This window comes from Microbacterium sp. A94, from assembly GCF_051842855.1.
GTDB lineage: Bacteria > Actinomycetota > Actinomycetes > Actinomycetales > Microbacteriaceae > Microbacterium.
Genome location: NZ_JBPXMU010000006.1, coordinates 115,344 through 230,686, shown reverse-complemented (window position 1 = coordinate 230,686; position 115,343 = coordinate 115,344). Strand labels below are relative to the sequence as shown.

The window sequence follows — 115,343 nt, the reverse complement described above, 5'->3', positions numbered from 1 at the left end:
GCCTTCGCCGTCGATCGCACTGCCACCGGCGAGAACGCGCGCACCACGGCCGACGGCATCGTCGACGAGCGCACCGGCCTTGGCAACAGCATCCGCGTCGATCAGCGGGCCGATCGTGACGGCATCGTCGGTGCCGCGTCCGACCTTCATCTCCTTGACGCGAGCGGCGACCCGGTCGGCGAAGTCCGCCGCGACCGAGGAGTGCACGATGAAGCGGTTCGCCGCCGTGCAGGCCTGGCCGATGTTGCGGAATTTTGCGAGCATCGCGCCGTCGACGGCCTTGTCGAGGTCGGCATCGTCGAACACGACGAACGGCGCGTTGCCGCCGAGCTCCATCGACACGCGCAGCACCCCGTCCGCGGCCTGGGCGATGAGTTTTCGGCCCACCTCGGTGGAGCCGGTGAACGAAAGCTTCCGCAGCCGCGGATCGGCGATAATCGGCGCCGACAGCTTCGACGACGACGAGGTCTGCACAACGTTGACGACGCCCTTCGGGAGCCCGGCCTGTTCGAGCAGTTTCGTGAAGAAGATCGTCGTCAAGGGCGTGAGCGCTGCGGGTTTGATCACGACCGTGCAGCCGGCCGCGAGCGCCGGGGCGATCTTGCGGGTCGCCATCGCGAACGGAAAGTTCCACGGGGTGATGAAGAACGACGGCCCGACCGGACGCTGCGACACGATCATCGTTCCGGTGCCCTCGGGGTTCTGCCCGTACCGGCCGGCGATGCGCACGGCCTCTTCACTGAACCAGCGCAGAAACTCACCGCCGTAGCCGACCTCACCGCGCGCTTCGGCGAGGGGCTTGCCCATCTCGAGCGTCATCAGCAGGGCGAGGTCTTCTTTGTGCTGCTGCACGAGGTCGAAGGCGCGGCGCAGAATGTCGCTGCGCTCGCGCGGGGCTGTGGCGGCCCACCCCTCTTGGGCGGCGACTGCCGCGTCGAGCGCCAGGGTGCCGTCCTCGGGGCTCGCGTCGGCGATCGATGCGAGCACCGCACCGGTTGCCGGGTCGTTGACGTCGAAGGTGCGCCCGCCGGTGGCATCCCGCCATTCACCGCCGATGAAAAGTCCAGTCGGGATGCTGTCGAGCAGAGCGCGCTCGTCGGATGCAGTGGTCATGGTCGTCTCCTTCAGGATCGGGGTGTCCGCGATGCTGAAGACGACGCGTGCAATCGAGCCACGGTGCCGCCCTTCCGTATCAGCGGTGATGCCGGAGAAGCATCGGCCGTGATCCGAATCCCCCGATACGAATCACGGCCGACGGTTCTATTGTGCCGCGAGTGCGGCGGTCAGAATGTCAATGCCCTCGTTCAGCAGTGTGTCGCCGATCGACAGCGGAGGCAGAAAACGGATGATATTGCCGAAGGTTCCGCAGGTGAGGATGATCACTCCCTGGGCGATGCAGGCCCGGGCGACCGCGGCGGTGAGCGCAGCATCCGGTGCTCCGGTCTGCGGATCGACGAACTCGACGGCGATCATCGCGCCATGCCCGCGGATGTCTCCGATCCGGGCATCCTGCGCCTGGATCGCGGTGAGCCGATCCTTCAGCAGCGCGCCGATCTGCTGTGCGCGCTCGATGACCCCGTCGTTCTCGAAGATGTCGATGGCGGCGAGCGCCGCGGCGCAGGCGATGGGATTGCCGCCGTAGGTTCCGCCGAGACCACCCGGGTGGGAGGCATCCATGATCTCGGCGCGTCCGGTGACGGCGGCGAGCGGGAGGCCCGCGGCGATGCCCTTGGCGGTGGTGACGAGGTCGGGTTCGATGCCGAAGATCTCGCTGGCGAACATCCGGCCAGTGCGGGCGAAGCCGGTCTGCACCTCGTCGGCGATGAAGACGATGCCGTTCGCGCGGCACCAGTCCTGGATCCTGTTCAGGAAGCCGTCGGCCGGGACGATGAATCCGCCCTCGCCCTGGATGGGTTCGATGATGACGGCGGCGAGGTTGTCGGCGCCGACCTGCTTCTCGAGCTGCGTGATCGCCCGCTCAGCGGCTTGCGGTCCGGTCAGTCCGTCCCGGAACGGATACGACATCGGCGCACGGTAGATCTCGGGGGCGAAGGGGCCGAAACCACTCTTGTACGGCATCGCCTTCGCCGTGAGCGCCATGGTGAGGTTCGTGCGGCCGTGATAGCCGTGGTCGAAGGCTGCGACGGCCGCGCGACCGGTGTGCTTGCGGGCGATCTTGATCGCGTTCTCAACGGCTTCAGCGCCGGAGTTGAACAGCGCGGTCTTCTTCGCGAAGGCACCGGGGGTGAGCCGGTTCAGCGCCTCGGCGACCGCGATGTACGACTCGTACGGCGAGATCATGAAGCAGGTGTGCGTGAACTGCGCAGCTTGGGCAGCGATCGCGGCGGCGACCTTCGGATGCGCGTTGCCAACGCTGGTCACGGCGATGCCGCTGCCGAGGTCGATGAGGGCGTTGCCGTCGGCGTCCACGACGATTCCTCCGCCGGCTGCCACCGCGGCGACCGGGACGGTGTGGCCGACGCCGGAGGGCACAGCATCCGCTTTTCTGGCGAGGATCTCGGCAGATCGCGGACCGGGCAACTCCGTGACCAGCCGGCGCTGCTGTGGCAGGTCGGGTCCGCCGAGGGGGGTCTGCGTGGCTGGCATGAGGCTCATGATCGTGAGCGTAGGCCGAAGCCCTGCCCCACGCACTCGCCGGACTGTACAATCTGAGCTATCTACTCGCCAGTATGTATAACGAGTGCTCAGAACGGATGCCGTGGACCAGCCATCACTACGCGCGCTGCTCGGCCGTCGCGACCTCGGGTTGCGACTGGTCTCTGAGGCGCTGCCCCCGGAGGCGCTGGACCGACCGCTGCGCTGGGTGCACTCCTCTGATCTCGCCGATCCGACGCCGTTTCTGGCGGATGATCTGGCGCTACTGACCACGGGGAGTCAGCTAGACGGCCCGGTCACAGCATCCGTATATGTCGCGCAGCTGAGCGCGCGCGGAGTCGTGGGGCTTGGCTTCGGCACCGGCGTCCGACACCCCGAGGTTCCCGCCGATCTGGTCGCCGCATGCACTGCTTCAGGACTGCCGCTGTTCGAGGTGCCGTACCGCACACCGTTCATCGCCGTCGCCCGTGCGCACGCCGAAGCCATCGCCGCCCAGGCATACGCCCGGCGAAGCTGGGCGCTGGACACGCAGCGGGCACTGGCGGTGGCCGCTCTTCGCCGACACGGACTGGCGGCGATCATCAGCGAGCTCGGCCGACGACTCGGCGCCTGGGTGGCGATGTTCGATGCCTCCGGCACACTCACTTTCGAGCATCCACCCGGCGGGATTGCCGCCGCGACCCGAGAGGTCGTCGCAGCTCATGTCGCGGAGGTGCTCACCCGAGGCGCCGAGACCGGAAGGTCGATCGTGGTCGACGAGCAGACGATGCAGCTGTTCACGCTCGGCCGACGGCGTGGGCTGCGCGGCGTCATTGCGATCGCCGCGCCTGCGCTGGATGCCGAGGCACGCGCCGTCGTGACATCGGTCATCGCCATGGCGGGACTCGCACTCGAACAGAACGATCAGTTCGTCAGCGAACGTCGCCGTTTGCACACGCAGCTGCTGCGTTCGCTCCTGCTCGATGACGCGACGCTGGCCCAGCGCGTGCTGTCGTCGCTGCCGACCGGACAAATCATCGTGGCGGTAGCGGTGGATGCCCTCCCCGAAGCCCTGGAGGAGTGGTGGGAGCGACGGCGCGCAGAACGCGGGTCACGGTCGTTCCTCGCGTCAGCAGATGAGGGCGTGGTGATCTGTCTGCCGGAGGCGGATGCCGTGCTGCTCGATGAAGCTGCCGAGCGCTTCGGCATCCGCATCGGGGTGTCGGATTCGGCCTCGTACGCGGAGTTCTCCCGTGCGCATGCGCAGGCAATCAGTGCGCTGCGGCGCGGGGCGGGTGCGGGTGGTGCGGGTGGTGCGGGCGGCGGTACGGGTGGTGGCGGGGCCGCGGGTGGCTACGGGGCGATCCGCTTCGCCGATGCAGTGGAATCCGGCATCCTGTCCGCCCTCACCACCGATGATGCGCGCCTGATCGCACAGTCCCGGCTCGCGCCGCTGCGCGATCGCGATGCCGGCCACGACGCAGATCTCGAGCAGTCGCTGCGCGTCTGGCTGGAGCATGACGCCCGGTTCGAAGCCGCTGCTGCAGCCCTGGGCATCCATCGCCACACGCTGCGCTCGCGCGTAGCGCAGGCATCCAAGCTGCTGGAAATGGACCTGAGCACCTTCCCCGCGCGTGCCGAGCTGTGGGCGCTGCTACAGGCTTCCCGCGCCTGATCCGCGGCGGGCGGGGCGGTGTAGTCACGAGAAATGCTTTCCTGCATGAAACAGGCCTTCACAACCCCTGTCTCATGCTGCAAACCATTTCTCGCGTCGGGCAACGCCCTACCGCGGCGCGTGCGCCTCCAAGAATTCGTACACATCCGTCGTGTCCACCCCGGGAAACGCACCGGTCGGCAGCGTGGCGAGCAGCGTGCGCGGAGTCTTCACGTTCGGCCAGGAGCGCTCGCGCCAGCGCTCCTCCAGGTCGGCGGGCGCGCGGCGGCAGCAGGCCTCGACGGAGTGGTTCGACACGCCCCGGTTGGTGGTGTCGCGTCCGACGAACCACCGGGTGTCGTCGAAGCGCACGCCGACGCTGACCGAGTGCAGCCCCTCACTGGATGCCTCGACGCGGGCCGTGCACCAGTAGGTGCCGTTCCCTGTATCGGTGTACTGGTAGTACGGGTTGAAGCGGTCATCCTCGTCGAACACGACGCGGCTGGTCCAGCGGCGGCAGCACATCTGCCCCTCGATGGCCCCAAGCCGGTCGGTGGGGAAGTTCACGTCGTCGTTCTCATACGCCTTCGTGATCGTGCCCGACTCGTGCACCTTGAGGAAGTGCACCGAAATGTCGAGGTGCTCAGTGGCGAGGTTCGTGAAGCGATGCGCTGCCGTTTCGTAGGAGACCGAGTACGCATCCCGGAGGTCTTCGATCGAGATGGCTCGGCGCTGCTTGGCATCCTTCAACGCCGGCGCGACATGCGCTTCGGGCATGAGCAACGCGCCGGTGAGGTAGTTCGTCTCCACCCGCTGGCGCAGGAACTCGGCATAGCTGCGCGGCTCGGCGTGTCCCAGCATCCGCGATGACAGCGCCTGCAACACGGCGGTGCGCGCATCGCCCTTCGCGGGCACCCGGCTGGACAGATAAAGCCGCCCATTGGCGAGGTCAGCGACACTGCGCGTGGTCTGCGGCAGGTCCGGCGCATAGTGCAGGGTGAAACCCAGATACGCCGCAATCTCGGATGCTGTCCGCTGAGTGAGCGGACCTCCGGGGTGGCGCACCGCTGCAAGAATCTCACCCGCCGTGGCCTCGAGGTCTGCGAAGTAGTTGTTCTGGCTGCGCATGAGGTGGCGCAGTTCCACGTTCGCGCGGCGCGCTTCTTCGGGAGTCGCCGCACGCTCGTCCTTCAGCCGGTCGATTTCACCGTGCAGCGCGAGCAGGGCTTTCAGGGCATCCGTCGGCACGGTCTTGCCGATGCGGAAGGGCTCGATGCCGAGTGCGCGGAACGTCTGCCCCTTCATCGCGCGCTCCAGCGCGATCTCGACCGCGCTGCGCTCGTCCAGCGGCTCGCCCTCGAGCAGCGCGTCGATTCCGACTCCGAGCGCCCGCGCGATGGCCTGCAGCAGCGTGAGCTTCGGCTCGCGTTTGCCGGTCTCGATCATCGACAACTGGCTCGGCGCGCGGTCGACGGCAGATGCCAGATCCTCCAGCGTCATCGCGCGGGCAGTGCGCAGTTGCCGGATGCGACGCCCGATCGTGAGCGCGTCGGTGTCGTCCTCGGTGAGAGCGGATGCTGAGCCCGAAGAAGCGGTCATGGGGCCGATTCTGTCACGAAAGCAGAAATTTCTGGATTCTTCTCTACGTAATTGGTCGCTTGAGCGGGTGAAGTTCACTCAGAGTGGATGCCAAGCCACCGATCAACGTCGACTCAGGGAGACAGAATGACCATCCACGCAACTCCAGGACAGCCGCCCCTTCGTGCCGGAGACCAGACGCAGACCGCCGCCGAGCTGCAGGAGATCTGGGACACCGATCCCCGCTGGGATGGCATCGAGCGCACCTACACGGCAGAGGATGTCGTCCGCATCCGCGGCTCCGTCCGCGAATCCTCCACGCTCGCCCACCGCGGCGCCGAGAACCTCTGGAACCTCATCAATACCGAGGACTACGTCCGAGCGCTCGGCGCCTACACCGGTGGCCAGGCCGTTCAGCAGGTTCGCGCAGGGCTCAAGGCCATCTACCTCTCCGGCTGGCAGGTCGCCGCTGACGGCAACCTCGCCGGTCAGACCTACCCGGACCAGTCGCTGTACCCGGCGAACTCCGTTCCCGCCGTCGTGCGCCGCATCAACAATGCGCTGCTGCGTCAGGACCAGCTCGAGCACGCCGAGGGCACCATCACCCAGGACTGGCTGGCACCGATCGTCGCCGATGCTGAGGCCGGCTTCGGCGGTCCGTTGAACGCCTACGAACTGGCATCCTCGCTGATCCAGGCCGGCGCCGCCGGCATCCACTGGGAAGACCAGCTCGCCAGCGAGAAGAAGTGCGGCCACCTCGGCGGCAAGGTGCTCGTACCTACCCAGCAGCACATCCGCACACTGAACGCCGCGCGTCTGGCGGCCGACGTCGCCGGCGTTCCGACCGTCATCATCGCCCGAACGGACGCTCTCGCCGCAGACCTCCTCACCAGCGACGTCGACGAGCGCGACCAGGAATTCACCACCGGCGAGCGCACCCCCGAGGGCTTCTACCGGGTTCGCGCGGGCCTCGACTCGGTCATCAGCCGCGGTCTGGCCTTCGCTCCGTACGCCGACCTCATCTGGGTGGAGACGGGTGAACCCGACATCGAGCTCGCCCGCGAGTTCGCCGCGGCGATCCACGCAGAGTTCCCCGGCAAGCTGCTGGCCTACAACTGCTCTCCGAGCTTCAACTGGAAGAGCCACCTGTCCGACGAGCAGATCGCGACGTTCCAGCAGGAACTGGCTGACCTGGGCTACAAGTTCCAGTTCATCACCCTGGCCGGCTTCCACGCCGTGAACCACTCGATGTTCGAGCTCGCCCGCGGCTACGCGGACCGCGCCATGAGCGCATACGTCGAGCTGCAGGAAGCAGAATTCGCCGCCGAGGCACACGGCTACACCGCTACCAAGCACCAGCGCGAAGCGGGTACCGGCTACTTCGACGTCATCTCCACAGCGCTCAACCCCGACAGCGCGACACTCGCTCTCGCCGGCTCAACCGAAGCCGCGCAGTTCCACTAACCGCTCATGTCTCAGAAGATGCGGGTCACCACCGCCCGCACCCGCATCTTCTGAGACATCCCCATCTCCGCGTTACAGAAAGTGCCGCCCCACGCCTGGCACACCCGCATCTTCTGAGACGCACTCCACGAAAAGGATTCCGATCATGACCACTCCCACCGCTCCCCCGACCACCGCTCCCACTCAGACGATCAAGCAGGGCCCGACCCTGGAGGTCACGGGCCCGCTGCACGACCGGTTCGACGAGATCCTCACTCCCGAGGCGCTCGCCTTCCTCACCGAGCTGCACCACCGCTTCGCGGCCCGCCGCCACGACCGGCTCGCCGACCGCATGCGCCGCCGCTTCGAGATCGGCAACGGCCACGACCCGCGGTTCCGCGACGACACTCGCCACATCCGCGATGATGCTGCGTGGCAGGTCGCCGGTGCGGGCCCCGGCCTGGAAGACCGCCGCGTGGAGATCACCGGCCCGACGGACCCGAAGATGACCATCAATGCGTTGAACTCCGGCGCACGGGTCTGGCTCGCCGACCAGGAGGATGCTACGAGCCCCACCTGGCACAACGTCATCGGCGGGCAACTGTCGCTGCGCGATGCGATCCGCGGTGAGCTCTCCTTCACCTCGCCCGAAGGCAAGCGCTACGAGGTCACCGCCGAGCAGACGCCGACGATCGTGATGCGTCCGCGCGGCTGGCACCTGACCGAGAAGCACCTAAACTTCATCGATCGCACCGGCCGCAGCATGGCAGCATCCGGATCTCTGACCGATTTCGGTCTCTACTTCCTGCACAACGCGAAGGCGCTGATCTCCTCGGGCCGCGGCCCGTACTTCTACATCGCCAAGCTCGAATCCAGCGAAGAGGCCCGGCTCTGGGACGACGTCTTCACGTTCGCGGAGGAGTACGTCGGCATCCCGCACGGCACGATCCGGGCGACCGTTCTGATCGAGACACTGCCTGCAGCGTTCGAGATGGACGAGATCCTGTACGAGCTGCGCGATCACTGCGCGGGCCTGAACGCCGGACGCTGGGACTACATCTTCTCGATCATCAAGAACTACCGCGGCCGCGGCGCACGTTTCGTGCTGCCCGATCGCAGCGAGGTCACGATGACAGTGCCGTTCATGCGCGCGTACACCGAGCTGCTGGTGAAGACCTGCCACCGGCGCGGAGCCTTCGCGATCGGCGGCATGAGCGCATCGATCCCGAGCCGTCGAGACCCCGAGGTCACCGCGATCGCGCTGGAGAAGGTTGCAGCAGATAAGAAGCGTGAGGCGAACGATGGCTTCGACGGCACGTGGGTGGCGCACCCCGATCTGATTCCGACCGCGCAGGCGGAGTTCGATGCCGTGCTGGGCGATCGTGCGAATCAGGTCGACCGGCAGCGCGACGATGTTCATGTGACCGCCGAGGATCTGCTGAACCTGCAGATCGGGCGTCCGATCACCGCTCAGGGTGTGCGCGACAATGTCTCGGTCGGCATCCGCTACATCGAGGCGTGGATTCGTGGGCTCGGCGCGGTGGCGATCGACAATCTGATGGAGGATGCCGCGACCGCAGAGATCTCGCGCTCGCAGGTGTGGCAGTGGATCCACCAGGACCGCACGACGGAGAACGGCACCCGCATCACGCCCGAGTACGTCGAGGGGCTGATCGCCGAGGTCCTGGCGGAGGTTCCGCGCTCCGAGTCCGATCGCTTCGAGGATGCTGCGGAGGTGTTCCGCGAGGTGTCGCTGGGGACGGAGTTCCCCGCGTTCCTGACGCTGTCGGCGTACTCGAGGTTCCTGGTCGAAGAGGGCTGAGCCGCGAAACAGGCCCAATTGCATGAGAAAGGTCCTGCCAGCACATGTTTCGTGCAGCAGGACCTTTCTCGTGCGTTCGGCTCGCGCGTTCGGCTCGTGCGTTCGGCTCGTGCGGTCGGCTCGTGCGCTCGGCTCAGACTTCGCCGGCGGCCACCGTCTCGGCGAGCGCGTGCACGCGCACCAGGTGGTGGGCACCGTAGAAGTCTGCATCGGTGAGGCGCGCAGCATCCGATTCCTCCGCAGTCGCGTGCCCGGCCACCGCAACCACGGCGAGCGCGTGCATCCAGCCACCGGCGAGCGTGCCGAGCAGCATCAGATACGGGACACTCGCCGCATACGCATCGCGCGGCGCATCCGCGAAGCCCAGCACAGCCTCCGTCGCCTGACGCGCAGCCACCACTGCCCGCTCGAGCCGGTCGGCCGTCCGCGTTCCGACGCCCGATTCACCCGTGCGCAGCGCCGTCACGGTCTCCTCCATCTGCTCGAACAGCGCCGCAACGGTCGCGCCCTGATCGCGCAGCACCTTGCGTCCGATGAGGTCGTTCGCCTGGATCGCGGTGGTGCCCTCGTAGATCGGCACGATACGGGCGTCGCGGTAGTGCTGGGCGGCGCCAGTTTCTTCGATGAATCCCATCCCGCCGTACACCTGGATGCCATCACTCGTCACCCGCAGCGCCTCTTCGCTCGCCCACCCCTTGAGGATGGGCACGAACAGCTCGGCCATCCGCAGCACGTCGGCGTCAGCATCCGCCCGATCGAACAGGTCGCCGACGAACACCGACAGCGCCCGCATCGCGAACACCTGGCTCGACATCGAGTGCAGGATGCGCCGGACATCCGGATGCTCGGCGATCGGCGTCCCCGCGGGACGATCGAGCACGCGCCCCTGCATGCGTCCCGCGGCATATTCAGCGGCGCCCTGGTATGAGCGCTCGGCGATGCCGGTCGCCTGGTGGCCCATGCCGACGCGGGCGGAGTTCATCATGACGAACATTCCGGCCAGGCCCCCGTGCAGTTCACCGACGAGATAGCCGGTGGCCTCTTCGTAGGAGAGCACGCAGGTGGGGCTCGCGTGGATGCCGAGTTTGTGCTCGATCGCGACCGTCTCGATGCGGTTGCGCTCCCCCAGCGAACCGTCCGGTTCGACCAGGAGGCGCGGTGCGACGAACAGTGAGAGCCCGCGGGCTCCGTCCGGGGCATCCGGATTGCGCGCGAGAACAAGGTGCACGATGTTGTCGGCGATGTCGTGGTCGCCCCACGTGATGAAGATCTTCTGCCCGCTGATCGACCAGGTGCCGTCTTCGCGCGGGGTCGCCATCGTGCGGATCGCGCCGAGATCGGTGCCCGCCTCCGGCTCGGTGAGGTTCATGGTGCCGGTCCACTCGCCGCTGACGAGTTTGGTCAGGTAGGTCTCACGCAGTTCTTCGGATGCTGCGGCATCGAGCGCGTGGATGGCACCGGCTCCCAGCATCCAGCACAGCGCGAAGGCCGCGTTGGAGGCGTTCCAGATCTCGCCGAGTCCGGCAGCGACTGAGCCGGGGAGTCCGTCACCACCGGCGGATTCCGGAGCGGTGGCGCCCACCCATCCGGCCTCGACCAGTGCCTGGTATGCGGCGGCGAAGCCTTCGGGCAGCCGCACCTGACCGTCGACGAGTTGTGCGCCGACCTGGTCGCCGGTGCGGTCCAGAGGTGCGAGTACTTCGGCGGCGAACTCGCCGGCGCCCACGATGATCTCGACGGCGTCCTCAGCGCTGAGTGCGCCTTCGGAGGCTGCGGCGACGATGTCACGGCCGAAGGCCTCGCTGTAGAGGAAGGCATAGTCCGCGACGGGCGGGATGTAGGCAGCAGTCATCGTCAGCTCCAATTGATAGACACTCAGGCTCACTCTATCTGAGACCGAGTTTCACGGCTAGAGGGTGTCGCCGTCGCCTGTGGATAACTCCGATCCGACGCCCGCGCTCTCGATAACCTGCTGCGCATGGACGATCCTCCCGGCCGCGATTCCTCCGGCCCCGAACCTGATGCCGCTACTGCTGGCGATGCAGCCGGTGCCGGCGATGTCGGCGGCGCTGCCGCCGCCGGTGTCGGCGCTGCCGGTGCCGCCGATCGCGAACTCCCACCCGCGCTCGCACGTGCCCACACGGCGAAGCAGAGCAAACGCCGATCCGCCCCGCGCGGCTCGATCCGCGGAGCTGTCGCTCTCGCCCTGCTCGCGATAGCCGGTGTCCACTCACTTCTGACTCTCGCCGCGCTGACGCTGCCTGTTCTGCTGTCGTGGGCCGCGCCGCCCGAAGCGTTCCTTCTGCTGACGGTGCCGTGGTTCGCGTTCGTGTTCGGTTGGTGGCTGTTCGCGGCGATGTTCCTGCTCGGCCTCGGTCTCAGCATCCGCACACCGAGCCCGGCCCCGCAGCTCGTCTGGGCGGCGATCACGGCGGTCTCGTTCACCGCGGCTGCCATTATTCTCGCCGGCGAGGGCCTGTTTCCGTGGCCGTTCGTGCCCGCGTTTCAGTGACGGGCATGTCTAGGGCATGGCGGCCTTCCGACTACCGCGCGTCGGCGTTTCGTCACGGACGATGCCCGCGCGGCATCCTCCAGTTCCGGACTGCGACGCGGCCGAGTAGCATTTGAGGCGTGACTGAACGCGCCCCCCTCTCCCGCAAGCTGTCCGCCATTGCCGAATCGGCGACCCTGAAGGTCGACGCGAAGGCCAAGGCCCTCAAGGCCGCGGGCAAGCCCGTCATCTCGTATGCCGCGGGCGAGCCCGATTTCAACACCCCGCAGTTCATCGTGGATGCTGCAGCCACTGCCCTCGCGAACCCGGCGAACTACCGGTACACGCCGGCGGGCGGCCTCCCGGCGCTGCGCGAGGCGATTGCCGCCAAGACGCTGCGGGACTCCGGTCTCGAGGTCGCGGCGAGCCAGGTCATCGTCACCAACGGTGGTAAGCAGGCGGTGTACCAGGCGTTCCAGACCGTGGTGAATCCGGGCGATGAGGTGCTGCTGCCGGCTCCGTACTGGACCACCTACCCCGAGGCGATCGCTCTGGCCGACGGCATCCCGGTGTCGGTTTTCGCCGGGGCCGACCAGGACTACAAGGTGACCGTCGAGCAGCTCGAGGCTGCACGCACCGAGCGCACCACCGCGCTGGTGTTCGTGTCGCCGTCGAACCCGACCGGCGCTGTGTACACGCTCGAAGAGACCCGGGCGATCGGCGAGTGGGCGGTTGAGCACGGCATCTGGGTCATCTCGGATGAGATCTACCAGAACCTCACCTACGAAGGAGTGAAGGCAACCTCGATTGTGGAGGCTGTTCCGGATGTCGCCGGCCAGACGATCCTGGTCAACGGCGTCGCGAAGACCTATGCCATGACCGGTTGGCGGGTGGGCTGGATGGTGGGCCCGACCGATGCGATGAAGGTCGCCGGCAACCTGCAGTCGCACCTGACCAGCAACGTGAACAACGTCGCGCAGCACGGGGCGATCGCCGCTCTGACGGGTCCGCAGACGGAGTCGGAGCAGTTCCGCGAGGCGTTTGATCGCCGCCGCCGCCTGATCGTGTCCGAACTGTCGAAGATCGATGGCGTGCGGGTGCCGAACCCGCTCGGCGCGTTCTACGTGTATCCGGATGTGCAGGGGCTGCTCGGCCGCACCTGGGGTGGCGTCACCCCGACCACGTCGCTGGAGCTGGCCGATCTGATCCTCGAGCAGGCCGAAGTGGCCGTGGTACCGGGCGAGGCCTTCGGCCCCTCCGGCTACCTGCGCCTGTCGTACGCGCTGGGCGATGAGCAGCTCCTTGAGGGGATGCAGCGCCTGCAGCGCATGTTCGCCTAGCGCTGCTCGCGCAGCGACTCACCACCTCGCGAATGAGTCACCACTTTCCGCACGAGTCACCACTGGGGAAGTGGTGATTCGCGGGGAAACCCACGACTCATGTTGCGGCGGCTAGTCGCGGAGCGGCAGCAGCGGCAGCGCGGCGGCAGCAGCGGCGGCGGCAGCAGCGGCGGCGGCAGCAGCGGCGGCGGCGGCGCGATTCAGGCGGTGACCTGGTACCCGATCAGCCAACGGATGCCGTAGCTGTCAGTGACCTGGCCGTCGAAGTCGCCCCAGGGGCGCTGCTGCAGCGGATCGATTGCGGTGCCGCCATCCGACAGCTTCGTGAACCAGTCGTGCAGTACCTCGGGCTCAGCAGTGCCGAGCAGCGAGAAGCTCGCGCCGACGATGTGCACGGCGTCCTCGTCTCCGGCAGCATCCGCGGCAAACAGTTCAACGGTGCCCTGCAGCATGCCGTGGCCGATTGCATCTGCCGGGCCGTCCGTGCGCTGCGCATCTGCGTAGGTGTAGAGCACGAGCTCGCCACCGAACACACTTTGGTAGAAGCCGAGCGCCTCGGCCGCGTTGCCGGGGAAGAACAGGTACGGCACAAGTCCAGTCATCCTGCGAGCGTACTCCCCCGCCGCGCACTGTCCAGCCACGGCTCCGCCGCCCGCCGCCACCGCGCACAACTCCTGAACAATGGCGCGAAACACCCCGGAACCGGCCAGAATCAGGGCCGCAGCCACCAGTTCTCAGGAGTTATGCGCGAACCGGAGCAGGCAACGCCCCGCCGCGGACTGCCCAGCCACGGTTCCGCCGCCCGCCGCCACCGCGCACAACTCCTGAACAATGGCCGGAAACACCCCGGAACCGGCCAGAATCACGGCCGCAGCCACTAGTTCTCAGGAGTTATGCGCGGGGGAAATGAGAGGGAACGGGCAACAGCCCGGAACGGGCAACAGCCCGGAGGTCCAACCCCTACAGCTCCACGCCGACGAGCACCGGTTCCGGCTGCAGCAGCAGCCCGAACTCCGAATGTACGCGGGCCTGGATGTACCGAGCAAGCTCCGCCAGCTCTCCCGCCGTCGCACCGCCGCGGTTGGTCAGCGCCAGCGCATGCTTGGTTGAGATCCCGGCGCGCGAGCGCGGCAGCCTGAACCCCTTGGAAATTCCGGAGTTCTCGATCAGCCAGCCGGCACTGACCTTGACCTCGCTGCGCACAGCGGGCGCCGCAGGCACCTGGCCGTCGTAGGCCTCCAGCGGAATGACCGTGACCGTATCCAGGTCTGGGGCGACCGGCCACCGCGGGCACTCCGGCGGCAGCTGGTTCGCCACGGTCTCCGACACGATCAGGTTCTGGAAAAACGAACCGGCACTGCTGGTGTCAGCATCCGCATCGTCGAGCAGCATCCCCTTCGATGCCCGGATGCGCAGAATCTCCGAGCGCACCCACGCCAGCGGAACAGCCTCTTCGCCGGTGAGTCCGAGCGCTCGACGCAACTGTTCGCCGCGGACCACGCGTCCGGCCGCGCCGACCTCCGCCAAATCAAGCGTCACCGAGAGGATGACCGCATGCCGCAGCGGCACGCTGTCGTAGTGGTGTTTGAGCACCGAGGTGCGGAAACCGAGTCCGAGCTCCGAGGCCGGAACCGTCGACACCTCACCGGTCGATTCGTCGATGAGCTCGACTTCGACTAGCGTCTCCTGGATCTCCTGCCCGTACGCCCCGACGTTCTGCACCGGCGCGGCACCGACGGTCCCGGGAATCCCGCTCATCGCCTCGATACCGGCGAGCCCCTGCTCGACCGTGTAGGCGACGAGGTCATCCCAGTTGTGTCCGGCCTGCACGCGCACGCGCATACGCCCCGGATGGGGCGACGGGATCAACGAGATCCCCGTGGTCAGCACACGGATGACGGTGCCCTCGAACGGCTCGTCACCGACGAACAGGTTCGACCCGCCGCCGAGCACGAACCACTCCTCGTGCCGCGCCCACACTTCACGCAGCGCCTCGATCAGCGACGCGGTTGTGGTGGCATCCAGCATCCGCTCGGGGGCGGCGCCGGTGCGCAGGGTTGTCAGCTGCGAGAGCGGGATCGGCGTCGTCATAGCGCGACGCGCAGCTGCGCTTTGACCAGCACGGTGGTGTCGGCGGCTTTCACGGTGAGGTCGATGCGTGCGGTCTCGGCATCCACGGCGCCGATCTTGGCGAGCACGGATACGTCCGCGCCGTCGGTGGGATCGACGACGACCGGGCGGGTGAAGCGCACGCCGTAGTCGGTGATCTTCGCGACATCACCGAGAGCTGCGACGACGACAGATGAGGCGAGTCCCATCGTGAGCATGCCGTGCGCGAGCACGCCGGGCAGGCCCACGGATTCCGCAACATCGTCGCGGTAGTGGATGGGGTTGAAGTCTCCGGATGCTCCGGCATAGCGCACCAGCGACTCACGAGTCAGGTGCACGGTGCGCTCAGCGATCACATCACCGACAGAGAGAGTAGAGAGGTTCATGCTGCGTCCTCCTCGTCCGAGCCGACCAGCAGCACGCTCGTCGCAGTGACGACGAGGTCGCCGCCGGCATCCGTGATCGCGGCTTCACTGGTGATCATCGCGTTTCCTGCCATCATTCGGATGCCGGTGACCTTCAGCCGTCCGGTGAGCTCGTCGCCCGCGACGATGGGCCGCGTGTAGGCGAAGCGCTGTTCGGCGTGGATGGTTCGGGCCAGCACGATTCCGGAGTCGGGTTCGGCGAGCAGCTGCTGCAGCGTGAGGTCTTGGATGACCATCGCGAAGGTGGGCGGCGCCACGACATCCGCGTAGCCGAGAGCACGTGCGGCCTCGACGTCGGTGTGCAGCGGGGCGTCGGCGAAGACGGCGCGAGAAAACTCGCGTACCTTCTCACGGCCGACCAGGTACGGCGGTGTCGGCGGGAATTCCCGGCCGACCAGTTCGGAGTTCACAGACACCCATCGAGTCTACCGAGTGGATGCCTCGGCCTCAGCGCGGCGTCCGTTCGATGCGCCGCACGCTTCGGCGGAGAAAGCAGCCTTGGGAGGCCATCCGTGCTGGAATCCTCCGCCCAAACGTGCGAACTCCTCCCGAACGCGCGATCTGCTCCCGAACGCGCGGCATCCGGCTAATGCGCCGCACGCTTAGGCGGAGAAAGCAGCTTCGGGCGGCCAATCGTGCTGGAATCCGCCGCCCAAACGCGCGATCTCCTCCCGAACGCGCGGCCTCGGCCCGAGGCTCCGAACAGGCGACCAGCCCAGCCCCAGCCCAGCCCAGCCCAGCCTCAGCGTCGGCGCCCGCGAATGGCTTTGATGGTCATCTGCACGGCGATGGCTGCAATGTATCCGACAAAGAGCATGTTGCCGGCGAAGGGGTCGAGCAGGGTCGCGAGCCACGCGCCGAGGGCTGTCATAGTGCAGGCGGAGAGCCCGATGATTCCGGCGGCGAGCAGGTCGACGTTGCGGTGGCGAAGGTTGCCGATGGTCCCCGAGATCGCGGTCGGAATCATCATCATCAGGCTCGTGCCCTTGGCTTCGAGGTCACTGGTGCCGAAGACCAGCATCAGCACCGGCACGATGATCACGCCGCCGCCGACGCCGATGAGTCCGGCGATGACACCGGTGCAGACGCCGACTGCGGCCAGGCCCACGCCATTGATCCAGCCGAGTTCGAACACGGCGGTACGCGATGGCACGACGAGGAACAGGCTCACGATCACGAGGAGCAGGAACCCGACGAAGCCCCAGCGCAGCGCGGTCTGCGAGATCCGCGGCAGCAGCCGGGTGCCGATCTGGGCGCCGATGACGGCGCCTCCGGCGAGGATCAGTGCGGGAATCCAGGCGACCGATCCGGATGCCGCGTACGAGATGACCCCGATGCTCGCAGTCGGCACGATCGCGGCGAGAGACGTGCCCGCTGCCAGGCGCTGGTCGAACGGCAGCGTGAGCACGAGCAGAGGGACGATGACCGTTCCGCCGCCGACACCGAACAGACCGGACAGGAGGCCGGCGACGAGCCCGATGATGACGAAGGTGATGTACGCCCGCGGACCGCGGATTCTTGCTGCGGGTGTCTCGGTCAATTCATCCCTCGTCCTGCGCCCAGTCGTTTGGCGATGGCTGCGGCAGCTTCCTGCAACCGCCCGGCGGCGTCATTCATCTTGTCTGCGGTGAAGCGGTCGGCGGGCCCGGAGATCGACAGAGCTGCGCAGATCTGTCCCGACCCGTCACGAACGCCGACTGCCACGGAACTCACATTCGCGATCGTCTCATTGGATGCCACCGCGAACCCACGCTCGCGCATGTCGATGATGCGCTCTCGGATCTCATCCGGCGTCAGGGAGTCGAACAGTGAGGCGTCATGCTCATGGTCGGCCAGCACCCGATCGATTTCAGCATCCGACATTCCGCTCATAAGAATGCGTCCGTTGGCACCGGACCACAGCGGGTACAGCCGGCCCATCTCCGAGGCGAAGCGGATCTCGGCGTTGCTCTGCACTTCCTCGAGGAAGACTCGGGCGTTGCCCACGGCGACCGACAGCCCCACCGTCTCGTGGGTCTCGTCACGGAGCGCGAACATGTACGGGCGCGACTCGTTGACGAGCACGTTGCCACCGTTGTATCCGAGACCGATCACGAGCGCCTGCGGACCGATCCGGTACCGCTGGGTCGAAGCATCCTGGATCACCATGCCGCTGGCAGCCAGAGTCGCGAGGATCCGCTGCACCGTGCTTCGGGCGAAGCCCGTCGACGGGGCAAGCTCGCGAGCGCTTGCCCCATCGGTGTGCGTTCGGAGTGCGGAAAGAATCTGGATCGCCTTCGATACGGCGTTGTCCGAGGTTCCTTCCATCACGTCAGACTATCGCGGCTGCGCACATCACTCCGACGGCAGTCCGCTGCCGCGGGACTCATACAGTGCCAGCACGCGCTCGCGCGGGATGACCCCGCAGCGCGATGCCCAGACGTCGTAGGCCGCCGACAGCTCCGCGACGATCGCCGGATGCGACGCGGCAACGTCGTGCAGCTCGGTGCGATCGCGCACCATGTCGTACAGTTCCCACTGCTGCGCGTACTTCTTGACGAGCTTCCACTGGCCCCGGCGCACACCGCAGTTGCCCTCGTGCTCCCAGTACAGCAGTCGCGCATCATCGGCGGCGTCCTCGCGGAGGGTGTCGAGCATGCTCACACCTTCGAGGGGCAGAGGGGTGCGGTCGGGATAGGTTTCCGGATACTCGGTGCCGGCTGCTTCCAACACCGTGGCCATGACATCCGGCAGCTGGTGGGGCTGGTTGCGGATGACGCCACTGGGCAGCTGGTCGGGCCAGCTGACGATCAGCGGCGTGGAGATCCCGCCCTCATGAATCCAGTGCTTGTACTCGCGGAACGGTGTGTTCGAGAGGTTCGCCCACGCGCGTCCATAGGTCGCGTACGTGTCTTCACCACCGGGGATGATGCTCGCATCGTTGCCTGGCCGGACTTCGCGACCGTCACGGGTTATGGCGTCGAAGGAGACGTACGTGGTGACGAATTCCTTCGCGGTCTCCAGCGGCATCTCCTCGGCGCATCCACCGTTGTCGGAGAGGAAGAGGATGATCGTGTTGTCGAACGTCCCCTGGCGTCGCAGTTCGTCGACGACGCGTCCGACACCCTGGTCCATCCGGTCGATCTGCGCGGCGTACACCGCCATGCGCATGGCCTCCCACTCCTTGTCCGAGACGTCGTCCCAGGCGGGGATGCGCGCATCGCGCTCGGTGAGCTTCCACTGCTCGTCGATGATTCCGGATGCCACCAGGCGAGCCAGCCGCTCGGCGCGCAGCTCGTCCCATCCGGCGTCGAAACGGCCGGCATATTTGGCGATGTCTTCTTCCAGCGCGTGCAGCGGCCAGTGCGGTGCGGTGTAGGCGACATACATGAAGAACGGGTCGTCGCCGTGCTCAGCTTCGTGCTTCTTAATGAATTCCACAGCGTTATCGCTGATGGCATCCGTGTAGTAGAAGTCCTCCGCTTCGGTCTCCGCCTCGACGTTTACTTCGTTGCGGGTCAGCGTGCGCGGCTGGAAGAAGCTTCCGGCACCCTCGAGCGTTCCGAAGAACTCATCGAATCCGCGCCGCGTGGGCCAGGCATCCGTCGGGTTGTGAATATCGCCGGCCATGTGCCACTTGCCGGAGACATAGCTGCGGTAGCCGGCGGGCTTCAGAGCCTCGGCGATCGTGACGCAATCACGGTTGAGATTGCCCGCGTAGCCTTCCGGTGCATCGTCGTAGTTAAGGATGCCGATACCGGTCTGGTGGGGGTGCAACCCCGTCAGCAACGAGGCGCGCGACGGGCTGCACCGGGCGGTGTTGTAGAACTGCGTGAGCGATGCACCACCGGCTGCGAGAGCATCGATGTTCGGGGTGAGCACCTCTCCCCCGAAGCATCCGATATCGGAGAATCCCATGTCGTCGACGAGGATGAGGACGACGTTGGGTGGCGTGTTGGTCTTCTCAGTCATGAGTGTCTTTCGGTGTCGGGGTGACGTCAGCGAACCGGCTGGACGGCGGCGGCTTCGCTCTCCTGCTGGGCCGCTTTGGCGTGGAGATCGACGTCGATGTCATCGTGCGCGGTCTCTTTCGCGAAGTACAGCGAGATCAGTGCGATGGCGGCGGCGACCATGATGTAGACGGCGACCGGCCACGACGATCCGGAGATCGACACCAGCCAGATCGCGATGATCGGAGCGATCGCGCCGGAGGGAAGAACGCCCAGCTGGTAGACGAGCGACATTCCCGTGTAACGGACACGAGCCGGGAACAGCTCTGCGAAGAAGGCTGCTTCCGCACCGAACATCGTGCACGCGCCGAGCGCCCAGCCGAGCATGATTGCAATCCAAATCAGCTGCTCCACACCGGTGTCGATGAGGGCGAAGACCGGGAAAGCGGTGACTAGGGCGATACCTGCACCTGCGGCGAAGACCGGGCGGCGTCCGTACCGGTCGGAGAGCTTCCCCGCGAACGGAATGACGACGAATCCGATCACACTGGAGATCAGCAGTCCGTTGAGGGCATACGTGCTGGAGAGCCCGAGGACTGTTGTCGTGTAGGTCAGGATGAAGGCGTTGTAGACGTTGAAGGTGATGCTCTCGCTGAAGCGAGCGCCGATGCCGACGAGGATCTGCTTCGGGTAGTGGCGGATGACCTCGAACACCGGGGCCTTGACGACGTCGCCGGTCTTGACCATGGCGGTGAACGCCTTGGGCTCGCTCACCTGGAGGCGCACGACGAGTCCGACGACGACGAGAAGGATGCTGGCCAGGAACGGGATCCGCCAGGTCCATTCCAACAGCGCTTCATCGCCGGGGATCGAGACGAGGTTGACCGCGAGTGTGGACAGCAGCAGGCCCAGGGGAACGCCGGTCTGCGGCCACGATGAGAAGAGGCCGCGCTTGCCGCGCGGGGCGTGCTCGAAGGTGAGGATGGCCGCGCCACCCCACTCGCCACCCAGGCCGATGCCCTGCAGCATCCGCAGGATGAGCAGCAGGATCGGGGCTGCGACGCCGATCTGCTCGTAGGTCGGCAGGCATCCCATCAGGAAGGTCGAGATGCCCATGATGAGCATCGTGATCACAAGGATCTTCTTGCGGCCAATGCGGTCGCCGTAGTGTCCGAAGATGAGCCCACCGATCGGGCGGGTGACGAAACCGGCCGCGAACGTTCCGAACGCCACGAGCGTGCCCATCAGCGGGTCGAACTCGGGGAAGAACTCGCTATTGAAGACGAGCGCGGCCATCGTCGCGTACAGGAAGAAGTCGTACCACTCGATCACCGACCCGAACACACTGGCGAGCACGGTGTTTCGTTGAGGATTCTTGGTACGGGTGGGGCGTGAGTTCATCGTCGGACTCCTGAAGTCGATGCCGTCGTTGGTTTGTGGTCGCGACTCATACGTCGCGCGTCCCGCGTCATGGGACAGTGTCCCATATTGGGACCAGCACGACTTTACGAGGTGAACACAGCCGCCGTCAAGTCGAGTCGGCTCCGGGCCCGCGCAGGGCCTGCGCCGGGCCCGCCCCGGGCCGTGCTTCACGTGCGAAGCCGCCGAAAACGACGAAACCCGCCACCTCAGGGGTGACGGGTTTCGACTGTTCGTGCTGGTATTACTTGCCGGCCTCGGCGAAGCCTGCGGCTTCAGCGGCTTCAGCGGTGCGGAACCAGACCTCAGCGACGGTCTGGTCGTACCACTGGCCATCGGGGCGGTGGAACTTCATCGAGTCCTTGTTGCCCTTGATGTCGAAGCCCTCAGGTGCGGTGCCGTCCTCGTTCGGAGCGGCGGAGTCTGCACCGAAGTCGCCCTCGACGAGTGCAGCGGCGGCAACAGCCTCAGCAGCTGCGCCCTCCTCCTGCGACTCGGCGCCGGCGTCAGCAGCCTTGGGGGCCTTCTCGGCCTTCGGGGCAGCAGCCTTGGTGGACTTCTTCACCTTCGGGGTGACGGGCTCGAGAACGAGCTCGATCACGGCCATAGGCGCGTTGTCACCCTTGCGGAAGCCGACCTTCGTGATGCGGGTGTAGCCACCCTCACGCTCGGCGACCAGCGGTGCGATCTCGGTGAACAGAGTGTGCACGACGCTCTTGTCACCGATGACGCTGGCAACGCGACGACGCGCGTGCAGGTCGCCACGCTTAGCGAAGGTGATCAGTCGCTCAGCGTAGGGACGCAGGCGCTTGGCCTTGGTCTCCGTCGTCTTGATCGACTTGTGGGTGAACAGCGCTGCGGCAAGGTTGGCAAGCAGCAGACGCTCGTGAGCGGGGCCGCCTCCGAGGCGGGGTCCCTTACTGGGCTTAGGCATATTGATCTAACTCCTGGTCAGAATTTTGGGAAGGTCAGAAGGACTCGTCTTCGCCTGCGCTGTAGAAGTGGGCGCCGTCAAAACCGGGCACCGAATCCTTGAGCGACAGACCGAGCGAGATGAGCTTGTCGCGCACCTCGTCGACCGACTTCTGGCCGAAGTTGCGGATGTTCATGAGCTGCGTCTCCGACAGTGCGACAAGCTCAGACACCGTGTTGATGCCCTCACGCTTGAGGCAGTTGTAGGAGCGGACCGAAAGGTCGAGGTCCTCGATCGGCATGGACAGCTCGCTGGAGAGCACAGGCTCCACAGGCGCTGGGCCGATCTCGATGCCCTCAGCCTCGACGTTCAGCTCGCGAGCGAGGCCGAACAGCTCGATCAGGGTCTTCGCTGCCGAAGCAACAGCGTCACGCGGGAGCATCGAGGACTTGGTCTCGACGTCCAGGATCAGCTTGTCGAAGTCGGTGCGCTCACCGGCACGAGTTGCCTCGACCCGGTAGCTGACCTTGAGAACCGGCGAGTAGATCGAGTCGATCGGAACCTGTCCGGCCTCGGCGTACTCGTTACGGTTCTGGGTCGACGACACGTAGCCACGGCCACGCTCGATGGTGAGTTCAAGCTCGAACTTCGCCGTCTCGTTGAGCGTTGCAATGACGAGGTCGGAGTTGTGCACCTCGACACCGGCCGGAGCCGAGATGTCAGCGGCGGTAACTTCGCCAGCACCGGTCTTACGCAGGTAAGCGGTGATGGGCTCGTCGCGCTCGCTCGAAACGACGAGCTGCTTGATGTTCAGGATGATCTCAGTGACATCTTCCTTGACACCGGGGATCGTGCTGAACTCGTGCAGCACGCCATCGATCCGGATGCTGGTGACAGCGGCGCCGGGAATCGACGAGAGCAGGCTACGACGCAGCGCGTTGCCAACGGTGTAACCAAAGCCAGGCTCAAGCGGTTCGATAACGAACCGGCTGCGATCCTCGGAGATTTTATCCTCGGTCAGTGTGGGACGCTGTGCAATAAGCACTCTGTGTTCCTTTCGATCACATGCCCGCTATATGACATGTGGTGGGTGAGGTTTTGAGTTGTTGAAAGTCAGTGCCCGGTTCCTGAACTTTGTCGAAGGACGGGCGGAAAGTCGCTCACCCCGGAGGGCGAGCGACTTTACCGGATCAAACGCGGCGACGCTTAGGCGGACGGCATCCGTTGTGTGCCTGAGGCGTGACGTCCTGAATCGAACCCACCTCGAGGCCAGCGGCCGTCAGCGAGCGGATCGCGGTCTCGCGGCCCGAACCCGGACCCTTGACGAAGACGTCAACCTTCTTGACACCGTGCTCCTGAGCCTGGCGGGCTGCCGACTCGGCAGCCATACCAGCGGCGTACGGGGTCGACTTGCGCGAGCCCTTGAAGCCCACGCCACCGGAGGATGCCCAGCTGATGACAGCGCCGGACGGGTCGGTGATCGAGACGATCGTGTTGTTGAACGTCGACTTGATGTGGGCCTGGCCCAGCGCGACGTTCTTCTTTTCCTTGCGGCGCGGCTTGCGCGCGGCGGCCTTAGGTGCAGCCATGAAAGTCTTCTCCTAGTCCCTGGCCGCGCTTAGCGGCTCTTCTTCTTGCCGGCGACGGTGCGCTTCGGGCCCTTGCGGGTACGGGCGTTGGTCTTGGTGCGCTGTCCACGAACAGGCAGACCACGACGGTGGCGGATGCCCTCGTAGGAGCCGATCTCGACCTTGCGGCGGATGTCTGCTGCAACCTCGCGGCGCAGGTCACCCTCCACCTTGTAGGTGCCTTCGATGTGGTCGCGCAGCGCGATGAGCTGCTCGTCCGAGAGGTCCTTGACGCGGATCGACTCATCGATCTCGGTCGCCTTGAGGATCTCAACGGCGCGGGTACGGCCGATGCCGTAGATGTAGGTAAGGGCGATCACCACGCGCTTATCGCGCGGGATGTCAACGCCGGCAAGACGTGCCATGCGGTTCTCCTGAGTGAGTAGAGGTGTGGGGCAGAATATGGACCCGGGCCTCTTTCCCGAGGTGTCAGCTTCTTTCGGCCGTTAAGCCTGGGAAGCGTCTTGATCCTGCCTGTGTTTATTCAGTTGTGTTCTGAAGAGTGCTCAGCCCTGGCGCTGTTTGTGGCGCGGGTTGCTCTTGCAGATAACCATGACGCGGCCGTGGCGGCGGATCACCTTGCAGTGATCGCAGATGGGCTTGACGCTGGGGTTGACCTTCATATTGTTTCCTTGTTCGCTGTCTTCGTGCTGTCTCGCTCCCCGAGCCTGTCGAGGGGCAGGACAACCGTTACTTCTCGACCGATCAGCGGTAGCGGTAGACGATACGGCCGCGAGTCAAGTCGTAGGGGCTGAGCTCCACGACCACGCGGTCTTCGGGGATGATGCGGATGTAGTTCTGCCGCATTTTTCCAGAGATCGTTGCAAGGACCTTATGTCCGTTGCTGAGCTCAACGCGGAACATCGCATTGGGCAGCGCCTCGGAAATGACGCCCTCGATCTCGATGACACCGTCTTTCTTAGCCATAGCCTCGCTGACGCTTCTGCAGACCGGTCGATCTGCGTTGGATGGATGAATGTGATGCCTCAACCGGACGGACACGCCGAAAACCGGGCGCAAGGCACCAACGCTCCATCTTATCCGCCACAGGCGCATCCGGCAACTTGAGCCGCCGCCGGCCTGGTCATCAGCAAGAAAGCGGGCCGCTCCCGAAGGAGCGACCCGCTTTGTGGAGCAGGTTGGATCAGCCGAGCAGTTCGTTGAGCTGCTCCTGGCCGCCCGCCTGAAGATTGACGAGCTCGTTATCGATCATCACGGTCGGCGTGCTCGCAATGTCGTGTGCGTTGGTCTGGTCTTCGACGAACTTCATGTAGGTGCCGTCGGCGATGCAATCGGCAGCGGACCCCGCGCCTACCTGCTCAGCGAGCGCGCTCATTTCGTCGTCGCTGAGGCCCGCCGTACCGCCCTGCGGCTGGTTGGCGAAGAGCAGGTCGAAGAAGTCCAGCGTCGAGTCGGGCGCCTCGGCTGCAACACAGTAGACAGCCCCACCTGCGCGCGAGGAGTAGTCCGTTCCCTGCGACTGGTGGTTGAGGATCGCGACCGGGTGGAGGCGAAGGGTGATGTCGCCGTCCACGGCAGCCTGCTGGAGCTGCGCGCCGTAGCTCTGCTCGAACGAGTTGCACGCGGGGCACATGAAGTCGACGAATGTATCGACCTCGGTGTCGCCTTCACCGACGACGATCGCACCGCTGTCCTCGTCGATGATCGTGCTCTGCGGCGCGACCCCGGGTGCACCGGCCTGGTTGTTCAGGAAGACGACGAGGGCACCGAGCCCGACGAGGACGACGACGACGGCAATGGAGATTCCGACGGCGAACCAGTTGGTGTTGCTCTTGGCGGCAGCAGCCATGACGTTCCGATCAGTAGAAGGAGGGTGGCGCCGAGCGCCCATACCCTTTTATCTTTCCCCAAAATCCTATGCCCCCGCAGTGAGTGAGCTCCCCTCCCTCACCCCCTGCTCGCCCGTGCCCCGGGCCATTCCCCCCGCGAGAAACGCCCTTCTGCATGAGAAACGTGGTGCCAACACCTGTCTCATGCAGTTAGCCATTTCTCGCGCGCAGCGCAGGCGAGGTCAGGCGCGGCGATTCCACGGCTTCGCCCGCGGATTGTACTTAAGCGTGACCAGCATTGCGTCTTGCCGCCGCCGAACGATCGGCACACCGATCGACGCCAACGCCTGGCAGAGCGGATTCACCTTCCAGATGTCGCGCATTTCCCATCGAGCGAATGGATGCTGGTGCCGGCGAAGCCGATCCTCACGACGCTTCTCGTCCTTGAGCTTGTTCGCCGCCTCGGCGGCATCTTCTAGGTTGTACTTGCCCCAGCCGTCAGACTCGCCAATACCGCGGACCGACTTGAAAAAGAAGTCCACCCGATCGAGCTCGCCCTCATAGAAGAACTCGCGCTGCAGCACCGGCACCTCGAACCCGCTCCAGAGGATGACCGCTCGGCTCAAGCTTTCAGCCGGTGACTCCGCCAGCGGATCAGCCAGTTCCCACGCCGCTTGCATTCGTGCCCGCCCACGCTGATTCTGCTGTCCGCTGGCCCGCTCCCGAAGTTCGCTGAGGCTGAGCAATCCGCCCTGCACCGGCGAGATCGAAGCATCCGTGATTGCGAGCGCCTGCGCCGGCGAAACGACCCGAACGAGATCGCAAACGGTATCGAGCAGGCTGGTCACGGAGACCCCGTTCACCTGTTCGATCGCACGGGGATCACGACTGGTGTGCACGCAGACATCTCCGTACCGCCACGACGCGGTGCGGTCAGGGTCGAAGACGTGGATGTCTTTGGGCTCGTTGAACTGCGGCAGGCCCCAGATGACAGCCGCCGACTCGAGGCAGAGCACAGCATCCGGGTTCTTCCGCAGGAAGGCATACACGCGCACGGCGTACCTCTTGCGCGCCGGAAGCTTCTCATACGCGGCGCGGTCGACATATATCCCCTTGCGCACGCGCAGCCAGGCCGAATTCGGCCGGATGCCGAGCCGCCGAGCATCATCGGTCGTGCACAGCGGAAGCGGGGAGACCGCGCACGCGCGGTCGAGCAGTGTCAATGGCATCCGCTCATCGTGCCCGAACCGGCGCTCTCACACGGTGCTATCCCCAGCTTCAGCTCGGTCGGCGAATTGTGGAGAACAAGTCGTCACGCCACGAGAAATGGTTTGCCGCATGAAACAGGTGCTGGCACCACGTTTTTCATGCGGCAAGACGTTTCTTGCGGCGGCGCGCGCGGCTACGCCAGAGGCACCGGCACAACGCCGAACGGCGCGAGGCCTGCGGCCCCACCATCCGCGGCGGTCAGCACCCAGATGCCACCTTCGTGGCGGGCGACACTGTGCTCCCAGTGCGAGCCGTCCGAATCGTCAATGGTCGAAACGGTCCACTCGTCGTCCTCGACCAGGGTCTCTTCCGACCCCGCGGTCACCATCGGCTCGATCGCCAGGACGAGCCCCGGCTTGACGGCCGCACCCGCATCCGGCGTGCGGTAGTTGAAGACGCTCGGCGCCTCGTGCATCTTGCGGCCGATGCCGTGGCCGACATACTCGCGCAGGATGCCGTAGGGCTGACCCGATAGCGACGACGGGCCCTGCGCCTCGATGTAATCCTGGATCGCGGCTCCGATGTCGCCGATATGAGAAGCGGATGCCATCGCGGCAATCCCCGCCCACATCGACCCCTCGGTCACCCGCGACAGCTCAGCGCGCACAGACAGCAGCGGCTCAGCGCCACCGGGAACGATGAACGTCCGCGCGCTGTCGCCGTTCCACCCCTGGAACTGCGCACCGGAATCAACCGAGACAATGTCGCCGGGCTCCAGCACGCGCGATCCCGGAATCCCGTGCACAACCTGCTCGTTCACAGAGATGCAGGTGGTGTGGTGGTAGCCGCGCACGAGCTTGAAGTTCGACTCCGCGCCGCGGGCCACAATCGCCTCCGACGCCGCAGCATCAACTGCGGCAGTCGTCGCTCCTGCAACGATGGCAGCCTCGGCAGCATCCAGCGAAGCCGCCGTGATGAGTCCGGGTTCGACCATCGCCCGCAGTTGGGCTGGAGTCTTGTAAATCGATTTGCGGAACACGTCAGACCGAGGCGTTGAGCCCGCGCGCACCGAGTGCAGCGACGATGCGACCGAAGATCTCGTCGAGCGAGCCGACGCCATCGATGCGATCGACAATGCCACGCTCGCCGTAGACCTCGAGGATCGGGGCAGTCTCGTTCTCGTAGATGTCGAGGCGGTGCGCGATGGCTTCCTCGGTGTCATCCGAACGGCCCTGCTCCGATGCCCGCAGCTTCAGACGCGACATGCTTTCCTCGCGCGGAACGTCGAGCAGGATGACAGCATCCAAAGCCTCGCCGCGACCGGCCAGGAACTCATCCAGGTGACCCACCTGGACGGCGTTGCGCGGGTACCCGTCGAGCAGGAAACCCGAAACCGCGTCGTCCTGAGCCAGGCGATCGCGAACGATCTCACTGGTCAACTCGTCCGGCACCAGGTCGCCGCGGTCGAGGATCTCGGTGACCTTCGCGCCGAGTTCGGTTCCGCCCTTGATGTTCGCGCGGAAGATGTCACCGGTGGAGACCACCGGAACATCGAACGCTGCTGCGACACGCACGCCCTGCGTGCCTTTGCCGGAGCCCTGCGGGCCGACGATGAGGAGTCGTGCGGATACTGTCAACGGAGGAGCCCTTCGTAGTGACGCTGCTGAAGCTGCGCGTCGATCTGCTTGACCGTCTCAAGACCGACACCCACGATGATGAGGATCGAGGCGCCACCGAACGGGAAGTTCTGGTTGGCACCGACGGTGGACAGAGCAATCAACGGGATAAGTGCGACCAGGCCCAGGTACAACGAGCCGGGGAACGTGATGCGGGTGAGCACGAAGTCGAGGTACTCGGCCGTCGGGCGTCCGGCACGGATGCCGGGGATGAACCCGCCGTACTTCTTCATGTTGTCAGCGACCTCAACAGGGTTGAAGGTGATCGCGACGTAGAAGTAGGTGAAGCCGATGATCAACAGGAAGTAGATCGCCATGTACAGCGGCTGGTCGCCCGTGGTGAGGTTCTGGGAGACCCAGACGACCCAGGCGGCCGGCTCAGTGCCGTCCTGCGGAGTGTTGAACTGCGCGATGAGCATCGGGATGTACAGCAGCGACGAAGCGAAGATGATCGGGATAACACCGGCCATGTTCACCTTGATCGGGATGTACGTGTTCGTGCCGCCGTAGGTGCGGCGTCCGACCATGCGCTTGGCGTACTGGACCGGGATTCGTCGCTGCGATTGCTCGACGAAGACCACGAGCCCCGTGACCACGATTCCGACCGCCAGCACCAGGAGGAAGACCTCGAAGCCGTTCGACTCGAAGATCGCCCACATCGCCGACGGGAAGGTCGCAGCGATCGAGGTGAAGATCAACAGCGACATGCCGTTGCCGATGCCGCGCTCGGTGACGAGCTCGGCGAACCACATGATGAGTCCGGTACCGGCAGTCATCGCCATGATGATGAGCAGCTGTGCCCACCACACGTCGTTGGTCAGAAGCTGCTGACAGGCCGCGATGTCGGTCTGGCCGAACAGCTGCCCGCTGCGTGCCACGGTGACCAGCGTCGTCGACTGCAGCAGCGACAGAGCGATGGTGAGGTACCGCGTGTACTGGGTGAGCTTGGCCTGACCGGCCTGGCCCTCCTTGTGCAGCGCCTCGAAGTGCGGGATGACCACACGCAGCAGCTGCGTGATGATCGTCGCGGTGATGTAGGGCATGACGCCCAGCGCGAAGATCGAGAGCTGCAGCAATGCACCGCCCGAGAAGAGGTTGACCAGACTCAGCAGCCCCTCCGTGCCGGCGTTCAGACGCAGGCACTCCTCAACGTTCGGAAAGTGCACGAACGGAGCCGGGACATGGGAGCCAAGTCGGTATACGGCGATGATCGCCAGGGTAAAACCGATCTTCTGACGCAGGTCAGGCGTGCGGAAGATCCGCGCGATAGCGCTAAACAAGGGCGTTCCTCCTGAAAAGGGATGCCGCCCCGCAACGGACGGCTGAAAGACCAGCGTAACGCAGAGAGGGGCCGGAGAAACTCCGACCCCTCTCTGACATGGTTACTTGACGGTTCCGCCCGCAGCCACGATCTTCTGCTCGGCAGAACCCGAGACCTTGTCGACCGAGACGGTGAGCTTCACGGCGATGTCGCCGTTGCCGAGAACCTTGACCTTCTCGTTCTTGCGAACGGCACCCTTGGCGACCAGGTCGCTGGTGGTGACCTCGCCACCCTTCGGGTACAGCTCCGCGAGCTTTTCCAGGTTCACAACCTGGTACTCGACGCGGAACGGGTTCTTGAACCCGCGCAGCTTCGGGGTGCGCATGTGCAGAGGCATCTGCCCACCCTCGAAACCGATACGGACGGTGTTGCGGGCCTTGGTGCCCTTGGTTCCGCGACCGGCGGTCTTACCCTTGGATGCCTCACCGCGACCGACACGGGTCTTCGCGGTGTTGGCGCCGGGGACGGGACGCAGGTGGTGAACCTTGAGGACTGCGGGACGGGATGCCGGAGCATCCGCCTTCGGAGCCGTCTTGGCGGCGGCCGGCTTCTTGGCCGGTGCCTTCTTCGCGGCAGCAGCCTTGGGAGCGGCAGCCTTCTTCGGGGCCTTCTCGGCCTCGACGGCGTCGTTCTTCTCAGCCATTAGTCGATCTCCTCAACCTGGACGAGGTGTGCGACGGTCTTGACGTAACCGCGCACCTGCGCGTCGTCGGGGCGAACGGTGGTGTCACCGATTCGCTTCAGACCGAGGCTGCGCAGCGTGTCACGCTGGTTCTGCTTCTCGCTCACCTTGGACTTGATCTGGGTCACCTTCAGACGGGCGGCCATCAGGCACCTACCTTTGCAGCAGCCGCAGCAGCGGCCTTGGCCTCGTTACGGAGGATGATGTCCGGAACGACGGCGTCGTAGTCGAGGCCACGACGAGCCGCGACAGCGCGGGGCTCTTCGAGGCTCTTCAGAGCAGCAACGGTCGCGTGCACGATGTTGATCGTGTTCGACGAGCCGAGCGACTTCGAGAGGACATCGTGGATGCCGGCGCACTCGAGTACGGCGCGGACCGGACCACCGGCGATAACACCGGTACCGGCAGCAGCCGGACGCAGCAGCACAACGCCGGCTGCGGCCTCACCCTGAACCGGGTGCGGGATGGTGTTGCCGACGCGGGGCACGCGGAAGAAGTTCCGCTTTGCCTCTTCGACTCCCTTGGAGATGGCCAGAGGAACTTCGCGGGCCTTGCCGTAGCCGACGCCGACCAGTCCGTTGCCGTCACCGACGACCACGAGGGCGGTGAAGCTGAAGCGACGTCCACCCTTCACGACCTTCGAGACACGGTTGATGGTGACAACGCGCTCCAGGAACTGGTTGTCGCCACGGTCGCGCGAGTTGCGGTCGCGGCCACCCTGGCCTCGGTCACGGCCGCCGCGGCGGCCTTCGCGCTGCTCGCGGGCGGGCTCAGCTGCGGTGGTCGAGGCAGCAGCCTCGGTACCGGCAGCAGCCGTCTCGGGAGCGGCAGCAGCCGTTTCGGTCACTTCTTTCTCCTTGTTGTCACTCACAGTGCCAGCCCTCCTTCGCGGGCGCCGTCCGCGATGGCCGCAACGCGACCTGCGTAACGGTTGCCACCACGGTCGAAGACGACCTCGGAGTAGCCGGCGGCCTTCGCGCGCTCGGCGAGCAGTTCGCCGACCTTGCGGGCCTTAGCGGTCTTGTCACCCTCGAACGAGCGCAGCTCGGTCTCGAGTGTGGATGCCGATGCAACGGTGTGGCCCTTGCTGTCATCGACCAACTGGACGAAGACGTGGCGAGCCGAACGGTTGACGACCAGGCGCGGACGCGCTTCGGTGCCGACGATCTTCTTGCGAAGACGGGAGTGGCGACGCGCGCGGGCGTCAGACTTTGTCTTGACAGCCATGTTTACTTACCAGCCTTTCCGGCCTTGCGACGCACGACCTCGCCCGCGTAGCGGACACCCTTACCCTTGTACGGCTCAGGCTTGCGGATCTTGCGGATGTTCGCAGCTGCCTCGCCGACAGCCTGCTTGTCGATGCCACTGACGGTGAGCTTGTTGGTGCCCTCCACAGTCAGGGTGATGCCCGCGGGCGGGTCGATCAGAACCGGGTGCGAGAAGCCGAGAGCAAACTCAATCGAGCTGCCCTTCTGCTGCACGCGGTAACCGGTGCCGACAACCTCAAGGCCCTTGGTGTAACCCTGGGTGACGCCGAGGATGTTGTTGTTGATGAGCGTGCGGGTCAGGCCGTGAAGCGACCGCGACTCGCGCTCGTCGTCGGGGCGAGCAACAACCACCTGGTTGTCCTCAACCGCGACCTCGATGGGGCTGGCCACCTGGAGGGTGAGTTCACCCTTGGGGCCCTTCACCGCAACCACGCTGCCGTCAACCGAAACGGTGACGCCTGCGGGGATTTCGATGGGAAGTCGTCCAATACGCGACATTTCGAATTACCACACGTAGGCGAGAACTTCTCCGCCCACGCCCTTCTGCTCAGCCTGACGGTCGGTAAGAAGACCGGAGGAAGTGGACAGGATGGCAACGCCGAGGCCACCGAGGACCTTGGGGAGCTCCGTGGACTTGGCGTAAACGCGCAGTCCAGGCTTCGATACGCGCTTGATGCCCGCGATCGAACGCTCCCGCTTGGGGCCGTACTTCAGCGTGAGGGTGAGGTTCTGGCCGACGCGTGCGTCAGTGATCTCGAAGCCCGAGATGTAGCCCTCCTGCTGGAGGATCTGAGCGATGTGCGTCTTCAGCTTGCTCGACGGCAGTGACACGGAGTCGTGGTGTGCCGAGTTCGCGTTGCGCAGACGGGTCAGCATATCTGCGACCGGGTCTGTCATTGTCATGAGTTTTTTCCTTTGTTCACGAGGTTTCGGCTGCCGTTACGCGACAGACGACCTGCTATGAGATGCAATCTTCAATTGTAAGCGCACACAGGACCCCCGCCTGACAGACGGGGGTCCGAAGTGTTACGCCTTTGCGTCCTCCGACTGGAACGGGAAGCCGAGGTGACGCAGAAGTGCGCGGCCCTCGTCGTCCGTCTTCGCCGTGGTAACAACAGTGATGTCGAAACCGCGAACGCGGTCGATCTTGTCCTGATCGATCTCGTGGAACACGCTCTGCTCCTGGAGACCGAACGTGTAGTTGCCGTTGCCGTCGAACTGCTTGGGCGAAAGCCCACGGAAGTCGCGGATACGGGGCAGAGCCAGCGAAACCAGACGGTCGATGAACTCCCACGCACGGTCGCCACGGAGGGTGACGTGTGCGCCGATGGCCTGGCCTTCACGCAGCTTGAACTGCGCGATGGACTTGCGGGCCTTCGTGACGATCGGCTTCTGGCCGGTGATCTTGGTGAGGTCTGCGACCGCACCATCGATCACCTTGCTGTCGCGAGCTGCCTCACCGACACCGGTGTTGACGACAACCTTGACCAGACCAGGAATCTGCATCACGTTCTTGTAGCCGAACTCTTCCTGCATCTTCTGCAGGATTTCAGCCTTGTACTTCTGCTTCAGGCGCGGCTGGATTTTGCCAACCGGCGCGGCAGTCTCGGTGCTCATCAGAGGTCCTTACCTGACGTCTTCGCGTACCGCACACGGACGGTGCGCTTGACGCCGTCCTTGGTCTGCTCCTCGACCCGGTGACCGACGCGAGTCGGCTTCTTGGTCTCGGGGTCGACGAGTGCGACATTCGAGATGTGGATGGGCGCTTCGAGAGTCTCGATGCCGCCCGTCTTGGTGCCACGCTGCGTCTGGCCGACGCGGGTGTGCTTGGTGATGTAGTTCACACCTTCGACGATGACGCGGTTGCGCTCAGCAAGGATCTCGAGGACCTTGCCCTGCTTGCCACGGTCGCCGCCCTTGGCCTGCGTACGGCCCGTGATGACCTGAACGAGGTCACCCTTCTTGATTTTCGCCATGATTAAATAACCTCCGGCGCCAGCGAGACGATCTTCATGAACTTCTTGTCACGAAGCTCGCGACCGACCGGTCCGAAGATACGGGTGCCGCGAGGCTCGCCGTCCGTCTTCAGGAGAACGGCGGCATTCTCGTCGAACTTGATGTAGGAGCCGTCTGGACGACGAACTTCCTTCTTGGTGCGGACGATGACCGCTTTCACGACATCGCCCTTCTTGACGTTGCCGCCCGGGATCGCGTCCTTGACCGTGGCGACGATGGTGTCACCCAGACCTGCGTAACGACGGCCTGTGCCACCGAGAACGCGGATCGTGAGCAGCTCCTTCGCGCCGGTGTTGTCGGCGACCTTGAGGCGGGATTCCTGCTGAATCACTATTACTCCTTGAAGTAAGCCGGAGGCTTACTTGGCCTTTTCGACGATTTCGACCAGACGCCAGCGCTTCGTGGCGCTGAGCGGGCGGGTCTCGCTGATGACAACGAGGTCGCCGATGCCCGCCGAGTTTGTCTCGTCGTGCACCTTGCGCTTCTCCGTGCGGCGGATGACCTTGCCGTACAGGGCGTGCTTCACGCGGTCTTCGACCTCGACGACGATGGTCTTGTCCATCTTGTCGCTGACGACGTAGCCACGCTGCGTCTTGCGGTATCCGCGAGCGTTCTCGTCACGCACATCGTGCGAGACGGGAGCTTCCGCTTCCTTCTTGGTAGCCATTACTCGGCCTTCCCTTCAGCGTCAGCCGAAGCATCCTCGGTCTTCTTCGCCTTCGACTTGGACGCCTTCTTGGCCGGGGCCTCGACGGGTGCGGGCGTGGCACGAATGCCCAGCTCGCGCTCGCGGATCACGGTGTACAGGCGCGCGATGTCGCGCTTCACGGCGCGAATGCGGCCGTGGCTTTCCAGCTGGCCGGTGGCCGACTGGAAACGGAGGTTGAACAGCTCCTCCTTGGCCTTACGCAGCTCCTCAACGAGGCGCTGGTCTTCGAACGTATCGAGCTCTGCCGGGGCGAGCTCCTTGGTGCCGATCGCCATTACGCGTCGCCCTCCTCGCGCTTGATGATGCGTGCCTTAAGCGGCAGCTTGTGAATTGCTCGGGTGAGTGCCTCGCGAGCGAGTTCCTCACTGACGCCGCCGACCTCGAAGAGGACGCGGCCCGGCTTGACGTTTGAGACCCACCACTCGGGCGAACCCTTACCGGAACCCATGCGGGTTTCGGCCGGCTTCTTCGTGAGCGGACGGTCGGGGTAGATGTTGATCCACACCTTTCCACCACGCTTGATGTGACGCGTCATCGCGATACGAGCTGCCTCGATCTGACGGTTGGTCACGTACGCGGGGGTCAGTGCCTGGATGCCGAAATCACCGAAGGAGACCTTCGTGCCACCAGTAGCGTGACCCGAGCGACCCGGGTGGTGCTGCTTGCGGAACTTGACCTTACGGGGGATGAGCATTATGCCGACGCTCCTTCTGCGACAGGTGCCTCGTTGCGCGGGGCACGGCGACGGTCGCCGCCACGGTCGTCACGACCGCGCGACTTCGGCGCGTTGGCCTGCTCGCGAGCAAGCTCCTTAGCGGTGAGGTCACCCTTGTAGATCCAGACCTTCACGCCGATGCGGCCGAAGGTGGTCTTTGCCTCGTAGAAGCCGTAGTCGATGTTCGCGCGCAGGGTGTGCAGCGGCACACGACCTTCGCGGTAGAACTCCGAACGGCTCATCTCGGCGCCGCCGAGGCGGCCGGAGACCTGGATGCGGATGCCCTTGGCTCCAGCGCGCTGCGCGCCCTGGAGGCCCTTGCGCATCGCACGGCGGAACGCCACACGAGCAGAAAGCTGCTCGGCGATGCCCTGTGCGACGAGCTGAGCGTCAGCCTCGGGGTTCTTGACCTCGAGGATGTTCAGCTGGATCTGCTTGCCGGTGAGCTTCTCGAGGTCGCCGCGGATGCGCTCGGCCTCGGCGCCACGACGACCGATCACGATGCCCGGACGGGCGGTGTGAATGTCGACGCGGACGCGGTCACGGGTGCGCTCGATCTCGATGTTCGAGACACCGGCGCGGTCCAGCTGAGTCTTCAGCAGGTTACGGATCTTGATGTCCTCGGCCACGTAGTCGGCGTAACGCTGGCCCGGCTTCGTCGAGTCCGAGAACCAACGCGACACGTGGTCCGTGGTGATTCCGAGGCGGAAGCCGTACGGGTTTACCTTCTGTCCCATTACTTGCTCGCCTTCTTCTTGCTGTCGTCTTCGGCCGCAACAGCGACCTCAGGCGTCGAGAGCACGACCGTGATGTGGCTCGTGCGCTTCTTGATCTGGAAAGCGCGACCCTGAGCACGGGGGCGGAAACGCTTGAGCGTTGCACCCTCGTCAACGTATGCGTTAGCTACGTACAGGTCCTGCTCGTCGAGGTACTCGCCGTCACGATCCGCCTTCACCTGAGCGTTGGCCATGGCCGACGCGACAAGCTTGTAGATCGGCTCACTGGCACCCTGTGCTGCGAACTTCAAGATCGCAAGGGCCTCCTGGGCCTGCTTGCCCTTGATGAGCGCGACGACACGACGAGCCTTCTGAGGGGTCACGCGGATGTGTCGCACGCGTGCGATGGACTCCACCATTTCTCTCTCCTCTTTCGCCACCGCCTTAGCGGCGACGGCCCTTCTTGTCGTCCTTCTCGTGGCCGCGGAAGGTGCGGGTGGGCGCGAACTCGCCCAGCTTGTGGCCGACCATGGTCTCGGAAACAAACACAGGAATGTGCTTGCGTCCGTCGTGGACCGCGATCGTGTGCCCCAGCATGGCCGGGATGATCATGGACCGGCGTGACCAGGTCTTGATGACGTTCTTGGAACCAGCTTCGTTCTGCACGACGACCTTGCGAAGCAGGTGCTCGTCGACGAAGGGGCCCTTCTTGAGACTCCGTGGCATCTTCTTCTACTCCTACTTACGCTTCTTAGACGCGGTGCGACGACGAACGATGTACTTGTCGCTTTCCTTGTTGGCGTGACGGGTACGGCCCTCTGCCTGACCCCAGGGGGAAACAGGGTGACGACCACCGGAGGTCTTACCCTCACCACCACCGTGCGGGTGATCGACAGGGTTCATGGCGACACCGCGGACGGTCGGGCGGATGCCCTTCCAGCGGTTACGGCCGGCCTTGCCCCAGTTGATGTTCGACTGCTCGGCGTTGCCGACCTCGCCGATCGTGGCGCGGCAGCGTGCGTCGACGTTGCGGATTTCGCCCGACGGCAGACGGAGCTGCGCGTAGGGGCCGTCCTTGGCGACGAGACGAACGGATGCACCGGCAGAACGAGCCATCTTGGCACCGCCACCGGGACGGAGTTCGATCGCGTGGATCACCGTACCGGTCGGGATGTTCTTGAGGGGCAGGTTGTTGCCGGGCTTGATGTCAGCGCCAGCACCCGACTCGACGACGTCGCCCTGGTTCAGCTTGTTCGGGGCGATGATGTAACGCTTCTCGCCGTCGAAGTAGTGAAGCAGCGCGATGCGTGCGGTGCGGTTGGGGTCGTACTCGATGTGAGCGACCTTGGCGTTGATGCCGTCCTTGTCATTACGACGGAAGTCGATGACACGGTACTGGCGCTTGTGGCCACCACCGATGTGACGGGTCGTGATGCGGCCCTGGTTGTTACGTCCACCGGTCTTGCTCAGCGGGCGCAGCAGTGACTTCTCCGGCGTCGATCGTGTGATCTCAGCGAAGTCAGCCACCGACGAGCCGCGGCGACCCGGGGTCGTGGGCTTGTACTTGCGAATAGCCATTATTGTCCTTATCCCCCGGATCAGCCGATTGCCGTGAAGATGTCGATGGTGCCCGACTTCAGGGTCACGATGGCGCGCTTGGTGTCCTTGCGCTTTCCCGTGCCGAAGCGGGTGCGACGGGCCTTGCCGACGCGGTTGATCGTGTTGACGCCTGCAACCTTGACGCTGAAGATCTTCTCGATGGCGAGCTTGATCTCGGTCTTCGTAGCACGCGGGTCGACGAGGAAGGTGTACTTGCCTTCGTCGATCAGCGAGTAGCTCTTCTCAGAGACGACCGGCTTCAGGATGATGTCGCGGGGGTCCTTGTTGAACGCCGACTGGAGGGCGCCTGACTGCTCGGTCATGCCGAGACCTCCTCGGTTGCGCCGGTCTTCGAGGCGATGAAGCCCTCGAGTGCGGCCTGGGTGAAGACGATGTCGTCAGAGACGATGACGTCGTACGCGTTGAGCTGGTCGAAGCTGATCACGTGGAGGTTCGGAAGGTTCCGGATGCTCTTGGTGGTCACCTCGTCGTTGCGCTCGGTGACGACGAGAACGTTCTTCGACGAAGCAACGGTCGCGAGGAACTTCGCGGCGGTCTTCGTGGAAGGTGCTCCGTCGATGCCGAACGACTCGATGGCGTGCAGGCGCTCACCACGGAAGCGGTCGCTGAGCGCGCCCAGGAGGGCGGCGGCGATCATCTTCTTGGGGGTGCGCTGCGAGTAGTCACGCGGCTGCGGGCCGTGGACCGTGCCACCGCCGCGGTGCTGCGGCATGCGGATCGAGCCCTGGCGTGCGTTACCAGTGCCCTTCTGCTTGAAGGGCTTGGAACCCGAACCGGACACAGCGCCACGAGTCTTCGTGGAGTGCGTGCCCTGGCGTGCCGCGGCGAGCTGTGCGACGACGACCTGGTGGATCAGCGGAATGTTCGTCTTGACGTCGAAGAGCGCGGCGGGCAGCTCGATGGAGCCAGCCTTCTTGCCGTCGGCCTTCAGAACGTCGAGCGCGAGAGTCGAGTCAGCCATGATCAGGCACCCTTCACTGCGTTGCGGACGTAAACGATGCGGCCGCGAGCACCGGGGACGGCGCCCTTGACGAGCATGAGTCCCTTCTCGATGTCGATGGCGTGCACCTTGAGGTTCAGGACGGTTACGCGCTCGCCACCCATACGGCCGGCCATGCGCATGCCCTTGAAAACGCGGCTCGGAGTCGACGATGCGCCGATGGAGCCGGGCTTGCGGTGGTTACGGTGTGCACCGTGCGATGCCGGGGCGCCCTTGAAGTTGTGACGCTTCATGACACCGGCGAAGCCCTTGCCCTTGCTGGTGCCGACAACGTCGACCAGCTGGCCTGCTTCGAACAGACCGTCAACCGTGAGTTCCTGACCAAGCGAGTAGTCAGAAGCATCCGCCGTGCGGATCTCGGTGACGTGGCGACGCGGCGTAACGCCGGCAGCCTCGAAGTGAGCCGAGAGGGGCTTGTTCACCTTGCGGGGGTCGATCTGACCGGCCGCGATCTGAACGGCGTTGTAGCCGTCCTTCTCGGGGGTACGGATCTGAGTGACCACGTTGGGTGCCAGCTCGATGACGGTGACGGGGACGAACTTGCCGTCCGCGTCCCACACCTGGGTCATGCCGAGCTTGGTGCCCAGCAGTCCCTTGGAAATCTTTGCGTTGATGTCAACCATGCCGAGCCTCAGAGCTTGATCTCGATGTTGACGTCAGCCGGAAGGTCGAGACGCATCAGCGAGTCGACTGCCTTCGGCGTCGGGTCGACGATGTCGATCAGACGCTTGTGCGTGCGCATCTCGAAGTGCTCACGGCTGTCCTTGTACTTGTGCGGCGACCGGATAACGCACACGACGTTCTTCTCGGTCGGCAGCGGCACGGGGCCGACGACAGTCGCGCCCGCGCGGGTCACGGTGTCGACGATTTTGCGCGCCGACGTGTCGATGACCTCATGGTCATACGACTTCAGGCGAATGCGGATCTTCTGTCCCGCCATTGTCTGCTCATCTCTCTATAAGCGTCTTACCGACCTGACTCGGGTGAATCAGGGGCATTGGACGCACCATGGCGCTGTTCGCGCCGGGCACCACTGTTCTTCTGTCATTCCGCAGGCCTTTCGACCCACGGCAGAGCCTCCGTAAGGAGGTGGCTGCTGTTCTGCCATCTGCGGCCTAGGACCCTGCATCCGTCTCCGGGGAGATGACGCCGCCTATGCACTGCCATGATGGTGATCCGGTGAACACGCATAGTGCACCACCGGAATGTGGAACCTGTCTATTCTGCCATGCCGGATTTCACTTACGCAAACCCGGGCGTGTCGCGCTCCCCCGCCGCGTCATTCCGCGCCACCCACGCCCTCACTTTCCGCCCACGCCCCGCGCTATTTGCGCATCTATCCCAGGGCCTCGGCGACGCCCCCGGGCCTCGACGCAGAACACCGCCCCAGGCACCTCCCAGAAAATCGGTAGGGCGAGGCATCCCCATGCCTCGCCCTACTTTGGGGAGCGTGCTCAGCGCGAGGGGGCGCGCCGAACACGAGGACCCGGGCGTGAAGGGACGCCCGGGGCCTCGTCGAAGGCGCGACGGATGAACCGCCGCGCGGGCGGGACGAAGCACGGGCGCCGGATAGGCGCACAGTGCACGATGATCCCCAAATCGATTTCCCCAGTATTCAGCACGACCCCAGTCGTGCAGTGCAGTTCGTCAGACCCCTCCGACGAACCCGGCCGCAAGATCCCCAGGCGGCTGAGTTCAGCCTAGACGCAAGACGGGGTGGATGCGAGTATTTCGCATCCACCCCGTCTCACTATTGCGTTACGCCTCGATGCGGCGGCGACGCCAGTGCAGCAGCAGGAACACGATGCCTGCGCCGAACAGCAGCGCCACGACGAGCCACAGTGTTCCGGCCATTCCCAGACCGGTAGCCGGCAGCAGCTTCACGAACTCGTTCGTGATCTCGACCTCGACGGCGCCTGCGGCCGTGACATCAGCCGCTGTTCCGGCGGTGACGACTCCGGCGACGGCGATGGTCGTCTTGACTGCTCCTCCGGCATCCGTCTCGACGATGCGGCAGTCCGCACCCTCGGGCAGGTCGCCGAACACGGCAGTGTAGCCGCCTTCGACGCGCAGCTCGCGCACCGTGCCACCGGGGATCTCGATCTGTGCACCGTCCACGGTGCACTGCAGCTCGACGAGGAACACACCGTGTGCCCCTTCGACATCCAGGTCACCGGTCACGGTCTTGGTCACCGTGATGGCGGCGACGTCGAAGGTGTTGGTGGCGGTGACGGCGGCGCCGGAGTCGGCACCGATCACGACGGTGCCGTCGCTCGGATCGAGCACGGTGCTGGTGGCTCCGCCGGCTTCGGTCTCCTCGACGATGCAAGAGGTGTTCGTCGGGTACGGCCCGAACGAGCGGCTGTCCCCACCGGCGAGTGAGAACGATGCATCCAGCAGCGTGTCCCCCTCGTAGGTGCATACGGCGGTGAAGTCGAAGGAGCCCTGCCCGTACAGGTTGGCGCCTTCCCCGTCGATGATCTTCGAGACGGTGAGCACACCGGCGTCGTAACCGTTGGTGAATTCGATCGCGGATGCTTCGACGCCCACAGCAACTACGGCACTGCCGTCGCCGTTGTCGGTGACGTTGTCGCCGGTCACGACGATGCTCGAGGCGTTGCTGCCCACCTCAGTGACGAGGCAGTCGGCGCGGGCCGGGATCGTGTTCTCGGGAACGGTGAAGGTTCCGTCGGACTCGAGGGTGAACTCGAGCGAGGTCCCGTCTGCCCCGAACGTGACCGGGATGCCGGTTGCGCTCGTGCAGGTGAGGGTGAAGTCGAACGGTCCGAACTCGCCCTCAGCATCGGTCGAGACGCGCTTGGTGATCGACAGACCGGAGAACGCGTAGTCGTTGATGACCTCGGCGGTCTGCTCGGCGGGCATCTCCTCGTCCGCGTCGACCACGGCACTGGCTGCGAGGACGGTCGTCGAGGCGGGGCGACTGGTTTCGCCGAAGTCTCCGACGGCGCCCTGCTCGGTGACATCACACACGGCACCGGTGGGGATGCCGCCGATGCGCTGCGTGTAGTCGTTCGCGGCGTGGAGCACGGCGACGCGGTTCGCGCCGAGCGGTACACCCACTCCGCCGACCGTGCAGACCACGTCGACGAGGAACTCCCCTGCCGCGTAGTCGGTCGCTTCCCCGGTGATGGTCTTGCCGACCTCGATCGAGGTCAGTGCGAAGGTGTTCGTCGCGGTCACCGTCGCCGAAGCGGATGCCCCGGCAACGAGTTCGACGATTCCATCGGTCGGTTCAAGCACGGTCGTGGTGGCGCCTGCGGCCTCGGTCTCCTCGACGGCGCACTCGGTGCCGGCGGGATAGGTGCCGAAGGTGCGCTGCGCGTTGGCGTCGAGAACGAAGATCTCATCCAACAGCGTCTGGCCACGGTAGGTGCAGACCGCGCTGAACTCGAAGGGGCCTGCTCCCCAGAGCTCGGCACCGGCACCGTCGACCACCTTCGCGACGGTGAGCACACCGGCATCGAAGCTGTTCGTGTACTCGATGGATGCTTCGGTCGTTCCGACCTCGACGCGAGCGGTGCCGTCACCGAGGTCGGTGACGTTGTCGCCGACGATGACGATGTCATCTGCTGCTGCGCTGTCGACCTCAGAGATGAGGCAGGTCGCGTAGGCGGGGATGGTGCCCTCGGGAGCGGTGAACTCCGCGTCGGCTTCCAGCGTGAAGGCCAGCTCGGTCACGTCACCGTCGAACGTCACCGGGATGCCGGTGCGGCTCGTGCAGGTGAGGGTGAAGTCGAACGGACCGAACGTCACATCAGCATCCGTCGCGACGCGCTTGGTGACCGACAGACCGGCGAAGGTGTAGTCGTTCGTCAGCGTCGCCGTCTGCTCGGCGGGAACGCCTTCATCGATTGCCACCACGGTGGCCGCGTCGATGATCGACGGCGATCCGGTGCGCCCGGTCTCGCCGTACTCGCCGATGGCGCCCTGTTCGGTCACGTCACAGGACGCGCCGTGCGGGATGCCGTCGATGCGCTGGGTGAACCCGTTCGCCGAGTTGAGTTCGACGACCGCGTTCTCGCCGAGGGCGACAGTGATGCCGCGCACCGAGCAGACTACGTCGACGAGGAACTCGTCGGCGGCGTAGGCTGCCGCGGCTCCCGTGATCGCCTTCGTGACCTCGATGGAGGTGAGGTCGAAGGTGTTGGTCGCCGTGACGGCGGCCGCGGCATCCGGTTCGTCGCTGATCACGACGATGCCGTCTGCCGGGTCGATCGCCGTGCTGGTCGCGCCGCCGGTGGCCGTCTCTGCGACGACACAGTTCGTGCCGGTCGGGTAGACGCCGAAGGTGCGGTTCGCGTTCGCGTCGAGGCTGAATGCGACGTCGAGCAGCGTCTGCCCGCGGTAGGTGCACACGGCGGTGAAGTCGAAGGGTCCGGCGCCGTAGAGCGCTGCACCTTCGCCATCGACGACCTTGTTCACCGTGAGCGTGCCGGAGTCGAAGCCGTTGGTGAATTCGACCTCAGCCGGTGTGACGCCGACGAGCACCGAAGCGCTGCCGTCGCCGTTGTCGGTGACGTTGTCGCCCACGACGACGATGCCATCAGCATCCGCACTGTCGACCTCGGTGATCACGCACGTCGCACGCGCCGGGATGAAGTTCTCCGCAGCGGTGAAGGTCTCGCCGTCTTCCAGCGTGAACTCGATAGCTGTCGCACCGTCGGCGAACGTCACCGGAATACCGGTTGCGCTCGTGCAGGTGAGGGTGAAATCGAACGGACCGAACTCGCCCTCGCTCGCGTCGGTGTCGACGGTCTTGGTGACCGACAGGCCCGAGTACGCGTACTCGTTCTCGATGACCGCAATCTGGTCTTCAGGAATGGCACCCTCAGAGTTCTCCAGAGCGACCACGAGGGTCACCGGGGAACCATAACGGGCGGTCTCGCCGAATTCGCCGACGACGCCCTGCTCGGTGACATCGCAGGATGCTCCGAATGGGATGCCGTCGATGCGCTGCGTGTACGCGTTCGCGGAGTTCAGCTCAACCACGGCGTGCTCGCCCAGATCGAGCGTCACCCCCTGGATCGAGCAGACCACGTCGAAGAGGAACTCCTCCGGGGCGTAGCCGGCCGCGTCACCGGTGATCTCCTTCGAGACCTCAATCGATCCGAAGATGAGGTGCACGCCGACGCGAGCCGGAGCGCTCTTCACATAGCTCGAGCTGTCCCGGAAGAGGAACTTTGCGCCGAACTGGTTCCAGGCGAAGGAGTCGGTTCCCGGCACTGCGGCCGAAGCGCCGCTCGGGTTCGCGTCGGAGGCGACGACGTTCGTGGAGCTGTAGGTGACGTCGACAAACTCGCCCGGGTTCAGGTAGCCGGAGGCTGTCGTGCCGAAGTCCAGGTAGATGCGCACACCTGAGACGTTGGCCCAATCGGCGTCGGCGATGGCGCCGGCCGAGACCCAGCCCTCACCGTTCTGCGCACAGGGCTCCTGGTTCTCGAGGTCGCCGTAGGTGCCCACGCAGACGCCCGGTGAGAACGTCACCTGTACGTCGGTGGTGGTGCCTTCCGGTGCCACGAGGTTCAGCGTGTCGAGCATCTGCGGGCGGTAGACCGAGCCGCGCGAGGCACCCGAGAGCAGGTAGCCGTCGCCGGCGACCGGAAGCTGATCGAACAGCACCAGTTCCTGGAGCGGAATCGTGCCGCCGTTCTGCGCGCGCAGCACCCAGTCGTCGGTTCCGCCGATCTGGCTGTTGGCCGCGCACGGCGTGCGGTAGTACGCACCGCCGGTTGCGACGAGGTTCTGCTGGCAGATGGCGTCGGGGTTGTTCGGGTTGATAGCCCCGTCGCGCTCGCCGCGCACGCCCTTGACGACGTACAGGTTCGGGGCGTTCGCCGGCTGCACATACTCGGTCGTGCCGCAGGTGGTTTCGTCGTTTGCCCAGGCGTCGGTGAGAGCGCTGGGGTTTCTGACGTCGGTGCACTGCGTGAGGGTTTCGATGGTCGAAACGGTCATCTCGTTCGTGGCACGCTCGCCGGTGAGTAGTCCTGGCTGCAGTTCGAGCATGATGCGCATGGTGAAGCTCTCACCGGGCAGCATCTGCGCGCCTTCGGCCCACGTGAAGACGAGGTTCTCGTATTCGGTGCCACCGTCGGCGACAGTCTCGATGTCCATGCTCTCCGGTGCCGGGAGCAGTCCGTCGGGGTCGGGCGTGTAGACCGGGTCCTCGCCGAGGTACACGAGGTGCGCCGGCAGCTTGTCGCGCAGCTCGGTGATGGAGAGGTAGCCGGTTCCGGTGTTCGTGAAGATCAGATCCCACGACAGCGGCGCGCCGGGGGTCGCGACACGCGAGGTGCCGTCGTTGACCTGCTTGTGCACGTCGATCTGGAAGGATCCCGGGCCCATCTCGACGAACGCTGCGCTCGCCTTCGCCTGGGATGCTTCACCGTTGAGTCGATCGGCGACGACGATGACTTCGTTGTTCACGGTGTGCTGGTCGGTGAGGTCGATCTCATCGCCGCTGTCGCGGAACGTGTCGCGCAGCTGCACGGTGAATGCAGTGGTCGTGCTCCACGCCGGCGCGGGGAACGCGGTGGAGAAGAACGCGCCATCGGCACGGGAGAACTCCAGGTGGATGCCCTGGATGTCGCCGTACTGCGCGACATCAACGGGAACCGCGGCTTCCGCGATCGGGGTGGGCGCGGACTCTGCCCACGCCATCTCGCCGTCTGCTCCGAACGGTCCGTAGACGGCGACGACCACCTGGTCGGAGCCGCCGGGTGCTGCGATCGCGCCGAGCCCGGTGAAGTCGAAGCTGTTCCAGAACTCGGGTGAGCTCTCGAGGTCGTCGGTCAGCCGCACTTCCTTAGCCGGAAGGGTGCTCACCGGGTTGATGCCCTGGTTCGCACCGATCGTCACGGTGACGGGGTCATGGCGCGTGGGCTCGGTGATCGCCTCGGGAGCGATGGTCTTCGTGGGGCCGACGTTGATGTCGCCACCGGTGAGGACGACGGAGACGTCGTCGTTGGCTCCGGTGCCGGTCCCGTCAGCAAGAATCGGGTCATACGACTGCGCGAAGACGCGGTTGCTCACGTCGACCTTCTCGTTCGCGGGGACGACCTGCGGTACGCCGGTGCTGCGCAGCGTGGTGCGCAGCTGGGTCTCGAGCACGACATTCAGCCCGTTGGCCGCGGTGATCGTGCCGCCCGTGTTTGCCGGGTCCGTTCCCTGGAACGTGACGCTGATGCCGACGACGGATGCCAGATCCTCTGCCGACGCGGCGTTGACAACCGAAGCGGTGGTCGGCGTCGAGGTGTATTCGCCGTTCTCGTAGCGAAGCAGCCACACGGTGGAAGCGGCCAGATCGACCTGTGCCGAAATGTTGGCAGAGATCGTGACGTTCTTGAGGTCGAACCGCTCGAACGGGTTGCCCTGACCGGAGGCGGTCAGCCACTCGACGTCAGCGGTGAATGGGTCTCCCACAGCGCCGGCCACGGTTGCTGCAGTCTGGCAGTCGGCGACCGGGTCACCGTCAACGCAGGTCGCAGGATCGGTCACCCGAACGTACGAAGCCTTCGAGACGGAGTTGTTGTGCGCCTTCAGCGTGAATGTCGTGGTCGGGTAGCTCGCGGCATCCGTGCCTTCCATCGGCACGTACAGCGGGCCGGCATCGCTGACGGTCTTGTTGACGCGGACGCCCGGGCCCGGGTTCGTGATGAGGATGGTGTCGTTGTCGGTGTCACTCACGACCGCACCGCCGTCGTTGGGCGTGCCATCGATGCGGACGGTGTTGTCTACGACACCAGCATCTGCGGTGTTGTAGAGCGCGCCCTCGGTCACCCAGGTGTCGTCGGAGCGCTTCTTGTCGCGAATCTGCCAGCTCAGGTTGAACTGACGCGGCGCACTGCTCGTGGCGACGCCGCTGCCGGGCGCGGGTGCGTAGGGGTCGAGGTTCGGGCCGTTTTCAGCGGCTGCTTCTCGTGCCGGAGTGTTCTCTTCCAGCAGGATGCGCACACCGGTGGCCCCGGCCTGTTGGTCTGCCGTCAGCGCGTAGCCGACGAAGGCGCCGTTCTGGATCCAACCGGCGGCGGGGGCCGGCATAGCGACCCAGGCACCGTCGATGTACAGCTCGACAGCAGTGATGACGTCGTAACGCAGGTACCAGCCGTTCGTGTACGGCTGGTTGCTCGCGTTAATGACGTTGACGCGCGTGAGGTTGAACGAGTCAAAGACGGTTTCGGCCGGGTTCTGCGGAGCGCCGAGTTCGGTCGCCGGGGCGGAGTCGGTGATCACGACTTCCTCATACCCGGTTCCCACACGCCAGCTCAGGGTCGTGCTGCGCGTCTGGCCCGACTGAGCTGCGACGGTCGGCTGATCCCAGTGCTTGTCGATGCCGAGAACACCGGTACCAGCGTGGGTGATGATGGTGGCTTCACCGGTGTCGACGGTTTCATCTTCGAGCGGCGTGCCGCTTTCGGTTTCGCCCGTTCCGGTGGTCGTCGCCGAGTTCTCGTACTTCACCGGTTGATCGGTTCCCGGGGTGGTGTGCTCGGCGGGGTCGGAGCGCAGTTCGTCACGTGCTTCGGAGACCACGTACGGCGTTACCGTCGTGTCTGAGGCGAAGCCGGTCGGGTTGTCGAAGACGAAGCGGATGCCGGTGAGGTCATCGGTCGCGTCGCCAGCCGGCAGCAGCGCCTGGATCTCAGCGTTGTTCAGGGCGACCAGCTGCGGGCCTTCCTCCGCGGGGAAGACCGTGAGGTCGATCCAGGCGCCGTCAGCGTCGCGCACCTGGATGGTGAGGCCGGCTCCGCCGGGCACCTGGGTGGGGGCGATGGCGTCGAGGTTGAAGGCGTCCCAGAAGCCACCGGCTTCGGTCCACGCGTCTTCGACGACGATCTGCGTCGCGGTGATGTAGTCAGACGTGGTCTTCAGGTTCGAGGTCAGTTGTGTGACGACGGTTTCGCCGGGCTGCACTGCTGAGCCCGGGCGGACAGTCTTCGTGAGGGTGACGTCGATCGCGGGCTTGAGCAGATCCAGCGTGGCGGGGTCATCGTTGGTCGCTTCAACGCCGTTCTGCGCGACGACGGTGGTGGTCGCGGTGTTCGTGGTTGTCCGCGACTCGGCACCCTCAGCGATCGCAGCTTCTGCGGTGTCGATCGTGAAGTCGATGGCGGTGTTCGTGCCGGGGGTGATGCCGCCGTCTTCGGCCGTGAACACGATCTCGAAGCCGGAGATGAGCACGCCGGGCAGCGCGGGGATCTCGCCGTCGACGAGAGCGATCTCGATGGGGTCACCACCGTCGAGCGGGTGGTAGATCAGCGTTCCGGCGGTCGCGGCGACCGGCCGGGTCGGGGCGGCGGTAAAGCCGGCGAAGGTGATGTTCTCGTCGAAGTAGTCGAGGTCCGCCACTCGCAGTTCGTTCACACCGACGTCAGAGGTGTTCGTGCCGACGATGCGGGCGGCGGCTGAGTCGCCGGCTGCGATGCGCGACGGACTGATGCTCTTCACCGTTGCCGCGGCGATCTCTGCGGGGATGACTTCATATGACGCATTGGCCGTTGCCGTGACGGGGTCGCGGCCCTCGACCGAAGCGGTTGCCGCTACGACGTTGTCGACGGTCTGCACGGCGACCGACAGGTCTGCGTCAGTTTCGCGCTGGGTTTCGCGCTGGGCCAGGTTGAGTGCAAGGGCGCCTGCGGCACCCTCTTCGATTGCTTCGCCGGTGTAGGTCACGCGGACGCCGCCGACGTCGGCGGGGTTGATGCCATCCGGAAGAGCAATCGCATCAGATGGAGGGCCCGGAACCCACTGCCATGTGCCGTCGGCCTGCTTCAGGTAGAGGTCCAGCTGAACTGCCTGGGCGCCGGCCGGCAGGGTGGTGTCGCCGAAGCCGGTGAGGTCGGTGATGGTGAAGGGGTTGCTGGCGTCGAGGGCGGTGGCTCCGTCGGCCGCAGTCTGCGGTTCCTGAATGGTGAGCTTCTCGACCGGACCGTTGGATGTGTTCGTGACGCTGAGGTCAATCGTCGAGGTGGCGCCGGGGCTGAAGCTCTGCGGCGTCGGCGACCAGGCTTTGCTTGTCGCCACGTCGATGATCTCGGGCGTGATGACGACGATGGTGGCGTTGTCGCTGTCGGGCGACGAGTTGTCTGCGGCGGTGTTGGCCGTGTTCGTGATGCTCTGTTCGCCCGGCTTCAGATCGTCGGGAGTCTGCAGCGTGATGGTGACGCTGAAGGTCACGCCCTCTTCGAGGCCGGCGCCGGCCGGAGAGGTGACCGCGCCGGTGAAGTCGACGTGCAGCGCGGTGTCTGCGGTGAGGGTGTTCGGGTGCGTTGCACTCGGGGTTCCGTCGGTGGTCCACTCGATCTGGCGGGGCACGGCCACGGCACTCGGCGCGTAGGTGACATTCTGCACCGCGTATCCGGCGAGCTCTGCCGGGAGGGCGTCGTCGAGCGTGGCGTTGAGGCAGGATGCCTCGGCGCAGTTCACCGTGATCGTGTAGGTGAAGGGCTGTCCGGGAGACACCTGCGCCGGCTGGACGTTCTTCGTCACCGTGAGGTATTGCGGATCGCCTTCTGCAGCTACTGCCGCTTGCGGGACGAAGACGAGGCCAGCCACTGCCAGCACCACCGTCAGAAGTCCGGCCCAGATCGAACGGATTTTTTGCGTGCGCGCGCGCATATTCAGATGTTCCTCAGATGTCCCGGCTCAACGAGACACCCCAGTGTGACCTCAATAAACACGACGCTTGCCAGATCGGCGTCGCCCCCAACTATTCCCACAATGGCATATACGCGTTGCGGTATCAAAACGCGTGGCGCGAAACGAAGAGGGCGGCGCATCCGAAGATGCGCCGCCCTCTGAAGTCAGATGACTACTCGTTGCCGATCGACTTGTCGGCGCTGTCGCGGATCTCGTCGATCTTGTCGGATGCTCCGGGAGCAACCTTCTTGGCGAAGTCTGCGACTCCGTCGAGAACCTTGTCGCTGACGTCTTCCGCCTGCTCGCTCTTGACGACTTCAGCGATCTTGTCCTTGTTCTGCTCGTACAGGTCTTTGCCCTTGTTGACCAGGTCGTCGATTCCCATGTCGGGTCCTCTCCAAGTGGTTGCAATGCCAGCAGGTTCTGCAGGCATCTTCATTCTGTCTGCCTGCGCGTCAGAGGGGAAGACCTCGAACGGGGATTGATCAGCGGGCCGATGTGCCCGGCGCTACGACGGCGCGCACCGTGCGGAACAGGATGATGATGTCTTGTGTGAGCGACCAGTTCTCGACGTAGTACAGATCGAGACGGATCGTCTCTTCCCACGACAGGGCGGAGCGACCGCTGACCTGCCAGAGCCCACTCATCCCGGGCTTCACGAGCAGCCGGCGGTGGGCGATGTCGTCGTAGAGGGCGACCTCGGAGTCACGCTGCGGGCGGGGGCCAACCAGGCTCATCTCCCCCCGGAACACGTTGATCAGCTGAGGCAGCTCATCGATGGAGTGCCGGCGCAGGAACCGGCCGACCCTCGTGATACGCGGGTCGTCGTTGATCTTGAAAAGCGGTTTGTCGCTGCTGCCCTGCAGATCGAGAAGAGTGTCCAACTGGTCGTCGGCATCCGCGATCATGGAGCGGAACTTACGCATTCCGAAAGTCTTTCCGCCACGGCCGATGCGCTCCTGGCGGTAGAAGATTTTTCCGGGGCCTTCGATGCGAATGGCGATCGCGACGATCAGGAACACCGGCAGGAGAAGCACCAGGAAGAGCGACGAGCCGATGAGGTCGAACATTCGCTTGGTGAAGCGTTGAGCCCCCTCCATGCGCGGGAAGTCGACCTGCACGAGCGGGAGACCCGCGACCGGGGTGTTGTGCAGCCGGGGTCCGGCTATGTCCGTGAGCGCTGGCGCCATGATCAGCTGAATGTCGCGGTCAGAAACGGCGTAACCGAGCCGCCGCATCGTGTCGGGGTCGAGGTCGTCCGAGCCGACGATGATGAGCGCATCGATGTTCGCGTCTTCGAGCGCCGCTTCGGCATGGGCGATGTCGCCGAGCACGTCGATGTCTGGCACACCCGCAGACGGCCCCTTGTTCGTGATGACTCCGACGATCTGATAGCCGCTGCCGTGGGTTCGTCTGATCTGTTTGGCCACGTGCTGGACCTTCGATGGCTCACCGATGAGGACGGCGCGGTGGAGGTACTCCCCCTTCCTCTGGCGGCGGCGCAACCACTGACGCCACATCCATCGCGAAAAGAGCAGCAGCAGCAGCCCGATCGGAAAGACGACGGCAACCAGCATGCGGGAGAGGGACATGCCAAGGAAGAACACGATGGCGACGGTCGCCGCGAACACCACGACCGATGCGTTGATGATGCGGCGGTACTCGTCAGCCCCATGTCCGACGATATGGCGGTCACGGGAGTCAGTCGCGTCAAGCGCGATCAGCCAGAGGATGCCGACGATGACAAGTGCGGCGAGATACGACAGCCGCGGGCCTCCCGGCCAGCTGACGCTCGCGAACAGCCCGGGTATCGCAACGAAAGAAGAGATCACGAGTGTGAGCACAATGACGATCACGTCGCTATAGAACAGCCTGCTCGCATAGCGACGCGGCCACGCTCCACGACGGGCCCGCTGCACCGGCACTCCGCCGGAACCGAGGGTCGCGGCACCGACGTCGGTTTGCTCACGCTCGATCTCGACGACTATGACGGCCACCCCATCCGGTCAGAAACAGTTCCTTGTGCGCGATGAAGCTCGCACAGAACCGGAAGTCATTCTAACCGATTCGATCTCTTTCGCCCGGTCTGTGAGGATCGGTCAGCTGTTGCAGCCGTCAGTGATGCTCGGTTTCGCTCCGTTGATCATCGGGTTCGTCTGAATCTCAAGCGGACCAAAGTCGTTGCCCTCACCGGTGAAAGTCGCCGTAACGCTGACCTCATCTCCCGGGTCGAACCATGCTTCGAATGCGACGACCGGTCGTCCGAGGTCATCGATGTCGCGGTGCATGACAGACACTTCTTCACCGGCGAAAGTGGCATCCGTCAGCGTGGTTCCGGGCGGGCCGTAGATATAGATCCAATCGCGGAATCGCGCCCCGAAGGTCATGCTCTGCACATAGCGCGGCAATGCTTCGGCCTGCTGTTGCGTCAGAGGAAGGGAGAGCGAAGCGTCAACGGTGAACGTTGCGACATCTGCTTCGCACACGGCCGTGGCGGCAGTCGCGGTCTGCGTGAAGTAGTCGATCTTCGAACCGTTGCTGTTGTTGAAATACACACCGACAGTCGTCGATTCGGTGTTGTCCGTGGGCAGGATGCCGCTGGCGCGAGACCCCGCGACCATCTCGGTCACCTGCTCGTCTTCGCTCCAGACGAAGATGTCGCCCGCCTCAGCGCTTTCGGTGAGCGCCCACATCATGTCTTTGATGTCGAACTCCCCCGCTGCGATCTTGCTGAAGATCGCAGCGGCCGCGTCGGCGAAGAAGCCGTCGACCTTCTCCGGCTCGACATAAGAATCCCAGCGACCGTAGATCTGGCTCAGCAGCAGCGAGACCGCCGTGTCTGATTCGAGCACGTCTCCCGAGGCCAGATCGATCGGTCCCGTCGCGACGAGGATGCGTTCGATTGCGAGGGGGTCAACGGAGATGACTCCGGCGATCTCGTCATTCGAGATGTCGCGCTGCCACCACGCGCGCATGATTTGCGCTGCCGTGGGGAAGTCGGGCCGGCTCATGCTCGTATTGACGTGCTCGACGAGGTAACCGGTGTAGAGATCGATAGCGCTCTGCGGAACGTCGACATCGACCGCCACGCCATTCTGATATTTGCCGCTGTCGCCCTGGGCCCCCATCGAGATGACGCCATTGTCGACGTGCACCATGGTCTGCGCCGCCGCACTGCCGCCCAGAGCGAGTGTCTCGGCGTTGTTCTGGAATACCAGCAGGTAGTTTTGTGGCTCGTCTCCGCCGAGCAGTGAAGGCGCAAGTCCCAGTGCTGGCGCTGCGACCTCCATCACCTGGTCGACTTGGTCGACGCCGTCCCGAACCTGCCCGATCAGAAAGCTCGATCCGCTGACCGAGCGGATCTCCTCCGCCAGTCGACCGATGCGTTCGCCATGCTCCTGAGCCACCGAGAGCAGTCTCGTCGTGATCGCGTCGTCTGATGACTCCATCACCGGCAGAGCGACGTCGTTGACAAGAGCGTCGAGCGACTGGGCCGCGAGGCGCACACCTCTCAGGTTGTCTCCGACGACAGGGACCCACTCCATCACCGCCCACACGGGGTCGCTTGCCGCGGCCCCGGCGCTGGCAGCGTTCTCGGAGATCCCTTCCAGCGCTGCGTCTACATCCCCGCCGTTCTGAATCTCATCGACGTACTGCTGACTCGCGGTCAGACCATCCTTCACGGTGATCGCCCGCAGTCCGACCCAGCAGACGGCGAGCAGCAACACGATGATGACGAGAACAACGATCAACCAGACGCGTCGCACCAGGCGTCCGCGCTTTTCTGATTGGGTTTCAACGTCCGTGGTAATAGCGTGCACCGATGAAGTGTACCGAGCCGTTTCCTGAGGTTCCCTGATGATGGATGCGTTTAGTCGGCAGAAGCTTCGACCGGCGATGAGATGAAGACGGGCGATCCGCTCAGCGTGATCGTGACGTTGCCGTCTACCGGTTCGAGGACCTCCGTGTGGCCCGACAGGTGAGTGACGGTCAGAGCACTGTCCGACGGGAACGCGCGCTGCGTCTCGCCACCGGGTGCCCACGCGACCCGTGTCGCATCCGAATCGCTGCCGAACACCTCAACCTGCGTGGTCTCGTCGGACTCGGTGGCTGCGTGTTCCTTGCCCCCGAGCTGCGCGATCATCAGCGCTTGCGCGAATGCACCGGGCTTCGGCGCTCGCGCGACGACGTTGGCGCGGGGTGAGTTCTCGTAAAGTCCGAAGTTGGCCTCGCCTGCGGCCGGGTCAGGCTTGTCGTTCACGAGGTCGTACCAGAAGTACTTCTCGACGCCGTTCGCAAAAGCCAAGGTCTCGTTGCGCACGAGCATCTCGCCCTGCTCCAGAATTCCGACACCGTCGTAGTGAGTGGGGAACCCCATCTCGCTGACCCAGACCGGTCGCGTCTCACCCGTGTGTTCCTGCATGTCGGCGTAGGACTGCTGAACTGTGCCTGCGATCAGGTCGGCGTTTCGATCGATCCATCCCTCGTAGGGGTGGTAGCTGACGACATCGGTGACAGCCATTCCTCCGGCCTGCCAGAAGCCCACGAACCACTCGCTGTCATACAGCGCCGTGGATCCGGTGACGAGCGGGAGATCAGGGTACGCGGCGCTGACGTGGTCACGCGCGGCCTGCGCGATCTCCACGTAGCACGCCGGGGAATGGCCGCATGATGTGCCGTTGTCGCGGTGGTTGTACTCGTTGAGGATCTCGAGTCCGACGACGTCAAAGGTGTCGGCGATGGCCTTCGCATACGCGCCATACGCTTGGATCGCCTCTTCGTTGGACGGCGACCGCTTACTGCCGTAGAGCTCGTTGCCATACGCCACGATGCCGAGCAGCTTCACCCCGTTGACGTGCATCCGAGCGAACTCGCGCACATAGTTGTCTTCCCAGGCGTAGACCCCGCGACTCTTCTCGTTGCGCTCCCAGGTGATGTCATTTCGCACTTCAGCGAAACCGAGAGCGGCGGCCATGGTGCCGGTGCCGACGAACGGTTCCTTCTCCACGTGCGCTCCGACGCCGAAGCGCGAGTCCTGTTCGACGTAGAAGGTGTCGCTGTCGATGACGGCGACGTTCGTGCTCGCTTCGAAGCCGGATGAATCCCGCACAGAGACCGCATAGTGTCCCTGGGGCACGCCTTCAAGAGGAAGTGCGGCCACGGGTCCGCTCACGACAGAGCTGCCGGTGATCGGTTCGCCACCGGAGCTCGACGTCGCCGTCCACGCGACTTCTCCTTCTGCCGCCGACACGGCCAGGACAGCCGACGTGTTCGTGACGATCAGCGAGTCGTTGAGGATGCCTCGCGGCGCCGAGACCTGTTCGAAGGAGCCGTTGCCAATGAGGTTCCCGCCGCCGTCTGCGGAGATCGAGATGTTGTCGATGCCGAACCCACGAACCGCACCAGACAGGACGATGCCGATGGTGCCGTCGCCGACTTCACTCGAGGTGGCGAAGGGAAATTCGACGGTCTGCCATTCGGCGTTCAGCTCAGGAAGTTCGAACTGGTCGCCGCCGGCGGTGAGGCGGATTCCGGAGTCCTGTTCGTACTCGGCGAGCACTCGGACCGACGCGGTGAGGGTGTACTCGGTCGAGGGGACGAGTGCTACTGGCGCGCTCGCGGCCACGATGTCAGCGTCGTCCGCCGGTGCGTCCACTCGCAGAGACACAGCTCCGTCAGCTGCGTTGCCGACCTCCGGCAGAACAGCACCGACCACGGTCCGCTCTGCCAACGTCCAGCCGTCGATACCGGCGCGTGCGACGTTCGTGGCAGGAACTACGACCGGTCGTTCCGGGAATTCGACCTTCGTCCCGACGCGCGGGATCGCTTTCGTCTCGGCTTCTGGTTCGCTCTGGTTCATCACGACGGCAGTAGCCGCGACGCCTCCCCCGACCAGCACGACCGCCGCGCTGACCAGAATGATGATCGTCTTCTTCGTGAATCGCAATGCCATAAGTCGAAAGCCCCCCTGAGCTCGATCAATCGATCCCCACAATACCTACCCGCTGGGCGCGCGCCGACACGAGGAGCACAGAGGCTAGCATCACCCTCCTGAGAGCGAACTTCCTTAGACTCGTCTCCATGCCATCCGAGGATTCATCGCCACGACATCGATGGCTCCTCCCGCAATGGCAAGAAGGGATCGGCCGGTGAGCGGCGCACTCGTGCACGAATGGTTGGCCCGCACCGGTGGGTCGGAGAACGTCTTCGAGGCGCTGACCCGAGTGTTTCCGGATGCCGCGCGCTACTGCCTGTGGAACGATAGCGGCGACCGCTTCTCTGTGGATGGCGAGACCTGGCTCGCCAGGACGCCGTTGCGTGGCCATAAGGCAGCTGCGCTCGGGCTCATGCCCCTCGCGTGGCGGCAGCTTCCTGCCATCGATGCCGACTGGGTGCTCGCCAGCAGTCACCTCTTCGCCCATCACGCACGCTTTGCAGGTCCAGCGCGCGATGTACCCAAGCTCGTCTATGCGCACACGCCCGCACGGTACATCTGGAACCCCGAGCTGGACGGCCGCGGCAGCTCTCTGCCGGCAAAGGTCGTCGCCGCGACATTGAAGCCACTGGATCGTCGTCGTGCTCAAGAACCCGTCGCGATCGCCGCGAACAGCAGCTTCGTCGCCGAGCGCATCGCTCAGGCGTGGCAGCGCGAGAGCACCGTCATCCATCCGCCCGTCGATGTCGTCAGCTTCACCCGTGAGCCAGCCCCGAGCGACCGCGATCAAAAAGTGCTTCAGTCGCTACCCGATGAGTTCCTCCTGGGTTTCTCCCGATTCGTTCCGTATAAGAGGCTCGACCTCGTGATCGAGGCGGGGGTCGCCGCGAACCTCCCCGTCGTGCTCGCCGGCGCCGGCCCGGATGAGGCTCGTTTGCGGGCGCTCGCTGAGGAACAGGCACCGGGGATGGTCTCGTTCGTCTCGGCACCCAGCGGTGAGCTGTACCGCGCTCTTCTGCGTCGCGCGCTCGCTCTCGTCTTCCCCGCGGTCGAGGACTTCGGCATCGTTCCTGTCGAAGCGATGGCAGCCGGAACGCCTGTTATCGCCAGCGCGGTCGGTGGCACCGCTGAGACGGTGATTCACAAGCGCACTGGCGCCCTACTCGAAGACTGGTCGCGCGGTGAGCTCCGGCGCACTGTCGGGGACGCGATCGATGCCTCCGCCGACGCATGCCGCGCGCAGGCCGCACTGTTCTCAGAGCAGGTGTTCGCCGATCGCATCCGGGGATGGGTACAGGATTCGACGAGGACGGCGTCATGAATCAGCTGTTCGTCGACGACCGTTATCGCGGCGCGCATGGCATCGGCCGCTATGCCGGAGAAGTGCTCAGCCGGCTCCGCCTGCCGTGGACACCGCTCGGCCTCGACGGCAGCCCATCGTCGCCGCTCGACTCTTTCCGGCCGGTACGCAACGCGAGCGGGAATGCTCTGGTGTACTCGCCGGGGTACGGCGCTCTGCTGCGTGCGCCACGACAGCTGTTGACGTTGCACGATCTCATCCAACTTCGCGCGTCAGGGCTTTCCCGGTGGAAGTTCGAAGCGTATTACGCAGGCCCGGTCCGTCGCACGGTTCGAAAGACCGGGGTGGTGCTGACTGTCTCTGAGACTTCTGCCCGTGAGATCCGTCGCTGGCTCAATGACGATGCGGTGCAGATCGTCAACGCGGGAAACGGCTGCTCAGCAGCGTTCCACCCCCACGGTCACGTCGAGGCGGCAGACGACCCGTATGTGCTGTACGTCGGAAACGCCCGCGCCCACAAAAATCTCGATGTGCTCTTGCAAGCGCTGATTTCAGCTCCCGATGTTCATCTTCGGGCGGTGGTTCCGGCCGCCGAGGTCGCTGAGTTGGCCGCGCGCGCAGAAGGCTTGGGCATCGGCGCGCGGGTCCAGTGGATGCACGGACTGCACGACGAGCAGCTGGCTGCGCTTTATCGGGGCGCTGCTGCGACGGCGATGCCATCCACTCTTGAGGGGTTCGGCCTGCCCGCGCTGGAATCCGTGTGCTGCGGAGTCCCCGTCCTGTATTGGCGTGGTTGCGAGGCGGTCGCCGAGATCGTCGGCGATCGCGGCTGGGGGCTCGGTTCGGCCCACGACCCGCAGGAATGGGCCACGGCACTGACTTCTGCCGTCGCCGCCCGGCTGCGTGTTGAGCCACCCACCGGATACGACTGGGACCGCACGGCGAGCATCGTTTCCGAGACGCTCGAGCAGCTGATCAGCTGATCAGCTGATCAGCTGAGGCGTTGCACAAACGAAACCAGTTCGTCTGTTTTCCGCTCCCAGGAGGAATCGGATGCCGCACGAACTCCACCGTCGTTAGGTGAGGCGTGAGCGAGCGCACGATCCAGCGCAGCGTCGGCGTCGTCACCACCTGAGTACGTGTAGATGCCGACCCCCTCATGGCGTTTGATGCCCGGTGTCTCTCGAGCGACAACGGTGAGTCCTGCCGCCAGATACTCGTAGAGCTTCATGGGACTGCGTCCGGCGTTGAGTGGGTCGTCAGACAGAGGCAGCAGCCCGACCCGGGCATCGTGCAGCAGCGCAGGCACGGCGTCATACGCAATCGGGCCGAGAAGGTCGACGTTGCTGGGCAAAGATGACGGCGGATCGGCATCTGGTCCAGCGACGAGGAATCGAACGTCAGGGTGAGAACCCGCCCACGCAGACAGTTGAGCCCAGTCGAATCGTCCGTCGAGCGCTCCGACATAAACGCATCGGATCGGGCGAGGCCCCTCGTCCTCGTTCGTCGAGGCGAAGTGCGCCGTGTCGGCGCCGTTGTTCAGGACGAGGGTCGGCTGGCCGAGCGGCCCGAGGCCGCGCAGTACTTCTTCCGACGTTGCGATGATGCCGTCGGAAGCATCGATGATCTGCTGTTGGATTCGGTGTTTGAGTCCCGAGGGATAGAGATCAGTCGGGCGATAGATCAGTGTGTCGGTGAGCCCGCGGATCGAGGTATCCCAGAGCAGCGGTTGATCGATCAGTATCGCGTCGAACCGGCCCCTGATGCCGTTCTTCTCCAGGTACCGCGCCACGCGGAACGATCCGAGAGGGGCGGGCATCAGTGTGCGGGGAACGAGGTGCACCACGCCGTCGACCGTGCGGTGCGGACCGCGGGGGACGTTCGCGACGTCTGACGGCCGCACCCGACCGGTGATGCGATGAGCGAGAGAAATGGGAGTCGCCACGTGCACGACTTCTCCCCCTCGTGACGCAAGAAGTCGCGCGTAGTGGTGGCTGCCCACACGAAACGGCCCGAACGGATGGCTGTGAGAGAGGAATAGCACTCGCCGATCCCCCGCAGTCATGCACGCACCCTGCTGATGATTGTTCTGATCTCGTCGTGGATGCGTGTCAGGCTCTTTTCGGCCTCGTGCACGCATGCTGCTGTCTCTGGTGCACGATCCTGCTGAGAGTCAAGGAACGTGGTCATCTCATGCGTGTCACCGGACGCGGCATCCAGCGAGAGCCCGTGGTAGCCGATCGCCGCGAATGCCTCGGTAATCTTCGCCGTGGGACGGGGCACCAGTTCGACGGGCACAGCACCGCTGAGGGCGGCAAGCACTAGAACGTGCATCCGGTCGCTGATCACCATGCGCGCGCCGTCGTAGCGTTCACGCAAGAGCTCCTCCTGTGCGAGCGGATCGGTCGTTCCCCACGGCTCGAAGGTCCCACCCAGCGCGTCTGCGAGTTCGCGTGCGCGTTCCTCGTCTTCCCGAACCTGCACGATCGTGCGAATCGTCAGGCCGGCTCTGTCCGCATACTCGCGCACAGCCCGAACCCAGGCCTCGTCGGGCATCGGTCGTGTTCCACGGAGGCTCACCAACAGTTCGGATCGCTCCTGCCATGGCTGCCCACCGCGGATGCCGGCGCCGAACCCGATGTCGGGGGCCAGCCGCCCGCAGCGTGCGATCGACAACGTGGCAGCGTCTCGCCACAGCGTGATCTGCGAAGCGCGCGCAGCGAGCCGGTGGACCGTCAGCGGCAGCCTCGAAGGCGCCCGAATGCCGCGCGGCGGTCGGATGACGATTCCGCCCTTGAGTCGGGCGATGAGAGTCTCGAGGAGAAATACCAGTTCGCGTAATTCATTGCCGCGGTCGAGCGGGATCTCACCCGCCTCGAAGATGAGAATCGGATGACGCGGAGCTGTCGCCAGCAACCAGAGCCAGCGCGCCACCGACCGCTTCGAACGCAGGACCACCGCGCCTTCCGGCATCCCCAACTGGCGCAGCCAGACGTCAGGGGCGGAGCCTGTGTATGCGATCAGTTCCGTCGATGTCTCACGGGCCCATTCGAGTGTCTCTCGCCGAATGAGCGCATCACCGATGTTCCCCGCGGGGCCGGTGAGCGAGACAAGGGAACGGGTGGCCCCGCGTCGCGCAAACAACGTCAGTCTCGGCCGTAGATATCGCGCGTGTAGATCTTGTGCGCGACGTCGTCCAGCGCTTCGGTCGAACGGTTGGCGATGATGACGTCAGCCCGCGACTTGAACTCATCGATGTCTCTCACGACCTCGGAGTGGAAGAACTCGTCCTGTTCAAGAGCGGGCTCGTAGACGACGACCTCGATGCCCTTCGCCTTGATCCGCTTCATGATCCCCTGAATAGACGAATCGCGGAAATTGTCCGATCCCGACTTCATCACAAGCCGGTATACGCCGACCGTGCGCGGTGCGCGAGCGAGAATGTCGTCGGCGACGAAGTCCTTGCGGGTGCTGTTGGCGTCGACGATGGCCGCGATCAGGTTCTGCGGCACCTCGGAGTAGTTCGCGAGAAGCTGTTTGGTGTCCTTCGGCAGGCAGTACCCGCCGTAGCCGAAGGACGGGTTGTTGTAGTGCGATCCGATGCGCGGATCGAGCCCTACTCCCTCGATGATCTGTCGAGTGTCGAGCCCGTTCACGGCAGCATAGGTGTCGAGTTCGTTGAAGTACGCCACTCGCAATGCCAGGTAGGTGTTGGCGAAAAGCTTGATCGCCTCGGCCTCGGTGGCGTCGGTGAGCAGTACGGGAATGTCGGTAGCGATCGCACCCTCGATCAGCAGGTCGGCAAAGCGCTGCCCGACAGGTCCACGGTCGCCCACGACGATGCGCGACGGATGCAGGTTGTCGTGCAGCGCGCGGCCCTCACGCAGGAACTCGGGAGAGAAGACGATCGTCGCCCCCGGGTGCTCCTCGTTCATCCGCGCGGTGAACCCGACCGGCACGGTGGATTTGATCACGATTGCGGCGTTCGGGTTGATCCCGAGTACGACATCGATGACTCCTTCGACTGAGGACGTGTCGAAGTAGTTGGTGGTCTCGTCGTAGTTCGTCGGTGTCGCGACGACGACGAACTCCGCATCGCGATACGCGGCCTCTGCGTCGAGGGTTGGCGTGAGGTTGAGCGCGTGGGTCGCAAGATAGTCCTCGAGCTCGACGTCGGCGATCGGCGAGATCCGGCGGTTGAGCAACTCGACCTTCGCAGGATCGATGTCGACGGCGAACACCTCGTGGTGCTGAGCGAGGATAACTGCGTTGGACAAGCCGACATAGCCGGTGCCTGCGATGGCGATCTTCATCCTCCTAGGTTATCGCGGTAAGCCGGGAGTGGAGGTTAGGGAGCCGCCGTCTAGACTTGGTGCCAATGTCAACGGCACCTCTGGTCTCGATAATCGTCCCGGTATACAACGACGAAGCGACGATCGCTGCGACTTTAGACAGCGCCCTGGCACAGTCCTTGTCTGAGATTGAAATCATCTGCGTTGATGACGCGTCGACCGATGCGAGCCTGAGGATTCTCGAGTCTTATCAAGAGCGCGATCCGCGGGTCCGCGTCATTCGTCACGATCACAATCTCTCGGCATTGCAGAGCCGCCGGACGGGCGCGCTGTCCGCGTCTGCCGACTATTTGCTGGTTTTGGACGGCGACGACGAGCTCGAGCCGAACGCTGCCCGCGTCGCACTCGATCTGGCGCACGAAGCGGAAGCGGATCTCGTCGGCTTCGGTGTAACCGTCATCGAAAAGGACGGCCGCACGGGCGGATCATACGAAGGCCGCCTGCAACCCGCTCATCGAGCCCTCGACGGGGCTGCTGTGCTGCAGGGGTTGTTCCCGATCGGCAAGCCCGCGCAGGGGCAGCTCTGGCGCTATCTGTTCCGGACCGATCTCTTCAGAAGTGCCTACACGCATATTGCGGACGGAACGACTCTGGCGCGGGTCAATGATCTGCCTCTGATGTTCTTGATCGCGGCGCTCGCGACTCGGTACGTCTCAACGGATACACGGCTCTATCGCTATCACTTTGGCCGCGGCGGCAGCGGCCAACAGGTCGACACCATCGAGCGCGCGGAGTTCTACGCTTCGGCGATCGCGTCAATCGATCTCATCCGACCGGCCGTCGACGTTCTCGCCGAGACGTACTCCGATCCTGCGTTGCTGCGGGAATCATACGAATCGACACGGCTCTCGATCGTGGGCTACGTATGCTCACAATTGATCGACCGGAGCGACAGCACCGTGCTTGACGACGCATTGTCGCACCTCCATACGGTGGCATCGGCTGATGACATCGTGCGCGGAACCGCGCGGTTTTACCCAGCTAAGCTGTCCACCCTCAAGTTCCATCTCCCGGCGGTGGGTTCGTCCACCTCGCCCGCGGCCGTTGTACGGAGCGTGGCTCTCGTTACTTCGTCCCTGCGTTCGGGTGGCGTGACGATGGTGATGCTCGCGCAAGCCCACTATCTACGCCAGGCAGGATTCGAGGTCGTTCTCGTCGCACGAAGCGGCGGCAGCGATCGGACTCTGGTTCCGGCCGGCACGACCTTCATCGAGCTGAGCGGGCGAACCTTCGTCGAGCGCTTACAGGACTGGGCGGCGATCTGTCGCCGCCATCGGGTCGATATGGTCATCGATCACCAGCTGCTCTACACGGATCGTTGGCCAGAGTTCGCGCTCATGGCGCGGGCCGAGGATGCCCGGACAATCGGGTGGATACATAATTCCTTTGCGCGCCCGCTGTACGACGGAAACGACCGGCTGTCCCTCATCGAGAAATGCAGCAATGCTCTTGCACGGCTGGTCACACTCTCCCCTCTCGACTCGGCGTACTTCTCTCTTCGCGGAGTCTCGCATTCTTCATACCTGCCCAATCCGCCGTCGCCTCTGCTGAATGAGTCTCTCTCGCAATCAACAGCAAAGAAATCACCAGCCGGACACATCGAATTGGTGTGGTGGGGCCGATTGGAAGATCGCACCAAGAAGGTCCTCGATCTCATCGAGGTAGCAGTGCAATTGAAGGCCTTCGGCGTCAGCTTCCGCCTCACCGTGATCGGGCCGGACTGGGAAGACATGACCGCGAAGCGGTTCAACGCACACGCCCGGCGACGTGGCGTTTCTGACTGCGTCAAGGCCGTCGGGCCGCTACGCGGCGCACGGCTTACCGAAGCGATCGATGCAGCCGACGCGTTCGTGTCCACCAGCATCATCGAGGGGTATCAGCTCACGATCGCCGAGGCGCAGGCTCGCGGGCTGCCCGTGTTCATGTATGAGTTGTCCTGGTTGCTTCTCACGCAACAGAATGAAGGCGTCGTCGCGGTGCGTCAGAGTGACCCACGCGCCCTCGCCGCGAAGATCGCTGAAGTGGCCGGGAACCCAGTGCGCTACCAGCAGCTTTCTCACGCTGCTGTGGAAGCAGCGAAGCGAGCCCGCGACTACGATTTCGCTGATCTCTACCGTGGAGTAGTGACGGGTACTCTGCCCGCAGAGTTCTCCCCGCAACCGTCGCTTGAGGATGCGAAGGAGCTACTGGGACTCAGCGTCTTTTACTCTGAGCGAGCACGCGGCGCAGGCAAGAGCTCATTGAGCGTTCCCACATCACGCGGTGCCCGCGCTTGGAGCGCTCTTGCACCAGCGGGGCGGGCAGTTCTGGGTCTTTTTCCGCGACTCCGCCCGATGGCGCACCGAGTAAAACAGCGGCTCCGGTTCGACTAGCTAAAAGGGGCCGGCTCGGTGGGCGATTCCGGTAGCGGTTCCGGGGCTGGTTCTGGTTCCGGTTCCGGGGCTGGTTCCGGGTCGGGTTCCGGCTGCGGAACCGTCGGGGCGGGCTCGGGGGCCGGTTCCGGCGCGGGTGCAGGATCACTCGGCGGAACTGGCGCAACGGGTTGAGTCGGAGCGACCGGCTGCGTGGGAAGTTCAGGCTCAGGTTCAGGAGCCAGCACGCGTGACACTGTGAGAGGCGCGTTCACGCGGACGCCGTCTTCGTTCTCGGCGGTGAGAGTATAAACAGTGGTTTCTGTTGCGCAGGTGAAACCGACGGCGTATCCGGATGCCTGTGCGGGAAGCGCGGCACGCGACGGATTGTCGAGTGCATCGACCTCGCTCTCGCCGGCTGCGAGCGCCACGTTGATCGCGTTGTCGATCTCCCAGCTCAGCTGAATCTCGACTGCCTCTTCTTCTGACGCGCATTCCACCGAGGCGGCGCTCGCGGAGAAGTTCGCGATCACCGGCGGCTCGAACTCATCTCGCGGACTCGCATCGCCTTCCGTCCCATCGACCGTTGTCGACGGCGCAGCCATCGTGGTTAGGGCTCCGATGATCGCTCCTGCGGCTACAGCCAGGAGAATCGCGGCCCCCGTAAGGAGCATAAGTGTCAGGCTATGTCGCCTGCGCTTAAGAGCGTCACGCCGGTAGCGATCTCGACGAGCAATCGCACGCGGCCCTTCGGAGGCATCGGGCAAGGCTACCGCGAGGGCTCTAGGAGATCGGTTCTCACTCTCGGCTGCGGTGTGGATAGTCTCCGTATGCGGCGCTGGATGAGCCGGAGCGTTCTTTGTCGGAGGTTTCGTTGCCGTTGCAGCTCCAACCGCGCCGGCTCCTGGATTCTTCGTCCAGGCGACATACTCGTTGATGACGTCGTCGGTTGGGCCATCGGCGATCAGTTCGCCTTTGTGGACCCACAGCACTCGTTCGCAGGATTCCTTCAGCGAACCGGTGGAGTGGCTGACGATCATCACCAGACCGGCGCTATCCCGCAGGTCACTGATACGTTGCTCACTCTTCGCACGGAATCGCCGATCTCCCACCGCGAGCGCCTCGTCGATGAGCAAGATCGAATGAGCCTTCGCCGACGCGATCGCGAACTTCAGCCGCGCTGACATTCCGGACGAATAGGTCTTCATGGGGTGGTAGATGAAATCATTGAGCTCCGCGAAATCAGCGATCTCGTCGACGCGCGCAGCTGCTTCGTCAGCACCGAACCCCATCGCCAACAGTCCGAGCTTGATGTTGCTCTCGCCTGAAAGCTCGGGCACTAGCGCCGCATTTACACCGAGAAGCACCGGGCGCTCACGGGCGAAGATCGCACCTTCAGAAGGAGGGATGAGCCCGCTCATCGCTTGGAAGAGAGTCGACTTACCGGAGCCATTGTGCCCGACGACGCCGATCGACTCGCCTTCTCTCGCAGTGAAGCTCACACCGCGTAATGCCGGTACAGTCCGGAGGTCTCGCCCGCCTCGGAAGGACCGCAGACTCATGAGGGACTCGCGGGCTGTCATCCGCTTGCCCGACGCATAGACCCGATAGTTGACGTGCACGTCGTCGGCAATGATCATCGGACGGGGCTCCGCGCCGGCGGAAGCCGCCGGTTGGCCAGGCATGAGAAGGTCAGTCACTGAGACCGTACCTGGGCTCGCCTTGCCAGAAGAAGATCAATCCGCCGACGATCATCACCAATGCCCAGATCGGAGCCGCGACCCACGCAAGCAGTGGCGCTGCGTAGCCATCCAGCAACACATCGCGAGCGAGGGCGATGAACTCATATGTCGGCAACAGATGCGCCATTGTGAGCAGCGTCGGATAGTCCGCGAGTGCACCGTCGATGTTGAAGAATATGCCTGTGCCGTAAAAAAGCACGCGGTTGATAATCGGGACCACCTGCTGCACATCCCGCGTGCGCACTGACATGCGTGCTACCACCATCGCGAGCCCGAGGTTGAACACCCCCATGACCGCGAGGATCGGAATAATAAGCAACCACGACCATGTAATCGGCTCGCCGAGAATCGTCAGAAGAATGCCGAGAAGTAGCACAACTGGCACCATCCGCATCGCCTGTTCCGTGACGACAGATATCGGGAGCAACACGCGTGGGAAACCGAAGCTCTGTACAAGCTTCACGTTGCTCGTGATCGCCTTCGATCCGCTTCCGAAGCATCCGGTGAAGAATTCGAAAACAAAGATACCGACGATGAGATACTGCACGAAGTTCGTGGGTCGCGCGGGGCCGGCAAGGACGAAGTGGAAGATGGTTCCGTAGATGATCGCGAGTGAAAGCGGTTTGAGAACGATCCAAAGAATGCCAAGGCGGTTCGGCAACAAATCGCCGATCAGGCGACTGCCCGCGAGACGAAAAGCGAACGCACGCAGTCGCCAGGTGTCTGCGAGGTAGTCGCTGAGCGGTGGACGCTTCCCGACCTCCGTGAGGCCGTTGGTCGCGCTCACAACCGTCGCTCCCATTCGGATTCCTCTACCTCTCTGCCTCGACGCGCGATGCCTCTGCATCAGGGCGGGCGCACCGACCCATAATACCGCACACGTTGCGCCGGTCCCGCGATACGTGTCAGTCCCTCCCGTTGATCTCTCGGATGTTGATCTTGCGGGCGATGTCCTAGAGATCATCGGTCGAGCAGTTCGCAACGAGCGCGCCCGCTCAGGCCCATTCAGGCGGACTGTCGGGGCGTCTTCTACGCCGCGCGTCCACACCCAGTGCCCATTGGTGCGACAGACGCGAGTCTTGGTACGCGGATCGGAGCATGGCCGCCCAGCGAAAAATTTGTTGCGCGTGCGGTAGCGCTCCGACGGGCGCTCTCAAGAACGTGGGATAGCTCGAGACGCTCTTCGTGTCAGTGCACTCCTTTTCGCAGAGACAAAAACACATCTTGTGCATCGGGAGCGAGGTCAAGTGCGCGCAATTCTTCTGCGACAGAGTCCGGGATCAAAGCGAACTGATTCGCAGCACCTTCGTAGACGGAGTTGAGAATATTCTGGATTGCGCCCAAGTGCTCTTTTGGGATCAGCGCACCCTCGTACTCGCGCATCATCTCCAGATACGAAAGGTAGTAGCCTCGAGCTGATCTTTCAGGAGTGAGCGTCGTTATCGTCGATCCCGGACGAATTCTCCTCGCGTAGGCATTTATGCTTTCGTGCGAAGCACGGTTAGCCTTGAGGAGCAGGCGGAACGTGTACGGATTGTCCTGGTGCACAATGCCAGGAATGAACCGCACTCCGCTTTCTCGCACGAACTCGGTTCGCGCCATGTAAAGCCCGACATGCGGGCGATAGTCTCTGTTACTTCGCATTGACGCCATAATGTCGATGCCCCGTCCCACTTGACGGTAGGTGCGAGCACGACGGTAATACGTCGAGTATTTATTCCATGTCGCTTCGCCAACCTCGCCATCGCGGAACACGATGCAGTCGAACATCAATACGTCGAGGAAGTCCTGGTCAGCACGGCGAACAAGCGACGATAAAGCGTCGTTCGACCAGAAGTCATCACTGTCGAGGTAAATCAGGTATCGTCCCCGCGCAGCATCTATTCCTTTGTTACGCCCCACGGATTGTCCACTGTTGGATTGGTCAATCACGCTTATACGAGGATCCGACGCCGCGAGTCGCTGGAGAATCGACAGGGACTCGTCTGTCGATCCGTCGTTTACAGCAATCACCTGCACACTCACGTCCGTCTGCGCCAGCACACTTACGATGCAGTCCTCTAACCAGGGCGCGGAGTTGTATACCGGGATCACAACAGTCACGTCAGGATTTCCCATCCGAGGGGCGGCGCCCGTTGCACGAAGTGGCGTCGGCATTTCGGCCGCAGATGTCGATCGCGCCGGCTCGATGACTCGCCCGCCCGCTCTTAAGCTCTCGGGGACAAGCCCCTTGTGGCGCCCGAGAAGACGTCGCGGGACGAAGGTCAGAATGCGACCGATGCGGAAAGACGGCCCTGCTGTAATTTGCGCGAGTTTCCGCTGGACGAGATCCCGCTCTCTGCGTAGCAAAGCTACTTGTGTGCCACCTCCCCCCGTTGATCGATCCGCGTGAGCCACGTTGCGTTCCGCTAGCCGAACCAACCAGTCCCCGATGAGCTGCGCGTCTGCCATCGTGGGTGCCGGAGAGAATTCAGGTGCGAGTTCTCCATCGAGCAACTCGCGAAGCCGGGTAGTGATGTCATCTTCAGCAAATGACCGCACAAACGTCATAGCTGACGCCGACATCGCTACATACCGCTCATCGTCGCTAGCGAGACGGATAATCGCATCCGCAAACTCACTCGGTTTCCCGGCTGGGGTCGAGATAAGCCCGGGGTTTCCCCGAACAGGCACAAGCCAAGGCAACTCATACATGACGACAGGCAAGCCCAGCGCTTGGGCTTCAAGGATCGTAAGCTGGTAGCCCTCGATAGCACTCACCGACACGAATATGTGCGCTCTCGATGTGATCTCGATGAGCTCACTCGGGCGCAACTCGCCCACGAGATCAATCGCATCATCGACGCCTCGCGAAGCCGCTGCCTGACGCACCTCTGCAGCAGTGAGTTGTTTCGAGTCGGGGCCGATGATGGTCAGTCGGAAATCAACCTGGCGGGAGCGCAGCTGCTGTGCAACTTGAACGAGGTGGTTGACCTGTTTAGTGGAATTGTCCAGTCGCCCCCACCAAACGAGTTCCAGGCGCCCTGCTGGTGCGCCTCGCGGCACGCTGAGGTTAAGCCCGTCGAGCATGAGTTGCGACGGCGGGTTGGGGAAGAATACGACGTTCTCGACCCCGCGCATCTTCCAGAAAGAGACATCTGTTGGGGAAAGCGTGACCAGGCGGAGCAAGAGTCGGACATGAGATGTCAGGAAGGACAGGCGCTCTGTGCGATCAAAGATCGGGCGAAGAGCGAACGTGTGCTGCCAACCAATTGTTGGAGTGCCGATCGCGAGTGCAGCTAGAGCGAACCAGGGCCAATTTTGGTTATATCCCAGGTGATGGTCGACGATCATATCGATCGAGTGCTCGCGGCAGACTGTCTGCCATTCTTCGATCTGAGCTTCCATCGGGCCTCGCGCGATCTGCACAAGCGACACGCCGTCCGGAACTTCGGCCTCTGGCGTGACTCGCTCGAAAACAGCAATCGTGACTTGATACCCAGACGCTATAAGGCGCGACGCCTGATCGAGCAGGACAGTTTGGAGCCCGCCCGTGCCGAGGTGTCGGGTGGTGAGGAGCACGTTACGCACCGTGCCATTCGGCTGCGTCGGGGCTGATGCATGCGCTGACAATGTCAGGAGCGCTTCAGGATAAGCAAGAGCGGCTGCTCGTAAAACTTTGACCTCGCCAACGTGTTCGTTTAGCAAGGCGATACAATCCCCCTGAAGGGCACCGGACGTGTCGCGGATACAATAGCGCAAAATCTGCGCAATAACGTGCAACCGCGCCGACTCGTAACACTCCCAGATTCCGGCTTCGGCGTGCGAGCGTTTTGCGATCCGCTGAACCGTAGTAGCGATGGCGTTGATCGGATCAACACCGCTCAACGTGAACCGAAACTGCTCCATCCCGTCCACCGCATGCCCGCTAGTACCCCGCCGAAAAAAATATTTGTAGAGACGCTCAGGGATCGAAGAATATTTATCCGCCAGAGAAAGAGCGAGAAAGGTGATCGGCAAATCATTGGCCCGATAATAGGTCTCGTCATCACTGAAGCCTTCATATGCTCTCCGAAGCACCGCCGTACTGAATAGATATCTCCAGAGGTGCCCATTAGGCGACTCCCCCGCAGGGAGAAGCTTCGTGACAATATCCTCACCACCTAGCAGATCGTACTCCGGTTGCAGTGCGGCCTCCATTTTAGCGGGAAAACCGCCTTGTGCCGCGATTACCTCAACGCCGAATCCGACGACGTCAGCACCAGTAGATGTTGCTCTCGCCAAAGCGACCTTTGCGGCAGCGGGAGCGAGTTCGTCGTCACCATCGAGGAATAGTATGAAGGGAGCTGAAGCGGTGTTCACCCCCACGCGTCGCGCCTGAAACGCAGAGAGGTTTTGGGGTTGCCGTATCAGCCGCACCCGTGGGTCTCTCTGCTGCACAGACTCAATTATTGATACGGTGTCGTCTGTCGAAGCGTCATCGACACAGATCACTTCGATCTCGTGCAGCGTTTGTGACAAGCAACTCTCGAGGGCTGCTGCCACATACTCCTGGTCGTTGTAAACAGCCATCACGACTGATACCTTGGGCGATGCGATCACGTGGTTACCTCAAGAAGTTTTTCATCTTAGCTACTTATTTTCCTAGTACTCAACCTGGCAGAAGCCAGCGATAACGACGGGAATCTGAGCTTGCCGGCAGCACAGGGACGCCGTGCAGTCACTCCGTCCGCGAGACAGTCGTGTTCATGATGGCGTCAAAATCGATAGCCGTCAAGCTGCTGGGAACGGTGAAGCGCCCAGTGTTCTCCGCGGATGTTGTGCGTGTCGCGATTCTCGGGTGAGAGTGGCGTGGCAGCCTGATCGAACTCGTCAGACCGACCATTCCGAGGCTACCCGGAAGACGGCAGCGGTCGCACCGATCTGCCGATCCGGCGCTGCAAGGGCTCCGTACCGACGACGTTCCTGGCGCACGACAGCCGCGAACGACTCCGCGTTTGAAGGGGTACTCGTCCCGGTTGTTTGAACGCCTCCCGGCAGTACGCTCACGGAGCCGGGATCATTCTTCTAAGCATGACGCGATCCTTGCGTTACTCCACTGCCCGCGGCCTGGCTTCGTCCCCGCAGAGCTTCAACAGCTCCTTAGTCGAGCTGCTATGTTCAGGGAACATGGACCGCTACACCACCCAAAGCGCCACGTTAGACGCCTGGGCATCCGCTTCACCGGCCCCCGGTATATACACCATTACAACCATGTTAACAGCTACGCTCGCAGCCCATGCGAACGTAGCCGTGCGGGCTGGTGCCGACCGAATGGTCGTTTTCTTGCCAGGAGCACAGGATTCGAAATCGGAGCGTCGAGTCCCTTTCTTTCATCGGTGGACATGGCAGGAAGACCTCCCGGAGATGCACATCGTCGCCTTAGGCGACCCCTCAATTGCCCTCGACGAGCGGATACTCGGCGGCTGGTTCATGCACCCGGAGATCGATCTGATCGCTGAGCTCGCATCGATCGTTGAGAACCTCGCTCAAACACTCAAGGTCGAGCCGGAAAACGTGACGTTCCATGGCTCGTCGCTCGGGGGATTCGGTGCGATCGGTATGGCAGCTCATCTTCGCGGCGCGTCGGCCATTTCCGAGATTCCACAAATTGACGTTGAACGATGGAAGATCACGAGTGCCATCCGGCTTTTAGAAGACGTGGTCGGGCAACCTCTCGCAGAGTTCCGGAAGACGTTCCCTGAGCGAGTAGACGCGTTTGAACGGCTCCGATTCGCGGGAATCGTTCCCCCGCTGCGGGTGATCACCAACCCTGGCGATCCGAGCCTCGCCCTGCAACAGGGATTTATGGATGCACTCCCCTCGATAGCCGGAGAGTGCGAGGTTTTGGGCGAGCAGCGTCTCATCTTGAGTAACGCAGTGCTTGGACACAAGCCGCTACCTAAAGCCGAAGTGCTCAATTTGCTGCGCGAGCAACGTTGAAAGCGCGGGATCTCAGGCTTGTGCGCCTTCCGCGCCTGCAACTTGAACCTCGCGACCACCTACTATGCGGAAGAATTCCGGTCTATTCCAGGTACGTGCGTTAAGGAAATTGAGTATCTTTTTCGGAGCCGCGGTCTACGAGCACGTGAGCCGATTCATGTTCTCTGCCGCTGTTACGCGGGGAGCGGCTCGCGGGTTTGAGTCGCGTAGTAGGCCTGTTCGACTCGTTCGGGCTGACCTTGACGAGGGCGCCGTGGAGGCGTCAGTGGTTGTACCAATTGACCCAGCCGCCGATCACGAACTTGACGCCCGCGATCATCTTGTACGGGCCGTCGTGGAACACGGTGGTGCCGATGCATTCGGCTTTGTAGACGCCGTTGATCGTCTCCATCAGGGCGTTGTCATACGCGTCGCCCACGGACCCGGTTGATGGTGCGATCTCCTCCAGCACGAGGTGATCGGTGAGCTGGATCGATGTGTATCGCGCCCGCATCGGAGTGATGAATGAGCTGCCGCGCGGCGACCGTATGGCCCTGCCGGTCGCGTTCCCACAACGCCATGGGAAGCGGAATCATCACGGGAACGACGCGCTTGCTGGTCTGCGTGTGCCAGGCCGCGATGCGTTGCGGGTATACGTCGAGGATGTACGCGACTTATACCTAGCCCGCCCACGTCCGGCAATAGATGAAACTCGGTCACGCACACCAGATCCGGTGCGGGCGCAATACACATCGATGTCGGCTTTGATCACCCACCGGCGCAGCGATTCTGCACCGCGCCGTCCTGCCGGGCAACGGCCGCGATCGCCTTCGCGCTCGACGGGTACTCGAGCACCAGCCGGGCAGCGCGCTCGCGGAGCGCGGGGTCGATCTTCTTAGGCATGAGCCCATCCTTTCAACACAAAAGAATGCGGCATCAAACCTGAGGCGTTTCACACAGCGAGGCTAAATCGCCTCTGTCATAGCGTCATTGTTCGAAACGACGCCGAAAGTTCCTAGCCTACGAATGAGGGCCGAGGCAGAGCACTGCTCGGAGACGAAAGCCAGTCCGCGCTCTTGTTGGGCCCGGTACGCGTCGCTGTCCCAAAGACGACGGACAGTAGCTTCCACCTGCCCAGGTTCAACGTACACAGCTGCGTCTCCAAAGACCGGTTCAAAGTCGGGCTGAAGTATACAAACAACTCCGGCTGCCATCGCTTCCACGATCGCCATACCGAACGCCTCTACCAAACCCTTCGAATGGAAGTAAATGAAAAAGTCCAAGTTCCGTAAGTAGTCTGACGGTGCGAGCGATTTGAACGCGTGGACGTCGAATTTGGACAGCTCGTCCGTTGTGAGGAAGCCAGATTTCAGCGGTGTCTTAGCTCCACCCAGGATCGAAACGCTGCCAACTGCGTCGTTCATATAGGCCCGTCGAAAATCTTGACGAGTGTCCGGCCACTTCCCTGCCGCATCCCGGGCATGACGGCCGACGACAGGCAGCGAGGCAAAATCGCGTACTTTCGGATCATCACTGACCACATCAGAAACGACTCCTGGCCATACCATCTCGCTCAGATGCTGGCTAGGCACGAGCGGAACGAGATACGGTCGAATTTTCCGGCTCTCCGCGACCCACGTTGGGTAAATCCCAAAGAGCGTAGCGACATTCGACGTCACCGTCTGCACGTCGTAGCTATAACGTTCTTCACCGAGTTCATAGGGCATGTGGTTTGCGATGACGACGGTCTGTTCGGGCCGAATGCCGGACACCTCAGCCGGGATTGCTTCCATAATTGCCGGCCACCGAACTATCATCAACCGTGCAGTGGCTTCATCAGTCAAAGCGAGACGGGTGATCGTGGAACTGTGCACAAGAGCCGCGATCTCAGGCGCGATGCTCCGTTTCGCAGCAGACTCGATCAAACCGTTCTTCAGCGGAAGAATCGCAACCCGGAGACCCGCGTCCACGCACGCTCGAATATCATTCTGCAGGGCGGTTGTGTTACCCGCTTCGAAGCCAAACTCCGATAGGAATATGACATCAAAATGCCCATATGCGGGACGATCCGGGAGAAATGAATTGGGTGCCGGGAACGGTCGCTCAGCAGGCGACTTCGGAAGATACGGGCTCGCTGTACCGTCAGCAATCGCTTTGTGCCAGTGCAGCCAGGACTCTCGGTAACTCCTCCTGCGACCGTCTTCGTAACCAAGTCCTAGATCCGCGGAAGTCAGATTCCCCTCCCCAAGCAATGAGAAGGCGAGCGGTAATGGGAAATCCGGCTGCAGGTTAACACCGTAGACCTGCTGGAATCGGAATTTGAACTCCCCGTCACCAGATTTCCGCACTGTATCCCAGTAGCCGAGGGTGCGCCGAATCTCGTCCGTTCGGTACATAAGCGACGCAAAACTGGGATGAATAACCCGGTCCGGGCCCCACCGCAACTGGAATCGGAGGTTCTCATCCACTCGTACCCAGTTAGTCATGTTCGCATGTTTACTGGGATCCGCCATGAGATCCTCGACCTGAATCTGAATCTTTTGAGGGTGGTGCCAGTCGTCTTTATCCGCGATCGTGACGAACTCTCCCTTGGCAAGGTCATACCCATCATTCCGGACGGCGTATGCACCCCGATTCTCGTCGCAAAAGACGACGCGCACCCGGGGGTCCCGCCGCTCCCAGCGCTCAAGGCGAGCCCGGTAGCCAGTGGCATCTCCGTCTTCGTCTACCGTAGGTGAAGCGTCGTCGACAGCGATCAACTCGATGTTTACCCACGTCTGAGCAAGCAGGGACTCGATCGCGAGATCCGTGGCTTCGTCAGGCTCGTACACGGGCATGACGATGCTGACGAGCGGCCCGTCAACGATACGTGGAAAATTATCTGCATCGGCAGTGATTCGAAAATAAGGTGCTTCGAGACCTGGTCGCAGTCGGATAGGTGCAAGATTTCGCTCTGCGTACTTCTCGTTGAGTTGTTCGAGCCACTGGTCGAATCCGCCATCGTTCGAACTGAGCTTGGGGTTATGGGTATTAAGACGAAGGAACGACTGATTTAGTTTACGTGCTGCGTTCCCTTCCGGCACGTCCAGCACGCGTCGCGCATGCGCGATATCGCCGTAGTCACAGATCAGGTCCGAGTAGTACGAGCGATCGACCCCGTTAGTGAGCCCGCCGAGTCCGAACACACTCTCCGCTAGTCGGTACAGCGCAAATGAGTTAAAGCGATCGAACGGCTCAAAATTTTGGCCATACAGCAATCGAGCTAGGGCTAGTAGACCGGGCTTCCAGAGAATCTTAGCGAGCGCGTCAGTGGCCTCTACCGCCCGCTTCGCCGTCCTGGAGATCTCGATGACCCGGCACAGGTCCGAGTACGAATACGCATAATTAGTCGCAGCGAGCGCCAACACATCGCGCGCCTCTAACGACCGTACGCTCTGGCCGTAAGTGACTATCCAGTTGCGATAGTTGAGGTCGTTCCTGACCTGTTTAGCCCAATACCCCTTAGCGGATAACAAACCTTCTCTGGTCCGGTTATCTTCACTCGCGACAACGGTGTCCAGTGTTGCTTGACGAGTTTCACGCTCGGGAGCAACCCGAGCTGATACTCCGTCCTCTTTTCCTCGTCGCACCGATTTTTCAACAGCCCCGGAGCGCATCGATCGAGTTGCAATCTGCCAGACACGCGTCACTCCGAACGAGATGAACTTGGTTGCGATGAATAGCCCTGTGATCCCAACCAGGATGAGTAGAACCACGCTGATGGCGAAAACCTGCCAAGCAGAGACTATCGCCGAAATGACCGCTATGCCGGCTGTAATCAGCGCTATCGCGCTGACCACGAGGACATACTGACGAAGCGGACTAACTTTTCGGAATTTTAGCACGCGGTTTCCCCCCACTGGGCTAATAAATTATTCGGAATAATATCTCGGAACAGACTGAACTCATCCGCCCTGAACGTTGTGGATATTAATTGCGAAAGCTTGCTTCGCGTGATCCGAGGCTCAGAGTAGCGTGCGCCGAGAGCGACCGGCGCGCTGTCACTCGTGCGCCTCGGTCTCGCGGACGAAGTCCAGAACGAGGGAACGGCCGACATTGCGGCCGCGTCGGATACCTGGGATCTTCAGCCATTCCGCGACCATCCCGGCTTCGCCCGGTCGGTCCGCATCATCAACAAAGATCATCGCCCGATCGGAAAGATGATCAAGCAAAAGCGGAAGCGCGGGGAAACGCGCATTTGTTTGTGTCCCCGCTGGTGGACCGTCAACGATCAGGAGGCCAATCTTGCCCAAGCTTGCAATCCAGTCAGTGGCGTACCACTGTTGCTTCATACCTTCTACAGGCTCTAACGGAGCGAGGACAACGGTTACATTTGCTGATTGTCCCATGTCGGCAAGTTGACGTGTGGTACTCGTTGCAAACTCACGGTCGTGCTCAACGGCGACGAACTGTGGCGGGTTATCCAAACGAGACAGTGCCAATGCAATCCAAGCTGTCGAAACCCCTGATCCAAGCTCGACTACGGTCGAGTCTGAACCAAGTTTACTCGCCTCTGATTCGATGAAGTGGAGAGCCAAGGGCGACATCGCCCACCCGTCGACGGGAGGGAGCGCAAGCGTTCGTTCCGAGGGCTGGAGAAGCGACAGTGCCGAAACTTCAGCAACAATTCTACGTTCCAAAGAGTGGGAATTTCCGCCGTCAAATGCGCGCACGAGCCGGCGGTCTGTGACCTGCAGTGCCGTCATGGTTTGGGTGGCCGCGTCTGCACCACGCTGCGCAGTGCTTAGCGTTGCCTGCACCGAGCTCTCAAGGTCCGACAGGATTTCACGTACTTCTCGGTTTGCCCCGTCGATATTCGCCGACATCACGCTTACCGCAGTAGCTGTCGCAGTTGCGCGGTCTTGCAGCTCCGTCGACGTCGTCTGTGCCAAGCGTTTTAGATCCGACAATGCACTATTTACAGCCCCAGATCGATCTAGCACTTCGGCGAGCTCTGCTTGCATCCGCTGAACGCTGCCTCCGATATCCGCTGTCAAGCGATTCGAAGCATCTGTCAGACGGTTCGTAGTATCAGAGGAGCTCACGAGTGCTGTGCACACGCGTTGCAGTTCCTGCAACCGCGCTTCCAGTCGCAGTGCGGCTTGGTTGCAACGCCTGACCATATTAGAAGTCGCCCTCGCCATCGAAGACTGGTGTACGAGGACAAGTCCAAGCAGTGCAACTATCCCGAGCATCGGTGCCAAGGCTGCAAGCCCCGCGACTACGAGCAACACGGCCTGCACAATCAGAAGCAAGAGGAGCACGAGCAAAACAATCTGTCGAGCCCGACCTAACGATCGCCACCCCAACGCGATCCGTTTCATATCTGGCCCTTCCTAGCCTACGCATACTTCTGTCAGTGAAGTCACCCCGAAGCGAGGAGCCCTGCCTATCCGCGCCACAACTCGCCGACAGTCCCGGCACGGTGTATAGACGGAACACCCGTCCGCGATCCTCAGAAGGTTACCAGTTTTCTGGCTCTTCGCAGTTGAGGGTGCAGGGGTCCGGTTTCCAGATAGGGGTTGGGGTGGAAGTTCTCACACCGCAGGTCCAAAAGATCTCGACACGTTCAACACTGCCGTCGCCGCACCCTGCCTAGTTAGGTTCTGCCGTGTCGGGGACCGGTGTACGAGTGCCGTGGCGTCGAACGGACGCTGCGTGGTACCGTGACCCGTCTCCGAAACCTGATGCACTACATCGCGCGGAGTCTGCTCGGAGCAGGAGGGCTCAGCCCAGAGCTACATCGGCATCTGCGATGAGCCGCGTAGACATAGAGGGAATATCTATTTGGGAGGTCGATGGGCAGTATGGAAAATGAAGCGTCTGTCCCAGACAAGATACTTTTTAGCAATCTGGATGATTTTTCCTCGACCTCATCTTTGGGTAAACACCGGTGGTCTGGAGCGTTATCGCGCGGAATGAGCCTAGAGGCATTCGGCCTTAATCAGGGTTCCGATGTTCTTATTGTTTCGCTCCACGGCGCGACCGATCGAAAAAAATATAGCCTGCCCAGATTTGAAAGATTCGCCACTTTGAAAGAGACGGAATATAGCAGTCTCTATTTCAGTGATCCAACTCTTGGGCTGTCGAGGGATCTCGAGCTGGGGTGGTACACAGGGTGGCGTGGAATAAACGTTCACTATTGGCTGGCGGAATGGGCGAATAGAGTGGCCAGCGCCTTTGGCTGCTCAAAAATTGTTTTCTGTGGATCATCTGGAGGCGGGTTTGCCAGCTTGCAGGCGTCTTCCTACTTGCCAGGAAGTATCGCCGTCCCGTTCAATCCTCAAACGTCCGTGAACATGTATCTCGTCGACGGTGAACGTGATCACGCTCAACGTCGTTACTATCAGTATGTATATCCTGAGCTTATTCCTGGAGGATGGGCCGGTCGCGATCCAGGAAAGGACTGGACAGAAACGCTTAGCGGTTTAACCTCGGCGGTTCGAAAGTACGAGACACCTCTGGCTAACTACGTCTTCTATGTCCAGAATAAAAATGATTATATTCACGTAAGAGATCATAAGACCCCATTCATCGAGTGCGTGTCTTCGGTGAATAGTGAGAGCCACTTGAAGAGCCATTTCTATTTCGACGAATATGACGGACCTGCTGGGCACATAGTGCCCGATCGACCGCTTTACTTAAATAGCATCGCGAGAGCCTTGCGGTGGCACCAAGACGTTTCAGCAATGAGGACTGGGCGGCTCTAAGCTTCTGAGGTCTTTAAATGAAGCTGAATGTCGGCTATCACCGTTTCAACGTAGTTTGACATCGGCCGAGGCGAAAGTGGGTTACGCCTGTTTCTACGAAACCGGTGATGAGGAACTTTCATGCTGGGCGAAGACGCCCGCCTACTTCAGCTCGGCTCCACGGAGCTCTCCCGCGCCCCGCATCATTCCCAGCTGGGATCCGGCAGCAGGCCACCCGTCGACTCCTGATCGGCAGAGGGCATTGCTACCGTGGTGACTTCGTCCGACACAGCAGCCTCACCGGAGGCACTCCATCCTTCGCGTCTGTCTTCCCCCTGTCACAAGATGGAAGCTGCAGCTTCGACGGGGCTGCGACCCCGCACCGCGCTCCTGCGCCGCTCAGCGCCCGATACAACCCGAAGCTCGTCCGGGCCAGCCTGGTACGCAACCGCGAACGGCTGGGGCATGATGACATCATTCCAGACCAGCCCACTCGACTAGCCACCTCAGATGTCACCTATCCGTGCAGCAGGCCCTCACCTGCTACTACAGTAGAGCATGGTCACCACATACCGTCTAGCAACCTAGCGGACGTGACCATAGAGATTGAAAGCCTCCGACATGAGCTGGATGCGTTGCGGGCCGTGGTTGAACGACTCGCAAGCAAAGTGGCGCAAGCTGATTCTGCAGCCCTTCACGTGAGCCGCGGCAAGAACGTGAAGATTGCCACCGGAGTTCGCTTGATGGCGGCGTCGGAATCCCGAAAGATCTCACTTGGCGATGGTGTCTCAATCTACCGTGGCACCGAGATCCTCGGGCCAGTCACGGTCGGCTGGGGAACGTTCATCAATCGCGACGTTTACATCCGAGCAGAAACGAGCATCGGCTCCCGCGTGAATATCGGGGCATTCACTCGGCTAGTTACTGACGACCATGAACTTTCTGGGGCCGAACGACGGGCTGGTAAGTCCAGAGTCTTGCCGATCACGATCGGCGACGGTGTTTGGATCGGGACAGGCGTCACGATCGTCGGTGGAGTGAATATCGGTGCCAGCGCTGTCATCGGTGCTGGCGCCGTCGTCACTCGTGATGTTCCGCCGAACACTATCGTGGCAGGCGTCCCCGCTCGAGTTATCCGTGAGCTAGTTCGGAGTGACGACGGCGCCACATCGTGATACCGGGTCTCCACCGGCCGTCGCCCTTTGTGCGGTCGAACCCGATATCCGGCGGCCGTCTGATTCTGAGATCGACGGTCAACGATGTTCTGCGGAATGCGTACCGTGAGATGGCTTGCGACCATGAGACACCGATAAGACCAGAGCCGCAGTCCTCATCATCGTCGGTCAAGGACCCATCGCCTCGAGTTGTACTGACTCGGTGCACGCGAGTCTGACGTTCACGAAGCAAGTGAAATTCGGCGACGCTGTCTTTACTGGTCCGTCAAACCTCCGCTCCGATGACGGCGCTCACCGAAGCTCCTCAGCTCTGCTCGATCTGTGGAATCCGGCGCGCAAATCTGGGGGACGATTGATGAGCGCCGTCAACTCCGTCCAGAAACCGCATGTCGAGATGAAGAGTTCTGGGTAAGGCGTGACGGCGCGCGGTACGCCTGTACGGAGAGGTTGCAACAGAAGCTCACGTTGCTCCGGAGCTAATGCTTCTATGAACGTGTTGACTCGCCGTATTCTTGCAAAGCGGTGAACAGCGAGGTCAGCATGTCCACACTCTCGACAGGCAACTGTTTAGGCCCGGGCCTCGTTGCGTGCCCGACGCCCCAGCAATACCACGGTGGTTCCGCCAAGTACCAGAGCAAGACCTGTCGTCGCGACGCCAGAAGCGAACGCGGAGTCAATTCCGGTGATAGCCAGATCATCGGTCACGACGATGTCGACAAACGCTGAACCGCTGGTTGCCCCACGCACTTCGATCTGGTGCTTACCCATCTCAGTACCACCGGCGATTCCCACCGACAGTGCGAGATCACCGTTGGCGTCTGCCGTGGCATCCGTCAGCTTCCATGGCTGGGAGCGCAACCAGAGCTCGAGCTTCTCACCGGGCTGGAAGCCGCTGGCGTTCACCGTCACACTTGTCGCTGCTGGCACAGACGCGCTCGACAGACTCACCGTCGGCCTCGCCTGCACTGGAGCCGGAGCAGTCGTCTCAGCGGGGGCAGGCGTCTCTACCGGCTGTGGTGTCTCGGTCGGTTCAGACGGAACGGGCGTCTGGGTCGGAGCTGGACTCTCAGCAGGAACGGGCGTCGGCTCCGGCGAAGTCGTCGGAGTGGGTGTCGGTTCAGGCGACTTCGTAGGTTCCGGTGACTCGGTAGGAGTTGGAGACGGGTCGGGCGACTCGGTTGGTGTCGGTGACGGTGTTCCCTCGTCGCAAGACTCAGCAAAAGAAAAATCGCCTTCCGCGACGACCCTGCCGTCGACGGACCACTCGACATGGTGTGCGTCATCGTCAGCAATCTCCACCGATTTCGCGCGACCTTCGAACGCGATCCCAGGCTCGGCGACCCAGTGTTCAGACTCGCCGGCTTCACCATCGACAGCGATGAAAGACTCCACCGTAATCGCATCCAGCACGAACGTGCCACGAGCTTCCAGCCAGAAGCCCTCGTCTTCGCATTGCACAGCAAGAGTAGGTGTCACAGCATCCGTCGGCTCGGCGTGCGCGGGCGTCCCAAAGAACAGGCCGGTCACCGACAACGCGATCACACCCGCAAGTGACACAAAGCGCGCGCGGTGCGAGCGATGCGTGTCGCTGTTGCGGAGGTGTCGAATCATGATCGGCTCCTTTGAGACTTACTCGGATCCTAACCGCTAATCAGCACGGTTGGGCTCTGTGAGCGGTCCCAGGTGTCCGCCGTCCGTCAGAGAGGCAGCCGCACCGTCGGCGCGTCACCGGTCGCCCAGAAATCAGCATCCAGAACGCGGGTCACCGGGTCGGGCTCGGCCGGCGCATACGACTGCTGGTACTGCTCAGCACGCTGGCGCTGGATGGCCGCCGCGGCCGCACGGCGCTCCCACAGCTCACGCTCAATCTTGGTGCGGTCGCGGGCGTAGATCATCGCCCGCATGATCATCGCCAGCATCAGACCGATGTATCCGCCGATCGTGTTCGCGGCGACGTCCTGCAACGTCGAGACACGCTCGTCCAAAGCCATCCCCTGCGTGAACTCGATGGCGCCCGAGAACGCCGGCAACAGGAAGATCGCCAGCCACCACGCCTTGCGCGCAAGCGCCAGGCCCAGCAGGAACCCGAGCGGCACGAACATGCCGATATTCGCGCTGAACTCGAGCTTGTCGTAGCCGAACCACTCCGGAACACCGAAGTTGTGCAGCACCTTGAGCAGACGCGACGAGATGCTTCCGAACTCCAACTGCTGCGGGTTCGGCCACATCGTGACCAGCAGCACGAACGCCGAGTAGACCGCCAGCAGGAGCGTCGACACCCACATGCGGGCGTAGCTTCGCGGCGGCGGCGGGCCGACGTAGATTTCGCTCATGGTGCTCCTTCGGTGCGTCGTGCCCTTCGACAGGCTCAGGGAGCGGTGGTGTGGCTCAGGGAGCGGTGTGATGAAGGGCGAGGGCCATCGTATCCAGCGCAGATGGGGAACCGCTTAGTGGCGGCAATCTCCTGCGCACTGAGCTGTGCGGAATACATGATCCAATAGCTATGGCGACGAATGACGTGCCACTGACAATGGAAGAGAACGAACGAATGACAGTCGCAGGCACGTTGCGAACCGCAACCATTTCGGTGTTGCTCATCGTCGGGCTCGCCGGTTGCGCACCCGAACCCGCCGTGGCCGAAGGTGCGCCGCAGTCTCCGGCGATTGAGCCGGCGGATTCACCGCAACTCCCTCCAGCAGCTGCGACCACCTTTGTGTCGGTCATCGATGGCGACACCATCGAAACCAGCGAGGGAACCGTCCGGATCATCGGGATCGACACCCCTGAGCGCGGGCAGTGCGGCTACGACGAAGCCGCGATGCAGATCGGGTACCAGCTCTCGTCCGGTGACAGCCTTACCTTGGCTTTGCCACCAGGCCAGAACGACACCGACCGACACGGAAGGCTCCTCCGCTACGTCACCACGAACGCTGGTATCGACCTCGGCATGATGCAGCTGGAGTCCGGCTACGCGCTGGCCAGATACGACTCTTGGGACGGCTACCCCGCGCACCCCAATGAGGAGGCATACCGTTCCGCCCAGCTTGCCTCGCTGGATGCAGCCGGTGCAGTCATCACCACCTCCTGCCAGAGTGGTGCTCCACAGCCTGTGGCCCCCACTGCGGGTGATCGCTGGTGGGAGCAATTTTCATCCTGCACCAAGCTCAAGAAGAACACCGCAGGATTTCCCGTCGGGCCATTCAACCGTGACGATCCAGCCCAGGCAGAAGCCTACGAGTGGTTCGCGTACGGCACCGGCAACAACGGCGACGGCGACGGCGACGGACTCGCCTGCGAGTGATGCCATAGGCACACGGATGCTGCGCGTCATGGCACGCCATGCCGAGCAACGCGCACGCAGGTTCAGGGCGTAGCGTCCAGCATCCGGCACCCTTCGACAGGCTCAGGGCGCAGCATCCGGCATCCAGGAACGACAAAGGGGCCGAGCCCGAAGGCTCGACCCCTTTGACAACTAAAGAAACTTAGCTGTTGATCTTCGTGACCGTACCGGCGCCGACGGTGCGTCCACCCTCACGGATGGCGAAGCCGAGGCCCTCTTCCATAGCGATCGGCTGGATCAGCTCGACCGTCATGTCAGTGGTGTCACCAGGCATGACCATCTCGGTACCCTCAGGCAGCGAGATGACGCCGGTGACGTCGGTGGTGCGGAAGTAGAACTGCGGGCGGTAGTTCGTGTAGAACGGGTTGTGACGGCCACCCTCTTCCTTGGAAAGGATGTACGCGGTGCCCTCAAAGTTGGTGTGAGGGGTAACCGAACCCGGCTGAACGATGACCTGGCCACGCTCAACGTCTTCACGCTTCAGACCACGAAGCAGCAGACCACAGTTCTCGCCGGCCCATGCCTCGTCGAGCTGCTTGTGGAACATCTCGATACCAGTGACCGTGGTCTTCTGCGTCGCGCGGATGCCGACGATCTCGACCTCGGAGTTGATCTTGAGGGTTCCACGCTCGGCGCGGCCGGTGACGACGGTTCCACGACCGGTGATCGTGAAGACGTCCTCAACGGGCATCAGGAACGGCTTGTCGCGGTCACGCTCGGGGTCCGGAACGTTGTCGTCCACACCCTGCATGAGCTCGAGGATCGAGTTGACCCACTTCTCTTCGCCCTCGAGCGCCTTCAGCGCCGAGACCTGAACGACAGGAGCGTTGTCGCCGTCGAAGCCCTGGCTCGACAGCAGCTCACGAACCTCGAGCTCGACGAGCTCAAGGATCTCTTCGTCGTCGACCATGTCGGACTTGTTCAGCGCGACCATCAGGTACGGCACGCCGACCTGCTTGGCGAGCAGAACGTGCTCACGGGTCTGAGCCATCGGGCCGTCGGTAGCGGCAACCACGAGGATTGCGCCATCCATCTGAGCGGCACCGGTGATCATGTTCTTGACGTAGTCGGCGTGGCCGGGAGCGTCAACGTGCGCGTAGTGGCGCTTGGGGGTCTCGTACTCGATGTGCGAGATGTTGATCGTGATACCACGCTGGCGCTCTTCCGGCGCCGAGTCGATGGTAGCGAAGTCACGCTGCACGTTGGTGGCCGACGGGTACTTGTCAGCGAGCACCTTGGAGATGGCTGCGGACAGCGTCGTCTTGCCGTGGTCAACGTGACCGATGGTTCCGATGTTGACGTGCGGCTTGGTCCGCTCGAACTTGGCCTTGGCCACTGGGTCCTCCTCAGGACGTTCGTGTAGTGATTGCCGGGCACTGGTTTGTAACCGGTTCGCTACGGGGTTTAATTCTCAGTTTAGTAGAGAGATTGCGTGTGAAGTTGTGTGTTGTCCGGATGCTGCGCCCCTTGCCTTTGACAGGCTCAGGGCGCAGCATCCGAACGAAAGGGTTACTCGCCCTTGATCTTCTGGATGATCTCATCCGCTACGGCCCTGGGGACCTCAGCATAGGAGTCGAACTCCATCGAGTAAACAGCGCGACCCGAAGTCTTCGAGCGCAGGTCGCCGATGTATCCGAACATCTCGGACAGCGGAACCTGTGCGCGAACGATCTTGATGCCGGTGGAATCTTCCATCGACTGGATCTGGCCACGACGCGAGTTCAGGTCGCCGATGACGTCGCCCATGTACTCCTCGGGCGTACGAACCTCAACGGCCATCAGCGGCTCAAGCAGAACCGGGTTGGCACGGCGCAGAGCTTCCTTCATACCGATCGAGCCCGCGATCTTGAACGCCATTTCAGACGAGTCAACATCGTGTGCAGCACCATCGACGATGGTCGCCTTGACGCCCACGATCGGGAAGCCGGCGAGCACGCCGACGTTCATCGCATCCTGGAAACCAGCATCGATCGAACCGATGTACTCACGCGGGATGCGACCACCCGTGACCGAGTTCACGAACTCGTAGGTCTTGTCAGCATCCAGCGCAAGCGGCTCGATGTTGAACTGGATCTTCGCGAACTGACCCGAACCACCGGTCTGCTTCTTGTGCGTGTAGTCGTGCTTCTCGACGGCCTTCTTGATCGTCTCGCGGTAAGCCACCTGCGGCTTGCCGACGTTGGCCTCAACGTTGAACTCGCGCTTCATGCGGTCAACGAGGATGTCGAGGTGCAGCTCGCCCATGCCCTTGATGGTCGTCTGACCAGTCTCGGGGTTGAGCTCGGTGCGGAAGGTCGGGTCCTCTTCAGCGAGCTTCTGGATGGCAACACCCAGCTTCTCCTGGTCGGCCTTCGTCTTCGGCTCGATAGCAACCTCGATAACCGGATCCGGGAACGTCATCGACTCGAGGACGACCGGAGCGGCGATGTCAGTCAGGGTGTCACCGGTGGTGGTGTCCTTCAGACCGATGACCGCGTAGATGTTACCTGCGGTGACCGAGGGAACCGGGTTCTCCTTGTTGGCGTGCATCTGGAAGATCTTCCCGATGCGCTCCTTCTTGCCCTTGGTCGAGTTGGTGACCTGCGAGCCGGAGTCCAGGTGGCCCGAGTACACGCGAATGTAGGTGAGGCGACCGAAGAACGGGTGCACAGCAACCTTGAACGCCAGGGCCGCGAACGGGTCCTCGGAGCTCGGGTTGCGCTTGACGATCGTGTCGTAGTCCTTCGGGTCGTGTGCCTCAATGGCACCGACGTCGAGGGGGTTCGGCAGGTAGTCGATGACAGCATCCAGCATCGGCTGAACGCCACGGTTCTTGAACGCCGAACCACACAGCACCGGGTAGATCTCGCTGTTGACGACCATCTTGCGGATGGCGCCCTTGATCTCGGCGACCGTGAGGTCTTCGCCACCGAAGAACTTCTCCAGAAGCGCGTCGTCGGTCTCGGCGACGGTCTCGAGGAGGCGCTGACGGTACTCCGCAGCCTTCTCCTTGAGGTCCTCCGGGATCTCCTGCACTTCGTAAGAAGCACCCATGGTCACGTCACCCTTGGAGTCACCCTCCCAGACGAGTGCACGCATCTCGACGAGGTCAACGACCCCGAGGAAGTCGCTCTCTGCACCGATCGGGAGCTGGATGACGAGGGGCTTTGCGCCGAGGCGGTTGACGATCGTGTCGACCGTGTAATAGAAGTCAGCGCCGAGCTTGTCCATCTTGTTGACGAAGCAGATACGCGGAACGTTGTACTTGTCAGCCTGACGCCACACGGTCTCGGACTGGGGCTCAACGCCCTCCTTGCCGTCGAACACGGCAACAGCGCCATCGAGCACGCGCAGCGAACGCTCCACCTCAACGGTGAAGTCGACGTGGCCGGGGGTGTCGATGATGTTGATCTGGTTGTTGTTCCAGAAGCAGGTCACGGCGGCAGACGTGATCGTGATGCCGCGCTCCTTCTCCTGCTCCATCCAGTCAGTCGTCGCGCCACCATCGTGCGTCTCGCCCAGCTTGTGGTTGACGCCCGTGTAGAACAGGATGCGCTCGGTCGTCGTGGTCTTGCCAGCATCGATGTGCGCCATGATGCCGATGTTGCGGACCTTGCTCAGGTCGGTGAGCACGTCTTGTGCCACAGGAGTGTCCTTTTCTATCTAGCAGTGCAACTGCGAAAGTTTGGGGGCTTCAACAGGCTCAGGTAGGGCAAGCCCGGTCCCTGAGCCTGTTGAAGGATTACCAGCGGTAGTGAGCGAACGCGCGGTTCGACTCGGCCATCTTGTGAGTGTCCTCACGACGCTTGACTGCAGCGCCCAGGCCGTTCGAGGCATCCAGAATCTCGTTCTGGAGACGCTCGGTCATCGTCTTCTCACGGCGACCCTTGGCGTAGCTGACAAGCCAGCGCAGCGCGAGGGTGTTGGCACGGTGAGGCTTGACCTCAACCGGCACCTGGTAGGTCGAGCCACCAACGCGGCGGCTGCGAACCTCAAGAGTCGGGCGCACGTTGTCGAGCGCCTTCTTCAGGGTGGCGACAGCGTCCTCGTTGTTCTTCGCCTCGACGCCGCGGAGGGCGCCGTAGACGATGGACTCAGCGAGCGACTTCTTGCCGTCAACGAGAATCTTGTTGACGAGCGAGGTGACGATCGGTGCGCCGTATACGGGATCGTTGACGACGGGGCGCTTCGGGGCGGGACCCTTACGAGGCATCTAACTCAACCCTTCTTCGCACCGTAGCGGGAACGAGCCTGCTTACGGTTCTTGACAGCCTGGGTGTCCAGGGCGCCACGGACGATCTTGTAACGCACACCGGGGAGGTCCTTAACACGACCGCCGCGGACGAGCACGAGCGAGTGCTCCTGCAGGTTGTGGCCCTCACCGGGAATGTAAGCGGTGACCTCTGCGCCGTTACGAAGCTTCACACGAGCGACCTTGCGCATCGCCGAGTTCGGCTTCTTCGGGGTGGTGGTGTAGACGCGGGTGCATACCCCGGCCTGCTGCGGGTTCGACTTGAGCGCTGGCGCCTTGGTCTTAGTGACCTTGGGCGAGCGTCCCTTGCGAACCAACTGCTGAATAGTTGGCACGTTCTCTCCTCATAGTGCTGCACGGTGACAGCGTGATGGGTTTCACATCAAACCCACCGGCGCAGGCGGAACCGCCTGAGCTTTTGGTGTGGTGGGTATGCCGTGGGGGCTGACCGGTATGGACCGGAGCCCGTGTGCAGGCACGCCGAGACGTGCACACACCTGATCAAGTGTAATGCCGCGTAATGGATGCGGTCAAATGGCGGGAGGGGAGATGTGCTACGGCCCGCGGGGGCGGGGCTAGTGGTGGGGCTGGGGCGACGAGACATGGCTTGCCGCATGAGAAACGTCGTAGGAACACCTTTCTCATGCAGTTAGGTGTTTCTCGCGGCGGGTGGGGTCGGCGGGAGGGGTCCGGGCGGCGGTGGGCCGACTCGCGGCTGGCGCCGCGGTGGCCGTGAGAAGTTTCCCCGGCCCCGCAGGCTCTGAGCCATTGCCGAGTCAGGGTCGACAAGCTATATTGGTAGCGCCTCCCGTTACGACGGGTCGGGAAGAAGGCCTTAGAAACCCAGCCGGACGACTGGATCTAGGGCCTTTCGCTTGCTTCAGGACAAAAGCGATTCCCCAGTCGACTTATGGATGAGGAACGTCGAAGACAGCGCCTCCAAATGCTCCTCAATCCCCAGATGCGTGGAATTGATCGCACCGAGAATCGCATCCGCGATCCATAGCAATGGCTCGTCGCCCCCGCGAAGATGTTTGATGCGCACCCGCTGCTCCAGCCCTTGACCTTGCAGGGCCACGATGTGGCCTCGATCACTGCTGTCTTGATGTCGCCCGCGGCTCTCCAAAGTCAGGTCATAGATTTTCATGCCAACCATCTCGTAGTAGAGATCCTCAAGACATTTGCGCCGAAACCGTTCGGTCTTCCGCTGGCGTCTGCTGACATGAGTGACCACAACGTTCACCGTCTCGAGCTCACACAGCCGTTGGATGATCACTCGCCTGCGCGACTCGCTTTCATCTGTCCAGTGCAGCTTGATCTGCCCAGGAAGCAGGAGTGGACGAAGAGCCTCACGCACGGCATCACATCGGTCAGCCGGAATGAGCACGGCCGCGATCATGTACTCCTGAAGTTCGTCCCCGCGCGCAGCCGAGGATTCGTCGATGAACGCACGGAAGGGTTCCAGCGGCGGCATCCGTTCACGTTAGCGCCGATCGCGAAAGCGGCATCACATCCATCCACAGCCCCAAGATTCCTATCTGTGCCTGCACCAACAGTGCGAGTCAATGGTGCGGCGACGAGACATGGCTTGCCGCATGAGAAAGGTCGTAGGAACACCTTTCTCATGCAGTTAGGTGTTTCTCGCGGCGGCGGGGGTCGGCGGGAGGGGCCGGGCGGCGGCCCAGCTCACCGCAGGTCGCGGATGCGGGCGGCCACGGTCGAGGCGTCCCCACTGCGCCGCTCGTACGTGACGGCGATGATGAGCAGCACCGCTCCGATCACGGCGAGGGTGATCCACCACGGCATCGACTCCACGCCGCGGCCGATCTGCACCGCGAAGACGAAGATGTTCTCGATCGGCAGCACCAGCATCCCGAGGATGAACGGTGCGGCCAAGCGGCGCCCTGCTCCGACCATGATCGCAGCGAGCGCAAGCACCATCACCAGGATCGCGCGCCACGTCAGCGGATCGGTGAACGTCGCCACGATCGAGGCGCTCATCATCGTCACGATGCCCGGAGCCAGCAGCGCCCACGACGACCGGAAGCCCAGCGGCCACGAGTTCACGCTGCCACCGCCCGCATCCGCCGGCGCGTGCCGCAGCGCGTGCACACCCGCGGCCAGCAGGAACAGCCCCAGTGGCAGCGAGAACCACTCCACCCGCAGATCGCGCGGACTCCACGCCACCACCGCCGTGACGAATGCGACGCCGAACAGGAACCACACCGGCGGCAGTGTCGTCTGCCCGGCCCGCCCACTCCGCCCGGCCCGCACCGCAGCCACGAGCATCAGCGCGAGCAGCCCGACCATCAACGCCCACATCAGCCAGATCGATCCCCAGTCGCGTTCGATCGCGTTCCAGGTTCCTGCGGCGAGCGCGAGGACTGCGGGTGCCAGCATCCATCGCGTGCGGCGAAGCCCCGACGATGCTGGCGATGAGCGACGGATGCCGCGTCCCGCCAGTGCCAGGATGATCGCCGCGAGCGCCGACACTCCGAAGCATGCGAAGAACAGCGCCACCCCATGCAGCACGGTGATCTCAGGCATCCGAATGCCCTGCACCGGCCCCGCGATCGCGGCAACGCCGGCGGCGACCAGGGTCGGGCGTACGAGCATCCGGAGCCGGGCAATGCGCAACCGGCGCCCGAGCCGGGCGAGCCCCCAGCCGAGGCCGAGCAGCACTCCCCCGGCTGTCAGCAGTGCGATTGCGCGCCACGGGACCTGTGCTGCGGTGCGGGCATCCGGTTCGATGAGCACGAGCAGCGCGAGGCTGGGCAGCAGTGCAATGGCGAGGCCGGTGGAGTAAAGGCCGCGGACTTCCACACCGCGCGCGGCCAGGATCGCAGCGGTCACCGCTGCGGCGAGCGCGGGCGGCAGCAGATATGCCTCGAGCAGATCGACGCCGTTCATGGTCCACACGCACCACAGTGCTCCGGTGAATGCGGCTCCGGCCACCCACCATCCGTACCGGCGGCGGGTGAATGCGGCACTGGCCGCCGAGCCGACGCCGAGGATCACCAGCACGAGGAAGGTCGTCCCCAACCCCGCGGCTTCGCGGGCGAGTGCGAGGCCTGTGGCGATCACGCAGGTCAGCAGGGCGGATGCTTCGATCGCGATACGTACGGATGCCGCAGCATCCGCCGGCAAACCGTTCGTCCGCAGCGCGTCGCGGATGAGCGTGGTGCTCGGCAGCACGAGCGCGACGATCGCGGCAATGATCGGCAGCGTCACCGGCGACGCGCTGACCGCGAGCACCTGTGCCCCGAGGCAGACTACGACGACGGCGACCGTGGGTACGAGCATCCCTGCCGCGATGGTGCGCAGCACGATGCCGAGGCCTGGCCGCCGGGTCAGCAGCAACGACAGCGCGAGGGCGAACATGAGGGCGGTCGACAGGGCGGTCCAGCCGCTGCGCTCGAAGACCACCTGCACGATTCCGGCGGCAAACGGCACGGCCGTCACCACCAGCACCGCGTGCCAGCTGCGCGAGCCGATGCGCGGGATGAACGTCACCACGATCGCGCTCACCAGAGCAGCGGATGCCACGAGGCACAGCACGGCGATGCTTCCGAGCGGTGGGAATCCGAGCGCCTGCGGCAGACTCTGCGCGAGCGCCTGAGCGAGGCAGATGAGCGCATAAGCGAAGCCGACGCCGACGTGCAGGAATCGGATGCCGGAGGGCAGAGTCCGACTCGCCAGCACGAGAACCGCGAGGATGCCGATGCCAGCGACGGGAGCCGACACGGGATCGAGCCACGAGATGAGAGTTGCAACGGCGATGCCCGCGTGGATCGCCGCGATGAGCGTGGCCGTGTTGGCGGTGACCGTGTTGGCGGTGACCGTGTTGGCTGTGACCGTGTTGGCGGATGTCGCGGGGCTGAGCCGGGCGGCGATGCTGGCGGATGCCTCGGGCTTGGGCCGCGTGGCCGTGTTGGCGGATGCTGCGCGCCTGGGCCGGGCGGTGAGGAGGGCTGCGGCGGCCGCCGCGGCTGCGCCGAGGACGACCACCAGGCGCGCCGGGAGCGGCAACAGGTTGCTGCACGCCAGGGTCAGGACGGCGAGTGCGGCCGAGGCGATCGCGAGCACATCGGTGGACGCGGTGAAGTGCAGGAGCGGGTGCCGGGTGGGGGTTGGTGTTGGGATGGCGGCGGTTGGGGTTGAGGTGGCGGCGGGCGACACTGCGGCAACGGCGGTAGTGGCGGTGCGCGCGGTGGTCGGCGCGGCGGCAGCGACAGCGGCGGTGGCGGTGGCGGCATCCGAATCCGCGGCCCTGAGCTGGGCGATCCGATCACGGGTGAGCCCGCCGAACAGGGCGAGGCCCGCGGCGATGCCGACCATACCGATCAGCGCGGCCATCCCCCAGGTGTCGTTCACGACCACAGGCGCGGAACCGCGCACCACATCGGCGAGAGCATCGACGGCTGTGGTTGCGGCGTAGACCAGCGGCATCAGTGCGATCGCGCCGATGACGATGAGGCTTCCGAGCGAGAGCGCGAAGCGCACAACCGAACGCGGCAGCGGGGTTGCCGCGAGCAGGGCGAGTCCGAATGCGGCAGTTGCCGGGACGGCAGCGGGCAGCCAGACCGCCGCGAGGTCAGCGACCGGGGATGTGACCGCGACCGTCAGGGCCGTCGTCGCGGCACCTCCGGCGACCAGACTCCACCAGTGCCGCAGCAGGTGTCGCGACGCGAACACCGCGTGCGCGGCAACCAGGGCGAGCACGAGGCTGATGCTCAGCAGCATCCCGATCCCTCCGAAGGCGGACCAGGCACCCACCACCGCGAGCGGCACGGCGGTGAGCGTGACGATGATCTGCACGGCGGTGAGCATGCGCGGCGCGATGCGCGGCCAGAACTCGATGAGGACGGCGGCGAGGAAGGCTGTGCCGAGGTGTCCCACGGCAGCGAAGAATCCGGAACCTGCGCCGCTCGCGAAACCTGCCGCGTATCCGAGCTGCGCCGGCACGAGCGCCGCTCCGATCAGCGCGGCCCACCGCCAGACGCGCACGTGCGACAGCTTTCCGGCGGCGAACATCACGCCGCTCGCGCCGGCCGTCACACCCGCAGAGATCAGCCATGTGGATGCTGTCGAGCCCCCGAGCTGCGCAAACGAATACACATCGAGCGCCACGAAGACGAGCCCGAGCGCGCCGACAGCTTCGGCGGAGAACTGCAGGCCGCGGCGGGCGAGCAGCCACGCGCCGCCCAGGAAGATCAACGTCACAAGGCCCACCACGACGCTGCGGGTCGCACGGTCGGACAGCTCGGGGTTGAGGAAGGTGAAGATCAGCGCAGCGATCGCGAAGAGTCCAGCGCCCGCGATCGCCAGGACCGACTGCACCGTCGCGCTCTGGCGGGGAGCGGCAGCATCCGCTCGCTGGGCGGCGGGGGCAGTGGCCGCAGCATCAAACTCCGATCGCTGAGCGTTGGGGGCAGGGACAGAGTCCGCTCGCTGGGCGGCGGGGGCAGAGACAGAGTCCACTCGCTGAACCGCGGGCGGAGCGTCAACGCCCGATCGCTGAGCGTTGCCAGCGGCGCCCGTGGCCGCAGCGTCAAAGTCCGATCGCTGAGCTTGTCGAAGCGTCGGATGGAGTCCGCCGCCGACAGCACCCCGAGCGGCAGCGTCCCTAGTCACAGCACCCGCGACAGCATCCACTGAAGCGCCCATGCGCGGGATGCGCTCGATCAGCTGATTGCGTCCGCGGATCGCGGCGGCGGCCGACACCGACGCGGCCCACACCTCAGATGCGGCGGAGCCGCGGAGGTCCGCGCCGCAGTGGGCGCAGCATCCACTCTCCAAGCGCCGCGAGGCGCACACCGGGCAGACGGCGCCGTCGAGGAGATGGCGGGCGACGGCTTCGCCCCAGCTGACAGTTTCGGAAACGGCAGTCATCACAATCCCTCTTCCTCGTCGGGGATCCAGCGGAGAATGTCGCCGGGCTGGCATTCGAGCACGCGGCAGATGGCCTCGAGCGTTGTGAAGCGTACGGCTTTGGCGCGTCCGTTCTTGAGCACAGCGACGTTCGCGGGGGTGATGCCGATGGCATCCGCGAATTCCTGCACGCTCATCTTCTTGCGCGCGAGTTGCACGTCCAGGTCTATGACGATGGGCATCAGACGACCTCGGACATGTCCTGCTCGAGCTCGAGCGCCTTGCGTAGGAGCCCGCGCAGGACCAGGACGAGCAATGCGAGCGCGGCACTCACGACGATGCCGAGGATCGCGAGCAGGGTGAGCGACAACGAGACGGCGCGACTGGCGATAATCACGGCGTACGAGACGGCGATGAGCGCGCCGGCCGCAGCCAATGCCCAGAGGATGATGTCGACGTATCGGAAGGCGTCAGGGCTGAAGATCCGCTCGGCACGCACGAGCGAGAGCAGCTTCCATACGCAGATCAGCGTCACTTCGACGAGGGCGAGGAAGATGATGGCGCCGATGATTCCCGGAATCTCAAGGTGGTCGACGTCAGGGTTGCGGATCGCCGTGATGCGGGCGACCTCGGGGATCACCAGCACCTGGCTCGTCAGGAGGAGCCCGAGCATGACGGCGATAAGAGTTTTGAGCGCGGCAGTCACACGGGGTTGCATCAATCTACCTATCGATAAGCGGCTGGTATCTATCGAAAAACGATAGCCTGTGGATGCTGGAGACCCCAAGCCCGCACGCACGTTCCCAGGGAAGTGTCAGGTGCGGCAGCATCCGGTCGCCTCGCGCGGTGCGGCACGCACGGCGCGGCGCGGCGCGGCACGGCACGGCACGGCGCGGCACGGGGCCGCACCCGCGAGTCGCTGCTTGCAGCACCAATCACACACTGCGGCGTGCGGACTCGCGACGCAGCATCCGACTCGCGGCAGAAGTGCGGACTCGCGGCGAAGTGCTTACTCGCGGCGAGGTGCCTACTCGCGGCGAGGTGTTGACTCGCAGCCGAAGTGCCGACTCACGCCGAGGTGCTTACTCGCGGCGAAGCGTTGACTCGCGGCCAAAGTGCGGACTCGCGACGTAGCATCCGACTCGCAGCCGAAGCGCCGACTCACGCCGAAGTGCTTACTCGCGACGCAGCATCCGCCCCGCGGCCGAAACGCCGACTCGCGGCGCAGCACCCGACTCGCGTCGAGGTGCTTACTCGCGCCGAAGCGTTGACGCGCGGCGACCTATCCGCGCGAGCGCCGGGTCCGCCGCTACGGGGTATCCGGCCCGAACGGAGAGTCCAGCGAGTCCGTCAGCTCGGCGAGCATCGCCTCGATCTGCGGCTCGACGTACTGCGAGATCGCGGCCTGAACGTGCAGGCGATGGCGAAGCAGGATGCCGCAGATCTCGCGACCGACCAGATTCGCGTACTCATCGGCGAGGCCGACCTCCTGCCGCAGCGCGGCCTTCGCCTCCTCGCTCAGCGGCGGAAGCGGCGGCAACTCTTGGCTGTCGACGTCCGCAAGACCCGCGATGGTGAAGAGGAACGGCGCCCCGGGGGTCGGTTCCGGATCAAGCGGCATGCCCTCGAACTCCGGCGACAAGTCCTCGGCCGGACGGTAGCTGCGCGCCCGATTCCGCGCCGCCTGCTGATCCAGCTCCGACTGAAGCATCGGCAGATTTCCAGCGGTGTACGCGGCAACGGCATGATCGACGATCCGCTTGATGCGCGTGGACAGGCCGTGCTGCACGCCGTGCGGAGCATTCGCCCCGATCCCCGCCGCAGACAGCACGGGCGAGCCGAGGCAGAGACGGCACGGCGCGACGCGTCCGCGGTAGGTGGCCGGCTCCCAGCGCGGCACCCAGCGCAACCAGGCATCCACCGCCCGGTCGACTTGCGTCTCTATTGACCGCTCCACGGTTCCAGCGTACGGCGATCTGCCCAAACAGCCGAGATTTCAGCGGATCAGACGCGGAACAAGCGATGCGGATCAGTAGAGTAGGTTATATATTCCCATATCAACCTGACTTAACGACTCAAAACCATTGATACAATGGTATATTCGTTCTATTCTGGATGCATGACCCCGATCAGCGCCGACACCCAGACCCGCAAGGACTCCCTCGCGCGGCGAGAGTCGTTGCTGGATAACTGGGTGACGGTCGGTGAGCAGATCGCGGCGCTGGAAGCACAGCGTGCCGAGCTGCTGGCAGAGCGGTTAGACCTCATGGCCACGGAGCGATCGTTGGATCCAGGTTCCGATGAGATAGCGTTTCGCTCTCTGTTCAATGAGTACGCAGCGGCCGGTCAGATCTCGCCCACGACGGCATCGAAGCAGATCACGGATGCTTGGGGTTTGGTGCGGCTGTACCCGGCGACCTTGCGGGCGCTCGCGGACGGAAAGATCAGCCGCCGGCACGCAGATGTGATCGTCACCGAGGCGCCGCTGCTCAGCGGGCATCCGGATGCTGCGCGCTTGCGCGCCGAGTATGAGGAGCAAGTGCTTCCCTTCGCAGAAGGCGACACCGCTGCTCGAACCCGTGCGCATGCTCGGGACGTGGCCGCGGTCATCTCTCCCGAGACGGTCGAAGAACGCCACCGCCGGGCACGCCGGGAACGCAGTGTGGGCGTGCGTCCCTGCGGTGATGGGACGGCGATGCTGTCCACGCTGCAGCCCGAGATGCTCGCCTACGCGATGTATGACCGGCTCTCCGAAATGTCCCGTGGACTCATCGAAGCCCGCCCCAAGGGCAAGCGCCGTCCACGCAACGCGGCGTTGAAGGCCATTCAAGCCGAACGCGAAGCTGCCCTTGCCGCACAGACACCATCCGATCCGGAGCCGCCGGCCGCGCTCGATGAGGACTTCGCCTACGCGATGGGCACTCCAGCCCCGTGGGAGACGAACCCCGCCAGCCAGCCCGGAGCGGACGCCCTCGAGCCCGACAGCCCCGTCTCCGCCGACGAACAAGCCGCTCGCGACGAAGCAGCCCTCCGCAACGCAGATCTGATCGACGACTCCGACGTCGTCGAAGATGCTGGCCTGATTGCGGCGGCTGGTCTCATTGCAGACTCCGATCGCGCCGCTGGTCTCGGGTCAACGGCCGACGAGGGCACCCCCATGCATGACGGGTACGGACCAGTCGAAACCGACACCCGGTCGATGGACGAACTGCGCGCCGACATCCTCGCCGACCTGGTTCTCACCGGCGTTCCCTCCAGCCCCGAGGGGAATCTCGGCACCGCGTTGGGATCCATCCGCGCATCCGTCCAGATCACCCTTGCCGCGACCACTCTCACCGGTGCCGACAACCGCATGGCTGAGTTCGATGGCCACGGCCCCCTCTCCCCCGACACTGCCCGACTTCTCGCCGGCTACGCGTCCAGTTGGGACCGAATCTTCCTCGATCCTGCCGGGATGGCCGTCGCAACCGACAACTACACTCCGACCGCGAATATGAAGCGCTATCTCCGCGCTCGCGACCAGCACTGCCGCTTTCCCGGCTGCCGTGCGCCCGTACACCGGTGCCAGATCGATCACAACCATGACCACGCCCAGGGCGGGGCGACCGAGCTCTGCAACCTCGCGCATTTCTGCACCAGTCATCATCCGCTGAAGCATCCAGACGTCGACAAGCGAGATCGCTGGAGTGCGAAACAGCTCGAGAACGGCGTCATCCTCTGGACCAGCCCGCTCGGTCGCACCTACGGCGACGAGCCGCAGCTCCGCGTCATGTTCGTCTGACGGACCCCAGGCACCACTCTGCCCGCAGGCAGCGCAATGCCCACAGGCAGCGCAATGCCCGCAGGCAGCGCAATGCGACTTCCTACTCGCCGGGCTCGTCGCGCTCCCACGGCCATTGCGGCCGCTTGGCCCTGGTGCGGCGCAGGGCCACCCCGGCCCACGCAGCCAGCACGGCTACGACAAAAATGACCAGGCTCGCTCCCCCGGTAATCAGTTCGCCGATCACCGACAGCCCCGTCACGAACTCGCCCGAAACCACTGCAGCGACCAGACCGACACCCAGCAGATGAACAAATGCCGTCACGATTGCGATGGTCCATACCGAGCGATAACGTGGGTTCTTGATCCGCACGGCCATCCACAACAGCACCGCGAACTGCGCCACAGCGAGAGCCATACCGACGACGCCCGGAGCCTGGCCTAGTCCCGGAGTCGCGATGATGTCAGCATCCGTCGCCACGCTCAACGCACCCAGCCCGAAAACGGCCAGCGCGAAGAATCCGATCGTCGTCATCACCGTCGCCAGGATGGCCGAAACCCCCGCAGGCACGGGGCCGCGGGGGTCAGGCGAGAAGTTGTCAGTGATTGCTACCTCGGCAGAGTCGGGCCGGCCTCAAGCGTGCGCTCGTACTCACGCTGAGCCTCGGCGTTGAGCTCGGTCTTGCGTGCACCGCTGCGGGCAACCCACGCACCGAACCAGATCGTGAGCTCGCGACCGAACACAAAAGCCGCAATCGCGAGCGGAGCCAGCAGCTGGGAACCGACCAGTTCGTTGCCTTCAGAGGCCGTGAGCATCCAGAACGGAGCCTCGAACAGCTGACCGAGAATGTGTCCGACATACGCGAACAGACCCACGATGATGCCGAAGACGACCCAGCGTCCCCAGCGTCCGCGGTTGACGATCGCACCCAGCAGCCAGAAGCCGATGAAGAACACGACAACCGGAACCCACAAGCCCCACGTCGTCAGCGGCGCGATCAGTGCATCGACGAAGTTCTCACCGGTCACATCGCCCGCCAGCGCGCCCAGCCCGAGCGCGGTGCCCAGGTACAGGATCGCGAACGAAAGAGTGGCCAGCAGGCCGATGCCTGCGGCGGTTCCGCGGTTGTTGCGCTCGCGCGGCGGCTCGGGAGCCTGCACGAAGATCGGCTGCTGCTGCGCGTATGCCGGCGGTGCGACCACGGGCTCTGACGCAACCGTCGGCTCGGAGTACGAAACGGGCTCAGAGTACGCAACCGGCTCAGACGGAACGACTCGCGTGGCTGTGTCTTCGGCGTCGACGTCGGACGGCTGGTAAGCGGTGTCGGCGATCGAACCCTCGGATGCCGCGTTGACCTCAGCCAGCGTCGCATCCGCATTGGCCACCGCAGCAGCCGCGTCGATGCGCTCGTCGCTCATGTCCGGAGCATCGAAGGAGTCTGCGTGCGTAGGAGCCGAAGCCGGTGCTTCGACAGGGTCCGCGGCGACAGGCGCCGGCGGTGCCGGGGCAGGCTCCGGCGCGACGAACGTACCGGGATGAGCGCGCTCGGCTTCTTCGAAGGCAGCAAGGTCAGGGTCAACAGCATCCGAAACACTGCTCGTGCTCGCCGACTCGCTCGCGTCCGCGGTGGCGGTGTCTGCGGTGGCGGTGTCGGCGGCTGCTGTGTCTGTGTCGGCAGCCGTGTCGGCGGCGGTGACCGTGTCAGCGGCGGTGAAATCGTCGGAAGAATCTGTCAGCGCGGAAGATTCGACGAAAGCGTCGTCACGCACATCACCTGTCGCACCCGGCGCATCGACCGCGGCCGCGTCGACCTCAGCGCCACCAGCGTTAGCGCTGTCGACGGCGTCGTTCGCGTCTTCCGGCTGCTCGGACCGGGGAACCTCGTGGTCACTCATGGGGGCGCCTCTCGTCGGATATGTGCAATGTGAGGGTATCGCCGCGCGGCCATGCGGCTGCGGAGGCGTGCCGACGTGTCGCTCGACCCGCGAAAACTCAGGATGCTTCGGCAGCAGCCGTCGCGGTCCCGCGCAGGAGATCGCCGACGAAGTTGAACAGCTCCAGCCACAGGGGCGACGCGAACCACAGCAGCCCCACAATGACGGCCACGCAGAAGATCGCGGCGATCCAACTGACCACCCGACTGCGTCCGGCTACCCCTGCCATGCCTCTACGCTACGACGCAATCTCCCCCGCCCGCAGCAGACACGCGCCCCGCCCCCTTCACTGCGTGCGAGTGGGCGCGCGTGGCTCGGTTTCGCGCGAAAAGTGAGCCACCAGCGCCCACTCGCAAGCGGTTAAGGGTGCTCAGTCGGGAAGAGGAGTTCCCGGAAGCGACCACGCTGCGAACGACGCACCTGAAGCGGTGATGGAGGCTGCCCCGGACGCCAGCTCCGTCAGCGACGCCGACCCGAACAACGATCGCGCTTTCTCGAGACCAGGGATGGATGCGGCATCCAGCACGATGTCCGCGCCACTGCGCGTTGCGAACACCAGCACCGTCTCCGCAGCTGATTCCCGGACGAACACAATCGTCTCGTCGTCGACATGCAGCCAGCGCATACCGCCGGTGCCGAGCACGGGGTGCGCGCGGCGCAAGGCGATGAGCGAACGGTACTCGGCCAGCCGTTCGGCGACGTCAGGCTCCTGCTCGGTTCCCCACGGCATCGGCGTACGGCTCGCTTCACCGTCCACACCGGTGAGCCCGAACTCGTCGCCGGCGAAGACGACCGGCAGTCCCGGCATCGTCATGGACAGACCGACCGCCACAGGCACTGTGCCCGGCGCCGCGTTCGTCGCGAAGCGGGCGGTGTCATGGGTGTCGAGCGGCTGCATGTTGCCGAGCCGCACTCGCCACGGCACGCCAGCGGTGAATGCGGTCATGCTGTCGACGAAGTCGCGGGCTGTGTACCGCGGGATACCGTCTGCCCGCAGCCCAAAGAACCACGGCTCAGTCTGCTCGTCGCCCTGAGCCGTCAGATACGGCGTATAGGTCGCCTCGCTCAGCCACGCCCACAGCGGACGGGTGAACGGTGGGTAGGTCATCGCGCCGTGCCAGCCGTCACCCTGCAGGTCGCTGACTGCATCGTTCGTCGACTCTCCGAGCAGGATCGCGTCAGGGTTGATGCGGCGGATCGACTCGCGCAGCAGTGCGCGCACCTCCGCGTTCAGATCGACAGCGCCCAGGCGACCGGTCATGTTCGCCACGTCGACCCGCCAACCGTCGGCGTTGTAGGGCGGGTTCAGCCACTTCGCGACAATCGAGTCATCACCGGAGACGAAACGCTCGCGCAGTGCCGACGACTCCCAGTTGAACTTCGGCAGCGAGGGAACACCCAGCCACGTCTCGTATTCGGTGTTGCCCTCGTCGGTGAAGTAGTAGAAGCTCTCGGTCTCGGCGCCGGGGTTGCCCAGCGCCTCCTGGAACCATTCGTGTCGGTCACCGGAGTGATTGCTCGTGAGATCACCGATGACGCGGATGCCCCGGGCATGCGCCTCTTCGATCAGTCGGATGTACGCCTCGTCGCCGCCCAGGAGCGGGTCGACGCGGTCGAAGCTGGATGCGTCGTAGCGGTGGTTGGAGGCTGCAGGGAACACCGGCGTGAGATACAGCAGGTTCACGCCCAGCTCGACGAGGTGGTCCAGCTTCTCGATGATGCCGGGGATGTCACCGCCGTAGAACTGCCGTGAGCGCGCTGGCATCACCGGATCGACGGGCGTGTTCCAGTCGGTGGGCATCGCCCAGTCAGGTGCGTCGTGCTCGTCGGCCTGCGCTGACCGGGCGAAGCGATCGGGGAAGATCTGGTACATCACTGATTCGTTCAGCCAGGCTGGCGGCGCTTCGTTCGCGACCAGGGCGAAGTCGTCGGCATCCACGGTGTCGATCCGATGAAGACCGGCCTGATTCAGCCATTCCACGCGTCCGTCCGCGTGCAACAGCATGAACCGGTAACCGTGGCGGGGGTTACGGACGGTGATGTCAGCTTCCCACCAGTCCCAGCCGTCTGCGCTGCCGATGCTGCGCGCTTCGGCCCAATCCGGCTCGTGGTCGGGATTGGACCGTGCACGCACAGCCGTCAGTGAACCGTAGCCGGCGGGGACTCGCAGCCGCACAGCGACCTGGTCGCCGAGCGCGGGGGCCGAGTTCGACACATACAGCGGGGAGCCGTCGTGGTGTGGAAGAAGGATCGTCATGTCATGGACCTTTCGTTGACGGCGATGCACCATCGCCGGAATCGACGTGGTTGCACGGCAGTCGCCATGACAGAGCCCTTGAGTTGTTCTTCACTTGTGCGCCGCGTTGGTGCGCGGAGTACTACTTCACACTACCCGCCGTCAGCCCGCCGACGATGTACTTCTGCAGCGCCAGGAACAGCGCCACCGGCAGGATCGCGGCGAGAACAGCACCGGCTCCGAACACGCTCCAGTTCTTCGAGAACTCGTCGGAGACGAACTTGTAGAGGCCGACGGCGAGCGTCTGCTTCTCGGGGTCGACGAGGATCAGGCTCGCCAGGATGAACTCGCTGGAGGTGCCGATGAAGCTCAGCAGCCCCACCACAGCCAGGATCGGAGCGACCAGGCGCAAGATGATCGTGAAGAAGATTCGCGCGTGTCCGGCGCCGTCGATCTTCGCAGCCTCGTCGATGGATGCCGGAACGGTGTTGAAGAAGCCGTACATCAGGTAGGTGTTCGCGCCCAGCGCGCCGCCGAGATAGACCATGATCAGGCCGATCTGCGAGTTCAGCCCGATCGCCGGGAAGACATCACCGATGGCAACCATGAGCAGGAAGATCGCGACCATCGCCAGCATCTGCGGGAACATCTGCACGACCAGCAGCGCCGTGAGGCTGAAGCGCCGACCGGTGAAGCGCATGCGCGAGAACGAGTATGCGGCGAGCGCGCCGAGCAGCACTGTGAACACCGAGGTCACCAGGCCGATGATCAGGGTGTTGATGAACCACGCGGCATAGGGGCTGCGCGGACTGTTGAACAGCGTCACATAGCTTTCGAAGTTGACGTTGCTGAACAGGGAGTTGGCCGTCAGCAGCGTGCCACCGGGGTTCAGCGATGCGCTGAGGATGTACAGCAGCGGGAAGAGCGCGAACGCGCCCACCACGATGCCGACGATGTGACGCCAGCCGGTCTCCCGGAAATAGCGTTTGAACGGGCGGCGGGATTCTTTCCCGGTACCGGGGACTCCCGCATCCGCGGTCACGATCGCGGTGGTCGAATCGGGCTTCACGGCAGTCATGTCAGTTCAGCTCCTCAAGAGACTTGGTCTGTCGGAAGGCGACGATAGAGATCGCGGCGACGACGAGGAAGATGATGATCGAGAAGGCACTCGCCAGCCCGTAATCGGAGTTCGAGCCGACGAAGGCGACCTTGTAGACCATCGTGATGAGGATGTCGGTCGCACCCACGTTCATGCCGGCGGTGACATCGCGCGGCCCACCGCCGGTGAGCATGTAGATCAGGCTGAAGTTGTTGAAGTTGAAGGCGAACGACGAGATCAACAGCGGCGCCACCGACACGAACAGCAGTGGCAGCTTGATCGATCGGAACACTCGCCAGGCGCTTGCACCGTCGACTCGAGCAGCCTCTTGCACGTCTTCCGGGATCGCCTGCAGGGCACCGGTGCAGATCAGGAACATGTAGGGGAACCCCAACCAGAGGTTCACCAGCAGGATGCTGATCTTCGCCAACCATTCGTTGGTCAGCCACGGAATCTCCGCTCCGCCGAAGAGGACGGCGTTGAGGAATCCGAACTCCTGGTTCATCATTCCTGCCCACACCAGCGCGGAGAGGAACCCCGGGAACGCGTAGGGCAGGATCATGATGACCCGGTAGTACTTCTTCGATCGCATCCGCGGGTCGTTGAGGACCACCGCGATGAACAGGCCGAGCGCGAAGCACGTGGCGACCGACAGGACCGCGAAGACGAAGGTCCACACCAGCACCGACAGGAACGGTCCGCGGATGGACTCGGCGCCGAACGCCCGGACGAAGTTATCGACGCCGACGTTGATCTGCCAGCCGGGCATGAGCTCAGTGCCGTCGTCAGCAGTGAAAGCACCCGTGCCGATGTCGGAGTAGACGACGCCTGTTCCGGTGTCGGTCATGGTCGCGGCGGCCTCGTCGTATACGAGCGACGATACGTAGACGTATGCCATCGAGCCGTCCGGTGTGCGCAGCGCGCCATCGTTCGGGTCATCGCTGATCGGCACGGCCATATCCGAGATGGCCTGCTGATTCTGAACGATCTGCGCGAAACCGAGCGTGTTGTAACCGGCGAGGCCGACAGCCTTGTCACCCTCCATCTGGGCGCCATCGACCTCGTCGAGCGGACGCTCCTCGCCGCCGATGGAGACGTCGCCGTCGGGCGCGGTGACGAGGAACGAGAACTCGCCGAGCTGCTCGACGATGGTGAGTTCATATGCGGCGGAGTCGGGGACACGCTCCTGGGCCGACAGCATGAGTGCGTTGACAGCGCTGTCTTTGTCGCTGTTGTGCCCGGTGCCGTAGTTAGTGAAGGCGATATAGCCGGTGTACAACGCAGCGAACACCTGGAAGACGAAGAGGAAGATGAGGCCCGGGACGAGATACTTGGCGGGCAGATTGCCGCGGCTGAAATAGATCCAGTTCGCGACGATCGTGACGACCGCGACGATGGATGCCGGCAGCCACTGTCCGCTCTGAAGCAGGACGAAGATCGCGTAGACAGCGAGTGCGTCGATGATGCCCAGGGCGATCACCTTGAACAGCATCAGCTTCCAGCCGATGCTCGCGGCATCCGCGATCCGCCCCGCGCGGCGGGATCTGCGACTGGATGCTGCGGACTCGACAGTGTCTGCGTTGGTCGGCGTGCTCATCGGTTCCTTCTGCTTCGCATGCTCGTGGCCGTTGGTGGCGGATGCCGGTGGTGGAGCGACGCTCGAGATTCGAGGTCACTCCACCGCTGTGGCAGATCAGCCGATGGCGGCCTGGATGTCTGCGGCCATCTTCGACCAGAGACCGGCGGGGTCGCCCTGGCCGTTGATCAGTGCGACCTCGGTGACGCCCCAGTACTCCCATACCGATCCCATCTCGGGGATGGAGGGCATCGGCACGGCGTTCGCACCGACCTCGCCGAAGCCGGCGGTGATCGGGTCTGACGAGACGGCTGCCTCGTACGACGCGGTCAGCGCCGGAGTGCGTCCGCCGACCTCGTAGAGGGCGGTCTGCACTTCTTCGCTGCCGATGTAGTTCAGCAGGAACTCGTTGGCGGCGAGACGGTTCTCGCTTTCGGAGCTGAGGAAGAAGCCCTGCACACCGGCGAACGGCTGCGCTTCCTGGTCGCCCGCGGCCGGGATCGGGTCGATCTCGATGTTGAGGCCGGCGTCGATGGCGTCAGTGGCGTTCCAGGGGCCGGTCAGGTAGAACGGCGACTTGCCAGCGAGGAAGCTCTCGCGCGCAATGTCGGGAGTGATGTTCGTGTTGAGCACGCCCGCGGCACCCTGCTCGGCCAGCCAGGCTGCGAACTGCTCGCCGCCGGCGTTTCCGATCTGCAGGTCGGTCGAGTCGTAGGCCCCGTTGGCGGTGGTGCCGAACACCGGAGCACCGAACGAGGTCTGGAACGGGTACAGGTGATACGGGTCGGATGCCTCGGGGTCAAGACCGACCAGGAAGGGGTACTCAGCACCGGATGCCTGACCCTTAGCGATCATGTCTGCGTAGTCGGTGGCGGCTTCAGGCGCCAGGTCGGCATTGCGCAGCAGCGCGATGTTCTCAATCGCGTAGGGGATGCCGTAGTTCTGTCCCTCGTAGTTCCATGCGTCCAGAGCGACCTGCTGGAACTCATCGGCGCGGTCACCCAGCTCGACTGGAGCGACGACGCCGTTGGTGACGAGCTCGCCCAGCCAGTCGTGTGCGCCGACGGCTACGTCAGGACCCTTGCCGGTCGGCACCTGCTGAACGAACTGCGTACGCACCTCGTCCATCTGCTTCTCGACGATGGTGACCTTCACGCCGGTATCGGCGGTGAACTTCTTCGCGGCGTCTTCGAGGACCGCGGCACGGTTCGTGTCTGCCCAGACGGTGATCTGGCCGGAGAACTCGGCGCCTGCGTCGGAGTCATCGGTGGGAGTGCTGCTCGATGAGCAGCCAGCGAGCGTCAGCGTCGCAACTACGGCAAATGCGCCGAACGCGACGATGCCCTTCTTGTGCACCTTCATTGGTGTATGCCTCTCTGAGTACGGAAGACCTGCGCAACTGCAAGCGCTTACAGTATGCAATGAAATCTTCCACATGCGCAATGGTTCGGGATGCTGATATCAATATGTAATCTGCGGCAACGCTGCATCCACTGGCCTGGAAGCGCTTCCAAGAACGCCTCTGATTCGATAGGCCCCACGGAGACATCGAGAAGATGACGCACGAAAGCGCCGTCTTTCCTGACCCCAAGAAGCACCAGTGACAACGCAGGGTGCTGTCGCGTTTCGCATCGATGCGCCAAGATGAACCGCATGGATGTTTTGAGTAGCGCAGAGAAGCATCAGCCATCCGGACCGCTTGCCACAGGCCGTGCCCCTCGACGCTCAGGTCTCCGCGTCGGAATGGCCGTCATCGCTACCTGCGCGGCGCTTACCCTGACCGGTTGTGCGCCGTCTGACTCCGCCTACGCCGTGCTTGACCGCGACGCACAACCAGCGGATGAGGTTCCAGAAGCGCTACCCGCCTATGCCTGGGATACGGCCGATCCGACAACAGCGAGATTCGTTGGGAAGCATGACGGAACGTCACTTTGGCTCGCGCGAGGCGGCGACAAGGCCAATGCTTGCCTCCTCGCGTACGTGGACGAAGATGCCTGGATACTCAGCTGCGGCGGGAGTGGTTCGTCGTTCGGTGCGGATGGAGTCGCCGGGGCGTTCACCGTCGTACCGGACGGCGCGCCCAGCCCGGACGGAATGACGCAGATATCAGACAACGTGTTCACAAGCACCGCTGAACAGCCGTAGAGCATGGGACCAGATGGATATGAATCGGTTACCGCAGGTTCCGCCTGACAGGAGGGTGATTCGCCTGTTTCCGGACTATGGTCGTCGCTACCCGCTCTGGGAGAATTCGACGCCGACGTGGGATGCCGGTTACACCACGACCCCTGAGACGTACGGCCTATCGCCAGAACTCGCACAAGACCTCGAAGGCTGGCAAGCGCTCTGGGAGACCCACTGCGATCCGCTCGGAGGGTGGAACAGCGAAGCGAACGCGCAGAAATGGCTACGCGACGGTCGCTGGCTGGCAGATCGACTGCAAGACGAAGTCGCCTCCTTCGCCGACGTCAAGGTCGAATTCGGCTGAATCTCGCGCGATTACTGGGCAGCTCAGAGCTGCGGTCTCATCATTGACAGGTGGTCGCGCTTTCAGCGCGCGGGCGCGCGGCGTCGCGGGCGCTTTCACGCTCGTACCGGACAACTCTCCCGACCCGGACGGGGCGACCAAAATCTCAGAAAATGTGTATACGGCGGGCGCTGGCTAGACTGGCGCCATGGCAGACTCATCGTTCGACATTGTCAGCAAGGTCGACCACCAGGAGGCGGAGAACGCCCTCAACCAGGCGCGCAAAGAGATCGAGCAGCGCTACGACTTCAAGGGCACCGGAGCATCGGTCGAGTGGAGCGGCGAATCGATCCTGATCAAGGCGAACACCGAAGACCGCGCGAAGGCCGTCCTCGACGTGTTCCAGTCCAAGCTCATCAAGCGCGGCATCTCGCTGAAGAGCCTCGAGACGGGTGACCCGTTCGCCAGCGGCAAGGAGTACCGCATCGTCTCCACGCTCAAGGACGGCATCTCCTCCGAGAACGCGAAGAAGATCTCGAAGATGATCCGCGACGAGGGCCCCAAGGGCGTCAAGAGCCAGATCCAGGGCGACGAACTGCGCGTGCAGTCCAAGAGCCGCGACGACCTGCAGGGTGTCATCGCGCTCCTCAAGGGAAGCGACCTCGACGTCGACCTGCAGTTCATCAACTACCGCTAAAGACCCCCGCACGCGAAAGCCCCGCCTCCCCGTGGTTCACGGAGATGCGGGGCTGGGACGCGTTGCTGGGGGCAACGGTGGACGTCAACCTCTGCTCGAGCGCTGACGGAAGAAGCCGACGGCGAGGGTCACCAAGAACAGGATCAGGCCGATGATGGCCAGCCACAGCAGACCCTTCACGACGAAGCCGAGAATCGACAGTCCCGCCCAAACGACCAGAAGCACGATCAGTAGTGTCCACATACCGGCATCCTGACCGTCATCCAGCGCGTTGAACACCCCGTTGACCTGTGCTGCTCTGGCCGCTACGGCGCAGGACGCGAGCGAACCCACCCAGTCACCCAGCGCTCCAACCGCGCGTAGGCGTCATCGCGCGCCTGCTTGCGCGACAGGAATATGTCGTGCAGGGCGCCGTCCACCCGTTCGACAGTGACGGATGCCCCGAGCTTTAGCGACCGCCGCGCGATGTCGTCGACCACCAGAACAGTGTCGGCCGAGGTCAGCTCCTCTGACCAGCGCGTGGGCAGTACCGAACGCGCGGACAGCAGCACGCACACCGGAACCGGAATCGCGAGCCCGTCGCCCACCATGCGATGTCCGTCGAGAATCGCATGCAACCACCCGGCATGCACCACCATCGCTGGTGTCGGCCGCCATGCCGGATTCGGTTCCATCAGGTCGTCCGCATCGGCCACCTCGGCCTGCGCCCGCGCGTAAAAGCCGAGGTCGATCTGCGGTGCAGCATCCAAGGGCCGCAGCCGCGCCTGCAACTCCACCACCGGAGCGATCGCGGCACGCAGCGGCGCTAGTTGGAACTCCAGCCACGGGGAGTTCAATATGACAGCATCCGCCACATCCGGATGACGGTTCGCCCACAGACTCAGCACGAGTCCGCCCGTCGAATGCCCCATCAGCACCAAACGGCGCGGGCCACGCGAGGTGTCGGCATCCTCGGCCATCACATCCAGCGCCGCGGCGATGTCCTCGTCGTAGGTCCGCAGATCAGCAACGTACCCGGGGGTATGACCGTCACGGATGCTGCGCCCATACTTGCGCAGATCCAGCGCGTAGAAGCGCGCGCCGCGCGATGACCAGAACCGCGCCAACCGCTTCTGGAAGAAGTAGTCCGACCAGCCGTGCACGTACAGCACATCGACCCCATCGAGCAGCGGCGGAGCATCCGTGGTCGGCCGTCCGCGCAACCGGCGGACGAACCGCTCCCACCCAGAAACGGGCTGCGCCACCTCAGGCAGCGCCCGCACCAGCGTCGCAACGACCTCGCCCTGATCATCTTCGCCCAGCGGGAGGGTGCACTGCTCGAACTCGTCACCGAGGACGTCCGGAACCCACTGCGCCATACTGACCACCCTACTCAGGGTGAGGCATCACTGAACTGCGGCTGCGTTGACTGCCCGGTGCATCCGGCGAGAAGAGCCCTATGCTGGGCGCATCACAACCGGAGGGGTTCATCCATGTCGCAGGTTCGCAGTTTCGCGTTTCGTACAGTCATCGGAATCGCCGTCATTGGCGCCGCATTCACGCTCGCCGGATGCGCCAGCTCAGACAACGGCGCCGTCGATGGCGGCGAAACCGGCACGCATGTGATCGCCCCTGTCATGGCCGACATCAACGAGATCGATGGAACCACGGTGCAGGTTGCGGAAGGTAACGTCATCGACCTGACGGGTGACGACGAGACCTTCGCAGATTGGAGCGCCAAGCTCTCGGACCCAGCGATCGCGAAGTTCACCCCAGGCGGCGACAACGGCGACTTCACAACGAACCCCGGCATCGAGGGACTGAGCGTCGGCGAGACCGACGTCACCCTCGACAACTCCTCCAGCGGCGACTCCGTCACCTTCACGGTGGAAGTGACGGGGCCCACTCGCTGAGTCAGCGCCTGTTTCCCCGGCACAGTTGCAGTGCGGATGCACGGATGCAGGGCGAAACTACGGCGTGTCGCCCTGCATCCGTTCGATGGCACTGCAAGTGTGCCGGAAGGCCGTCAGGTGGAGACCGTCAGGTGGAGACCGTCGGGCGGACGGCGTCGGCGGACGGCGCAGGGCGAAACTCACTCCCCGCGCGAGATCCGCACCATCTCGTCGCGCGGGACGACCTTGATGCGCACACGCTCGTGCGGCTCACCCAGTGCGAGCTCGTGCTGGTCGAGCCGGTGCCAGCCGTCAAGATCGGTCCACTTCACACCGCGTTCCGCGAGCAAAGCAGGAATCGCCTCTTCGGCGCTGTTCTCCGGATGCCACCACGAACCCTGATCGTTGACCAGATGTTGCACGGTCTCCATGGCATCAGACTTCGTGTGGCCGATCAGGCCGACCGGTCCGCGCTTGATCCAGCCGGTCGCGTACACGCCGGGAACGCGCTCGTTCGAATCCTTCGCGAGCACCTGCCCCTCGTGGTTCGGGATCACACCATGACGCTTGTCGAAGGGAACATCCTTGAGCGGCGAACCGAAGTATCCGACCGCGCGGTACAGCTGGCCGATCGCCACCTCGCGCAGCTCACCGGTACTCACGATCCCACCCGAGCCGTCCGGACGCGTGCGCTCGTACACGATCGCGGCGACCTTGCCCTCGGCATCCTTCTTAATCTCGACGGGCTTGGCCCAGAAGTGCAAATGAAGGCGACGGGATGCTGTGCCGCCCGCGTTGTTCGCCGAGGGCAGCTGACGCCACGACTGCAGCACGCGGTCGATCACCTTGACCTGCTTGTTGCTGGCGATCGCGTTCAGCGAGGCCTCGTCGTAATCGAAGTCTTCGTCGTACACGACCATGTCGACATCACGCAGATCGCCGAGTTCACGCAGCTCGAGCGGGGTGAACTTCACCTGCGCCGGTCCGCGGCGACCGAAGATGTGCACATCGGTGACCGGCGAAGCCGCAAGTCCGGCATGAACGTTGTCTGGAATCTCGGTCGGCAGCAGGTCTTCGGCGTGCTTGGCCAGCATCCGTGCCACATCGAGTGCGACGTTGCCGTTTCCGAGCACCGCGACCGACTCCGAATCCAGCGGCCACTCCCGCGGCACGTCCGGGTGACCGTCGAACCAGCTGACGAAATCAGCCGCACCGAACGAGCCCTCGGCATCGGCGCCGGGAATATCGAGCTTCGTGTCGCGCACCGCTCCGGTGGCGAAGATCACCGCGTTGTAATGCTTCTTGAGGTCGTCGAGGGTGATGTCCTCGCCGAAGCGCACATTGCCGAAGATGCGGATGTCACCGCGATCGAGCACATCACGCAGCGCATTGATCACGCCCTTGATGCGCGGGTGATCGGGGGCGACGCCGTACCGAACCAGACCATAGGGTGCCGGAAGCTGCTCGAAAAGATCGATCGACACCTCGAACGGGCGCTCGGTTTTCAGCAGGATGTCAGCAGCGTAAATGCCCGCGGGGCCGGCCCCGACGATGGCCAAATTCAGCTTGGTCATGAGTGTCCTTTCGGATGCTGCAGCGATGAGAGTTCGATCAGCTGCTGCGGTCAGCGAGAGATTCTGCGAAGCGGGTGAGCGCCTCAAGCACCGGCCCCTTGGGCAACGGCTTCAGAGCATCAATGGCGTCGCGCGTCCACTGGCGCGCGAGCTCCATCGTCTGCCCAGTCACGGCGTGGTCGCGCAGCTCGGCCAACGGCTCATCGAGGATCGCAGGATCCCCGCCTTCGGCGATCGCTGCTACCCCGTCATCGATGCGTGCGGCGAGCTCAGCAGCCGCGGCATCCGACTCGTTCTTCAACAGCAGATACGGCATCGTCGGCACGCCGGCGCGCAGATCAGTGCCGGGAACCTTGCCGGTCTCCTCAGGCTTCGCCGACAGGTCGATCACGTCATCCAGTAACTGGAAGGCGACCCCGACCTTTTCGCCGTAAACGCGCAGCGGCTCTTCGTACTCGGCCGGAGCGTTCGAGAAGATCGCCCCGCCCTGCGTCGCGGCGGCGATCAGTGAGCCGGTCTTGTCGGCGAGCACCTGAATATAGAACTCGATCGGGTCATCGCCGGGCTGAGCCCCAACCGTCTCGTGCAGCTGCCCCAGAACGAGACGCTCGAAGGTGTCGGCCTGCAGGCGGATCGCGCGGTCGCCGTAGCGCGACATGAGCTGGCTGGCACGGGAGAAGAGGATGTCGCCGGTGAGAATCGCGACATTGTTGCCCCACACGGCGTGTGCTGCGGGCACCCCGCGGCGGCGGTCGGCGCCGTCCATGACATCGTCGTGGTAGAGCGAACCGAGGTGAGTCATCTCCAGCGCCTTGGCGATATCGATGACCGCCGGGATGTTTCCATCACCGAGCTGCGCGGTCAGCAGCGTCAGCACGGGGCGGATGCGTTTGCCCCCGGCCTCGTACAGGTAGCGGCTCGCGGCATCCGCAATCGAATCGGCGACGCGGAGGTCTACAGCCAGGCCGTTCTCGACCAGGTCGAGACCCTTTTCGATCTCGTCGGCGACGCGGCGGGCGGCGCGGCCGATGAAAACACGGTCGCTGAAGCCGAGCCGGTTCGCGAGTCGCGAACCCGGGGCGGCAGGGCTCGAAGTCACGGGTTCTACCCTACCGCTGGCTGTGCCATCGGTTTTTCCGCGCGCGGCTTTCCAACACGCGGTTTCTCAGCACGGTGCAGTGCGACGATGCCCATCGACAGGTTTCGGTAGGCGACGTTCGTCCATCCGGCCTCGCGGATCCACGCCGACAGCTGCTTCTGGTCTGGCCAGTCGCGGATCGACTCGTTGAGGTAGTCGTAGGCGTCGCTGTTGGTTCCGGCGACGCGCGCCACGCGCGGCAGGATCTGGGCGTTGTAGAAGCGGTACAGGCCGCGGAACAGCTTGCCGGGCGGGGTGGAGAACTCGTTGATGACGAGGCGTCCGCCGGGTTTGGTCACCCGGAACAGCTCGGCCAGCGCCTTTTTCGGCTGCTGCACGTTGCGCAGGCCGTACGACATCGTGACCGCGTCAAACTCGTTGTCGGCGAACGGCAGGTTCGTGGCATCCGCTTCGACGAAGGAGAGGTTCGCGAGGTGGCCGTGGCGGCGCTTGCCTTCGGCCAGCATCCCGGGCGAGAAATCGGCCGCGACGATGTCGGCTCCGCTGCCGGCCAGCGATGCGGAGGAGGATGCTGTGCCCGCGGCCAAATCGAGAATCCGCTCGCCGCGCTGGGGGGCGACCGCACGGGTCGTCGCCGCACGCCAGAAGGCGTCGTTGCCGAACGTCATGACGGTGTTCGTGCGGTCGTATCCGGCCGCCACCTGGTCGAACATTCCGCTGACGCGCTGGGGGTTCTTGCCGAGGTCGGCGCGATTGGAGGTCACCCTTCAAGTCTAAGCGCGGGGTCCGCCCCTTGTCCCTTCCCTCCTCCGCTGGTCCCCGCCCGTTGCCGCCAGTCCCCGCCCGTTGCGAGTGGGCGCGCGTGGCTCGAGAAACCGCGAAAACCGAGCCACGCGCGGCCACTCGCTATCCTGGGAAGGTGCGACTGATCGTAGAGACCCGCGAGATCGACCCGGTCGAGGATCTGCTGGCTTATGGGCACCCCACCACTCCCCTCGCGTGGTTGCGCCGCGGCGACGGCATCGTCGCGGTCGGCGACGGCATGCCTGCGTTTATCCGCGTTCCGGCAGGGTCCGGGTCCATGCGCAGCGCGCTCATCGCGGAGGAATGGCGAGCGCTATCGGATGCCGCCGACATCGACGACTCCGTGAACCTGCCCGGCACCGGCCTGGTCGGGTTCGGTGCGCTGACGTTCGATGAGGGCTCGGTCGCCGACAGCGTCCTGATCGTGCCGTCGATCATTCTCGGCAAGCACCAGGGACGCGGCTGGATCACCCGCATCGCGCTGGCAGGGCAAGACCTCCCCCAGGACCAGCCGGATGCCACCCTCGAATCGTTGCCGTACGGTCCGCACTGGGCGGGCACACTCGGCCCCGGGGCGCAGACGCCGGAGGGATACCAGGCTTCGGTGCACGCCGCTCTCGGCCGCATCGGCGCCGGCGAGGTCAGCAAGGTCGTTCTCGCTCGTGACCTTGCCGGCACCATCCCGGCAGGATCCGACCTGCGCCGGCTCGTGCGAGCGCTTTCGACCGGATACCCCGACACCTGGTCCTTCGCCGTCGACGGACTGATCGGCGCAAGCCCCGAGACCCTTGTCACCGTGGATGACGGCACCGTCACCGCGCGCGTGCTGGCGGGCACCATCGGCCGAGGAGCCGACGCTGATGAGGACGTCGAAGCCTCAGCACACCTGGCCTCCAGCACCAAAGACCTCGACGAGCACCAGTATGCGGTGCAGAGCCTGCTGACGTCCCTGCGTCCGCATGTGCGGGCGATGGCCTCGAGCGAGCAGCCGTTCCTACTGAAGCTGCCGAACTTGTTCCATCTCGCGACCGACGTCGAGGGTGAACTCTCCGACGGCAGCTCGGCGCTGGACCTCGTTGGGGCGCTGCACCCGACTGCCGCCGTCGCCGGCACCCCGACCGATGCCGCTGTCGCTGCCATCCGCGAGATCGAACCCTTCGACCGCGGCCGCTACGCCGGACCCGTCGGCTGGATCGATAGCAACGGCAACGGCGAGTGGGCGATCGCACTGCGCTGCGCCCAGTTCGAGACAGGTCCGGTGCGCGCAAGCGCGACGTCTTCCGACGCCATCGCCGTCACCGCGTACGCCGGCGCGGGCATCGTGGCGGCCAGCGATCCCGAGACCGAGTTACTCGAGACACGGGTGAAGTTCCGGCCGCTGGTGGATGCCCTGGCCTAGACCGCCCAAATCCAGCCGCCGCCCCGCCGCCCCGCGCGCACAACTCCTGAAAACTTCTGCTGACCCCGCGGAAACCGAGCAATTCCAGCCACACCGGCCGTGTTCTTCAGGAGTTATGCGCGACGGCCGGCCGGCACCTCAGCTCGCGGCGAGCCGCTTCTTCTCGGCTTCGACGTCGAAATCGGCCGCAGGCCACTGCGGATCGATGTCTTCCATCGCCGTGAGCAACAGCTCCTGCACGGCCAGCCGCGCGTACCATTTGTGATTCGCGGGCACGACGTACCAGGGTGCGACGGCAGTCGACGTCCGATCGAACACCGCTTGATAAGCATCCATGTACTCCGGCCAGACCAGCCGCTCGTCGACGTCGCTCGGGTTGTACTTCCAGTATTTGTCGGGCCGGTCGAGCCGCTCCGTCAGCCGTTGCTTCTGCTCGTCGGGCGAGATGTGCAGCATGACCTTGATGATGCGGACACCGGATGCCGCAACCTGAGCCTCGAACGCATTGATCGCGTCATACCGCCGCTCGATCTCGTCCGCAGATGCGAGCGAGCGCACCTTGCCGATCAGCACATCCTCGTAGTGCGAGCGGTCGAAGACACCAATGAAACCGGGCTCGGGCAGCCGCTTCTCGATGCGCCAGAGGAAGTCGTGCTCGAGCTCTTCCGCCGTCGGCGCCTTGAACGCGGCCAGCTCCACACCCTGCGGATCCACGCCGCCGACAACGTGCCGAACCACACCACCCTTGCCTGCGGTATCCATCGCCTGCAGCACGAGCAGCACAGCATCCGTGGCCACACCCGCGCGGCTCGCGGCAAAAAGCCGCTCCTGCAACTCGCCCAACGCCTCGATGCCGACAGCGAGGTCCTCGGCCCCAGATTTCTTGTCGCCTTCATACCCCGGGTGAGTGTCGGGGTCGACGTCCGCCAGTCGGAAGCCCTCCCCTGCGCGCAGAATGTCGGATGCTTCGCTTGTCCATCCACGTTTCGCCATGCGCCCATCCTGCCGCATGCGACGCCGGCAGAACTTTAACGCGGCAGCGGAACTTCGATCAACTGCCGACCGGCAACCGGAGATGTCAGCGCCTGGTCAAGGGCCGTGCGGGTCGTGATCCGCTGGTACTCCCAGCCGTAGGCGAGCGCCAACTGCTCAAGGTGTGTCGTGTGCGGCGTATAGAAGGCACGGTCAAGATCCTCGCGCGGCGCGGAAGAGGCGACTTCGAGCGAGTCGAAGATCGTGCCGCCGCCGTCGTTTCCGACGATGACCTGCAGGCGCGGCTCCGGCTCATCCGGCGGCAGCAGCATCGCCCCGACATCGTGCAGCAGCGCCAGATCCCCCAGCAGAACGCGGGTGACGCCGGGCGATCCCTCGGCCTGACTCGCCAGAGCGATTCCCATTGCCGTCGCGATCGTGCCGTCGATTCCGGCCAAGCCGCGATTCGCGTGCACCGGGACCTTCTTGCCGGCCAGCACCGCATCGGCCACACGAACGATGCGCGACGACCCGAACATCAGCCGATCGTGCGGCCAGGTCGCCCGCCACACGGCATCCGCGAGCAGTTCGCGATCGAGCGGCCGGCGCACCGCGTCAAGCTCTGCGCGCACGGCATCGCGGCGGGTCGCGAAATCCTTCGAGTTGAGCGCGTCCTGGTCGGGTGCCGACTCGCTCAGATCGACGAGGGATGCTGCGGATGCCCGCATCCACTCCCCCATCCACGCCCGGTCCGACTCCCCCGGGGCGACACGAACGGATGCCGCGGCCACCGTCCGCCCGTTCAGATTCAGCGCCTCACCACCGGATCGCACCGCGATCACCTCGACGTCGTCACGACTGAGAAGCGCCGCAACTTCTCGGCTGAGCGTCGGATGCCCGAACACAACAGCGCGTTCGATCCGTCCGCCGAGCGCGGCATCGCGCAGTAGTTCCCGGTAGCCGTGCACAACGTGACGGCCGAACCGCGAGCCGCTGACGATCTCTGCGACCAGCGGCCAGGTGCCCGCATGCGAAACCTCTTCTGCGGCTGCTCCCGCATCCGCGCCGGCGATCACGACGGTGCGCGGGCCCCGTTCCAGAACGAGCGGCTCACCGGCATCCGGTGTCGGTACCGTCCCGCTCGAAAGCGCGAATCCCGCCGGAAGCGCACCCGAAAGCGGCTCCCGCGCGGGCAGATTCAGGTGCACGGGTCCGGCGATGCCGGCGAGTGCGCCGGGCGCAGCATCCGCCCCCATCGCGGCGCGAACCGCCTGGACACCCAGTCCCGTCCACGAGCCATCACCGGGAACCGGAGCATCCTCGGCGAAGCGCACCCACGGCGCGAAAAGGCCGGGCTGAGTGGTCGCCTGATTCGCGCCGACGCCGCGCAATTCCGGCGGACGGTCGGCGGTGAGCAGCAGCAGCGGAACGCCGGAGTGGAAGGCCTCCATCGCCGCGGGCAGCAGGTTCGCCGCAGCCGTGCCGGAGGTGCAGATGACCACGGCCGGCACACGCGTCTCACGGGCAAGGCCGAGGGCGGTGAAACCGGCGACGCGTTCGTCGATGCGCACATGCACGCGCAACGCGCCCTCACGCGCGAGGTGGGTGGCGGCGAGCGCGAGCGCCTGCGAACGGGACCCCGGTGAGATCACCACGTCACGGATGCCGTGCTCGACAAGTTCTGCGAGCAGAGATGCCGCAGCATCCATTGCCGGCGATGCCGTCATGGACGTGTGTCCGGGGCGGGCCCGTCTGTTTCGTCGTCGAGGCGCGCGAGCTCTTCTTCGAGGCGGCGGATGCGCTCGTCCTGCTCGTTCTTGCCGAGGGTACGCAGGAAGTCCGGGTTGTCATCCGGGGCCATGCTGCGTGTCTGCTGCTGATCGCTGCGGTTTCGACGTCCGAGTGCGAACCAGAGGATCCCACCGAGCACGGGAATCAGCACGACGATCACGATCCAGGTGCCCTTGGGCACTCCGCGGTGCCGGGTTGCCGGTTGAACCGCGCAGTCGACGATGCTGAACACCCAGAAGATGAGAGCCAGGAAGCCGCCTACGATCAGTACTCTTGCCACGAGCCCAGTCTAGGCGGGTTATCTATGCGCGGACTGCTCAGACCAGCTCCGACACCAACTCTTCGATGCGCGCCCGGATGTCATCGCGGAT

The 115,343-nt window shown here is 64.0% G+C and carries 102 protein-coding genes and 1 pseudogene (2 of these 103 cut by a window edge); 18 read left to right on the top strand and 85 right to left on the bottom strand.

The window, feature by feature from the left end; all coding sequences use genetic code 11:
• Both ACSU1L_RS15340 and gabT read right to left on the bottom strand, forming a co-directional pair.
• Positions 1 to 1,113, bottom strand: the 5' portion of a protein-coding gene (locus tag ACSU1L_RS15340; protein ID WP_438255855.1) for an NAD-dependent succinate-semialdehyde dehydrogenase. The gene continues 357 nt to the left of window position 1, outside the view; 1,113 of the gene's 1,470 nt are visible here — the first part of the coding sequence; the start codon lies at positions 1,111 to 1,113; its stop codon lies off the left edge, out of view.
• Between the two features lie 147 nt (positions 1,114 to 1,260).
• The gene (gene gabT, locus ACSU1L_RS15335; protein ID WP_439256366.1) at positions 1,261 to 2,616 is read right to left on the bottom strand and encodes a 4-aminobutyrate--2-oxoglutarate transaminase; all 1,356 of its coding nucleotides are present in this window, start codon (positions 2,614 to 2,616) and stop codon (positions 1,261 to 1,263) included.
• A 103-nt stretch (positions 2,617 to 2,719) separates the two neighbouring features.
• Between gabT and ACSU1L_RS15330 the strand changes: the two genes are divergently transcribed.
• Positions 2,720 to 4,270 (top strand): PucR family transcriptional regulator, encoded by a 1,551-nt coding sequence (locus ACSU1L_RS15330; protein ID WP_439256365.1) that lies wholly within the window; start codon positions 2,720 to 2,722, stop codon positions 4,268 to 4,270.
• A 108-nt stretch (positions 4,271 to 4,378) separates the two neighbouring features.
• Here ACSU1L_RS15330 and ACSU1L_RS15325 read toward each other — a convergent pair whose 3' ends face one another.
• The gene (locus tag ACSU1L_RS15325) at positions 4,379 to 5,848 is read right to left on the bottom strand and encodes a helix-turn-helix domain-containing protein (RefSeq protein WP_439256364.1); all 1,470 of its coding nucleotides are present in this window, start codon (positions 5,846 to 5,848) and stop codon (positions 4,379 to 4,381) included.
• Positions 5,849 to 5,974: 126 nt separating this feature from the next.
• On the opposite strand from ACSU1L_RS15325, the gene aceA reads away from it, so the two are divergent.
• Positions 5,975 to 7,291: an isocitrate lyase gene (gene aceA, locus ACSU1L_RS15320; RefSeq protein ID WP_439256363.1), complete on the top strand. Its 1,317-nt coding sequence runs from the start codon at positions 5,975 to 5,977 to the stop codon at positions 7,289 to 7,291.
• Between the two features lie 145 nt (positions 7,292 to 7,436).
• Positions 7,437 to 9,092: a malate synthase A gene (aceB, locus tag ACSU1L_RS15315; protein ID WP_439256362.1), complete on the top strand. Its 1,656-nt coding sequence runs from the start codon at positions 7,437 to 7,439 to the stop codon at positions 9,090 to 9,092.
• Positions 9,093 to 9,225: 133 nt separating this feature from the next.
• Here the strand turns inward: aceB and ACSU1L_RS15310 are convergent, their stop codons facing one another.
• Entirely contained in the window at positions 9,226 to 10,944 is a 1,719-nt protein-coding gene (locus tag ACSU1L_RS15310; protein ID WP_439256361.1) for an acyl-CoA dehydrogenase, read from the bottom strand.
• Between the two features lie 126 nt (positions 10,945 to 11,070).
• Between ACSU1L_RS15310 and ACSU1L_RS15305 the strand changes: the two genes are divergently transcribed.
• Together ACSU1L_RS15305 and ACSU1L_RS15300 are read left to right on the top strand one after the other, a co-directional pair.
• Positions 11,071 to 11,604, top strand: a complete 534-nt coding sequence (locus ACSU1L_RS15305; RefSeq protein ID WP_439256360.1) for a hypothetical protein — start codon at positions 11,071 to 11,073, stop codon at positions 11,602 to 11,604.
• A gap of 119 nt (positions 11,605 to 11,723) precedes the next feature.
• A complete protein-coding gene (locus ACSU1L_RS15300) occupies positions 11,724 to 12,923 on the top strand; it encodes a pyridoxal phosphate-dependent aminotransferase (protein ID WP_438255847.1) in 1,200 nt (399 codons plus the stop codon).
• Between the two features lie 200 nt (positions 12,924 to 13,123).
• On the opposite strand, the gene ACSU1L_RS15295 is transcribed toward ACSU1L_RS15300, so the two are convergent.
• The 44 genes from ACSU1L_RS15295 to ACSU1L_RS15080 form a co-directional block, all read right to left on the bottom strand.
• On the bottom strand, positions 13,124 to 13,525 hold the full coding sequence (locus tag ACSU1L_RS15295; protein ID WP_439256358.1) for a VOC family protein: 402 nt from the start codon (positions 13,523 to 13,525) through the stop codon (positions 13,124 to 13,126).
• 358 nt (positions 13,526 to 13,883) lie between these two features.
• Positions 13,884 to 15,014 carry a UDP-N-acetylmuramate dehydrogenase gene (locus ACSU1L_RS15290; protein WP_439256357.1) on the bottom strand — a complete coding sequence of 377 codons (1,131 nt, stop codon included), beginning with the start codon at positions 15,012 to 15,014 and terminating at the stop codon, positions 13,884 to 13,886.
• Positions 15,011 to 15,418 (bottom strand): MaoC/PaaZ C-terminal domain-containing protein, encoded by a 408-nt coding sequence (locus tag ACSU1L_RS15285; RefSeq protein ID WP_438255844.1) that lies wholly within the window; start codon positions 15,416 to 15,418, stop codon positions 15,011 to 15,013. Before ACSU1L_RS15285 ends, ACSU1L_RS15290 begins: the two co-directional genes overlap by 4 nt.
• The gene (locus tag ACSU1L_RS15280) at positions 15,415 to 15,873 is read right to left on the bottom strand and encodes an FAS1-like dehydratase domain-containing protein (protein WP_439256356.1); all 459 of its coding nucleotides are present in this window, start codon (positions 15,871 to 15,873) and stop codon (positions 15,415 to 15,417) included. The genes ACSU1L_RS15285 and ACSU1L_RS15280 overlap by 4 nt, the downstream gene beginning before the upstream one ends.
• 326 nt (positions 15,874 to 16,199) lie before the next feature.
• Positions 16,200 to 16,997, bottom strand: a complete 798-nt coding sequence (locus tag ACSU1L_RS15275; RefSeq protein WP_439256355.1) for a sulfite exporter TauE/SafE family protein — start codon at positions 16,995 to 16,997, stop codon at positions 16,200 to 16,202.
• Complete coding sequence (locus tag ACSU1L_RS15270) at positions 16,994 to 17,764, bottom strand: IclR family transcriptional regulator (protein ID WP_438255841.1); 771 nt, start codon at positions 17,762 to 17,764, stop codon at positions 16,994 to 16,996. Before ACSU1L_RS15270 ends, ACSU1L_RS15275 begins: the two co-directional genes overlap by 4 nt.
• A gap of 27 nt (positions 17,765 to 17,791) precedes the next feature.
• Positions 17,792 to 19,408, bottom strand: a complete 1,617-nt coding sequence (locus ACSU1L_RS15265; protein ID WP_439256354.1) for an arylsulfatase — start codon at positions 19,406 to 19,408, stop codon at positions 17,792 to 17,794.
• A gap of 26 nt (positions 19,409 to 19,434) precedes the next feature.
• The gene (locus ACSU1L_RS15260; protein WP_438255839.1) at positions 19,435 to 20,787 is read right to left on the bottom strand and encodes an MFS transporter; all 1,353 of its coding nucleotides are present in this window, start codon (positions 20,785 to 20,787) and stop codon (positions 19,435 to 19,437) included.
• A gap of 262 nt (positions 20,788 to 21,049) precedes the next feature.
• On the bottom strand, positions 21,050 to 21,739 hold the full coding sequence (gene rplQ / locus ACSU1L_RS15255; protein WP_439256353.1) for a 50S ribosomal protein L17, sunset domain variant: 690 nt from the start codon (positions 21,737 to 21,739) through the stop codon (positions 21,050 to 21,052).
• Between the two features lie 34 nt (positions 21,740 to 21,773).
• Complete coding sequence (locus tag ACSU1L_RS15250; RefSeq protein ID WP_438255837.1) at positions 21,774 to 22,763, bottom strand: DNA-directed RNA polymerase subunit alpha; 990 nt, start codon at positions 22,761 to 22,763, stop codon at positions 21,774 to 21,776.
• Positions 22,764 to 22,908: 145 nt separating this feature from the next.
• A complete protein-coding gene (gene rpsK / locus ACSU1L_RS15245) occupies positions 22,909 to 23,307 on the bottom strand; it encodes a 30S ribosomal protein S11 (RefSeq protein ID WP_438255836.1) in 399 nt (132 codons plus the stop codon).
• A 29-nt stretch (positions 23,308 to 23,336) separates the two neighbouring features.
• Positions 23,337 to 23,711 carry a 30S ribosomal protein S13 gene (gene rpsM, locus ACSU1L_RS15240; protein ID WP_438255835.1) on the bottom strand — a complete coding sequence of 125 codons (375 nt, stop codon included), beginning with the start codon at positions 23,709 to 23,711 and terminating at the stop codon, positions 23,337 to 23,339.
• 141 nt (positions 23,712 to 23,852) lie between these two features.
• The gene (gene rpmJ, locus ACSU1L_RS15235) at positions 23,853 to 23,969 is read right to left on the bottom strand and encodes a 50S ribosomal protein L36 (protein WP_005050492.1); all 117 of its coding nucleotides are present in this window, start codon (positions 23,967 to 23,969) and stop codon (positions 23,853 to 23,855) included.
• Between the two features lie 82 nt (positions 23,970 to 24,051).
• Positions 24,052 to 24,273 carry a translation initiation factor IF-1 gene (gene infA / locus ACSU1L_RS15230; protein ID WP_017201569.1) on the bottom strand — a complete coding sequence of 74 codons (222 nt, stop codon included), beginning with the start codon at positions 24,271 to 24,273 and terminating at the stop codon, positions 24,052 to 24,054.
• Positions 24,274 to 24,490: 217 nt separating this feature from the next.
• The gene (locus tag ACSU1L_RS15225; protein WP_438255834.1) at positions 24,491 to 25,156 is read right to left on the bottom strand and encodes a DsbA family protein; all 666 of its coding nucleotides are present in this window, start codon (positions 25,154 to 25,156) and stop codon (positions 24,491 to 24,493) included.
• A gap of 222 nt (positions 25,157 to 25,378) precedes the next feature.
• Complete coding sequence (locus ACSU1L_RS15220) at positions 25,379 to 26,365, bottom strand: hypothetical protein (protein ID WP_439256352.1); 987 nt, start codon at positions 26,363 to 26,365, stop codon at positions 25,379 to 25,381.
• A gap of 173 nt (positions 26,366 to 26,538) precedes the next feature.
• Entirely contained in the window at positions 26,539 to 27,384 is an 846-nt protein-coding gene (gene map / locus ACSU1L_RS15215; RefSeq protein ID WP_439256351.1) for a type I methionyl aminopeptidase, read from the bottom strand.
• A 1-nt stretch (position 27,385) separates the two neighbouring features.
• A complete protein-coding gene (locus ACSU1L_RS15210; protein WP_439256350.1) occupies positions 27,386 to 27,982 on the bottom strand; it encodes an adenylate kinase in 597 nt (198 codons plus the stop codon).
• Positions 27,979 to 29,301, bottom strand: coding sequence for a preprotein translocase subunit SecY (gene secY / locus ACSU1L_RS15205; protein WP_438255800.1), 1,323 nt, complete (start codon positions 29,299 to 29,301; stop codon positions 27,979 to 27,981). Before secY ends, ACSU1L_RS15210 begins: the two co-directional genes overlap by 4 nt.
• A 102-nt stretch (positions 29,302 to 29,403) precedes the next feature.
• Positions 29,404 to 29,985 (bottom strand): 50S ribosomal protein L15, encoded by a 582-nt coding sequence (gene rplO, locus ACSU1L_RS15200; protein ID WP_439256349.1) that lies wholly within the window; start codon positions 29,983 to 29,985, stop codon positions 29,404 to 29,406.
• Entirely contained in the window at positions 29,985 to 30,170 is a 186-nt protein-coding gene (gene rpmD, locus ACSU1L_RS15195; RefSeq protein WP_438255802.1) for a 50S ribosomal protein L30, read from the bottom strand. Before rpmD ends, rplO begins: the two co-directional genes overlap by 1 nt.
• On the bottom strand, positions 30,170 to 30,895 hold the full coding sequence (gene rpsE / locus ACSU1L_RS15190) for a 30S ribosomal protein S5 (RefSeq protein ID WP_438255803.1): 726 nt from the start codon (positions 30,893 to 30,895) through the stop codon (positions 30,170 to 30,172). The genes rpmD and rpsE overlap by 1 nt, the downstream gene beginning before the upstream one ends.
• On the bottom strand, positions 30,892 to 31,251 hold the full coding sequence (gene rplR, locus ACSU1L_RS15185; protein WP_438255804.1) for a 50S ribosomal protein L18: 360 nt from the start codon (positions 31,249 to 31,251) through the stop codon (positions 30,892 to 30,894). Before rplR ends, rpsE begins: the two co-directional genes overlap by 4 nt.
• A gap of 2 nt (positions 31,252 to 31,253) precedes the next feature.
• Positions 31,254 to 31,790, bottom strand: a complete 537-nt coding sequence (gene rplF, locus ACSU1L_RS15180; RefSeq protein ID WP_438255805.1) for a 50S ribosomal protein L6 — start codon at positions 31,788 to 31,790, stop codon at positions 31,254 to 31,256.
• Positions 31,791 to 31,796: 6 nt separating this feature from the next.
• Positions 31,797 to 32,195, bottom strand: coding sequence for a 30S ribosomal protein S8 (rpsH, locus tag ACSU1L_RS15175; RefSeq protein ID WP_438255806.1), 399 nt, complete (start codon positions 32,193 to 32,195; stop codon positions 31,797 to 31,799).
• A gap of 123 nt (positions 32,196 to 32,318) precedes the next feature.
• Positions 32,319 to 32,909 (bottom strand): 50S ribosomal protein L5, encoded by a 591-nt coding sequence (gene rplE / locus ACSU1L_RS15170; protein WP_438255807.1) that lies wholly within the window; start codon positions 32,907 to 32,909, stop codon positions 32,319 to 32,321.
• The gene (gene rplX / locus ACSU1L_RS15165) at positions 32,909 to 33,268 is read right to left on the bottom strand and encodes a 50S ribosomal protein L24 (RefSeq protein WP_438255808.1); all 360 of its coding nucleotides are present in this window, start codon (positions 33,266 to 33,268) and stop codon (positions 32,909 to 32,911) included. Before rplX ends, rplE begins: the two co-directional genes overlap by 1 nt.
• A 2-nt stretch (positions 33,269 to 33,270) precedes the next feature.
• Positions 33,271 to 33,639, bottom strand: coding sequence for a 50S ribosomal protein L14 (gene rplN / locus ACSU1L_RS15160; RefSeq protein ID WP_438255809.1), 369 nt, complete (start codon positions 33,637 to 33,639; stop codon positions 33,271 to 33,273).
• Between the two features lie 27 nt (positions 33,640 to 33,666).
• Complete coding sequence (gene rpsQ, locus ACSU1L_RS15155) at positions 33,667 to 33,975, bottom strand: 30S ribosomal protein S17 (protein ID WP_438255810.1); 309 nt, start codon at positions 33,973 to 33,975, stop codon at positions 33,667 to 33,669.
• On the bottom strand, positions 33,975 to 34,292 hold the full coding sequence (rpmC, locus tag ACSU1L_RS15150; RefSeq protein ID WP_147037971.1) for a 50S ribosomal protein L29: 318 nt from the start codon (positions 34,290 to 34,292) through the stop codon (positions 33,975 to 33,977). Before rpmC ends, rpsQ begins: the two co-directional genes overlap by 1 nt.
• Positions 34,292 to 34,711, bottom strand: coding sequence for a 50S ribosomal protein L16 (gene rplP / locus ACSU1L_RS15145; protein WP_438255811.1), 420 nt, complete (start codon positions 34,709 to 34,711; stop codon positions 34,292 to 34,294). The genes rpmC and rplP overlap by 1 nt, the downstream gene beginning before the upstream one ends.
• Entirely contained in the window at positions 34,711 to 35,469 is a 759-nt protein-coding gene (gene rpsC / locus ACSU1L_RS15140; RefSeq protein WP_438255812.1) for a 30S ribosomal protein S3, read from the bottom strand. The genes rplP and rpsC overlap by 1 nt, the downstream gene beginning before the upstream one ends.
• Entirely contained in the window at positions 35,469 to 35,867 is a 399-nt protein-coding gene (rplV, locus tag ACSU1L_RS15135) for a 50S ribosomal protein L22 (protein WP_438255813.1), read from the bottom strand. Before rplV ends, rpsC begins: the two co-directional genes overlap by 1 nt.
• Positions 35,868 to 35,892: 25 nt before the next feature.
• Positions 35,893 to 36,174 carry a 30S ribosomal protein S19 gene (gene rpsS, locus ACSU1L_RS15130; RefSeq protein ID WP_248148510.1) on the bottom strand — a complete coding sequence of 94 codons (282 nt, stop codon included), beginning with the start codon at positions 36,172 to 36,174 and terminating at the stop codon, positions 35,893 to 35,895.
• 12 nt (positions 36,175 to 36,186) lie between these two features.
• Positions 36,187 to 37,026 (bottom strand): 50S ribosomal protein L2, encoded by an 840-nt coding sequence (rplB, locus tag ACSU1L_RS15125; RefSeq protein ID WP_438255814.1) that lies wholly within the window; start codon positions 37,024 to 37,026, stop codon positions 36,187 to 36,189.
• 20 nt (positions 37,027 to 37,046) lie between these two features.
• Positions 37,047 to 37,370, bottom strand: coding sequence for a 50S ribosomal protein L23 (gene rplW, locus ACSU1L_RS15120; protein WP_438255815.1), 324 nt, complete (start codon positions 37,368 to 37,370; stop codon positions 37,047 to 37,049).
• Positions 37,367 to 38,029 (bottom strand): 50S ribosomal protein L4, encoded by a 663-nt coding sequence (gene rplD, locus ACSU1L_RS15115; RefSeq protein ID WP_438255816.1) that lies wholly within the window; start codon positions 38,027 to 38,029, stop codon positions 37,367 to 37,369. The genes rplW and rplD overlap by 4 nt, the downstream gene beginning before the upstream one ends.
• A 2-nt stretch (positions 38,030 to 38,031) precedes the next feature.
• The gene (rplC, locus tag ACSU1L_RS15110; RefSeq protein WP_438255817.1) at positions 38,032 to 38,691 is read right to left on the bottom strand and encodes a 50S ribosomal protein L3; all 660 of its coding nucleotides are present in this window, start codon (positions 38,689 to 38,691) and stop codon (positions 38,032 to 38,034) included.
• Between the two features lie 8 nt (positions 38,692 to 38,699).
• On the bottom strand, positions 38,700 to 39,008 hold the full coding sequence (gene rpsJ, locus ACSU1L_RS15105; protein ID WP_017201594.1) for a 30S ribosomal protein S10: 309 nt from the start codon (positions 39,006 to 39,008) through the stop codon (positions 38,700 to 38,702).
• Between the two features lie 818 nt (positions 39,009 to 39,826).
• Positions 39,827 to 48,706: a DUF5979 domain-containing protein gene (locus ACSU1L_RS15100; protein ID WP_439256348.1), complete on the bottom strand. Its 8,880-nt coding sequence runs from the start codon at positions 48,704 to 48,706 to the stop codon at positions 39,827 to 39,829.
• Positions 48,707 to 48,899: 193 nt separating this feature from the next.
• Complete coding sequence (locus tag ACSU1L_RS15095; RefSeq protein WP_438255819.1) at positions 48,900 to 49,112, bottom strand: hypothetical protein; 213 nt, start codon at positions 49,110 to 49,112, stop codon at positions 48,900 to 48,902.
• Between the two features lie 100 nt (positions 49,113 to 49,212).
• Positions 49,213 to 50,724 carry a sugar transferase gene (locus ACSU1L_RS15090; protein WP_439256347.1) on the bottom strand — a complete coding sequence of 504 codons (1,512 nt, stop codon included), beginning with the start codon at positions 50,722 to 50,724 and terminating at the stop codon, positions 49,213 to 49,215.
• A 102-nt stretch (positions 50,725 to 50,826) separates the two neighbouring features.
• Entirely contained in the window at positions 50,827 to 52,548 is a 1,722-nt protein-coding gene (locus ACSU1L_RS15085) for a DUF4012 domain-containing protein (protein WP_439256346.1), read from the bottom strand.
• Positions 52,549 to 52,598: 50 nt separating this feature from the next.
• Positions 52,599 to 54,680: a hypothetical protein gene (locus ACSU1L_RS15080; RefSeq protein ID WP_439256345.1), complete on the bottom strand. Its 2,082-nt coding sequence runs from the start codon at positions 54,678 to 54,680 to the stop codon at positions 52,599 to 52,601.
• 196 nt (positions 54,681 to 54,876) lie between these two features.
• Between ACSU1L_RS15080 and ACSU1L_RS15075 the strand changes: the two genes are divergently transcribed.
• Together ACSU1L_RS15075 and ACSU1L_RS15070 are read left to right on the top strand one after the other, a co-directional pair.
• Complete coding sequence (locus ACSU1L_RS15075; RefSeq protein ID WP_439256344.1) at positions 54,877 to 55,983, top strand: glycosyltransferase; 1,107 nt, start codon at positions 54,877 to 54,879, stop codon at positions 55,981 to 55,983.
• Positions 55,950 to 56,945: a glycosyltransferase family 4 protein gene (locus ACSU1L_RS15070; RefSeq protein WP_439256343.1), complete on the top strand. Its 996-nt coding sequence runs from the start codon at positions 55,950 to 55,952 to the stop codon at positions 56,943 to 56,945. The genes ACSU1L_RS15075 and ACSU1L_RS15070 overlap by 34 nt, the downstream gene beginning before the upstream one ends.
• 8 nt (positions 56,946 to 56,953) lie before the next feature.
• Here ACSU1L_RS15070 and ACSU1L_RS15065 read toward each other — a convergent pair whose 3' ends face one another.
• From ACSU1L_RS15065 to ACSU1L_RS15055, 3 genes are all read right to left on the bottom strand, one after another.
• Positions 56,954 to 57,907, bottom strand: coding sequence for a glycosyltransferase family protein (locus ACSU1L_RS15065; protein WP_439256342.1), 954 nt, complete (start codon positions 57,905 to 57,907; stop codon positions 56,954 to 56,956).
• A 116-nt stretch (positions 57,908 to 58,023) separates the two neighbouring features.
• Positions 58,024 to 59,106: a hypothetical protein gene (locus ACSU1L_RS15060; RefSeq protein WP_439256341.1), complete on the bottom strand. Its 1,083-nt coding sequence runs from the start codon at positions 59,104 to 59,106 to the stop codon at positions 58,024 to 58,026.
• Positions 59,107 to 59,108: 2 nt separating this feature from the next.
• On the bottom strand, positions 59,109 to 60,275 hold the full coding sequence (locus tag ACSU1L_RS15055) for a nucleotide sugar dehydrogenase (protein WP_439256340.1): 1,167 nt from the start codon (positions 60,273 to 60,275) through the stop codon (positions 59,109 to 59,111).
• A gap of 65 nt (positions 60,276 to 60,340) precedes the next feature.
• Between ACSU1L_RS15055 and ACSU1L_RS15050 the strand changes: the two genes are divergently transcribed.
• Positions 60,341 to 62,686, top strand: coding sequence for a glycosyltransferase (locus ACSU1L_RS15050; protein ID WP_439256339.1), 2,346 nt, complete (start codon positions 60,341 to 60,343; stop codon positions 62,684 to 62,686).
• Here the strand turns inward: ACSU1L_RS15050 and ACSU1L_RS15045 are convergent.
• The 3 genes from ACSU1L_RS15045 to ACSU1L_RS15035 form a co-directional block, all read right to left on the bottom strand.
• The gene (locus ACSU1L_RS15045) at positions 62,683 to 64,305 is read right to left on the bottom strand and encodes an ABC transporter ATP-binding protein (protein ID WP_439256338.1); all 1,623 of its coding nucleotides are present in this window, start codon (positions 64,303 to 64,305) and stop codon (positions 62,683 to 62,685) included. The genes ACSU1L_RS15050 and ACSU1L_RS15045 overlap by 4 nt on opposite strands.
• Positions 64,306 to 64,357: 52 nt before the next feature.
• Complete coding sequence (locus ACSU1L_RS15040) at positions 64,358 to 65,209, bottom strand: ABC transporter permease (protein WP_439256337.1); 852 nt, start codon at positions 65,207 to 65,209, stop codon at positions 64,358 to 64,360.
• 386 nt (positions 65,210 to 65,595) lie between these two features.
• Positions 65,596 to 68,988, bottom strand: coding sequence for a glycosyltransferase (locus ACSU1L_RS15035; protein ID WP_439256336.1), 3,393 nt, complete (start codon positions 68,986 to 68,988; stop codon positions 65,596 to 65,598).
• An 804-nt stretch (positions 68,989 to 69,792) separates the two neighbouring features.
• Here ACSU1L_RS15035 and ACSU1L_RS15030 point away from each other — a divergent pair.
• On the top strand, positions 69,793 to 70,368 hold the full coding sequence (locus ACSU1L_RS15030) for a hypothetical protein (protein ID WP_439256335.1): 576 nt from the start codon (positions 69,793 to 69,795) through the stop codon (positions 70,366 to 70,368).
• Between the two features lie 173 nt (positions 70,369 to 70,541).
• Here the strand turns inward: ACSU1L_RS15030 and ACSU1L_RS15025 are convergent.
• The 4 genes and pseudogenes from ACSU1L_RS15025 to ACSU1L_RS15010 all read right to left on the bottom strand — a co-directional run.
• Positions 70,542 to 71,091 (bottom strand): annotated as a pseudogene (locus ACSU1L_RS15025) (integrase core domain-containing protein); the annotation flags it as partial.
• Positions 71,092 to 71,115: 24 nt separating this feature from the next.
• Complete coding sequence (locus ACSU1L_RS15020) at positions 71,116 to 71,250, bottom strand: hypothetical protein (RefSeq protein ID WP_439256334.1); 135 nt, start codon at positions 71,248 to 71,250, stop codon at positions 71,116 to 71,118.
• Between the two features lie 62 nt (positions 71,251 to 71,312).
• Positions 71,313 to 74,186: a glycosyltransferase gene (locus tag ACSU1L_RS15015; RefSeq protein WP_439256333.1), complete on the bottom strand. Its 2,874-nt coding sequence runs from the start codon at positions 74,184 to 74,186 to the stop codon at positions 71,313 to 71,315.
• A 201-nt stretch (positions 74,187 to 74,387) separates the two neighbouring features.
• Positions 74,388 to 75,350 carry a class I SAM-dependent methyltransferase gene (locus ACSU1L_RS15010; RefSeq protein ID WP_439256332.1) on the bottom strand — a complete coding sequence of 321 codons (963 nt, stop codon included), beginning with the start codon at positions 75,348 to 75,350 and terminating at the stop codon, positions 74,388 to 74,390.
• Positions 75,351 to 76,184: 834 nt separating this feature from the next.
• Between ACSU1L_RS15010 and ACSU1L_RS15005 the strand changes: the two genes are divergently transcribed.
• A complete protein-coding gene (locus tag ACSU1L_RS15005; RefSeq protein ID WP_439256331.1) occupies positions 76,185 to 77,096 on the top strand; it encodes a hypothetical protein in 912 nt (303 codons plus the stop codon).
• A gap of 572 nt (positions 77,097 to 77,668) precedes the next feature.
• Positions 77,669 to 78,250 carry an acyltransferase gene (locus tag ACSU1L_RS15000; protein ID WP_439256330.1) on the top strand — a complete coding sequence of 194 codons (582 nt, stop codon included), beginning with the start codon at positions 77,669 to 77,671 and terminating at the stop codon, positions 78,248 to 78,250.
• Between the two features lie 567 nt (positions 78,251 to 78,817).
• Here ACSU1L_RS15000 and ACSU1L_RS14995 read toward each other — a convergent pair.
• Positions 78,818 to 79,861, bottom strand: coding sequence for a hypothetical protein (locus ACSU1L_RS14995; protein ID WP_439256329.1), 1,044 nt, complete (start codon positions 79,859 to 79,861; stop codon positions 78,818 to 78,820).
• Between the two features lie 86 nt (positions 79,862 to 79,947).
• Positions 79,948 to 80,583 (bottom strand): VanZ family protein, encoded by a 636-nt coding sequence (locus ACSU1L_RS14990; RefSeq protein ID WP_439256328.1) that lies wholly within the window; start codon positions 80,581 to 80,583, stop codon positions 79,948 to 79,950.
• Positions 80,584 to 80,753: 170 nt separating this feature from the next.
• Here ACSU1L_RS14990 and ACSU1L_RS14985 point away from each other — a divergent pair, with 170 nt between their 5' ends.
• The gene (locus tag ACSU1L_RS14985) at positions 80,754 to 81,551 is read left to right on the top strand and encodes a thermonuclease family protein (protein ID WP_439256327.1); all 798 of its coding nucleotides are present in this window, start codon (positions 80,754 to 80,756) and stop codon (positions 81,549 to 81,551) included.
• Between the two features lie 181 nt (positions 81,552 to 81,732).
• Here the strand turns inward: ACSU1L_RS14985 and tuf are convergent, their stop codons facing one another.
• The 9 genes from tuf to ACSU1L_RS14940 form a co-directional block, all read right to left on the bottom strand.
• A complete protein-coding gene (tuf, locus tag ACSU1L_RS14980; protein ID WP_438255688.1) occupies positions 81,733 to 82,926 on the bottom strand; it encodes an elongation factor Tu in 1,194 nt (397 codons plus the stop codon).
• A gap of 173 nt (positions 82,927 to 83,099) precedes the next feature.
• Entirely contained in the window at positions 83,100 to 85,214 is a 2,115-nt protein-coding gene (gene fusA / locus ACSU1L_RS14975) for an elongation factor G (RefSeq protein ID WP_439256326.1), read from the bottom strand.
• 97 nt (positions 85,215 to 85,311) lie between these two features.
• Complete coding sequence (gene rpsG / locus ACSU1L_RS14970) at positions 85,312 to 85,782, bottom strand: 30S ribosomal protein S7 (protein ID WP_438255690.1); 471 nt, start codon at positions 85,780 to 85,782, stop codon at positions 85,312 to 85,314.
• Between the two features lie 5 nt (positions 85,783 to 85,787).
• The gene (rpsL, locus tag ACSU1L_RS14965; protein WP_033106047.1) at positions 85,788 to 86,156 is read right to left on the bottom strand and encodes a 30S ribosomal protein S12; all 369 of its coding nucleotides are present in this window, start codon (positions 86,154 to 86,156) and stop codon (positions 85,788 to 85,790) included.
• Between the two features lie 545 nt (positions 86,157 to 86,701).
• Positions 86,702 to 87,295, bottom strand: coding sequence for a hypothetical protein (locus ACSU1L_RS14960; protein ID WP_438255691.1), 594 nt, complete (start codon positions 87,293 to 87,295; stop codon positions 86,702 to 86,704).
• Between the two features lie 212 nt (positions 87,296 to 87,507).
• Entirely contained in the window at positions 87,508 to 91,713 is a 4,206-nt protein-coding gene (locus ACSU1L_RS14955; protein WP_439256325.1) for an SCO7613 C-terminal domain-containing membrane protein, read from the bottom strand.
• Positions 91,713 to 91,934 (bottom strand): helix-turn-helix domain-containing protein, encoded by a 222-nt coding sequence (locus tag ACSU1L_RS14950; protein ID WP_438255693.1) that lies wholly within the window; start codon positions 91,932 to 91,934, stop codon positions 91,713 to 91,715. Before ACSU1L_RS14950 ends, ACSU1L_RS14955 begins: the two co-directional genes overlap by 1 nt.
• Complete coding sequence (locus ACSU1L_RS14945; protein ID WP_439256324.1) at positions 91,934 to 92,410, bottom strand: DUF2975 domain-containing protein; 477 nt, start codon at positions 92,408 to 92,410, stop codon at positions 91,934 to 91,936. The genes ACSU1L_RS14950 and ACSU1L_RS14945 overlap by 1 nt, the downstream gene beginning before the upstream one ends.
• 591 nt (positions 92,411 to 93,001) lie before the next feature.
• Positions 93,002 to 93,649, bottom strand: coding sequence for a spermidine/putrescine ABC transporter substrate-binding protein (locus tag ACSU1L_RS14940; protein ID WP_438255695.1), 648 nt, complete (start codon positions 93,647 to 93,649; stop codon positions 93,002 to 93,004).
• Between the two features lie 162 nt (positions 93,650 to 93,811).
• On the opposite strand from ACSU1L_RS14940, the gene ACSU1L_RS14935 reads away from it, so the two are divergent.
• Entirely contained in the window at positions 93,812 to 95,473 is a 1,662-nt protein-coding gene (locus ACSU1L_RS14935; protein ID WP_439256323.1) for a DUF222 domain-containing protein, read from the top strand.
• An 82-nt stretch (positions 95,474 to 95,555) separates the two neighbouring features.
• On the opposite strand, the gene ACSU1L_RS14930 is transcribed toward ACSU1L_RS14935, so the two are convergent.
• The 7 genes from ACSU1L_RS14930 to ACSU1L_RS14900 all read right to left on the bottom strand — a co-directional run bounded on the left by ACSU1L_RS14930 (position 95,556) and on the right by ACSU1L_RS14900 (position 103,660).
• Positions 95,556 to 95,987, bottom strand: coding sequence for a hypothetical protein (locus ACSU1L_RS14930; protein WP_438255740.1), 432 nt, complete (start codon positions 95,985 to 95,987; stop codon positions 95,556 to 95,558).
• Between the two features lie 74 nt (positions 95,988 to 96,061).
• Positions 96,062 to 97,348: an ABC transporter gene (locus ACSU1L_RS14925; RefSeq protein WP_439256322.1), complete on the bottom strand. Its 1,287-nt coding sequence runs from the start codon at positions 97,346 to 97,348 to the stop codon at positions 96,062 to 96,064.
• A gap of 97 nt (positions 97,349 to 97,445) precedes the next feature.
• A complete protein-coding gene (locus ACSU1L_RS14920) occupies positions 97,446 to 97,616 on the bottom strand; it encodes a hypothetical protein (RefSeq protein WP_438255698.1) in 171 nt (56 codons plus the stop codon).
• 141 nt (positions 97,617 to 97,757) lie between these two features.
• On the bottom strand, positions 97,758 to 99,644 hold the full coding sequence (locus tag ACSU1L_RS14915) for a glycoside hydrolase family 13 protein (protein ID WP_439256321.1): 1,887 nt from the start codon (positions 99,642 to 99,644) through the stop codon (positions 97,758 to 97,760).
• Positions 99,645 to 99,765: 121 nt separating this feature from the next.
• Positions 99,766 to 100,701, bottom strand: a complete 936-nt coding sequence (locus ACSU1L_RS14910; protein WP_438255700.1) for a sugar ABC transporter permease — start codon at positions 100,699 to 100,701, stop codon at positions 99,766 to 99,768.
• A gap of 1 nt (position 100,702) precedes the next feature.
• The gene (locus ACSU1L_RS14905) at positions 100,703 to 102,319 is read right to left on the bottom strand and encodes an ABC transporter permease subunit (protein ID WP_438255701.1); all 1,617 of its coding nucleotides are present in this window, start codon (positions 102,317 to 102,319) and stop codon (positions 100,703 to 100,705) included.
• 96 nt (positions 102,320 to 102,415) lie between these two features.
• On the bottom strand, positions 102,416 to 103,660 hold the full coding sequence (locus tag ACSU1L_RS14900; protein WP_439256320.1) for a sugar ABC transporter substrate-binding protein: 1,245 nt from the start codon (positions 103,658 to 103,660) through the stop codon (positions 102,416 to 102,418).
• 291 nt (positions 103,661 to 103,951) lie between these two features.
• Here ACSU1L_RS14900 and ACSU1L_RS14895 point away from each other — a divergent pair, with 291 nt between their 5' ends.
• The 3 genes from ACSU1L_RS14895 (at position 103,952) to ACSU1L_RS14885 (ending at position 105,462) form a co-directional block, all read left to right on the top strand.
• Complete coding sequence (locus ACSU1L_RS14895; RefSeq protein WP_438255703.1) at positions 103,952 to 104,443, top strand: hypothetical protein; 492 nt, start codon at positions 103,952 to 103,954, stop codon at positions 104,441 to 104,443.
• A gap of 55 nt (positions 104,444 to 104,498) precedes the next feature.
• Positions 104,499 to 104,786: a hypothetical protein gene (locus tag ACSU1L_RS14890; protein ID WP_439256319.1), complete on the top strand. Its 288-nt coding sequence runs from the start codon at positions 104,499 to 104,501 to the stop codon at positions 104,784 to 104,786.
• Positions 104,787 to 104,973: 187 nt separating this feature from the next.
• The gene (locus ACSU1L_RS14885; protein ID WP_438255705.1) at positions 104,974 to 105,462 is read left to right on the top strand and encodes a YajQ family cyclic di-GMP-binding protein; all 489 of its coding nucleotides are present in this window, start codon (positions 104,974 to 104,976) and stop codon (positions 105,460 to 105,462) included.
• A gap of 84 nt (positions 105,463 to 105,546) precedes the next feature.
• On the opposite strand, the gene ACSU1L_RS14880 is transcribed toward ACSU1L_RS14885, so the two are convergent.
• Together ACSU1L_RS14880 and ACSU1L_RS14875 are read right to left on the bottom strand one after the other, a co-directional pair.
• The gene (locus ACSU1L_RS14880; RefSeq protein ID WP_439256318.1) at positions 105,547 to 105,795 is read right to left on the bottom strand and encodes a hypothetical protein; all 249 of its coding nucleotides are present in this window, start codon (positions 105,793 to 105,795) and stop codon (positions 105,547 to 105,549) included.
• A complete protein-coding gene (locus ACSU1L_RS14875; RefSeq protein ID WP_439256317.1) occupies positions 105,768 to 106,820 on the bottom strand; it encodes an alpha/beta hydrolase in 1,053 nt (350 codons plus the stop codon). The genes ACSU1L_RS14880 and ACSU1L_RS14875 overlap by 28 nt, the downstream gene beginning before the upstream one ends.
• Positions 106,821 to 106,934: 114 nt before the next feature.
• On the opposite strand from ACSU1L_RS14875, the gene ACSU1L_RS14870 reads away from it, so the two are divergent.
• Positions 106,935 to 107,354: a hypothetical protein gene (locus tag ACSU1L_RS14870; protein ID WP_439256316.1), complete on the top strand. Its 420-nt coding sequence runs from the start codon at positions 106,935 to 106,937 to the stop codon at positions 107,352 to 107,354.
• 179 nt (positions 107,355 to 107,533) lie between these two features.
• On the opposite strand, the gene ACSU1L_RS14865 is transcribed toward ACSU1L_RS14870, so the two are convergent.
• Genes ACSU1L_RS14865 through ubiE form a run of 3 tightly spaced genes read right to left on the bottom strand, consistent with a single transcriptional unit; the run spans position 107,534 to position 110,770 of the window.
• Positions 107,534 to 108,907, bottom strand: a complete 1,374-nt coding sequence (locus tag ACSU1L_RS14865) for an FAD-dependent oxidoreductase (RefSeq protein WP_439256315.1) — start codon at positions 108,905 to 108,907, stop codon at positions 107,534 to 107,536.
• Between the two features lie 37 nt (positions 108,908 to 108,944).
• Complete coding sequence (locus tag ACSU1L_RS14860) at positions 108,945 to 110,006, bottom strand: polyprenyl synthetase family protein (RefSeq protein ID WP_439256314.1); 1,062 nt, start codon at positions 110,004 to 110,006, stop codon at positions 108,945 to 108,947.
• A 5-nt stretch (positions 110,007 to 110,011) separates the two neighbouring features.
• Complete coding sequence (gene ubiE, locus ACSU1L_RS14855) at positions 110,012 to 110,770, bottom strand: bifunctional demethylmenaquinone methyltransferase/2-methoxy-6-polyprenyl-1,4-benzoquinol methylase UbiE (RefSeq protein ID WP_438255715.1); 759 nt, start codon at positions 110,768 to 110,770, stop codon at positions 110,012 to 110,014.
• Positions 110,771 to 110,934: 164 nt separating this feature from the next.
• Between ubiE and ACSU1L_RS14850 the strand changes: the two genes are divergently transcribed.
• Complete coding sequence (locus ACSU1L_RS14850; protein ID WP_439256380.1) at positions 110,935 to 112,209, top strand: isochorismate synthase; 1,275 nt, start codon at positions 110,935 to 110,937, stop codon at positions 112,207 to 112,209.
• A gap of 138 nt (positions 112,210 to 112,347) precedes the next feature.
• Here ACSU1L_RS14850 and ACSU1L_RS14845 read toward each other — a convergent pair whose 3' ends face one another.
• The 4 genes in view from ACSU1L_RS14845 to ACSU1L_RS14830 are tightly spaced (at most 37 nt apart) and all read right to left on the bottom strand, a layout consistent with a single transcriptional unit that may run on beyond the window.
• Entirely contained in the window at positions 112,348 to 113,202 is an 855-nt protein-coding gene (locus ACSU1L_RS14845) for a PPK2 family polyphosphate kinase (RefSeq protein ID WP_439256313.1), read from the bottom strand.
• A gap of 35 nt (positions 113,203 to 113,237) precedes the next feature.
• Positions 113,238 to 114,908, bottom strand: a complete 1,671-nt coding sequence (gene menD / locus ACSU1L_RS14840) for a 2-succinyl-5-enolpyruvyl-6-hydroxy-3-cyclohexene-1-carboxylic-acid synthase (RefSeq protein ID WP_439256312.1) — start codon at positions 114,906 to 114,908, stop codon at positions 113,238 to 113,240.
• Complete coding sequence (locus tag ACSU1L_RS14835) at positions 114,905 to 115,252, bottom strand: PLD nuclease N-terminal domain-containing protein (protein ID WP_438255718.1); 348 nt, start codon at positions 115,250 to 115,252, stop codon at positions 114,905 to 114,907. Before ACSU1L_RS14835 ends, menD begins: the two co-directional genes overlap by 4 nt.
• A 37-nt stretch (positions 115,253 to 115,289) precedes the next feature.
• Positions 115,290 to 115,343 carry the 3' end of an arsenate reductase ArsC gene (locus ACSU1L_RS14830; RefSeq protein ID WP_439256311.1) on the bottom strand. 348 nt of this gene lie beyond the right edge of the window, so the window shows 54 of its 402 coding nt (coding positions 349-402); the start codon falls outside the window, past its right edge; the stop codon is at positions 115,290 to 115,292.

What these genes read in the sequence shown, in the direction of transcription:
- gabT (WP_439256366.1), bottom strand. Translation starts at nt 2,616, where the DNA reads ATGAGCCTCATGCCAGCCACGCAGACCCCCCTCGGCGGACCCGACCTG.
- ACSU1L_RS15325 (WP_439256364.1), bottom strand. Translation starts at nt 5,848, where the DNA reads ATGACCGCTTCTTCGGGCTCAGCATCCGCTCTCACCGAGGACGACACC.
- aceA (WP_439256363.1), top strand. Translation starts at nt 5,975, where the DNA reads ATGACCATCCACGCAACTCCAGGACAGCCGCCCCTTCGTGCCGGAGAC.
- aceB (WP_439256362.1), top strand. Translation starts at nt 7,437, where the DNA reads ATGACCACTCCCACCGCTCCCCCGACCACCGCTCCCACTCAGACGATC.
- ACSU1L_RS15310 (WP_439256361.1), bottom strand. Translation starts at nt 10,944, where the DNA reads ATGACTGCTGCCTACATCCCGCCCGTCGCGGACTATGCCTTCCTCTAC.
- ACSU1L_RS15305 (WP_439256360.1), top strand. Translation starts at nt 11,071, where the DNA reads ATGGACGATCCTCCCGGCCGCGATTCCTCCGGCCCCGAACCTGATGCC.
- ACSU1L_RS15295 (WP_439256358.1), bottom strand. Translation starts at nt 13,525, where the DNA reads ATGACTGGACTTGTGCCGTACCTGTTCTTCCCCGGCAACGCGGCCGAG.
- ACSU1L_RS15290 (WP_439256357.1), bottom strand. Translation starts at nt 15,014, where the DNA reads ATGACGACGCCGATCCCGCTCTCGCAGCTGACAACCCTGCGCACCGGC.
- ACSU1L_RS15285 (WP_438255844.1), bottom strand. Translation starts at nt 15,418, where the DNA reads ATGAACCTCTCTACTCTCTCTGTCGGTGATGTGATCGCTGAGCGCACC.
- ACSU1L_RS15270 (WP_438255841.1), bottom strand. Translation starts at nt 17,764, where the DNA reads ATGGAAGGAACCTCGGACAACGCCGTATCGAAGGCGATCCAGATTCTT.
- ACSU1L_RS15265 (WP_439256354.1), bottom strand. Translation starts at nt 19,408, where the DNA reads ATGACTGAGAAGACCAACACGCCACCCAACGTCGTCCTCATCCTCGTC.
- ACSU1L_RS15260 (WP_438255839.1), bottom strand. Translation starts at nt 20,787, where the DNA reads ATGAACTCACGCCCCACCCGTACCAAGAATCCTCAACGAAACACCGTG.
- rplQ (WP_439256353.1), bottom strand. Translation starts at nt 21,739, where the DNA reads ATGCCTAAGCCCAGTAAGGGACCCCGCCTCGGAGGCGGCCCCGCTCAC.
- rpsK (WP_438255836.1), bottom strand. Translation starts at nt 23,307, where the DNA reads ATGGCTGCACCTAAGGCCGCCGCGCGCAAGCCGCGCCGCAAGGAAAAG.
- rpsM (WP_438255835.1), bottom strand. Translation starts at nt 23,711, where the DNA reads ATGGCACGTCTTGCCGGCGTTGACATCCCGCGCGATAAGCGCGTGGTG.
- rpmJ (WP_005050492.1), bottom strand. Translation starts at nt 23,969, where the DNA reads ATGAAGGTCAACCCCAGCGTCAAGCCCATCTGCGATCACTGCAAGGTG.
- infA (WP_017201569.1), bottom strand. Translation starts at nt 24,273, where the DNA reads ATGGCTAAGAAAGACGGTGTCATCGAGATCGAGGGCGTCATTTCCGAG.
- ACSU1L_RS15225 (WP_438255834.1), bottom strand. Translation starts at nt 25,156, where the DNA reads ATGGCTGCTGCCGCCAAGAGCAACACCAACTGGTTCGCCGTCGGAATC.
- ACSU1L_RS15220 (WP_439256352.1), bottom strand. Translation starts at nt 26,365, where the DNA reads ATGCCATTGACACTGCTCGACCGCGCGTGCGCGGTCTCCCCGCTTCCG.
- rplO (WP_439256349.1), bottom strand. Translation starts at nt 29,985, where the DNA reads ATGGCTGAGAAGAACGACGCCGTCGAGGCCGAGAAGGCCCCGAAGAAG.
- rpmD (WP_438255802.1), bottom strand. Translation starts at nt 30,170, where the DNA reads ATGGCCGCCCGTCTGAAGGTGACCCAGATCAAGTCCAAGGTGAGCGAG.
- rplR (WP_438255804.1), bottom strand. Translation starts at nt 31,251, where the DNA reads ATGGCTGTCAAGACAAAGTCTGACGCCCGCGCGCGTCGCCACTCCCGT.
- rplF (WP_438255805.1), bottom strand. Translation starts at nt 31,790, where the DNA reads ATGTCGCGTATTGGACGACTTCCCATCGAAATCCCCGCAGGCGTCACC.
- rpsH (WP_438255806.1), bottom strand. Translation starts at nt 32,195, where the DNA reads ATGACAATGACAGACCCGGTCGCAGATATGCTGACCCGTCTGCGCAAC.
- rplE (WP_438255807.1), bottom strand. Translation starts at nt 32,909, where the DNA reads ATGAGCACCGAGACTGCCGCGCCGGTTGGCAAAATCCAGCCGCGCCTG.
- rplX (WP_438255808.1), bottom strand. Translation starts at nt 33,268, where the DNA reads ATGGCGAAAATCAAGAAGGGTGACCTCGTTCAGGTCATCACGGGCCGT.
- rpsQ (WP_438255810.1), bottom strand. Translation starts at nt 33,975, where the DNA reads ATGGCTACCAAGAAGGAAGCGGAAGCTCCCGTCTCGCACGATGTGCGT.
- rpmC (WP_147037971.1), bottom strand. Translation starts at nt 34,292, where the DNA reads ATGGCGATCGGCACCAAGGAGCTCGCCCCGGCAGAGCTCGATACGTTC.
- rplP (WP_438255811.1), bottom strand. Translation starts at nt 34,711, where the DNA reads ATGCTCATCCCCCGTAAGGTCAAGTTCCGCAAGCAGCACCACCCGGGT.
- rpsC (WP_438255812.1), bottom strand. Translation starts at nt 35,469, where the DNA reads ATGGGACAGAAGGTAAACCCGTACGGCTTCCGCCTCGGAATCACCACG.
- rplV (WP_438255813.1), bottom strand. Translation starts at nt 35,867, where the DNA reads ATGGTGGAGTCCATCGCACGCGTGCGACACATCCGCGTGACCCCTCAG.
- rpsS (WP_248148510.1), bottom strand. Translation starts at nt 36,174, where the DNA reads ATGCCACGGAGTCTCAAGAAGGGCCCCTTCGTCGACGAGCACCTGCTT.
- rplB (WP_438255814.1), bottom strand. Translation starts at nt 37,026, where the DNA reads ATGGCTATTCGCAAGTACAAGCCCACGACCCCGGGTCGCCGCGGCTCG.
- rplW (WP_438255815.1), bottom strand. Translation starts at nt 37,370, where the DNA reads ATGACCGAGCAGTCAGGCGCCCTCCAGTCGGCGTTCAACAAGGACCCC.
- rplD (WP_438255816.1), bottom strand. Translation starts at nt 38,029, where the DNA reads ATGGCTGACTCGACTCTCGCGCTCGACGTTCTGAAGGCCGACGGCAAG.
- rplC (WP_438255817.1), bottom strand. Translation starts at nt 38,691, where the DNA reads ATGGTTGACATCAACGCAAAGATTTCCAAGGGACTGCTGGGCACCAAG.
- rpsJ (WP_017201594.1), bottom strand. Translation starts at nt 39,008, where the DNA reads ATGGCGGGACAGAAGATCCGCATTCGCCTGAAGTCGTATGACCATGAG.
- ACSU1L_RS15100 (WP_439256348.1), bottom strand. Translation starts at nt 48,706, where the DNA reads ATGCGCGCGCGCACGCAAAAAATCCGTTCGATCTGGGCCGGACTTCTG.
- ACSU1L_RS15095 (WP_438255819.1), bottom strand. Translation starts at nt 49,112, where the DNA reads ATGGGAATCGACGACCTGGTCAACAAGGGCAAAGACCTGTACGAGCAG.
- ACSU1L_RS15080 (WP_439256345.1), bottom strand. Translation starts at nt 54,680, where the DNA reads ATGGCATTGCGATTCACGAAGAAGACGATCATCATTCTGGTCAGCGCG.
- ACSU1L_RS15070 (WP_439256343.1), top strand. Translation starts at nt 55,950, where the DNA reads ATGGGTACAGGATTCGACGAGGACGGCGTCATGAATCAGCTGTTCGTC.
- ACSU1L_RS15055 (WP_439256340.1), bottom strand. Translation starts at nt 60,275, where the DNA reads ATGAAGATCGCCATCGCAGGCACCGGCTATGTCGGCTTGTCCAACGCA.
- ACSU1L_RS15050 (WP_439256339.1), top strand. Translation starts at nt 60,341, where the DNA reads ATGTCAACGGCACCTCTGGTCTCGATAATCGTCCCGGTATACAACGAC.
- ACSU1L_RS15045 (WP_439256338.1), bottom strand. Translation starts at nt 64,305, where the DNA reads ATGATCATTGCCGACGACGTGCACGTCAACTATCGGGTCTATGCGTCG.
- ACSU1L_RS15040 (WP_439256337.1), bottom strand. Translation starts at nt 65,209, where the DNA reads ATGGGAGCGACGGTTGTGAGCGCGACCAACGGCCTCACGGAGGTCGGG.
- ACSU1L_RS15030 (WP_439256335.1), top strand. Translation starts at nt 69,793, where the DNA reads ATGCACATCGTCGCCTTAGGCGACCCCTCAATTGCCCTCGACGAGCGG.
- ACSU1L_RS15020 (WP_439256334.1), bottom strand. Translation starts at nt 71,250, where the DNA reads ATGCCTAAGAAGATCGACCCCGCGCTCCGCGAGCGCGCTGCCCGGCTG.
- ACSU1L_RS15010 (WP_439256332.1), bottom strand. Translation starts at nt 75,350, where the DNA reads ATGCAAGCAGAGCTCGCCGAAGTGCTAGATCGATCTGGGGCTGTAAAT.
- ACSU1L_RS15005 (WP_439256331.1), top strand. Translation starts at nt 76,185, where the DNA reads ATGGGCAGTATGGAAAATGAAGCGTCTGTCCCAGACAAGATACTTTTT.
- ACSU1L_RS14995 (WP_439256329.1), bottom strand. Translation starts at nt 79,861, where the DNA reads ATGATTCGACACCTCCGCAACAGCGACACGCATCGCTCGCACCGCGCG.
- ACSU1L_RS14990 (WP_439256328.1), bottom strand. Translation starts at nt 80,583, where the DNA reads ATGAGCGAAATCTACGTCGGCCCGCCGCCGCCGCGAAGCTACGCCCGC.
- ACSU1L_RS14985 (WP_439256327.1), top strand. Translation starts at nt 80,754, where the DNA reads ATGGCGACGAATGACGTGCCACTGACAATGGAAGAGAACGAACGAATG.
- rpsG (WP_438255690.1), bottom strand. Translation starts at nt 85,782, where the DNA reads ATGCCTCGTAAGGGTCCCGCCCCGAAGCGCCCCGTCGTCAACGATCCC.
- ACSU1L_RS14960 (WP_438255691.1), bottom strand. Translation starts at nt 87,295, where the DNA reads ATGCCGCCGCTGGAACCCTTCCGTGCGTTCATCGACGAATCCTCGGCT.
- ACSU1L_RS14955 (WP_439256325.1), bottom strand. Translation starts at nt 91,713, where the DNA reads ATGACTGCCGTTTCCGAAACTGTCAGCTGGGGCGAAGCCGTCGCCCGC.
- ACSU1L_RS14950 (WP_438255693.1), bottom strand. Translation starts at nt 91,934, where the DNA reads ATGCCCATCGTCATAGACCTGGACGTGCAACTCGCGCGCAAGAAGATG.
- ACSU1L_RS14945 (WP_439256324.1), bottom strand. Translation starts at nt 92,410, where the DNA reads ATGCAACCCCGTGTGACTGCCGCGCTCAAAACTCTTATCGCCGTCATG.
- ACSU1L_RS14935 (WP_439256323.1), top strand. Translation starts at nt 93,812, where the DNA reads ATGACCCCGATCAGCGCCGACACCCAGACCCGCAAGGACTCCCTCGCG.
- ACSU1L_RS14930 (WP_438255740.1), bottom strand. Translation starts at nt 95,987, where the DNA reads ATGACGACGATCGGATTCTTCGCGCTGGCCGTTTTCGGGCTGGGTGCG.
- ACSU1L_RS14925 (WP_439256322.1), bottom strand. Translation starts at nt 97,348, where the DNA reads ATGAGTGACCACGAGGTTCCCCGGTCCGAGCAGCCGGAAGACGCGAAC.
- ACSU1L_RS14920 (WP_438255698.1), bottom strand. Translation starts at nt 97,616, where the DNA reads ATGGCAGGGGTAGCCGGACGCAGTCGGGTGGTCAGTTGGATCGCCGCG.
- ACSU1L_RS14915 (WP_439256321.1), bottom strand. Translation starts at nt 99,644, where the DNA reads ATGACGATCCTTCTTCCACACCACGACGGCTCCCCGCTGTATGTGTCG.
- ACSU1L_RS14910 (WP_438255700.1), bottom strand. Translation starts at nt 100,701, where the DNA reads ATGACTGCCGTGAAGCCCGATTCGACCACCGCGATCGTGACCGCGGAT.
- ACSU1L_RS14905 (WP_438255701.1), bottom strand. Translation starts at nt 102,319, where the DNA reads ATGAGCACGCCGACCAACGCAGACACTGTCGAGTCCGCAGCATCCAGT.
- ACSU1L_RS14900 (WP_439256320.1), bottom strand. Translation starts at nt 103,660, where the DNA reads ATGAAGGTGCACAAGAAGGGCATCGTCGCGTTCGGCGCATTTGCCGTA.
- ACSU1L_RS14895 (WP_438255703.1), top strand. Translation starts at nt 103,952, where the DNA reads ATGGATGTTTTGAGTAGCGCAGAGAAGCATCAGCCATCCGGACCGCTT.
- ACSU1L_RS14885 (WP_438255705.1), top strand. Translation starts at nt 104,974, where the DNA reads ATGGCAGACTCATCGTTCGACATTGTCAGCAAGGTCGACCACCAGGAG.
- ACSU1L_RS14875 (WP_439256317.1), bottom strand. Translation starts at nt 106,820, where the DNA reads ATGGCGCAGTGGGTTCCGGACGTCCTCGGTGACGAGTTCGAGCAGTGC.
- ACSU1L_RS14870 (WP_439256316.1), top strand. Translation starts at nt 106,935, where the DNA reads ATGTCGCAGGTTCGCAGTTTCGCGTTTCGTACAGTCATCGGAATCGCC.
- ACSU1L_RS14865 (WP_439256315.1), bottom strand. Translation starts at nt 108,907, where the DNA reads ATGACCAAGCTGAATTTGGCCATCGTCGGGGCCGGCCCCGCGGGCATT.
- ACSU1L_RS14845 (WP_439256313.1), bottom strand. Translation starts at nt 113,202, where the DNA reads ATGGCGAAACGTGGATGGACAAGCGAAGCATCCGACATTCTGCGCGCA.
- menD (WP_439256312.1), bottom strand. Translation starts at nt 114,908, where the DNA reads ATGACGGCATCGCCGGCAATGGATGCTGCGGCATCTCTGCTCGCAGAA.